The sequence below is a fragment of the Desulfomicrobium salsuginis genome (genome assembly GCF_054657795.1).
Genome location: NZ_BAAHYA010000001.1, coordinates 880,014 through 991,093, shown reverse-complemented (window position 1 = coordinate 991,093; position 111,080 = coordinate 880,014). Strand labels below are relative to the sequence as shown.

At 63.5% G+C, this 111,080-nt stretch carries 111 protein-coding genes, 1 tRNA gene and 1 pseudogene (2 of these 113 cut by a window edge); 56 read left to right on the top strand and 57 right to left on the bottom strand.

Annotation, left to right across the window (positions count from 1 at the left end; translation table 11 throughout):
• The 10 genes from ACYQ3G_RS04455 to dut form a co-directional block, all read right to left on the bottom strand.
• Positions 1–755 carry the 5' portion of a S41 family peptidase gene (locus ACYQ3G_RS04455; RefSeq protein WP_459822812.1) on the bottom strand. The gene continues 517 nt to the left of window position 1, outside the view, so the window shows 755 of its 1,272 coding nt (coding positions 1–755); its start codon is at positions 753–755; its stop codon lies beyond the left edge, outside the window.
• A gap of 93 nt (positions 756–848) precedes the next feature.
• Positions 849–1,970, bottom strand: coding sequence for a murein hydrolase activator EnvC family protein (locus ACYQ3G_RS04450; RefSeq protein WP_459822809.1), 1,122 nt, complete (start codon positions 1,968–1,970; stop codon positions 849–851).
• A 31-nt stretch (positions 1,971–2,001) separates the two neighbouring features.
• Entirely contained in the window at positions 2,002–2,664 is a 663-nt protein-coding gene (locus ACYQ3G_RS04445; protein ID WP_459822806.1) for an endonuclease III domain-containing protein, read from the bottom strand.
• Complete coding sequence (prmA, locus tag ACYQ3G_RS04440; protein ID WP_459822804.1) at positions 2,661–3,515, bottom strand: 50S ribosomal protein L11 methyltransferase; 855 nt, start codon at positions 3,513–3,515, stop codon at positions 2,661–2,663. The genes ACYQ3G_RS04445 and prmA overlap by 4 nt, the downstream gene beginning before the upstream one ends.
• Positions 3,505–4,242, bottom strand: coding sequence for an amino acid ABC transporter permease (locus ACYQ3G_RS04435; protein ID WP_459822802.1), 738 nt, complete (start codon positions 4,240–4,242; stop codon positions 3,505–3,507). Before ACYQ3G_RS04435 ends, prmA begins: the two co-directional genes overlap by 11 nt.
• A 9-nt stretch (positions 4,243–4,251) precedes the next feature.
• Positions 4,252–4,953 carry an amino acid ABC transporter permease gene (locus ACYQ3G_RS04430; protein WP_028576840.1) on the bottom strand — a complete coding sequence of 234 codons (702 nt, stop codon included), beginning with the start codon at positions 4,951–4,953 and terminating at the stop codon, positions 4,252–4,254.
• Between the two features lie 85 nt (positions 4,954–5,038).
• On the bottom strand, positions 5,039–5,854 hold the full coding sequence (locus tag ACYQ3G_RS04425) for an ABC transporter substrate-binding protein (protein WP_028576841.1): 816 nt from the start codon (positions 5,852–5,854) through the stop codon (positions 5,039–5,041).
• A 41-nt stretch (positions 5,855–5,895) separates the two neighbouring features.
• A complete protein-coding gene (locus ACYQ3G_RS04420) occupies positions 5,896–6,624 on the bottom strand; it encodes an amino acid ABC transporter ATP-binding protein (RefSeq protein ID WP_028576842.1) in 729 nt (242 codons plus the stop codon).
• Positions 6,625–6,893: 269 nt separating this feature from the next.
• Positions 6,894–8,087 (bottom strand): aspartate aminotransferase family protein, encoded by a 1,194-nt coding sequence (locus ACYQ3G_RS04415; RefSeq protein WP_459822799.1) that lies wholly within the window; start codon positions 8,085–8,087, stop codon positions 6,894–6,896.
• A 21-nt stretch (positions 8,088–8,108) separates the two neighbouring features.
• Entirely contained in the window at positions 8,109–8,585 is a 477-nt protein-coding gene (dut, locus tag ACYQ3G_RS04410) for a dUTP diphosphatase (protein ID WP_459822796.1), read from the bottom strand.
• A 75-nt stretch (positions 8,586–8,660) separates the two neighbouring features.
• On the opposite strand from dut, the gene glgP reads away from it, so the two are divergent.
• The 6 genes from glgP (at position 8,661) to ACYQ3G_RS04380 (ending at position 15,434) form a co-directional block, all read left to right on the top strand.
• The gene (gene glgP, locus ACYQ3G_RS04405; RefSeq protein ID WP_459822793.1) at positions 8,661–11,249 is read left to right on the top strand and encodes an alpha-glucan family phosphorylase; all 2,589 of its coding nucleotides are present in this window, start codon (positions 8,661–8,663) and stop codon (positions 11,247–11,249) included.
• 3 nt (positions 11,250–11,252) lie between these two features.
• The gene (locus tag ACYQ3G_RS04400) at positions 11,253–11,999 is read left to right on the top strand and encodes a TlyA family RNA methyltransferase (RefSeq protein ID WP_459822790.1); all 747 of its coding nucleotides are present in this window, start codon (positions 11,253–11,255) and stop codon (positions 11,997–11,999) included.
• Positions 12,000–12,072: 73 nt separating this feature from the next.
• Positions 12,073–12,678: a TrmH family RNA methyltransferase gene (locus ACYQ3G_RS04395; protein WP_459822788.1), complete on the top strand. Its 606-nt coding sequence runs from the start codon at positions 12,073–12,075 to the stop codon at positions 12,676–12,678.
• Between the two features lie 25 nt (positions 12,679–12,703).
• Positions 12,704–13,768, top strand: a complete 1,065-nt coding sequence (gene aroC, locus ACYQ3G_RS04390) for a chorismate synthase (protein WP_459822785.1) — start codon at positions 12,704–12,706, stop codon at positions 13,766–13,768.
• Positions 13,765–14,553 (top strand): ElyC/SanA/YdcF family protein, encoded by a 789-nt coding sequence (locus tag ACYQ3G_RS04385; RefSeq protein ID WP_459822782.1) that lies wholly within the window; start codon positions 13,765–13,767, stop codon positions 14,551–14,553. Before aroC ends, ACYQ3G_RS04385 begins: the two co-directional genes overlap by 4 nt.
• Positions 14,550–15,434: a rhomboid family intramembrane serine protease gene (locus ACYQ3G_RS04380; protein WP_459822779.1), complete on the top strand. Its 885-nt coding sequence runs from the start codon at positions 14,550–14,552 to the stop codon at positions 15,432–15,434. Before ACYQ3G_RS04385 ends, ACYQ3G_RS04380 begins: the two co-directional genes overlap by 4 nt.
• A 42-nt stretch (positions 15,435–15,476) precedes the next feature.
• On the opposite strand, the gene ACYQ3G_RS04375 is transcribed toward ACYQ3G_RS04380, so the two are convergent.
• The 5 genes from ACYQ3G_RS04375 to rfbB are packed head-to-tail and all read right to left on the bottom strand — an operon-like array spanning position 15,477 to position 19,339.
• A complete protein-coding gene (locus ACYQ3G_RS04375; protein ID WP_459822776.1) occupies positions 15,477–15,842 on the bottom strand; it encodes a CoA-binding protein in 366 nt (121 codons plus the stop codon).
• 2 nt (positions 15,843–15,844) lie between these two features.
• The gene (gene grpE, locus ACYQ3G_RS04370) at positions 15,845–16,390 is read right to left on the bottom strand and encodes a nucleotide exchange factor GrpE (RefSeq protein WP_028576850.1); all 546 of its coding nucleotides are present in this window, start codon (positions 16,388–16,390) and stop codon (positions 15,845–15,847) included.
• A gap of 50 nt (positions 16,391–16,440) precedes the next feature.
• On the bottom strand, positions 16,441–17,457 hold the full coding sequence (hrcA, locus tag ACYQ3G_RS04365) for a heat-inducible transcriptional repressor HrcA (RefSeq protein WP_459822773.1): 1,017 nt from the start codon (positions 17,455–17,457) through the stop codon (positions 16,441–16,443).
• Positions 17,454–18,317, bottom strand: a complete 864-nt coding sequence (rfbD, locus tag ACYQ3G_RS04360) for a dTDP-4-dehydrorhamnose reductase (RefSeq protein ID WP_459822770.1) — start codon at positions 18,315–18,317, stop codon at positions 17,454–17,456. Before rfbD ends, hrcA begins: the two co-directional genes overlap by 4 nt.
• Positions 18,314–19,339 carry a dTDP-glucose 4,6-dehydratase gene (gene rfbB, locus ACYQ3G_RS04355; RefSeq protein WP_459822767.1) on the bottom strand — a complete coding sequence of 342 codons (1,026 nt, stop codon included), beginning with the start codon at positions 19,337–19,339 and terminating at the stop codon, positions 18,314–18,316. Before rfbB ends, rfbD begins: the two co-directional genes overlap by 4 nt.
• Positions 19,340–19,443: 104 nt before the next feature.
• Here rfbB and ACYQ3G_RS04350 point away from each other — a divergent pair, with 104 nt between their 5' ends.
• Together ACYQ3G_RS04350 and ACYQ3G_RS04345 are read left to right on the top strand one after the other, a co-directional pair.
• Complete coding sequence (locus ACYQ3G_RS04350) at positions 19,444–19,914, top strand: tRNA (cytidine(34)-2'-O)-methyltransferase (protein WP_459822764.1); 471 nt, start codon at positions 19,444–19,446, stop codon at positions 19,912–19,914.
• Between the two features lie 12 nt (positions 19,915–19,926).
• Complete coding sequence (locus ACYQ3G_RS04345) at positions 19,927–20,895, top strand: CobD/CbiB family cobalamin biosynthesis protein (RefSeq protein WP_459822761.1); 969 nt, start codon at positions 19,927–19,929, stop codon at positions 20,893–20,895.
• A gap of 168 nt (positions 20,896–21,063) precedes the next feature.
• Here the strand turns inward: ACYQ3G_RS04345 and ACYQ3G_RS04340 are convergent, their stop codons facing one another.
• The 5 genes from ACYQ3G_RS04340 to ndk form a co-directional block, all read right to left on the bottom strand.
• Positions 21,064–21,918, bottom strand: a complete 855-nt coding sequence (locus tag ACYQ3G_RS04340) for a class I SAM-dependent methyltransferase (RefSeq protein WP_459822758.1) — start codon at positions 21,916–21,918, stop codon at positions 21,064–21,066.
• Positions 21,919–21,977: 59 nt separating this feature from the next.
• Positions 21,978–22,053 (bottom strand) — tRNA-Val (locus ACYQ3G_RS04335).
• A 68-nt stretch (positions 22,054–22,121) separates the two neighbouring features.
• On the bottom strand, positions 22,122–22,652 hold the full coding sequence (locus ACYQ3G_RS04330; protein WP_459822755.1) for a GNAT family N-acetyltransferase: 531 nt from the start codon (positions 22,650–22,652) through the stop codon (positions 22,122–22,124).
• 24 nt (positions 22,653–22,676) lie between these two features.
• Complete coding sequence (gene proC, locus ACYQ3G_RS04325) at positions 22,677–23,468, bottom strand: pyrroline-5-carboxylate reductase (RefSeq protein ID WP_459822752.1); 792 nt, start codon at positions 23,466–23,468, stop codon at positions 22,677–22,679.
• Entirely contained in the window at positions 23,468–23,884 is a 417-nt protein-coding gene (gene ndk / locus ACYQ3G_RS04320; RefSeq protein WP_459822749.1) for a nucleoside-diphosphate kinase, read from the bottom strand. Before ndk ends, proC begins: the two co-directional genes overlap by 1 nt.
• Positions 23,885–24,074: 190 nt before the next feature.
• Here ndk and ACYQ3G_RS04315 point away from each other — a divergent pair, with 190 nt between their 5' ends.
• The 19 genes from ACYQ3G_RS04315 to ACYQ3G_RS04225 all read left to right on the top strand — a co-directional run bounded on the left by ACYQ3G_RS04315 (position 24,075) and on the right by ACYQ3G_RS04225 (position 44,110).
• Positions 24,075–24,635 (top strand): GAF domain-containing protein, encoded by a 561-nt coding sequence (locus ACYQ3G_RS04315; RefSeq protein ID WP_459822746.1) that lies wholly within the window; start codon positions 24,075–24,077, stop codon positions 24,633–24,635.
• Positions 24,636–24,644: 9 nt separating this feature from the next.
• Positions 24,645–25,664, top strand: coding sequence for a type I glyceraldehyde-3-phosphate dehydrogenase (gap, locus tag ACYQ3G_RS04310; protein ID WP_459822743.1), 1,020 nt, complete (start codon positions 24,645–24,647; stop codon positions 25,662–25,664).
• Between the two features lie 380 nt (positions 25,665–26,044).
• Positions 26,045–26,983 carry an ABC transporter ATP-binding protein gene (locus tag ACYQ3G_RS04305; protein WP_459822740.1) on the top strand — a complete coding sequence of 313 codons (939 nt, stop codon included), beginning with the start codon at positions 26,045–26,047 and terminating at the stop codon, positions 26,981–26,983.
• Positions 26,984–26,995: 12 nt separating this feature from the next.
• Positions 26,996–29,377 (top strand): Gldg family protein, encoded by a 2,382-nt coding sequence (locus tag ACYQ3G_RS04300; RefSeq protein WP_459822737.1) that lies wholly within the window; start codon positions 26,996–26,998, stop codon positions 29,375–29,377.
• Entirely contained in the window at positions 29,374–30,333 is a 960-nt protein-coding gene (locus tag ACYQ3G_RS04295) for a DUF4340 domain-containing protein (protein WP_459822733.1), read from the top strand. Before ACYQ3G_RS04300 ends, ACYQ3G_RS04295 begins: the two co-directional genes overlap by 4 nt.
• 169 nt (positions 30,334–30,502) lie before the next feature.
• Positions 30,503–32,407 (top strand): molecular chaperone DnaK, encoded by a 1,905-nt coding sequence (dnaK, locus tag ACYQ3G_RS04290; protein ID WP_459822728.1) that lies wholly within the window; start codon positions 30,503–30,505, stop codon positions 32,405–32,407.
• 129 nt (positions 32,408–32,536) lie between these two features.
• The gene (locus ACYQ3G_RS04285; protein WP_459822724.1) at positions 32,537–34,477 is read left to right on the top strand and encodes a penicillin-binding protein activator; all 1,941 of its coding nucleotides are present in this window, start codon (positions 32,537–32,539) and stop codon (positions 34,475–34,477) included.
• A complete protein-coding gene (gatC, locus tag ACYQ3G_RS04280; protein ID WP_459822721.1) occupies positions 34,474–34,758 on the top strand; it encodes an Asp-tRNA(Asn)/Glu-tRNA(Gln) amidotransferase subunit GatC in 285 nt (94 codons plus the stop codon). Before ACYQ3G_RS04285 ends, gatC begins: the two co-directional genes overlap by 4 nt.
• Before the next feature lie 37 nt (positions 34,759–34,795).
• Positions 34,796–36,259 (top strand): Asp-tRNA(Asn)/Glu-tRNA(Gln) amidotransferase subunit GatA, encoded by a 1,464-nt coding sequence (gene gatA / locus ACYQ3G_RS04275; RefSeq protein ID WP_459822715.1) that lies wholly within the window; start codon positions 34,796–34,798, stop codon positions 36,257–36,259.
• A gap of 30 nt (positions 36,260–36,289) precedes the next feature.
• Positions 36,290–37,333, top strand: coding sequence for a tRNA 2-thiouridine(34) synthase MnmA (gene mnmA / locus ACYQ3G_RS04270; protein WP_459822710.1), 1,044 nt, complete (start codon positions 36,290–36,292; stop codon positions 37,331–37,333).
• Complete coding sequence (locus tag ACYQ3G_RS04265) at positions 37,323–38,615, top strand: MiaB/RimO family radical SAM methylthiotransferase (RefSeq protein ID WP_459822703.1); 1,293 nt, start codon at positions 37,323–37,325, stop codon at positions 38,613–38,615. Before mnmA ends, ACYQ3G_RS04265 begins: the two co-directional genes overlap by 11 nt.
• Positions 38,612–39,175: a DUF4416 family protein gene (locus ACYQ3G_RS04260; RefSeq protein ID WP_459822696.1), complete on the top strand. Its 564-nt coding sequence runs from the start codon at positions 38,612–38,614 to the stop codon at positions 39,173–39,175. The genes ACYQ3G_RS04265 and ACYQ3G_RS04260 overlap by 4 nt, the downstream gene beginning before the upstream one ends.
• Positions 39,160–40,041, top strand: coding sequence for a YicC/YloC family endoribonuclease (locus ACYQ3G_RS04255; RefSeq protein ID WP_459822689.1), 882 nt, complete (start codon positions 39,160–39,162; stop codon positions 40,039–40,041). Before ACYQ3G_RS04260 ends, ACYQ3G_RS04255 begins: the two co-directional genes overlap by 16 nt.
• Positions 40,042–40,043: 2 nt before the next feature.
• A complete protein-coding gene (locus tag ACYQ3G_RS04250) occupies positions 40,044–40,301 on the top strand; it encodes a DUF370 domain-containing protein (protein WP_028576869.1) in 258 nt (85 codons plus the stop codon).
• A complete protein-coding gene (gene gmk / locus ACYQ3G_RS04245; protein WP_459822681.1) occupies positions 40,294–40,935 on the top strand; it encodes a guanylate kinase in 642 nt (213 codons plus the stop codon). Before ACYQ3G_RS04250 ends, gmk begins: the two co-directional genes overlap by 8 nt.
• Positions 40,932–41,642 carry an orotidine-5'-phosphate decarboxylase gene (gene pyrF / locus ACYQ3G_RS04240; protein WP_459822673.1) on the top strand — a complete coding sequence of 237 codons (711 nt, stop codon included), beginning with the start codon at positions 40,932–40,934 and terminating at the stop codon, positions 41,640–41,642. The genes gmk and pyrF overlap by 4 nt, the downstream gene beginning before the upstream one ends.
• 21 nt (positions 41,643–41,663) lie before the next feature.
• Positions 41,664–42,449, top strand: coding sequence for a tetratricopeptide repeat protein (locus tag ACYQ3G_RS04235; protein ID WP_459822668.1), 786 nt, complete (start codon positions 41,664–41,666; stop codon positions 42,447–42,449).
• A 25-nt stretch (positions 42,450–42,474) separates the two neighbouring features.
• Positions 42,475–43,485: a LuxR C-terminal-related transcriptional regulator gene (locus ACYQ3G_RS04230; protein ID WP_459822663.1), complete on the top strand. Its 1,011-nt coding sequence runs from the start codon at positions 42,475–42,477 to the stop codon at positions 43,483–43,485.
• An 85-nt stretch (positions 43,486–43,570) separates the two neighbouring features.
• Positions 43,571–44,110 (top strand): hypothetical protein, encoded by a 540-nt coding sequence (locus tag ACYQ3G_RS04225; RefSeq protein ID WP_459822658.1) that lies wholly within the window; start codon positions 43,571–43,573, stop codon positions 44,108–44,110.
• A 128-nt stretch (positions 44,111–44,238) separates the two neighbouring features.
• On the opposite strand, the gene ACYQ3G_RS04220 is transcribed toward ACYQ3G_RS04225, so the two are convergent.
• A complete protein-coding gene (locus ACYQ3G_RS04220; protein ID WP_459822655.1) occupies positions 44,239–45,333 on the bottom strand; it encodes an SPL family radical SAM protein in 1,095 nt (364 codons plus the stop codon).
• Positions 45,330–46,301: a hypothetical protein gene (locus ACYQ3G_RS04215; RefSeq protein ID WP_459822653.1), complete on the bottom strand. Its 972-nt coding sequence runs from the start codon at positions 46,299–46,301 to the stop codon at positions 45,330–45,332. Before ACYQ3G_RS04215 ends, ACYQ3G_RS04220 begins: the two co-directional genes overlap by 4 nt.
• Before the next feature lie 267 nt (positions 46,302–46,568).
• Here ACYQ3G_RS04215 and fusA point away from each other — a divergent pair, with 267 nt between their 5' ends.
• Positions 46,569–48,629, top strand: a complete 2,061-nt coding sequence (fusA, locus tag ACYQ3G_RS04210) for an elongation factor G (RefSeq protein WP_459822650.1) — start codon at positions 46,569–46,571, stop codon at positions 48,627–48,629.
• A 167-nt stretch (positions 48,630–48,796) separates the two neighbouring features.
• On the opposite strand, the gene ACYQ3G_RS04205 is transcribed toward fusA, so the two are convergent.
• From ACYQ3G_RS04205 to ACYQ3G_RS04145, 13 genes are all read right to left on the bottom strand, one after another.
• Complete coding sequence (locus tag ACYQ3G_RS04205) at positions 48,797–49,465, bottom strand: hypothetical protein (RefSeq protein WP_459822647.1); 669 nt, start codon at positions 49,463–49,465, stop codon at positions 48,797–48,799.
• Positions 49,462–50,613, bottom strand: a complete 1,152-nt coding sequence (locus ACYQ3G_RS04200) for a hypothetical protein (RefSeq protein WP_459822644.1) — start codon at positions 50,611–50,613, stop codon at positions 49,462–49,464. The genes ACYQ3G_RS04205 and ACYQ3G_RS04200 overlap by 4 nt, the downstream gene beginning before the upstream one ends.
• 613 nt (positions 50,614–51,226) lie before the next feature.
• Positions 51,227–51,748 (bottom strand): Hcp family type VI secretion system effector, encoded by a 522-nt coding sequence (locus ACYQ3G_RS04195; protein WP_459822641.1) that lies wholly within the window; start codon positions 51,746–51,748, stop codon positions 51,227–51,229.
• A 325-nt stretch (positions 51,749–52,073) separates the two neighbouring features.
• Positions 52,074–52,553 carry a hypothetical protein gene (locus ACYQ3G_RS04190; protein ID WP_459822638.1) on the bottom strand — a complete coding sequence of 160 codons (480 nt, stop codon included), beginning with the start codon at positions 52,551–52,553 and terminating at the stop codon, positions 52,074–52,076.
• 70 nt (positions 52,554–52,623) lie between these two features.
• Complete coding sequence (locus tag ACYQ3G_RS04185) at positions 52,624–53,724, bottom strand: LysM peptidoglycan-binding domain-containing protein (protein WP_459822635.1); 1,101 nt, start codon at positions 53,722–53,724, stop codon at positions 52,624–52,626.
• A gap of 59 nt (positions 53,725–53,783) precedes the next feature.
• Positions 53,784–54,542: a hypothetical protein gene (locus ACYQ3G_RS04180; protein WP_459822633.1), complete on the bottom strand. Its 759-nt coding sequence runs from the start codon at positions 54,540–54,542 to the stop codon at positions 53,784–53,786.
• A 25-nt stretch (positions 54,543–54,567) separates the two neighbouring features.
• Positions 54,568–55,068 carry a DUF4123 domain-containing protein gene (locus ACYQ3G_RS04175; RefSeq protein WP_459822630.1) on the bottom strand — a complete coding sequence of 167 codons (501 nt, stop codon included), beginning with the start codon at positions 55,066–55,068 and terminating at the stop codon, positions 54,568–54,570.
• Between the two features lie 31 nt (positions 55,069–55,099).
• Positions 55,100–55,672, bottom strand: a complete 573-nt coding sequence (locus tag ACYQ3G_RS04170; RefSeq protein WP_459822628.1) for a hypothetical protein — start codon at positions 55,670–55,672, stop codon at positions 55,100–55,102.
• Positions 55,673–55,991: 319 nt separating this feature from the next.
• Positions 55,992–56,534 carry a type VI secretion system amidase effector protein Tae4 gene (locus ACYQ3G_RS04165; RefSeq protein WP_459822626.1) on the bottom strand — a complete coding sequence of 181 codons (543 nt, stop codon included), beginning with the start codon at positions 56,532–56,534 and terminating at the stop codon, positions 55,992–55,994.
• A 57-nt stretch (positions 56,535–56,591) separates the two neighbouring features.
• Positions 56,592–58,904, bottom strand: coding sequence for a type VI secretion system Vgr family protein (locus ACYQ3G_RS04160; RefSeq protein ID WP_459822623.1), 2,313 nt, complete (start codon positions 58,902–58,904; stop codon positions 56,592–56,594).
• Between the two features lie 15 nt (positions 58,905–58,919).
• A complete protein-coding gene (locus ACYQ3G_RS04155) occupies positions 58,920–59,354 on the bottom strand; it encodes a hypothetical protein (protein WP_459822620.1) in 435 nt (144 codons plus the stop codon).
• A gap of 61 nt (positions 59,355–59,415) precedes the next feature.
• Complete coding sequence (locus ACYQ3G_RS04150; protein WP_459822617.1) at positions 59,416–59,733, bottom strand: PAAR domain-containing protein; 318 nt, start codon at positions 59,731–59,733, stop codon at positions 59,416–59,418.
• A gap of 311 nt (positions 59,734–60,044) precedes the next feature.
• Complete coding sequence (locus ACYQ3G_RS04145) at positions 60,045–60,566, bottom strand: Hcp family type VI secretion system effector (protein WP_459822614.1); 522 nt, start codon at positions 60,564–60,566, stop codon at positions 60,045–60,047.
• A gap of 674 nt (positions 60,567–61,240) precedes the next feature.
• Between ACYQ3G_RS04145 and tssA the strand changes: the two genes are divergently transcribed.
• The 17 genes from tssA to ACYQ3G_RS04060 all read left to right on the top strand — a co-directional run bounded on the left by tssA (position 61,241) and on the right by ACYQ3G_RS04060 (position 83,351).
• The gene (gene tssA / locus ACYQ3G_RS04140) at positions 61,241–62,851 is read left to right on the top strand and encodes a type VI secretion system protein TssA (protein ID WP_459822612.1); all 1,611 of its coding nucleotides are present in this window, start codon (positions 61,241–61,243) and stop codon (positions 62,849–62,851) included.
• 155 nt (positions 62,852–63,006) lie between these two features.
• Positions 63,007–63,579, top strand: coding sequence for a type VI secretion system contractile sheath small subunit (tssB, locus tag ACYQ3G_RS04135; protein ID WP_459822609.1), 573 nt, complete (start codon positions 63,007–63,009; stop codon positions 63,577–63,579).
• Positions 63,580–63,608: 29 nt separating this feature from the next.
• The gene (gene tssC / locus ACYQ3G_RS04130) at positions 63,609–65,081 is read left to right on the top strand and encodes a type VI secretion system contractile sheath large subunit (RefSeq protein ID WP_459822606.1); all 1,473 of its coding nucleotides are present in this window, start codon (positions 63,609–63,611) and stop codon (positions 65,079–65,081) included.
• Between the two features lie 4 nt (positions 65,082–65,085).
• Positions 65,086–65,475 (top strand): type VI secretion system baseplate subunit TssE, encoded by a 390-nt coding sequence (gene tssE, locus ACYQ3G_RS04125; protein ID WP_459822603.1) that lies wholly within the window; start codon positions 65,086–65,088, stop codon positions 65,473–65,475.
• On the top strand, positions 65,472–67,247 hold the full coding sequence (gene tssF, locus ACYQ3G_RS04120) for a type VI secretion system baseplate subunit TssF (RefSeq protein WP_459822600.1): 1,776 nt from the start codon (positions 65,472–65,474) through the stop codon (positions 67,245–67,247). The genes tssE and tssF overlap by 4 nt, the downstream gene beginning before the upstream one ends.
• Entirely contained in the window at positions 67,244–68,245 is a 1,002-nt protein-coding gene (gene tssG / locus ACYQ3G_RS04115; protein ID WP_459822598.1) for a type VI secretion system baseplate subunit TssG, read from the top strand. The genes tssF and tssG overlap by 4 nt, the downstream gene beginning before the upstream one ends.
• 3 nt (positions 68,246–68,248) lie before the next feature.
• Positions 68,249–70,834: a type VI secretion system ATPase TssH gene (gene tssH, locus ACYQ3G_RS04110; protein ID WP_459822595.1), complete on the top strand. Its 2,586-nt coding sequence runs from the start codon at positions 68,249–68,251 to the stop codon at positions 70,832–70,834.
• The gene (locus ACYQ3G_RS04105; protein ID WP_459822591.1) at positions 70,831–72,408 is read left to right on the top strand and encodes a sigma-54 interaction domain-containing protein; all 1,578 of its coding nucleotides are present in this window, start codon (positions 70,831–70,833) and stop codon (positions 72,406–72,408) included. Before tssH ends, ACYQ3G_RS04105 begins: the two co-directional genes overlap by 4 nt.
• Positions 72,401–73,690 carry a type VI secretion system-associated FHA domain protein TagH gene (gene tagH, locus ACYQ3G_RS04100; protein ID WP_459824178.1) on the top strand — a complete coding sequence of 430 codons (1,290 nt, stop codon included), beginning with the start codon at positions 72,401–72,403 and terminating at the stop codon, positions 73,688–73,690. Before ACYQ3G_RS04105 ends, tagH begins: the two co-directional genes overlap by 8 nt.
• Positions 73,687–74,316, top strand: a complete 630-nt coding sequence (gene tssJ / locus ACYQ3G_RS04095; RefSeq protein WP_459822588.1) for a type VI secretion system lipoprotein TssJ — start codon at positions 73,687–73,689, stop codon at positions 74,314–74,316. The genes tagH and tssJ overlap by 4 nt, the downstream gene beginning before the upstream one ends.
• Before the next feature lie 10 nt (positions 74,317–74,326).
• Positions 74,327–75,664: a type VI secretion system baseplate subunit TssK gene (tssK, locus tag ACYQ3G_RS04090; RefSeq protein WP_459822584.1), complete on the top strand. Its 1,338-nt coding sequence runs from the start codon at positions 74,327–74,329 to the stop codon at positions 75,662–75,664.
• 3 nt (positions 75,665–75,667) lie between these two features.
• Positions 75,668–76,558 carry a type IVB secretion system protein IcmH/DotU gene (gene icmH / locus ACYQ3G_RS04085; RefSeq protein ID WP_459822581.1) on the top strand — a complete coding sequence of 297 codons (891 nt, stop codon included), beginning with the start codon at positions 75,668–75,670 and terminating at the stop codon, positions 76,556–76,558.
• Positions 76,555–80,112, top strand: a complete 3,558-nt coding sequence (tssM, locus tag ACYQ3G_RS04080) for a type VI secretion system membrane subunit TssM (RefSeq protein WP_459822578.1) — start codon at positions 76,555–76,557, stop codon at positions 80,110–80,112. Before icmH ends, tssM begins: the two co-directional genes overlap by 4 nt.
• A gap of 14 nt (positions 80,113–80,126) precedes the next feature.
• Positions 80,127–81,128: a lytic transglycosylase domain-containing protein gene (locus ACYQ3G_RS04075; RefSeq protein WP_459822576.1), complete on the top strand. Its 1,002-nt coding sequence runs from the start codon at positions 80,127–80,129 to the stop codon at positions 81,126–81,128.
• 67 nt (positions 81,129–81,195) lie between these two features.
• Positions 81,196–81,873, top strand: a complete 678-nt coding sequence (locus ACYQ3G_RS04070) for a PP2C family protein-serine/threonine phosphatase (protein WP_459822572.1) — start codon at positions 81,196–81,198, stop codon at positions 81,871–81,873.
• Positions 81,870–82,838, top strand: coding sequence for a serine/threonine-protein kinase (locus ACYQ3G_RS04065; RefSeq protein WP_459822569.1), 969 nt, complete (start codon positions 81,870–81,872; stop codon positions 82,836–82,838). Before ACYQ3G_RS04070 ends, ACYQ3G_RS04065 begins: the two co-directional genes overlap by 4 nt.
• Before the next feature lie 195 nt (positions 82,839–83,033).
• A complete protein-coding gene (locus ACYQ3G_RS04060) occupies positions 83,034–83,351 on the top strand; it encodes a PAAR domain-containing protein (protein WP_459822566.1) in 318 nt (105 codons plus the stop codon).
• Positions 83,352–83,494: 143 nt separating this feature from the next.
• On the opposite strand, the gene ACYQ3G_RS04055 is transcribed toward ACYQ3G_RS04060, so the two are convergent.
• The 8 genes and pseudogenes from ACYQ3G_RS04055 to ACYQ3G_RS04020 form a co-directional block, all read right to left on the bottom strand.
• Positions 83,495–84,955: a carbon starvation CstA family protein gene (locus ACYQ3G_RS04055; RefSeq protein ID WP_459822563.1), complete on the bottom strand. Its 1,461-nt coding sequence runs from the start codon at positions 84,953–84,955 to the stop codon at positions 83,495–83,497.
• A 164-nt stretch (positions 84,956–85,119) separates the two neighbouring features.
• A complete protein-coding gene (locus ACYQ3G_RS04050) occupies positions 85,120–86,826 on the bottom strand; it encodes a LytS/YhcK type 5TM receptor domain-containing protein (protein WP_459822560.1) in 1,707 nt (568 codons plus the stop codon).
• An 11-nt stretch (positions 86,827–86,837) separates the two neighbouring features.
• Complete coding sequence (locus ACYQ3G_RS04045) at positions 86,838–87,623, bottom strand: LytR/AlgR family response regulator transcription factor (protein WP_459822558.1); 786 nt, start codon at positions 87,621–87,623, stop codon at positions 86,838–86,840.
• 84 nt (positions 87,624–87,707) lie between these two features.
• The gene (gene ygiD / locus ACYQ3G_RS04040; protein WP_459822556.1) at positions 87,708–88,469 is read right to left on the bottom strand and encodes a 4,5-DOPA-extradiol-dioxygenase; all 762 of its coding nucleotides are present in this window, start codon (positions 88,467–88,469) and stop codon (positions 87,708–87,710) included.
• 2 nt (positions 88,470–88,471) lie between these two features.
• Positions 88,472–89,323 (bottom strand): hypothetical protein, encoded by an 852-nt coding sequence (locus ACYQ3G_RS04035; protein WP_459822553.1) that lies wholly within the window; start codon positions 89,321–89,323, stop codon positions 88,472–88,474.
• Positions 89,324–89,349: 26 nt separating this feature from the next.
• Positions 89,350–89,928: an NAD(P)H-dependent oxidoreductase gene (locus tag ACYQ3G_RS04030; RefSeq protein WP_459822550.1), complete on the bottom strand. Its 579-nt coding sequence runs from the start codon at positions 89,926–89,928 to the stop codon at positions 89,350–89,352.
• Positions 89,929–90,081: 153 nt separating this feature from the next.
• Positions 90,082–90,270: pseudogene (locus ACYQ3G_RS04025) on the bottom strand (Rdx family protein); the annotation flags it as partial.
• Positions 90,271–90,335: 65 nt separating this feature from the next.
• Positions 90,336–90,629: a DUF2845 domain-containing protein gene (locus tag ACYQ3G_RS04020; RefSeq protein WP_459822547.1), complete on the bottom strand. Its 294-nt coding sequence runs from the start codon at positions 90,627–90,629 to the stop codon at positions 90,336–90,338.
• A 74-nt stretch (positions 90,630–90,703) separates the two neighbouring features.
• On the opposite strand from ACYQ3G_RS04020, the gene aspA reads away from it, so the two are divergent.
• Both aspA and ACYQ3G_RS04010 read left to right on the top strand, forming a co-directional pair.
• Positions 90,704–92,116, top strand: coding sequence for an aspartate ammonia-lyase (gene aspA, locus ACYQ3G_RS04015; RefSeq protein WP_459822545.1), 1,413 nt, complete (start codon positions 90,704–90,706; stop codon positions 92,114–92,116).
• Between the two features lie 36 nt (positions 92,117–92,152).
• A complete protein-coding gene (locus ACYQ3G_RS04010; RefSeq protein WP_459822542.1) occupies positions 92,153–92,704 on the top strand; it encodes a hypothetical protein in 552 nt (183 codons plus the stop codon).
• 6 nt (positions 92,705–92,710) lie between these two features.
• Here the strand turns inward: ACYQ3G_RS04010 and rbr are convergent, their stop codons facing one another.
• Complete coding sequence (rbr, locus tag ACYQ3G_RS04005) at positions 92,711–93,289, bottom strand: rubrerythrin (protein ID WP_459822540.1); 579 nt, start codon at positions 93,287–93,289, stop codon at positions 92,711–92,713.
• Positions 93,290–93,420: 131 nt separating this feature from the next.
• Between rbr and ACYQ3G_RS04000 the strand changes: the two genes are divergently transcribed.
• Positions 93,421–93,834 (top strand): Hsp20/alpha crystallin family protein, encoded by a 414-nt coding sequence (locus ACYQ3G_RS04000; protein WP_459822538.1) that lies wholly within the window; start codon positions 93,421–93,423, stop codon positions 93,832–93,834.
• 25 nt (positions 93,835–93,859) lie between these two features.
• Positions 93,860–94,228, top strand: a complete 369-nt coding sequence (locus ACYQ3G_RS03995; protein ID WP_459822536.1) for an Hsp20/alpha crystallin family protein — start codon at positions 93,860–93,862, stop codon at positions 94,226–94,228.
• Positions 94,229–94,281: 53 nt separating this feature from the next.
• Here ACYQ3G_RS03995 and ACYQ3G_RS03990 read toward each other — a convergent pair whose 3' ends face one another.
• The 5 genes from ACYQ3G_RS03990 to ACYQ3G_RS03970 all read right to left on the bottom strand — a co-directional run bounded on the left by ACYQ3G_RS03990 (position 94,282) and on the right by ACYQ3G_RS03970 (position 98,211).
• On the bottom strand, positions 94,282–94,971 hold the full coding sequence (locus ACYQ3G_RS03990; protein ID WP_459822533.1) for a pseudouridine synthase: 690 nt from the start codon (positions 94,969–94,971) through the stop codon (positions 94,282–94,284).
• A complete protein-coding gene (gene ansA / locus ACYQ3G_RS03985) occupies positions 94,958–95,986 on the bottom strand; it encodes an asparaginase (RefSeq protein WP_459822530.1) in 1,029 nt (342 codons plus the stop codon). The genes ACYQ3G_RS03990 and ansA overlap by 14 nt, the downstream gene beginning before the upstream one ends.
• Positions 95,983–96,759: a lysophospholipid acyltransferase family protein gene (locus ACYQ3G_RS03980; RefSeq protein ID WP_459822527.1), complete on the bottom strand. Its 777-nt coding sequence runs from the start codon at positions 96,757–96,759 to the stop codon at positions 95,983–95,985. The genes ansA and ACYQ3G_RS03980 overlap by 4 nt, the downstream gene beginning before the upstream one ends.
• A gap of 119 nt (positions 96,760–96,878) precedes the next feature.
• Positions 96,879–97,295 (bottom strand): MarR family winged helix-turn-helix transcriptional regulator, encoded by a 417-nt coding sequence (locus ACYQ3G_RS03975; RefSeq protein ID WP_459822525.1) that lies wholly within the window; start codon positions 97,293–97,295, stop codon positions 96,879–96,881.
• Positions 97,288–98,211, bottom strand: a complete 924-nt coding sequence (locus tag ACYQ3G_RS03970) for a cation diffusion facilitator family transporter (protein ID WP_459822522.1) — start codon at positions 98,209–98,211, stop codon at positions 97,288–97,290. The genes ACYQ3G_RS03975 and ACYQ3G_RS03970 overlap by 8 nt, the downstream gene beginning before the upstream one ends.
• A 263-nt stretch (positions 98,212–98,474) precedes the next feature.
• Between ACYQ3G_RS03970 and ACYQ3G_RS03965 the strand changes: the two genes are divergently transcribed.
• Together ACYQ3G_RS03965 and ACYQ3G_RS03960 are read left to right on the top strand one after the other, a co-directional pair.
• On the top strand, positions 98,475–98,741 hold the full coding sequence (locus ACYQ3G_RS03965; RefSeq protein ID WP_028576907.1) for a hypothetical protein: 267 nt from the start codon (positions 98,475–98,477) through the stop codon (positions 98,739–98,741).
• The gene (locus ACYQ3G_RS03960; protein WP_459822519.1) at positions 98,741–99,436 is read left to right on the top strand and encodes a phosphoribosylanthranilate isomerase; all 696 of its coding nucleotides are present in this window, start codon (positions 98,741–98,743) and stop codon (positions 99,434–99,436) included. The genes ACYQ3G_RS03965 and ACYQ3G_RS03960 overlap by 1 nt, the downstream gene beginning before the upstream one ends.
• A 21-nt stretch (positions 99,437–99,457) precedes the next feature.
• On the opposite strand, the gene ACYQ3G_RS03955 is transcribed toward ACYQ3G_RS03960, so the two are convergent.
• The 4 genes from ACYQ3G_RS03955 to ACYQ3G_RS03940 form a co-directional block, all read right to left on the bottom strand.
• Positions 99,458–100,372: a rhodanese-like domain-containing protein gene (locus ACYQ3G_RS03955; protein WP_459822517.1), complete on the bottom strand. Its 915-nt coding sequence runs from the start codon at positions 100,370–100,372 to the stop codon at positions 99,458–99,460.
• Positions 100,373–100,499: 127 nt separating this feature from the next.
• Entirely contained in the window at positions 100,500–101,918 is a 1,419-nt protein-coding gene (locus tag ACYQ3G_RS03950) for a PAS domain-containing protein (RefSeq protein ID WP_459822514.1), read from the bottom strand.
• A gap of 31 nt (positions 101,919–101,949) precedes the next feature.
• Positions 101,950–102,591, bottom strand: coding sequence for a cysteine hydrolase family protein (locus tag ACYQ3G_RS03945; RefSeq protein ID WP_459822512.1), 642 nt, complete (start codon positions 102,589–102,591; stop codon positions 101,950–101,952).
• Positions 102,588–103,091: a PaaI family thioesterase gene (locus tag ACYQ3G_RS03940; protein ID WP_459822510.1), complete on the bottom strand. Its 504-nt coding sequence runs from the start codon at positions 103,089–103,091 to the stop codon at positions 102,588–102,590. Before ACYQ3G_RS03940 ends, ACYQ3G_RS03945 begins: the two co-directional genes overlap by 4 nt.
• A gap of 148 nt (positions 103,092–103,239) precedes the next feature.
• Between ACYQ3G_RS03940 and minC the strand changes: the two genes are divergently transcribed.
• From minC to ACYQ3G_RS03920, 4 genes are all read left to right on the top strand, one after another.
• Positions 103,240–103,917 (top strand): septum site-determining protein MinC, encoded by a 678-nt coding sequence (minC, locus tag ACYQ3G_RS03935; protein ID WP_459822508.1) that lies wholly within the window; start codon positions 103,240–103,242, stop codon positions 103,915–103,917.
• 18 nt (positions 103,918–103,935) lie between these two features.
• Positions 103,936–104,742 (top strand): septum site-determining protein MinD, encoded by an 807-nt coding sequence (gene minD, locus ACYQ3G_RS03930; protein ID WP_459822506.1) that lies wholly within the window; start codon positions 103,936–103,938, stop codon positions 104,740–104,742.
• A 1-nt stretch (position 104,743) separates the two neighbouring features.
• Complete coding sequence (minE, locus tag ACYQ3G_RS03925; protein WP_028576913.1) at positions 104,744–104,998, top strand: cell division topological specificity factor MinE; 255 nt, start codon at positions 104,744–104,746, stop codon at positions 104,996–104,998.
• 88 nt (positions 104,999–105,086) lie between these two features.
• Entirely contained in the window at positions 105,087–105,707 is a 621-nt protein-coding gene (locus ACYQ3G_RS03920) for a GNAT family N-acetyltransferase (protein WP_028576914.1), read from the top strand.
• A gap of 68 nt (positions 105,708–105,775) precedes the next feature.
• Here the strand turns inward: ACYQ3G_RS03920 and mutM are convergent, their stop codons facing one another.
• From mutM to ACYQ3G_RS03900, 4 genes are all read right to left on the bottom strand, one after another.
• Complete coding sequence (gene mutM / locus ACYQ3G_RS03915; protein ID WP_459822503.1) at positions 105,776–106,588, bottom strand: bifunctional DNA-formamidopyrimidine glycosylase/DNA-(apurinic or apyrimidinic site) lyase; 813 nt, start codon at positions 106,586–106,588, stop codon at positions 105,776–105,778.
• Positions 106,588–107,772, bottom strand: a complete 1,185-nt coding sequence (locus ACYQ3G_RS03910; RefSeq protein WP_459824176.1) for a ChaN family lipoprotein — start codon at positions 107,770–107,772, stop codon at positions 106,588–106,590. The genes mutM and ACYQ3G_RS03910 overlap by 1 nt, the downstream gene beginning before the upstream one ends.
• Entirely contained in the window at positions 107,772–109,037 is a 1,266-nt protein-coding gene (locus ACYQ3G_RS03905) for a phenylacetate--CoA ligase family protein (RefSeq protein WP_028576916.1), read from the bottom strand. Before ACYQ3G_RS03905 ends, ACYQ3G_RS03910 begins: the two co-directional genes overlap by 1 nt.
• A gap of 143 nt (positions 109,038–109,180) precedes the next feature.
• Complete coding sequence (locus tag ACYQ3G_RS03900; protein WP_459822500.1) at positions 109,181–110,020, bottom strand: tRNA (adenine-N1)-methyltransferase; 840 nt, start codon at positions 110,018–110,020, stop codon at positions 109,181–109,183.
• Positions 110,021–110,290: 270 nt separating this feature from the next.
• Here ACYQ3G_RS03900 and ACYQ3G_RS03895 point away from each other — a divergent pair, with 270 nt between their 5' ends.
• Positions 110,291–111,080 carry the 5' portion of an Rne/Rng family ribonuclease gene (locus ACYQ3G_RS03895; protein ID WP_028576918.1) on the top strand. The gene runs 689 nt beyond the window's last position, so only the first 790 of its 1,479 coding nucleotides appear in the window; the start codon lies at positions 110,291–110,293; the stop codon falls past the right edge of the window.

The following is a 111,080-nucleotide window of genomic DNA, read 5'->3' as shown; positions in this document are numbered from 1 at the left end:
ATGAGGCCGTCGCGCAGGAAGGTGTCGGTCACGGAGATGGCCTGGTTCAGGAGCCCGCCGGGGTTGTTGCGCAGGTCCAGGACGATGCCCTTCAGTTCCCGGTTGGCTGTGTATTCGGCCAGCTTGCGGTGCAGGTCCTCGGTGGTGTTGGCCTTGAAGTCCGTCAGGCGGACATGCAGGTAGCCGGGTTCCAGTTCCCTGGTCTTGACGCTGATGAGCGGGATGGTCCCGCGCACGATGCTGACTTTTTCGGGGGCCTGTGAGTCCTTGTGCAGGATGGTCAGTTCAACGGCCTTGCCCTTTGGGCCACGGATCTTGGACACGGCCTCTTCCAAGGAGATGTCCAGGGCCGAGATGCCGTCGATTTCGAGGATGATGTCCCCGGCCCGCAGGCCGGCCTTGTCGGCGGGGGTGTCCTCGATGGGCGCGATGACGGTCAGGCGCTTGTCGCGCACGCCGATCTGGATGCCGATGCCTCCGAACTCGCCCTGGAACTCCTCCTGCATCATCTTGAACTTGTCGAGGTCGATGAAGGCGGAATGGGGGTCGATGGAGTTGAGCATGCCTTCTATGGCGCCGTGGATGAGGTCCGTGCGGTTGACTTCCTGGACGTAGTTCTTCTCGATCAGGTCGAGAACCTGACTGAACTGCTTCAGGGCCTGGTAGTGGTCCGTGTCGCGGGCCTGGCTGGATGAGACGGTGCCGCAGAGGGCGGCCAGAAGAACAATCGTGCCAAGAAGATGGCTAAGGCGCATGATGTCCTCCCTGAGGGATTGACGGGAAAATGTTCTGTTCACGGGGCGTCAACGGGTGTCGTGCGAACCGGCGCGCAGGGGCGCCGGGCGGACTTACCCCGATTGTAACCATTTCAACGGATTAATGACTTTCTGTTTAAAACGCAATTCGAAATACAGGCCGTCGCCCTTGGCCGCCGGGTAGAAGCCGCACACCCCGATCTGCTGCCCCTTCTCCACCTCCCGGCCGACCGGCAGCGGGGCGTCCGACAGGAATGCGTAGAGGGAGTAGTAGTCCTCGCCGTGGAAGACGATGACCACCTGGCCGAAGCCGCGCAGCTGGTCGTTGTGCACGACCTTGCCCCAGGACACGCTTCGCACGGGCGTCCCCGGCGACAGCGCAAGGCCGATGCCGTTGCTGGCCGGGTTGCCGTCGGGGTTGAAGGACACCACGCGCTTGCCTTTGGCCGGCCAGTCCAGCTTGCCCTGGAGCTTGGAGATCTTCTTTTCGGACTGCAGGCTGATCTGGTGGCGAAGGTTGGCGATGGAGCCCATGAGGCCCTGGATTTCCTTCTCGCTCTGCTGCTTCTGCGTACGCACCTCTGCCAACTGGGTCTCGAAGCGCGATTTGCGCTTCTCAAGCTCGGCCCTGGAGGCCTTGATCTTCTCGACCTGCGCCGCGACGCCGGACGCACTCTGATCGAGGGCGGACTGCTCGTCGGCGACGGTCTGGCTCTGCCGCTCGATCTCCTCCCGCAGCGTCTGGGCCTGACGATACAGGGCCGTCAGCCATTCGCCGCGACGGTTGGATTCGGCCCACTCGTCGGGGGACGCAAAGCCTTCTTCGCGAGCCGTCAGGTAGATGGGCCAGAGGGTCTGCATCATTTCGGCAAGCCGCCGCGACGTCTTCTCCCGCTCGGACAGCAGTGCCGCCAGGCGTTTTGCCCCTTCGGCCTGCTCCTTCTTGAGATCGGCGAGCTCCTTCTGGAGTTTCTCCAGGTTCGCGGCCGCATCCTTGAAAGAGTCTTCGAGCTTGGCCAGGTCCTTGTGCAGGCTGCGTTCCTTGGCCGTCAGGGTTTCAATGTCCTTCTTGCGTTCCGCGAGCTGTTTGCTCTTGGCCGACACTTCCTCCTCAAGGGAGGCGGGTGCGGGCGCCGCGAGCGCGAAGAGCGCGCACAGAACCAGGATCGCGATGGCGCAAGCGCGCAGCACAGGGCGGGAAAACGGCCGTTTCATCGGTTTGCGATGATGCTTTTTCCACCCAAGGTCAAGGGCCTTGCAGGTCCAGAAAGGGGGACAGCGGGCAGGTTCGGCATTTTCCCTCCTTCTTGGCGCACCAGGCCTTGCCCGTGCGCACGATGAGGGCGTGGTACTCGTTGAAGAGGGTCGCGTCCTGGGGCAGCGCGTCCATGAAGATGTCGCGCAGTTCCTCGTAGCCGACATCCTCGGGAACGAGCATGTGGCGGTGAAAAATGCGGCGGGTGTAGGCGTCGACCACGAAGGTGGGGTGCCCCAGGGCGTAGAGCAGGATGGAGTCGGCCGTTTCGGGACCGATGCCCGAGACCCGCAGCAGTGAATCGCGCAGAGTCCCGGTGTCGGCATTGCGCAGGCGCGGCAGGTCCAGGTCGCAGGCGTCCTCGAGGAAATTCAGAAAGTTGTGCAGTCTGGCGGCCTTGATGCGGAAGAACCCGGCCGGCCTGATCAGCTCTTCGAGTTCCGTCACGGGCAGGTCGCGCAGCTCTCGGGCGCTCAGGAGGCCGGCTGCGCGGAGGTTGGCGATGGCCTTCTCCACGTTGGACCAGGCCGTGTTTTGGGTCAGGATGGCGCCCAGGGCGATCTCGAAGGGGGTGTCGCCCGGCCACCAGCGGCTGGGACCGAGGGCTGCGGCCATGGCGTCGTAGTAGGCCAGCAGCAGGCCCCGGCGCTTCATGTCCGGAAGACGAGCAGGGCCCATTCGCCCGAGAACGAAATTTCGGGGGCCGGCAGCCCCTGGCCCATGTAGGCCTCGGCCACGCGGTCGGCCTGCTCGCGCAGGATGCCCGAGAGGACGAGCACGCCCGGTGCGGCCAGGCGGCCGCGGATGTCCTCGGCCATGTCGATGAGCGGGTTGGCCAGGATGTTGGCCAGGATGCAGTCGAAGCGGCGGTCGGCGGCGATGGAATCGATGCTTCCGACGCCGAGTTCGAGCCGGTCCTCGACGCCGTTCAGGGCCGCGTTTTCCCGGGCATTGTCCACGGCCACCGGGTCGATGTCCAGGCCCAGGCCCGCGAGGCCGAGCTTCGCGGCGGCGATGCCGAGGATGCCCGAGCCCGTGCCCAGGTCGAGAAAGGTTTGCCCGGCGACGATGATACCCGCGGACGTCAGGGTGTCCAGGGCGCCCAGACACAGGGCCGTGGTCTGGTGGTGCCCGGTGCCGAAGGCCATCTTGGGCTCGATGACGATGGGCTGCGCGCTCTGCGGCTCGTCCTTGAGCCAGGACGGCACGACCACGAAGCGCGTGCCGACGGGGATGGGCGTGAAATACTTCTTCCAGGCGCTGTTCCAGTCGGCGTTGTCCACGGACGAAGTTTCCAGGGTGACGTCCGGGCAGGCGTCAAGCAGCGCCGCTTCGGTCTCGGCCGACTGCTCCGGCCGGTCGAAGTGCACGGTCAGGCGGCGCAGGCCGTCCTTCAGGCCTTCGTCCTGCCAGCCCCAGGGCGTGTGCATGTACAGCAGGGCGGTGACGAGGTCGTCCCGCGCCGGGGTGTAGGAGATGTCGAGGCGAGTGAGCTTATTTTCCATTTGTTCTGGCCTGATAGCGGGACATGCTCCGCTCGAGTTTGCGGCTGAAGGCGGTCAGCACCCAGCAGATGACGAAGTAAAGGAGCGCGATGGCCAGGAAGATCTCCATGGGCGCCTTCATGGTCCGGGTGTAGATGTGGCGCGCCGAGAGGGTCAGCTCGTTGACGTTGATGATCATGGCCAGGGACGTGTCCTTGGTCAGGGACACGAACTGGTTGACGAAGGACGGGATCATGTTCCGCAGAGCCTGGGGCAGGATGACGTGGACCATGGTCTGGGTGTGCGACAGGCCCGAGCCGCGGGCGGCCTCGGTCTGGCCCTTGGGAATGGCCAGGACCCCGGCGCGGACGATCTCGGCCACATAGGCGCTGGTGAAGACGATGAAGGCCGCGATGGCGCTTTCGGTCTCGGGCACGGAGCGTCCCATGAGGATGGGCGCGAAGAAATAGAACCAGAAGATGACCATGAGCAGCGGCGTGCCGCGGATGATCTCAATGTAGACCAGAGCCGGCCAGGACAGCCAGGGCCGCTTGGAGAGGCGCATGAGGCCCACGGCCAGTCCGATCCAGAAGGCGCCGAAGATGCCGATGACGGCCATGATTATGCTCATGGCCAGCCCGCCCAGGGGGCCCTGCGGGTAGGCGCCTAGGAGCAGGTAGTCGAAATTTTTCCAGACCACGCCCCAGTTGGAGAAGAGGCCGACGAACCAGGTCACGAATGCGTCCATGCTCCCCTCCTATCGGCTGCGCACGTGCAGGCAGCGTTTGTTGTACTGGTTGATAGCCAGGGAGACCAGAAGGGACAGGGACAGGTACATGAGGGTCGAGACGGTGAAGGCTTCGAAGCCGTGGAAGGTGTGGGCCTCGACCTGGCGCGCCATGTAGGTCAGCTCCATGACCCCGATGGTCATGGCCAGGGAGGAGTTCTTGATCAGGTTCAAAAACTGGCTGATGAGCGGCGGAATGATGATCCGGAAGGCCTGAGGCAGGATGACGTAGCCCATGGCCTGCATGAAGCTCAGGCCCGTGGCGCGCGATGCCTCCAGCTGGGTCTTGGGAATGGACAGGATGCCCGAGCGCAGTTCCTCGGCGATGAAGGCCGCGGTGTAGGTGGACAGGGCGATGACGCCGGTGGCGAACTCGATGTTCTGCCGGTAGAGCCACTCCTTGAAGAAGCCGGGCAGCAAGGGGTCCGAGCCGAAGTACCAGAAGAAAATCTGGACCACCAGGGGCGTGTTGCGGAAAAATTCGATGTAACCCACCGAGAACCAGACCAGCGGCTTGATCTTGGAGAGGCGCATCACGGTCAGGAGCGTGCCCAGGACGAGGGCCAGAACGATGGACAGTCCTGAGAGCTGCAGGGTCACGGACAGCCCGTCGATGAACCATTGCGAGTATTCGCCGGAAAAGATGAGTGGCCAGTTGAACGTGTACTTCATGCGCGCCTGTGCGGTTCTGGGGGGTGATCATGGAAAGGCGGCCGATCCTGCGGAAACGGCCGCCCTTTTCGTCAGTGTTTGCGGTCTACGGCCAGATTTCCATGGCCCAGCCGTCCAGCGGGATGGAGAACTTGGTCTCCGGGCCGAACCACTTGTCGTAGATCTTCTGGTATTCGCCGGACTTCCACATCTCCATGAGGGTGATGTTGACGAAGTCGCGGAAGTCGGAGTCGTTCTCGGGCAGGCCGATGCCGTAGGGCTCGGCGGCGATGTCCTCGCCGACGATGGCGAAATTCTCCGGGTTGTCGTCGGAGTTGCGGATGCCCAGCAGAATGGGGGCGTCGGTGGTCACGGCCACGACCTTGCCCTGCTTCATGGCCAGGAAGGCCTCGGGGTAGGTCTCGAAGGACACGACTTCACAGGCGGGCTGGGCCTTCTTGACGTTCTGCTCGGAGGTGGAACCCTTGGCCGAGCCGACCTTCTTGCCTGCCAGATCGGCCACGGACTTGATGCCCGAGTCCTTCTTGACCAGGAGCTTCTGGGCGGCCGGGAAATACGTGATGGAGAAGTCGATCTTCTCTTCGCGATCGATCTTGTGGGTTACGGTGGCGGCGATGAGGTCGATGGCGCCCTGCTCCAGCATGGGGATGCGGGTGGAGGAGGTCACGGGTTTCAGTTCGAGCTTGACGCCGAGCTTGGCGGCCATGGCGGCGCAGAGGTCGGGTTCGAAGCCGACGAGCTGCTTGGTGTTTTCGTCAACGTAGCCGAAGGGCGGCTGGGAGTCCTTGACACCGGCGATCAGCGCGCCGCGCGCCTTGATTTCGTCCAGTTTGCCGGCAAAGGCGCCGGGCAGGCCCAGGAAGAACGAGGCGACAACCATCAACAATGCCACTTTCCACATTTTCGTCATGACACTTTCCTCACGTTGCAGGGTTTATGGGTCTAGAGAATTTCTCTCAGGAACGCCTTGGTCCGCTCATGCTCCGGATTGGTGAAGAAATGTTCCGGGGTGCCGCGTTCAAGGATTTCGCCGTGGTCCATGAAGATGACCCGGTCGGCCACCTCGCGGGCGAACCCCATTTCGTGGGTCACGCAGAGCATGGTCATGCCGTCGCGGGCCAGATTCTTCATGACGTTCAGGACCTCGTTGATCATTTCCGGGTCCAGGGCGGAGGTGGGTTCGTCGAAGAGCATGATCTGGGGCTGCATGGCCAGGGCCCGGGCGATGGCCACGCGCTGCTGCTGGCCACCCGACAGTTCGACGGGGTACTTGTGGGCCTGGTTGCCGATGCCCACCCGGTCAAGCAGGCGCAGGGCCGTCTTCTCGGCTTCGTCCTGGGTGACTTTCTTGACCTTCATGGGGGCCAGGGTGATGTTCTTGAGCACCGTCAGATGCGGGTAGAGATTGAACTGCTGGAAGACGATGCCGATCTCGGCGCGCAGGGCGTTCAGGTCCTGGGACTTGTCCGTGATGTCTTTGCCGTTGATGACGATCTCGCCGTTGTCCACGTCCTCGAGGCGGTTCACGCAGCGCACGAGAGTGGACTTGCCGGAGCCGCTGGGTCCGCAGATGACCAGCACTTCTCCCTTCTCCACGGTCTCGTTGATGTTCTTCAGGACGTGAAAGTCACCGAACCATTTGTTGACATTGCGGAATTCGATCATGGGCATGCATGGGTCCTGTCGTGATCGGGGTTGATGCGGTTTGGCGATGCCCAGGGGCAACGATGGAAGCAAGAAACCCTATTGGGCCATGGCTTTTTTGTCAAATCAGCGCGGTGGAAAGCCGTTCGGGATGGCGTTCAGCCTGCGGATTGGGCAAACTGCGGGAATGCGGGGTCCTGATATGTCGGGGTGTTGTGGAATGTTTTGCGGGCGGGGCGTAAAGCAAAGGCCAAGGAGCCGGAACTCCTTGGCCGAATCGGTGACAATTTTGGAAATCAGGCCGTGGCCAGGACAGCTTCCAAGGCTGCGGCAAAGGCGTCCAGCTCTTCCTCGGTGATGACCAGCGGCGGGAGCAGGCGCAGGACGGTATCCTGGGTCAGGTTGAGGACGAAGCCCTTTTCCAGCAGCGCCTTCCAGACGTCCGCGCCGGGCGAGGTCAGTTCGATGCCGACCATCAGTCCGTGCACGCGCACGTCGGCAATGCGCTCCGGGAACTTCTCCCTGAGGGCCGCCAGCCTGCCGCGCAGGTGCTCGCCCAGGCGCGCCGCACGGCCGCAGAGGTCGTCGCGTTCGATGATCTCGATGACCCTCTTCGCCACGGCCGAAATGAGCGCGTTGCCGCCGAAGGTCGTGCCGTGGCTGCCGGGGGGGAAGCCCTTGGAGACCTCCTCGGTGCACATGACCGCGCCCATGGGCAGGCCGCCGGCCAGGCCCTTGGCCACGGTGACGATGTCGGGCCGCAAACCCAGATGCTGATGGGCCCAGAATTTTCCGGTGCGGCCCACGCCGGTCTGGATCTCGTCGATCACGAGCAGCACGCCGCGTTCGGCGCACAGGGCGGCCAGCCCCCGGGCATAGGCCTCGGGCAGCGGCTTGACCCCGCCTTCGCCCTGGATCATCTCGATGAGCACGGCGGCCGTGCGGTCGTTCATGGCGGCTTTCATGGCGTCGAGGTCGCCGAAGGGTACGGTCACGAACCCTTCGGGCAGGGGGCCGAAGCCGGTCTTGATCTTGTCCTGGCCCGTGGCCGTGAGGGTGGCCAGGGTCCGGCCGTGGAAGGAGCCAGTCACGGTGATGATCTCGTAGCGCTCCTGGCCCCGCCCCTCGCGCATGTAGCGCCGGGCCAGCTTGATGGCACCCTCGTTGGCCTCGGCCCCGGAGTTGCAGAAGAAGACGCGCTCGAGGTGGCAGGTCCCGAGAAGCTTCTTGGCCAGTTCGACCTGTTCCTCCTGGTAGAAGAGGTTGGAGACGTGGATGAGCTTCTTGGCCTGCGCGCAGATGACCTCCACCAGTTCGGGGTGGGAGTGGCCCAGGTTGCAGACGGCTATGCCGGCCAGCAGGTCGGTGTAGACCTTGCCTTCAGGGGAGAAGAGCCTGGTGCCCTGTCCACGGTTGACGGCCAGGGGGTAGCGTGCATAGGTCCGGCAGAGGGCCGCCGCGTCGCATTTCTGTATTTCTTCGGAATTCATGTCGTACTCCTGGTGATGATGTCAGAGGGAACCTGTGTGCCCGAAGCCTCCGGCTCCGCGGGAGGTGTCCGTGAGGGACTGTTCGGCAACGATGCGGGCCCGGACGATGGGCTGGAACACGAGCTGTGCGATGCGCTGGCCGCGGGTCACGGTGCGGGTCTGGTCCGAGGTGTTCAGCAGACTGACCAGAATCTCGCCGCGATAGTCGGGGTCGATGACGCCCACGCCCTGGCTGACCACGAGCCCGTCCTTGGTGCCCAGCCCGCTGCGGGAATAGACAAAGCCGGCCACTCCCGGCATCGTGCATTCCACCGCGACGCCGGTGGGGAATCGGTGCCGTCCCCCAGGGGGGATACTGACCTCGGCTTCCTCCATGCAGGCCCGCAGATCGATGCCCGCCGAGCCATCGGTGGCGTAGGCGAACTTCTCCGGCGGGCAGGTTTCCGACAGGAAACGGACTTTGACTTCAACCGTGACATTTCCGGGACAGGGATTCATTTCTTCTCCTCGACATGCTAGCTGTCAAGCCAGACGCATGCAGGATCGCGTCACATTTTCCAAGACGGGGGATTTATGCAACCATTGCATGTGTATACGGTCGTACCCAAGCTTCCGGAGAAGCTCCAGCCCCTCAAGCGGCTGGCCGCCAATCTCTATTTCTCCTGGCAGCACGAGATCGAGGAGCTTTTCGCCCAGATTGACAGGGACTTGTGGGAGAAGAGCGGGCACAACCCGGTCTGGTTTCTGAACCACCTGCCCCAGAGCACGCTGGAGGAACTGGGGGAGGATGAATTCTTTCTGGATCGTCTGTCAACCATTGTGGCGGGGTTCGAGAAGTACGTGTCCCGGCGCGGGCCCATGACGGGCCTCGAAGCCCAGGAAGAGGGCCCGGTGGTGGCCTACTTCAGCGCCGAATACGGCCTGGCCCAATGCCTGCCCGTGTACTCCGGGGGCCTCGGCGTCCTGGCCGGGGACCATCTCAAGTCGGCCAGCGATCTGAACATTCCCCTGGTGGGCATCGGCCTGTGCTACCAGCGCGGCTTCTTCCGGCAGTACCTGACCCACGACGGCTGGCAACAGGAGCGGTATCAGCCGAACGATTTCGAGCAGATGCCTCTCACCCCGGTTCTCGACACCGACGGATACCCCCTCAAGGTCCGCATCTACATGCAGGGCAAACCCCTCTTTTTCCGCATCTGGCGCGTGGATGTGGGGCGGGTGCCTCTTTATCTCATGGACACCAATCTCCCCGAGAATTCCCCGGAGCGCAGGGAGCTGACCTCCCAGCTGTACGGCGGCGACCTGGAGATGCGGCTCATGCAGGAATACCTGCTGGGCATCGGCGGCATCAAGGCCCTGGGCGCCTTGGGTCTTTCGCCGCGGGTCATCCACATGAACGAGGGGCATTCGGCCTTCGCGGGCCTGGAACGCATCCGCGCCCTCATGGCCGACCGCAACCTGTCCTTCGAGGCGGCCCTGGAGGTCGTGGCCCAGAGTTCCGTCTTCACCACCCATACGCCGGTACCCGCGGGCAACGACCGCTTTCCGCCCGAACTCATGGCCGGGTACTTCCAGGAGTACGCCGCGGACCTCGGCCTGTCCTGGAAGGTCTTCATGGCCCTGGGCCGCGAGGACACCCGCAACGACGCCGAGCATTTCTGCATGACGGTGCTGGCCTTGCGCCTGTCGCGCTTCAACAACGGCGTCAGCCGCCTGCACGGCAAGGTCTCGCGCCGCATGTGGTCCAGGGTCTGGCCCCAGTACCCCGAGGAGGACGTGCCCATCGGTTCCGTGACCAACGGCATCCATTTCCCGACCTGGGTTGCTCCGGAGATGTCCGTGCTCTACGACCGCTTTCTGGGTCAGTCCTGGCGCGAGGACCCGGACTGCGAGCGCGTGGGCGAGAAGTTCGGGTCCATCCCCGACATCGAGCTGTGGCGGACCCACGAGCGCCTGCGTGAGCGGCTCGTCGACTTCGTGCGCCGGCGGCTCCAGCAGCAGATCGTGTCCCGTGGGGGCCGGAGCTGGGAGCTGGAGGTCGCGGACAACGTGCTCAATCCCGAGGCCCTGACCATCGGCTTCGCCCGTCGTTTCGCCTCGTACAAGCGGGCCTACCTGCTGCTCAAGGACGCCGAGCGCCTCAAGCGCCTCGTCGCTGACCCGGCCCGGCCCGTGCAGTTCGTCTTCGCGGGCAAGGCGCACCCGCGCGACAACGAGGGCAAGAAGATCATCCAGGACCTCGTCAGCCTCTGCCAGTCCAGCGAGTGCCGTCTGTCCATGGTCTTTCTCGAGGACTATGACATGCAGGTCGCGCGCTACCTGGTCCAGGGCTGCGACGTATGGCTGAACAACCCGCGCCGTCCCTTGGAGGCCTGCGGAACCAGCGGCATGAAGGCCATGGCCAACGGCGTGCTGAACCTGAGCACCCTGGACGGGTGGTGGGACGAGGCCTGGGCGCCCGACAACAGCCTGGGGTGGGCCATCGGAAACGCCGAGGAATACGACGACGTGGAGTATCAGGACTTCGTGGAGAGTCAGACTCTTTACAACATCCTCGAAAACGACGTCATTCCGCTCTTCTACGACCGGGCCCAGGGCTCCTTCCCGCGGCGTTGGGTGCAGAAGATGAAGCAGGCCCTGAAATCCCTCGGGCCGGTCTTCAACGGGCACCGCATGGTCGAGGAGTACACCAAGCGGGCCTACCTGCCGTCGAGCATCAGCTACGGAAAGCTCGCCGTCGACGGCTACCGTCCGGCCATGGATCTGGCCGAGTGGCGCATGAACCTGCTGACCCATTGGGGGAATCTCGACATCCGCAACGTGCAGTGCAACACCGCCCTGGAGATGTTCGTCGGCGAGAGCCTTGGCGTCAGCGCCGAGGTCCGGGTCGAAGGGCTGGCCATCGAGGACATCCGGGTCGAGATCTACACCGGGCCCCTGGACCACACGGGGGGATTCGCCAGCCGCTCGACCTTCCCCATGAGCCCCGAGGAGCGCACCGTGGACGGCTGGTACGTCTACCGCGGCAAGGCCATGCCCATGGCCACGGGCAAGTTCGGCTTCACCGTGCGCATCTTGCCCAACCACCATCTGCTGCGTGACGCCCACAGCCTGGGGCTCATCTTCTGGGCCGACGAGCACGCGTCCCAGGGGCAGGGGTAGTCCGTGGCCAAAGCCATGGAACGGGCCGATGTGGTCCTGGCCGAACAGGGCCTGGCCGAGAGCCGCGAGAAGGCCAAGCGGCTGATCATGGCCGGGCAGGTCCTGCTGGTCCTGGGCGCGTCCAGGACCCTCGTGGCCAAGCCGGGGCAGCAGATATCGCGCACGGCGGTTCTGGAACTCAAGGAGTCCGAGCGCTTCGTGTCCCGCGGCGGCTACAAGCTGCTCACGGCCCTGGAGCGTTTCGGCCTGGACGTTACGGGCATGACCGCCCTGGACGCCGGGGCTTCCACGGGCGGGTTCACGGACTGCCTGCTGCAGTTCGGGGCCGCGCGGGTCTACGCCGTGGACGTGGGGCACGGGCAGTTGCACTGGAAGCTGACGCAGGACCAGCGCGTGGTCAACATGGAGCGGGTCAACCTGCGCCATGCCGCGCCCGATCTGCTGCCCGAGCAGGCGGATCTGGTCGTGGCCGACTGCTCGTTCATCTCCCTGCGTCTCATCCTGCCGCCGTGCCTGCAGTTCCTCAAGGCCGACGGGCAGGTCCTGGCCCTGGTCAAGCCGCAGTTCGAGCTGGGTCCCGAGCACGCCGTCAAGGGCGTGGTCCGGTCCGAGGAAATGCAGCTCGCGGCCGTGGCCCAGGTCCAGGACTTCGCCCGCGACGAGCTGGGGCTCGTGCCCCTGGGCGTGGTCCCGGCCGGCATCAAGGGCCCCAAGGGGAACCAGGAATACCTGCTCCACCTCCGCCGCTGACCGCGGCTTTGCCAACGGGGGCGGTTCCGGGTAAAAGCTGCCCTGCCGGTTCAACCTCAACCACCATGCACACATGCCCGACAGATACCTGACCGACGGCCGCAAGGCGCGCCTCAAGTCCGTGCTGGCACAGCGCCAGCACGACCTGACCCTGGTCCTGAACAACATTCACGACCCGCACAACGTGTCCGCCATCCTGCGCAGCTGCGACGCCTTCGGCGTGTTCGGCGTGCACCTCTACTACACCAAGGAAAAGTTCCCCTTTCTGGCCAACAGTTCCTCGGGCTCGGCCAAGAAATGGGTCGAGCTGACCAGGCATCGCGACGCCGGGGCCATGGTCGAAGGCCTTCGAGCCGGGGGCATGCAGATCGTGGGCACGGGCTTCAGCCCCTCGGCCCGGCCCATCATGGACATCGATTTCACCCGGCCCACGGCGATCATCCTCGGCAACGAGCACCGCGGTATGGACCCCGACGTCAAGGCCCACGTGCCCGACGAGATCTTCATCCCCATGTTCGGCATGGTGCAGAGCCTGAACGTCTCCGTAGCCGCCGCAGTCATCCTCTACGAAGCCATGCGCCAGCGTCGGGCCGCCGGGATGTACGGGCAGAGCAGCCTGGACGACGGAGGATTCGAGGCCATCTACGCAGACTGGTGCAAGCGCGGCAAAGACTACTAGCCGGGGCCAGGCCCCTGGAGACCACATGGCGGGAAACACTTTCGGCACCGTGTTCCGGTTGACGACCTTCGGAGAATCACACGGACCGGCCCTGGGCGGCGTTATCGACGGCTGCCCGGCGGGCGTGGCCATCGACGAGGCGGCCATCCAGGCCGAACTCGACAGGCGCAGGCCCGGGCAGGGCGGCATCGCCGTCACCGCGCGCGTCGAGGCCGACCGCATCCGGCTGCTGTCTGGAGTGTTCGAAGGGCGGACCACAGGCACGTCCATCGGCTTCATGGTCGAGAACACGGACCAGCGCTCCCGCGACTACGGGGAGATCAAGGACGTCTTCCGGCCCGGGCACGGCGACATGAGCTACACGGCCAAGTACGGCCTGCGCGACTACCGCGGCGGCGGCCGCTCCTCGGGCCGCGAGACCGTGTCCCGCGTGGCCGGCGGGGCCGTGGCCGGGGCCTTCCTGGAGACGCTCGGCATCTGCGTCATGGCCGGGACCGTCGAACTCGGCGAGGTCGCCGCGGGCTCCGTCGATCTGGCCGGAGCCGGGGAACGGCCGTTTTTCGCTGCCGACGGCGAGATCGTCGTGGTCTGGGAAGAGCGGGTGCGAGAGGTCGCGGCCCAGGGCGACACCCTGGGCGGCATCGTCGAGATCCGGGCCACGGGCGTGCCGGCCGGGCTGGGTGAGCCGGTCTTCGACAAGCTCGACGCGCGGCTGGCAGCGGCCCTGATGAGCGTCGGCGCGGTCAAGGGCGTGGAGATCGGCGCGGGCTTCGCGGCCGCGCGTATGCTCGGCAGCCAGAACAACGACGCCATGCACGCCTCGGGCTTCGCCTCCAACAACGCCGGGGGCATTCTGGCCGGCATCTCCAGCGGCCAGGAAATAGTGGTCCGCGCGGCCATCAAGCCTATCCCGTCCATCGCCCTGGAGCAGCGCACCGTGGACCGCTTCGGGGCCGAGCGGACCATCCGCGTCGGCGGCCGCCACGACATCTGCGCCATTCCGCGCGTGGTCCCGGTGCTGGCCGCCATGGTCCGGCTGGTGCTGGCCGACATGGTCCTGCTGCAGCGGCGCATGGGCCAGGGCGGATGAGCGTGCCCGTGGGCTTCGTGCTGAAGAAGGCCCTGGGTCTCGCCTTCATGCCGCTCACGGTCTGTCTGCTGCTGTTCGCCCTGGGGCTGGCCTACATCCTCCTGCGCCGCTCCCGGGAAGCCCTGGCCCCCTTCGTCATCGGCTCCGTCCTGCTCTACGCCCTGTGCCTCAATTCCGTCTCCGGCTTCCTGATCCGCCCGTTGGAGCGGGCCTATCCGGCCCTGGATCTGACCAGCCCGCAGGTGGCCGGCAAGGACGTCAAATGGATCGTGGTTCTGGGTTCCGGGCACTGGACGGACCGCTCCCTGCCGCCGGGGGCCATGCTGAACGAGGACGCCCTGTACCGCCTGACCGAAGGGCTGCGCGTGGCGCGCCGTTTTCCCGGGTCCATTCTCGTTCTTTCGGGCGGAAAGTACCGCGACGAACAGACCAGCGCCCAGGTCATGGCCGCGGCGGCCGCGGGCCTGGGCTTCGATCCGGCGCGCATCGTCCTCGCGGACCAGTCCCTGGACACCCATGACGAGGCCCTCGGCGTGAAGAGCCTGGTCGGCGACGATGCCTTCGTCCTTGTGACCACGGCCTCGCATATGCTGCGCGCGGTCAAGCTCTTCGAGAACGCGGGCCTCTCGCCCATTCCGGCCCCGGCCTACTGGCGTTACAAGGGCGAACCCGAATATTTCCTGCCCTACCCCGCAAACATCCAGACGTGCCACATGGCCGTGCACGAGTACCTGGGCCTGGCCTGGGCCTTCGTGCGCGGGCAGGTGTCCTTCGGCGCGCCGTGATCGACATCCTGCCCACCCTGGCCCTGTGCACCGGCAGGGACAACCCGGACAAGGCGCTGCTTCGGGCCTGGTCCCTGGTCCTCTCCAGCCGCCGCTTCCTGAACCGCGCCGAAGGGGGGCGGCTCCTCGTGGCGCCAGCCGTGGCCCACTTGGCAGTGAAGGAGATCGTGGCCTACGAGGGCGAGAACAGGCCGCGCGTGCTGCCTGCGCCCCTGCCCGACAATTCCTGGGTATCGCTCCTGGTGGTGGGGCTCTTCGTGGTCGTGACGGTCTGGCTCGACAGCCAGGGGCTGGGCCGCAGCATGGCCTGGCACATGGCCGGAAGGGCCGACGCCCGGCTGATCCTCGGCGGGGAGTGGTGGCGGTGCGTCACTGCCCTTTTCCTGCATGCCGACGCCGGGCATCTGCTGTCCAACGCCGCGGCCCTGGCCGTGCTGGCCTCTATGCTTGGCCGGCGCATCGGTTCGGGGCTGACCTGGGCCCTTTTCCTCCTTTCGGGGAGCCTCGGAAACGCCGTGAACGCCTGGGCCCAGGCCCCGGATCACCTGAGCGTGGGCGCGTCAACGGGCGTCTTCGGTCTCATCGGGGTCCTGGCGGGAAGCGCGGGCAGGGCGCAGCGACAGTCCCGCGCCCAGGTCCTGCTGCTGGCCCTGGGCTTCGGGTTCGGTTTCCTGGCCATGCTCGGCGCGGGCGAGGAGAGGGTGGACCTCGGGGCGCACTTCTTCGGCCTCCTGTGCGGACTGCCTTTCGGGCTGCTGGTCGGGGACTGGCGTGGGGCCCATGGCTGGAAGGTCTGGCTGAACGCCATGGCCGGCGCGGCTGGCGCCGTGCTGACGTTCTGGGCCTGGGCGACGGCCCTGGCGGGTTTTGGCGGGTTCTGAAAACGACGCGGGGGGACGGGCCCCCCGCAGGTCAGTGGCGGATCAGAATTGACCGGTCCTGAGCATGACCAGTGTGCAGGCGTGTTGCCAGGGGATGCCGGCCTTGTCCAGAGCCTGTTCCAGGGCCGGGGATTCCGTGCCCGGGTTGAGGATGACGCGTCCCGGCTTCAGGGCCAGAATCGCGTCCTGCAGCTGGGCGCTGCGCTCGGGGCCGACGTAGAGGGTCAGGGTGTCGACGGGGCCTTCGATGCTTCTCAGGTCCGGCGCCACGGGCAGGTCCTCGATGACCGTCCGTCCAGGCGTGACCGGCACGACGTCGTGGCCGTACTCCTTGAGCATGCGCACGGCCTGGTTGGAATAGCGCTCGGGCTTGTGGCTGGCCCCGAGCACGGCGACGCGTTCGGCCATGGCTACGCCCCCGCCTTGCGGCTGACCATGACCTTGGCCGGCCGCAGCAGCCTGTCTTTCAGCATGTAGCCTTTCTGCAGCATCTGGCAGACCGTGTTCTCGTCCAGGTCGTCGCGTTCCACCTGACTCATGGCCTCGTGCACGGCGGGGTCGAAGGGCACGTCCACGGCGGCGATCTGCACCAGGCCGTGGCGCTTCATGGTGTCGAGGAAGATGTTCATGGTCATCTCCACGCCCGTGACCAGGTCCTTGCAGGCCTCGGCCTGCCGGCCGTGAGCCAGGGCCAGGTCCAGATTGTCCATGACCGGGATGATCTCCTCCAGGATGGCCGACGTGGCGAACCTGAAATACTCTTCCTTCTCGCGCGTCAAGCGCTTCTTGAAATTCTCGCCGTCGGCCAGAACGCGCAGGTTCTCCTTCTTCAACTCTTCGATATCAGCCAGAGCCTGGGCGTATTTCTCTTCCAGGGTCGGTTCCTGGATTTCTTCGACGGGCGTTTCGGCCTGGACTTCTTCGGGGCCGAGGCCTTCGCTTTCCTTTTTGGACATGAAAAACTCCTGATCCTTGAAATATTTGAGTAGTCGTTTCACGAAGCTCCCTAGGAGCGGGATTTGAGGCACTGACTAAGTATTTGAGCGGCAAAGTCAACCATGGGCACGATGCGGGCGTAGTTCATGCGCACGGGCCCGAGCACCGCCAGGGTGCCGTGGGCGCTGGAAAAGGCGCTGTAGGGCGAGGCCACCAGGGAGCAGCCGGCGATGCCCGGCATGTCCTCGGCCAGGTTGACGGACACGGACGCGCCGGCCGTGGTCTTGTCGAGGAGTTCCAGCAGCCGCGAGCGCTCCTCGATGAGCCGCAGCAGCTCCTGGATGGTCTCCAGTTCCGTGAATTCCGGCTGGTCCGCGAGATGGCTCGCCCCGCCGACGAAGACCTCGGGCTGCTCCTCCTCGGCCAGTGCCTGGGCGGCCAGCTCCCAGGCGCGGCAGTAGGCGTCGAGGGTCTTGCGGGCGCTTTGGAGCTGACGCTCGATCTCGCCGCGCACCTCCGTGGTGGTGCGGCCCTCGAAGAGGCTGTTGAGGTAGTTGCCGTAGCGCACGAGGTCGTCGGCGTTCAGGGACTCGTCCATCTGGATCATGCGGTTGCTGACCAGACCGCCCTGCATGACCAGCACGGCCAGGATCATGCCCGGCCGCAGGAGGACGAAGTCGATCTGCCGCCAGCGGGCCAGATCCTGGCGCGGCGCCATGACCACGCAGACCTGGCGCGTCAGGGACGACAGGGCCCGGGCTGCGCGGCGCAGCACCTGGGGCAGCTCGCCCTCGCCGGGCAGGATGTGCTCGTGCAGCCTGGACTGCTCGCGGCGCGACAGGGGGGCGAGCCGGAAGACCTGATCCAGGTAGTAGCGGAAGCCCCTGACCGTGGGAACCCGGCCGGCCGAGGTGTGCGGCTGCTGCAGGAGCCCTTTTTCGGTCAGGGCGGCCATGGTCGCCCGCAGGGACGCGGGGCTCAGGCCCAGCCCGGCGGCCAGGGTCTGGGAGGCCACGGGCAGGGCCGTTTCGACATAGGTCTCGATGACCGCGGCCAGGACCTGGGTTTCGCGTTTGCCGAGGATCATGACAGGCAGTCTTCCCGGGAAAAGAGGAATTCGCGCAGGGCCTGCAGCCATGGCCGCGGGGTGATGCCCGTGGAGGCCGTGAACTTCGAGAGGTCCAGGACAGAATAGGCGGGCCGGACGGCCTTCTGGGGGTACTGCGCCGAGGTGATGGGCTTGACCCTGCAGGGCAGGTCCGCGCCGCGAACGGCCTCGGCGGCCAGTTCGCACCAGCTGGCCTGGCCGGAGTTGGCCAGGTGGAAGAGCCCGGTTGCGCTCGCGTCCACCAGGGCCAGGGAGTTTGCGGCCAGGTCCGGGGTGTAGCTGGGGCTGCCGACCTGGTCGTGGACCACGGAAAGTTCGGGCCGCGAGGCGGCCAGTTCGAGGATGCGGGTCACGAAATTGATCTTGCAGGGGCCGAAGAGCCAGGACGTGCGGATGATCAGCAGGCCCGGCAGGCCAAGGGCGAGCAGCTCGCGTTCGCCCTGCAGCTTCGTGCTGCCGTAGACCGAGCGGGGGTCGGGCTGGTCCTCGGTGGTGTAGGGGGTGGCCTTTTTGCCGTTGAAGACGAAATCTGTGCTGTAGTGCACCAGCCGCACGCCCGCTTTGCGGGCGGCCTGCCCCAGGACCAGCGGGAGCTGGCGGTTGAGGCGCGCGGCCTCGGCCGGCTCGTCCTCGGCCTGGTCGACCTTGGTGTAGGCCACGGTGTTGAAGAGGAGGTCCGCGCCGGTTCTGCCCAGATAGTCTTCCACGGCAGGCCGGTCGAAAAGGTCGAGGTCGGCACGGCCCGGCGCGTGCACGGTCCAGCCCCTGCGGGTCATGGCCATGCACAGGGCCTGTCCCAGGAGCCCGGTCTTTCCTCCCAGGACGACGGCGTTCTTCATGCCAGCCTCGTCGTGTACCATGCGTCCATGAACTGGCGATAGGCGCCGCTCTGCACTTCGTCAAGCCAGGCCCCGTTGGCCTCGTACCAGGCCAGGGTGCGGGCCATGCCGTCCTCGAAGGCCACCTCCGGCCGCCACCCGAGGTCCGCGGTGGAGCGGTCGAAGGCCATGGCGTAGCGGCGGTCGTGGCCGGGCCGGTCCGTGACGAAGGTGATGAGGTCCTCGCTCTTGCCCGTCAGGCGCAGGATGGTGCGCACCACGTCGAGGTTCGTGCGCTCGGCGTCGCCGCCGAAGTTGTAGATCGCGCCGGGCGTGCCCCTGAAGAGGGCCGCCTCCACGCCCCGGCAGTGGTCCAGGACGTAGATCCAGTCGCGCACGTTCAGCCCGTCGCCGTAGACCGGGATGGGCTCGCCCCTGGAGGCCTTGAGGTAGACCAGCGGGATGAGCTTTTCCGGGAACTGGAAGGGCCCGTAGTTGTTGGAGCAGCGCGTGACGATGACGGGCATGCCGTAGGTGTGGAAATAGGCCCGCGCCAGGAGGTCCGAGGATGCCTTGGAGGCCGAGTAGGGCGAGTTGGGCGCCAGCGGCGTGTCCTCGGTGAACTGTCCGGTGGGCCCGAGGGTGCCGTAAACCTCGTCGGTGGAGACGTGCACGAAGCGCGGGACCCCTGCCCGGCGGGCGGCCTCCAGCAGGTTCTGGGTGCCGACGACGTTGGTCGTGATGAAGGGGAAGGGGTCGTTTATGGAGCGGTCCACATGGGACTCGGCCGCGAAGTTGAGGACCGCGTCGAAGGGGAAGCGGGCCAGCAGGTCGGGCACGAGCTCCTGGTCGCAGATGTCGCCGTGCACGAAATGGTAGCGGCCGCCCAGATGTCTTTCCTCCACCTCGGCCAGGTTGCGGCGGTTGCCCGCATAGGTCAGCATGTCGAGGTTGACGATGGTCAGGTCGTCGCGGGCTGCGAGCATGTGCTGGATGAAATTGGACCCGATGAAGCCGCAGCCTCCGGTGACGAGCAGGTGCATGTGTTCTCCGTGGTTCTTGACGGGAGCGTCATTGACGGCCAAGTGGTTGGGGGCGCTGCCCGGCGCCCCGGCCAGCCATAGAAAATATGCAAAGAGAATCCAAGATGCAAATTGCGCTTTACGAACCCGAGATCCCGCCGAACACCGGCACCATCGCCCGGCTCTGCGCCGCCACCACGACCCGTCTGAACCTGATCGAGCCCCTCGGGTTCAGCCTGGAAGACAGGTATCTGAAGCGCGCTGGTCTGGACTACTGGCCCCATGTCGACAAGCGGGTCTGGCCCTCCTGGGCCGCGTTCCTGCAAGGCCGGGACGCCGGCCGCCTAGTCTTCACCAGCGCCCGCCAGGGCACGGCCTACCACCGTTTCGCCTTCGAGCCGGGCGACATCCTCGTCCTGGGGCCCGAGACCAGGGGGCTGCCGCCGGAAGTTTTGCAGGACGCGCAGCATCTGGTGCGCATGCCCATCTGGGGCCAGGTCCGCAGCGTCAACCTGGCCAACGCTGCGGCCGTGCTGCTTTACGAAGCCTATCGTCAGACCGGCGAGCTGGACCGGCGCGAGGACGCGCCGCAATAACGAGGAACCGCCATGCTTGATGCCCTCTACGACCTGCCTCTGAACCTCTCCCTTTTCGTCTTCCTGCTGGGCTGCATGGCCCTGGACCTGCTCTTCGGCGACCCCGCGGACTGGCCCCACCCGGTGCGGCTGATCGGCCGGATTCTGAACCGGCTCGAAGGGTGGGCAGGGCGGTCATGGCTCGGCCCCCGGTTGGCCGGAGCCGTGGCCGTGGCGGGGCTGGCCGGAGGGTGTGCGTTGCTGGTGCGGCTCCTTATGGGGCTCCCTCTCGTGGGCGAGATGCTGGCCCTGTACCTGGGCTATGCGGGCCTGGCCCTGGGCTGCCTGCTGCGCGAGGTTCAGGCCGTGCTGAACCTGCTCGAAAGCGGGCGCCTGGCTGCGGCTCGGGCGCACCTCTCCGGCCTGGTCAGCCGCGACACGGCGGACATGACCGAGGAGGAGGTCCTGCGGGGCCTGGGGGAGACATTGGCCGAGAACTTCAACGACGGTTTCGTGGCCCCCTTCTTCTGGCTGTCCCTGCTGGGACCGGCCGCGCTGTGGGGCTACAAGGCGGTCAGCACCGCGGACTCCATGTGGGGCTACCGCACGGAGCGCTTCGAGGAGCTGGGCAAGGCCGGAGCGCGCGCCGATGACGTGCTGGCCTGGGTGCCGGCCAGGCTGGCGGCATTTCTGATCTGGGTCGCGGGCTGGGTTCTGGGGAACCGGGCGTCGTGGAAGACCATCGCCACCGACGCCCGAACCATGGATAGCCCCAACGCCGGCTGGCCCATGAGCGCCGCGGCCCATGCGGCAGGCGTCAGCATGGGCGGCCCGACGCGTTATTTCGGCGAAATCAAGGACAAGCCCCCGCTGGGGCCCTTGGGGGTGATCTGGTCCGCCGCAGGCATCCGCCGCATGCGCAGGGTCATCGTGGCGGCGGCGCTCATGGCCGCCGCAGGACTGACGCTGCTGGGCAGCACCCTGGCCTGGTGGAACCTCTAGCAGGCCGCCCCAAAACGGCGATCTGCTGCGTCAGCGAAAAAAGCCAGACCGCTTATGTATTCCCAATACACTGCGCGCCCTGGCTTTTTTCGCTTCCTTGCATCTCACCATTTTTGAACGGCCTGCGAATTTTGAGTTTTTCAACGGTCAGCCAGGCGGCCAGGCGTTTCAGCGCTTCGCTTCCCACCTTCCCCAGGTGCCGCTGGGCAGATCCATGACGCCTTCCCCGCCGCGCAGGAGCATCTCGCCGCAGGATAGGGCACCCGCTCCGAAGGTCTGTTCCAGGAGGTTGCGCAGCACGATGGGCGTGAAGCCCGGGGTGTGCGAGGTCAGCAGGACGAAGAGGGGGGTGTCGCTCAGGACCTGGCGGACCAGTTCCAGCGTCTCCTGCACGTTCTTCTCCACCTTGTAGAGCTCGCCGCGCTTGCCGCGGCCGAAGGACGGCGGGTCCAGGAGCACGCAGTCGTACTTGCGGCCGCGGCGCACCTCCCGCTTCAGGAAGGCCCCGACGTCGTCGACGATGAAGCGGATGCCCGCGTCCTGCAGCCCGTTCAGGGCCGCGTTGCCCCTGGCCCATTCGACCATGCCCTTGGAGGCGTCGAGGTGGCAGCTCTGGGCCCCGGCCATGGCCGCGGCCAGAGTCGCGCCGCCGGAGTAGGCGAAGAGGTTCAGGAAACGGGGGGGCTGGGCGCCTTCCGCCATGGCCTGGCTGATTCTGCCTGAGATCCATGCCCACAGGTCCAGGGTTTCGGGGAAGATGCCCAGATGTCCGAAGTCCGTGGTCGAGAGGCGCATGCGCACGCCGCGGGCCGTGACGACCCACTCCTCGGGCAGCCGTTCGCGGCCGTGCCAGTTGAGTCCGTCCTTGCGGTCGAAGGTGGCGTTGGCCGAGTCCCAGAGTTCCGGGTGCTTCGGCTGCCACACGGCCTGGGCGCAGGGGCGGGCCAGGATGACGGGGCCGAAGCGTTCCAGCTTCTGTCCGTTGCCGCTGTCGAGAAGTTCGTAATCGTCCGTGCTGCGCATGATGGCTCCATAAGCGAAAAACCCTTCCGGGCGGCTGCCTGGAAGGGTTTTGCGGTCTGTGGTGGGCGATACGGGATTTGAACCTGTGACTTCCACCGTGTGAAGATGGCACTCTCACCACTGAGTTAATCGCCCGAGGAGACAGCCTTTAGCCTCGGCCTCTGCGTCTGTCAAGAATTTCCCGGCAGCAGAATTCGACAGTGTCAGAGATTCTTTTCGAGTTCGAGGAAGGCATGTCCGTGCGGGCTGAAATGCCGGTCTCCGCTCATGCCGGTGACATGGGTGAACCCCAGCTTTACCCAGAACCGCAGGGCGTTCCAGTTTCTGAGCCCCACGCCGACCCGCAGGGTTTTCGCCGGTCCAGGTCGCAACACCTGCTCCAGGCGCAGGCAGATTTCCCGTCCGAGTCCCGCCCCCTGGAAGCGGGGGTGAAGGAACAATTCGCCGATGTAGGCGACGTCCCCGGCCGGGTAGCCCATGCACAGGCTCAACAGGCCCATGGGTTGCTCTGTGCGGACGTCGCACAGCAGGAAGTTGTGCAGCCGGGCGCTCGGGGCGCTCTGCGGCAGGTTCAGACCCTGCGTGAAGCGCCGGGACAGGGCGAGGGGATCGTGCTCCCGGTCCAGGAGGACGAGCAGGTCCCGGTTGCCCTCGTAGATTCCGGCAACGGCCCGGGCGTCGGCGTCGGTCACGGGCCGGGCGAGGATGCGTGCGCTGCGCAGTGTCTCGGCCATGAAAAAAGGCGGCCCGAGGCCGCCCTACTCCGCGAGTTCCCTGCTTCGCCGGGCGGCCGCCAGGACCGCCTGGGACAGGGCGAATTTGAATCGGTGCTCGTCCAGGGCGTTGAGCCCCGCGATGGTCGTGCCGCCGGGGGAGGTGACCATTTCCTTGAGGATTGTCGGGTGCGCCCCGTCGGCCTCGGCCATGAGGGCGCAGCCCCCGACCAGTCCCGTGACCATGTTCGTGGCCTGTGCCCGGGTCAGGCCCATGGTCACGCCGGCGTCGATGAGTCCTTCCATGAAGGCGTAGACATAGGCCGGACCCGAGCCGATGAGGCCCGTGTAGGCGTCGAAGAGTTTCTCGGGCAGGACGTGGGCCTGGCCGATGGACGAGAAGGTTTCGAGGACGGTCCGGCGGCAGGCTTCGTCGACCTTTTCGTGGTCGAAGCACAGGGCGTAGACGCCCTTGCCGACCATGGCCGGCGTGTTGGGCATGACCCGCACGACGGGGCAGACCCCGCCGGACCAGGCAATCAGTTGCGCCAATGTCACGCCGGCGGCGATGGAGACGAGGCACGTTCCGGGTCCAAGGGACTCGGCCAGCCCCTGCAGGACGGGCCGCATGACCTGCGGCTTGACGGCCAGGAGGACGAAGTCCGAATGCCTGGCCACGTCCTGCGCGGACGTGTGGATGGTCATGATGTCGGCGTTCTTGCCGCGCATGACGTCGCTGGGGTCGAAACCGTGCAGCGCGAAGGCGCCTCCCGCGGCCAGTCCGCGGGCGATGGCGCCGCCCATGTTCCCAAGTCCGATGAACCCGAAGCGTTTCATTATCCCACCAGTTCCAGAGCGTTGAAGAAGTACGCGATCTCGACGGCCGCGGTGTCCTGACCATCGGAACCGTGGCAGGAGTTCTTTTCGATGTCCAGCGCGTACTTGCGGCGGATGGTGCCTTCGGCGGCGTTGTCCTTGTTGGTGGCGCCCATCAGGTCGCGGTACTTCTGCACGGCGTTTTCGCCTTCAAGGCACATGACCACGCAGGGGCCGGAGCACATGTAGTCGGTCAGGCTGCCGAAGAAGGGGCGTTCCCTGTGCACGGCGTAGAAGCCTTCGGCCTGGGCCTTGGTCATGTGGATCATCTTCATGCCGACGATGCGCAGGCCGGCGTTCTGGATCATGGCGATGATTTCGCCCTGCAGGTTGCGGGCGACGGCGTCGGGCTTGATGATGGAGAAAGTGCGTTCCATAAATGCTCCTCAATGTGATTTTTTGCGGCGTCCTATACTCTGTAACGGGAAAATACAAGGAGCGGCTTTTTTCTCTGCGTTGTTTGGTCGCTCAAATTGCATGTTTGTGTCATGGGGAAATTGTGTTGGTCTCCCGGGCCGTCCTGGTGTATCCCCTCCGGGGAAGCCTTTGAATACAGCGGAGGAAATCATGAGTACAAAACGTCTTTACGAGATTTTTTATGAAGTGAGCCGCACCGTGAACTCCAGCCTCGACCCGGGCGAGGTCCTGAACCGCATTGCGGAGCAGGTCACCCGCGCCATGGGCGTGAAGGGATGCTTCATCCGCCTGCTGGACCGCGGCGGCAAGGTTCTCAAGCCGGCGGCCCAGTACGGCCTGAGCGAGCGCTACACCAGAAAGGGCGTGGTCGAGGTGGCCAAGAGCGGCCTGGACCGCGAGGCCTTCACCGGCAAGGTGGTGCAGATCGCCGATGCCGGCACGGACCCGCGATTCCAGTACGGCAAGGAGGCCGCGGCCGAGGGTCTGGCCTCGGTCCTGGTGGCGCCCATGTTCGTGGAGGGCAGCCGGCCCATCGGCGTGCTGCGCGTCTACACCGGCGAGCGCAGGGAGTTCGGGCCCGAGGAGACCGACTTTCTGCAGGCCATCGCCAACATCTCGGCCATCGCCATCGAGAACGCGCGCATGCACCAGACCCTGAAGCGTCAGATGGAACTGATCAACGCCTACGACTACCAGGTTTTCGAGGACTAGGGGGAGCATATGGGAAAGACACGCATCGGCATCAACGGCTTCGGGCGCATCGGCCGCCAGGTCCTGAAAACCATCTGGCAGCGCCACCGCGACACCCTGGAAGTCGTGGCCATCAACGATCTCTTCGACACCCGGACCAACGCCCACCTGCTGCGGCACGACACGTCGTACGGACGCTTCGCCCCCGAGGTCGAGGCCGACGACGCGACCATCCGCGTCGGCGGGGAGTGGGAGATCAAGAGCTTCGCCCAGCGCGACCCCAAGCTCATCCCCTGGAAGGCCTGCGGGGTGGACATCGTCATCGAGTCCACGGGCATCTTCCGCACCGGGCCCACGGCGGCCCAGCACCTGGAGGCCGGGGCCAAAAAGGTCATCATCACCGCGCCGTCCAAGGACGAGGATCTGACCGTGGTCATCGGCGTCAACGAGGGGCAGTACGACCCGGCCAAGCACCACATCGTCTCCAACGCCTCCTGCACCACCAACTGCCTGGCCCCGGCGGTCAAGGTCATGCACGCGATGTTCGGCGTGGCCAAGGGCGTGCTGACCACGGTCCACGCCTACACCAACGACCAGCGCATCCTCGACCTGCCGCACAAGGACCTGCGCCGGGCCCGGGCCGCGGCCTGCAACATGATCCCGACCTCCACGGGCGCGGCCAAGGCCGTGGCCAAGGTCCTGCCGGAGATGGCCGGCCGCTTCGACGGCTACTCCGTGCGCGTGCCCGTGCCGGCCGTGTCCCTGGTGGACTTCGTGGCCGTGCTGGAGCGCGACACGACGGCCGAGGAGCTGAAAGCCGCCTTCAAGGCGGCCGCAGAAGGGGAGCTGAAGGGCATCCTCGGCTACAGCGAGGAGGCGCTGGTGTCCTCGGATTTCATCGCCGACCCGCATTCGGGCGTGGTCGAGGCCGACTTCACCACAGTGCAGTGCGGCAACCTGGCCAAGGTGCTCATCTGGTACGACAACGAATGGGGCTATTCCAGCCGCGTGGCCGACCTGGCCCATCTCATGGGGCAGAAAGGGCTCTAGGCGGCTTCTTCGCCAGCGCATGTTCCCTCTGCCGGATTGCCCCGGCAGGGGGATTTTTTTCGGCCGGGTCCGGGCTTTGCAGTCCGCACCGATGGCATGATGGATTCCCGCCTTCGCGGGAATGACATCAAGGCGTGTGCGACTGTGCGCTTTATCGCGTGGCGGCTGAATGCCGAATTCCCGCCCCGCGGCAACGTCATCCCCGCGAAGGCGGGGATCCATCTTTCTGCGCATGAAATGCGACATTTCCAGCACAAGGCCCCATTCTCCTGTGCAGAAATTCGCACTTGATTTCAGGCGAAATTCTGTTCTAGCGCAGGCGTGTCCGAGGCCGCCTCCGCCAGGCGGCCGCACAACCTCAACCATTCCAAGGAGCTGCCATGATCGACGCACACAACCTGGGCATGCAGTTCGGCCCGGTCACAGCTCTGGCGGATGCCACCTTCGACGTCCGGCAGGGCGAAGTTCTGGGCCTGCTGGGCCCCAACGGGGCCGGCAAGTCCACCGTCATGAGGATACTGACCACCTACCTGCGGCCCACCCGCGGTTCGGCCACGGTCTGCGGGTTCGACACGGTCCGCGAGCCCCTGCAGGTCCGCCGCAGGATCGGGTATCTGCCCGAGAACCCGCCTCTCTACCTGCAGATGGAGACCGGCGAGTACCTGGACTTCGTGGCCCGGGCCCGCGGCCTCTCGGGGGCGAGCCTGCGGGAGAGGCTGGAGTGGGTGCTGGTCCGCACGGGCCTGACGCCCATGTTCCACCGGCCCATCGGCGAGCTGTCCAAGGGCTACCGCCAGCGCACCGCCCTGGCCCAGGCCCTGGTCCACGACCCCGAGGTCATCATCCTCGACGAGCCGACCACGGGCCTCGACCCGCACCAGATCCTCGAAATCCGCGACCTCATCCGCGAGCTGGCGGCCACGAGAACGGTCATCTTCTCCACCCATATCCTGCAGGAGGTCGAGGCCATCGCCGACCGCGTCGTCATCATCAGCCAGGGCGAAGTGCGCGCCCGGGGCACCCTGGCGGACCTGGCCCTGCTGGCCGGGGTCAGGGCCTTCGGCGAGGCCGAGATCGCGGCGCCCTTCGCCGATGTAGGACCGGCCCTGGAAGCCGCAGGGTTCGGCCGGCCGGAACTCGTGCACGAGGAGGGAAGCTGGAGCCGCGTCCGTTTTTGCGCCCCGGCAGGATCAACCGGATTGGAGGCGGTCGCGGCGCTGTGCGCGTCCAGGTCCTGGCCCCTGCGCGAGCTGACCACTCCGGGAGCGTCCCTGGAGGACGCCTTCCTGGCCCTGACGCAGTCCGAAAAGACGGCCTGAGGGGAGGACGACATGCGAAACTTTCTGACCATCCTGCGCCGCGAATTCGGCGCCTACTTCAATTCACCCATCGGCGCCATCTTCCTCATCGTCTTCACCCTCATGGCGAGCGCGCTCTACGTCACCGAGTTCTTCCTCTTCCCGGTGGCCGAGCTGCGCAGCTTCTTCAACGTGCTGCCCCTCATCCTCTGCGTCTTCGTGCCCGCCGTGACCATGCGCCTGTGGGCCGAGGAGCGGGCGGGCAACACCGTGGAGATGCTCCTGACCTTCCCCATGCACCCCATGGCCCTGGTCCTGGGCAAGTTCGCCGCGGCCTTCTGCTTCCTGCTCCTGGCCCTGGCCTCGACCCTGCTGCTGCCGGTCATGGTCGCGACGCTCGGACGTCCGGACCTCGGGCAGATGGCCGCGTCCTACCTGGGGGCGATCCTGTTGGGCGGCTTTTTCCTGGCCCTGGGCCAGCTCGTCTCGGGCTTCGCCAGGGACCAGATCGTGGCCTTCGTGCTGAGCCTCCTGGCCTGCTTCGCGCTCTTCCTGCTGGGCACGGATTTCGCGGCCACGGCTCTGGACGCCTGGATCGGCGGCCTGGGATCGACTTTGCGCGAACTGCTGGGCGTGACCGGGCACTACACGGTCTTCACCCGCGGCGTGATCGAGGTGGCGGATCTGGCCTACTTCCTGGTCTGGACCGGTCTCTTTCTCTTCCTGAACGGCATGTTCGTCGAAGGGCGCGGCCGCAGGGGCTTCGCGGCCCTGTTCGCGGCCTGCGCGGGCCTGTGCCTGGGCATCGGCCTGGTCTTCAACGCCCTGGCGGGCGACGCCAGCCTGGGCCGCTTCGACTGGACCGAAGGCAAGGTCCACACCGTGAGCGATGCCTCCAGGCGGATTCTCTCCGGGCTCAAGGTGCCGGTGCAGGTCACCTATTACGTCACCCCGGCCGAGGACATGCCTACGGAGATCAAAACCCTGGAGCGCGACGTCATGGACCGTCTGGAAGAGCTGCGGCTGGCCAGCGGCGGCATGGTGTCCTTCAAGCGCGTGCACATGCGCGCGGCCAACGTCGTGGACTCGGACCCCTTCGGCGCGTCGCGGGACAAGGCCGACCCGCTGGAGAAGCGGATGCTCGAGAAGGGCGTCGAGCCGTTCTCGGTTTCGGCCATGCGCCAGACCGGGTCCGTGAGCAACCTCATCTACTCGTCCATCGGCGTGGCCTACAAGGACAGGGCCGAGGAGATCATCCCGCGCATCGTGCCGGACTCCCTCGGCGAACTGGAGTACATGCTCGTGTCCACGGTCTACCGCCAGACCCTGGACCGGCAGCCCGTGGTGGCGCTGATCGGCGGCGACGGCTTCGGGCTCCTGCGGCAGGTTCTGGAACACGAGAAGTTCCAGGTTCGGCCCGTGGAACTCACGCCGGACAGCCCCATGCCGGCCGACGCCGACGTGATCCTGGCCCTGGCTCCCGCGAACCTGGACGAGCGCCAGGCGTGGGAGCTGCAAGCGGCCCTGGCTTCGGGAAAGAAGACCATCCTGGCCCTGCAGACCAGCCAGTGGAACTACGACATGGCCGCGGGCAACATCGCCGTGCAGCGCATGCCGGTGCGAAGCGGCCTGGAGGAGTGGCTGCGCGATTTGGGCGTGACCGTCGAGAACAAGGCGCTCATGGACCCGCAGAACACCGCCATCCAGGTGTCCCGCAGCCGGCTCGACCAGGTCTTCGGCGGCGGCATGAGCCTCACGCTCCCCATCCACATCGTCCTGACCAGGGACAACATGAATCCCGACGACCCGCTGACCGCTCGCCTGGAGAACCTGTTCTACCTGTGGGGCGCGGCCCTGACCCCTGACCCGCAGGCCCTGGCCGCAAAGGGCCTGAACGCCACGGTGCTCGCGTCCTCCAGTCCGGGCTCCTGGCTGGCCGACGTGCAGGGCGGCCTGACCCAGCGCGACATCGAGCCCCCGGCCGAGGGCCTCGGGTCCCATCCGGCCGTGATCCGGCTGACGGGGCAGTTCCCGCCGCCCCCCGAGCCGGCCCCGGCCTGGGCCGGAAATGCGGATGCCGCAGGCGAGAGGCGCATCGACGCGATCCAGACCCCCGGCGAGCTGCTGCTCATCGGCGGGGCGACCATGTTCGGCGACGACCTGCTGCAGAGCAACATCGAGCTGGTCCTGAACGCCGTGGACGCCATGGCCCACGGTACGGACCTGATCCAGATCCGGGGCAAGAAGCTCGTCCCGCGCTACATTCTCGACGTCGCGCCCGAGGAGGCGTCCTTCTGGAAATTCGCGACCTACTGCCTGCCCGGGCTGGTCATCGCCGGCCTGGCCGCGTCCCGCGCCTGGGGGCGCCGCCGCCGTCGGGCCCTGTTCGAGCAAAGCCTCGGAGGTGCGCGATGAACGTCAGAAACATCCTCATCCTGACCCTCGTCCTGGGCGTCCTGGCGGGTGGCCTCTGGTATCGCAAGGCCACGCGTCGGGGCGAGAACACGCTCACGGCGGATTCCCTGCACAGCTTCGTCTCCCCCGACCTGACCGCTTCCGTCGACGCGGTCGAACTGGCCAGACCTGGCAACGCCGCCGTGCGGCTGGAGAAACGGGACGGCCGGTGGGTCATCCCCGCCCTGGGCGGCGCGCCGGCCAGCGAGGGGAGCATCGCGCGCATGCTGGACACGCTGGCCGCCCTGCGCGGGGAACTGCGCTCGGCCGATCCCGCGGTGCTGGGCGATTACGGTCTGCAGGAGGATCAGGCCATGAGCCTGACCCTCATGGCAGGGGGGCAGGAGACGGCCAGGCTGCTTGTGGGCAAGGGCGATTTCCGCAGCGTATTCATCCGTCAGGCGGGAAGCCCCGAGGCTTGCGTCGCGCCCGGCGCCATCCTCGGCCAGCTCGGCGCCCAGGGGCCGGGCCTGTCCCCGCAGTTCTGGATCGACGGAACCCTGGCCTCCCTGCCTCGGGAGACCGTGAAGGAAGTCCGGCTGAAGGCTCCGGGCGTCGAGGCTGTCCTTGCCCGTCGCGCCCCATCCGGAGGGGAATCGGCCAATGCGACCCTGGAGGCGGAGTGGGATTTCCGCCTGTCCAGGGGCAAGGGCCTGGACAAGGAGGACATGGAGGGCGTCCTTGCGGTGCTGGAGCGGGTGCCCGTGACCGAAGCCGTCCACCCGCCGCAGACGGGGCCGAACTTTCCGACCCACCGGCTGGAGGTGGCTACGGGTTCGGCCGTCACGGTGCTGGAAGGCGCGCCCGAGGGTGAAAACGGCTTCCTGGTCAGGGTCGCCGGGTCGCCCCATCTCTACCGCATGGCGTCTTCCGTCGCGGCCCGTCTCTTTCCTGCGCCGGCCAGGAAAACCGAATAGGGCACCGTCCGGGTTGCCGAAAATGGCGGTCCCGTTCCGGTTTTGCACCGGTCGGGACCGTTTTTTTGTGCAGAAAAATGTCGGCCCGCCCTTTACAACCGGTTTTTAGGCTTTAATTTGAGCCCGATTTTTACGTGAACTTTTCGAATTCAAGCCACAGGAGACCACAATGGGCAAGATTATCGGCATAGACCTTGGAACCACCAACAGCTGCGTCTACGTCATGGAAGGCAAGGACGCCAAGTGCATCACCAATCCCGAGGGCGGCCGGACAACGCCGTCCATCGTCGCGTTCACCGACCAGGACCGCCTCGTGGGCGAGATCGCCAAGCGCCAGGCCGTGACCAATTCCGACAAGACCGTTTTCGCCGTCAAGCGCCTCATGGGTCGCCAGTTCGACGACCCCAAGCTCAAGGACTGGATCGCCAAGAGCCCCTACAAGATCGTGTCCGGCGCCAACAATGACGCCTACGTGCAGATCGGGGACAAGAAGTACAGCCCGGCCGAGATTTCCGCGCTCATCCTGCAGCGTCTGAAGAAGGACGCCGAGACCTACCTGGGCGAGGCCGTGACCGAGGCCGTCATCACCGTGCCTGCCTACTTCAACGACTCCCAGCGCCAGGCCACCAAGGACGCCGGACGCATCGCCGGCCTCGACGTCAAGCGCATCATCAACGAACCCACGGCCGCCTCCCTGGCCTACGGCTCGGACAAGAAGGCCAACGAGAAGATCGCCGTGTTCGACCTCGGCGGAGGCACCTTCGACATCTCCATCCTCGAAGTCGGCGACAACGTCGTCGAAGTGCGCGCCACCAACGGCGACACCTTCCTGGGCGGTGAGGATTTCGACCACGAGATCATCAATTTCCTGGTGAGCGAGTTCAAGCGCGAGAACGGCATTGACCTGTCCAAGGACAAGATGGCCCTGCAGCGCCTGAAGGAAGCCGCCGAGAAGGCCAAGAAAGACCTGTCCACCTCCATGGAGACGGACATCAACCTGCCCTTCATCACGGCCGACCAGAACGGGCCCAAGCACATGACCATGAAGTTGTCCCGGGCCAAGCTCGAATCCCTGTGCGAGCACCTCGTGGCCCGCACCATCGAGCCCTGCCGCAAGGCCCTGGCCGACGCGGGTCTGAAGACCGGCGACATCAACGAGGTCATCCTCGTCGGCGGCATGACCCGCATGCCGCTGGTGCAGAAGAAGGTCGGCGAGTTCTTCGGAAAGGAGCCCAACCGCAGCGTGAACCCCGACGAGGTCGTGGCCATGGGCGCGGCCATCCAGGGCGGCATCCTGACCGGCGACGTGAAGGACGTGCTGCTGCTCGACGTGACCCCGCTGTCTCTGGGCATCGAGACCCTGGGCGGCGTGTTCACCAAGCTCATCGACCGTAACACGACCATCCCGACGCGCAAGAGCAACACCTTCACCACGGCCGCCGACAACCAGCCGTCCGTGTCAATCCACGTGCTGCAGGGCGAGCGCCCCATGTGCTCCGACAACATGACCCTGGGCCGCTTCGAGCTGACGGGCCTCCCGGCCGCCCCCCGCGGCGTGCCGCAGATCGAGGTCACCTTCGACATCGACGCCAACGGCATCGTCAACGTTTCGGCCAAGGACCTGGGCACGGGCAAGGAACAGTCCATCCGCATCACGGCGTCGAGCGGCCTGAGCGACACGGACATCGAGCGCCTGATCAAGGAGGCCGAGTCCCACGCCGAAGAGGACAAGAAGAAGCAGAAGCTCATCGAGGTCAGAAACAGCGCCGACACGCTCATCTACACCACCGAGAAGTCCATCCGCGATCTCGGTGAGAACATCGACGCGGCCCTGAAGAACGACATCGAGACCAAGGCCGAGGCCCTGAAGAAGGTCATGCAGAGCGACGACGCCGAAGCCATCCAGAAGTCCATGGACGAGCTGGCCCAGGCCTCCCACAAGCTGGCCGAGAAGCTCTACGCCCAGAAGACCGACGCGGGCACCCATGCCGCGGGCCCCGAGGCCCACGGGCAGGCCGGACCCAAGAAGGATGACGACGACGTCGTCGATGCCGACTACACCGAAGTGAAGTAGCGGCAAGCATCGGCTTGACACGGCAAATTGCCGGTCCCTATACTTCGCGCCTGGCCCTTGAGGGGGCCAGGCTTTTTTTTACCCGATACCAACGTCCATCCCGGGCTGGCCGCCGCCCATCTCATCCTTATGAAACTCGGTTCCCTTTCCCTGTGCCTGCTTGTCCTCGTCCTGGGTCTGGCCTCGTGCATACCCAAGACGGTCATCCGCTCCACCCCCGGTCCCGCGACCTCGACCGGGCTGCCCGGCTACCGGGCCGAAGACCCGAAGAAGGCCCTGGAGAAATACTCCAGGCACCTGCAGACGACCAAGCCCGGCGACGCCGGGCGGCAGGAGGCCTGGAGCAAGACCGTGGGCAGCGCCGTGCAACTCGGCGAGTTCGACCTGGCCGAGCGCAACCTCCAGGCCTGGAAGGCCGAGAGCCGCAACGCCACCGCCTCCTGGGAATGGAACCAGGCCAATGCGCAGCTCCTGCTGGCCCGCAAGGGTCAGGACGCCTATTCCTCGTACCTTATCGACATGGTCGGCCGTAAGGACATGGACTGGACCACGCGCGAGGCGGCGGGCATGGAGCTGGTGGACCACTTCTGGAACATCCCGGAGTACGGCCTGGCTTTCGACGCGCTGGGTCTGGTCTACAGGTCGGCGCCGGACGACGACGCCCGGGGCGCCCTGGAGTCCACGGCCCTGACGCGGGCCGAGTCCCTGTCGTCCGAAGATCTGCAGAAGGTGCTGGACGGGGCGCTCGGTGCGGACCGCAACGCCTACCCCTGGTCCATGGTCGTCTGGGCCCAGAGCATGAAGCTCCTGGCCCGGGACAAGGCCAACTGGGCAGCGGTGTGGCCGAGCCTGTCGACCATCGTGCGCACCGGGGGGCTGGCCAACCGGGACTTTTTCGCGGGCAACCTGCGCTCCCTGGAGCAGCAGTTCGGCACGGTCAGCCAGAGTCTCGTTCTGCTGCTGCCCCTGTCGGGCCCGTATTCCCAGGTCGGATGGAAGATCGCCAAGGGCGCGGACACCGCCTGGCGGGAGAGCCGGGCCCAGACCGCAGCTCCGGCCATCAAGCTCATCAACACCGAATCGCCGACTTTCCTCGACGAACTGCGGGCCCTGGAAGGGTCGCCCGTCGTCGGCGGTCCGTTGCGCAAGGAGATCTGGGAGAAAATCCGGGTCGCGGGGCTGCACCGCAACATGCGTTTCCTGACCTTCATGCCCAGCGTCGAGGACGAGGGCGTCGAGGCCTGGCGCTTCTTCAGCAGCCCCGAGGATCAGGTCCGGGCGCTCATCCGCTGGTGCGAACGGCTCGGGGTCACGTCCTATGCCGTTCTCTACCCGCAGGACCGCTTCGGCACGGCCATGTCCCAGGTCTTCCAGGACCAGGCCCGGATGCTCGGGGCCAGCGTGCCCGTGGTCAGAGGCTACGAGGTCGAGAACCCTCCCGGCTGGACCAAGGCCGTGGCATCGGTCCTGGGCGCCAGCGGGGACAAGAACACCATGAACCCCGAACCGCCCTTCCAGGCGGTCTTCCTGCCCGACTCCCTTTTCCGGGTGCAGCAGCTGGCCCCGCTCTTCCATTACTTCGAGGAGACGCGGCTGATCTTTCTGGGGCCGCAGCTCTGGAGTCAGGGGCTGCCCGACGCCAAGCTCGAGATGCAGTATTTCGGCCTGACGGTCTTCCCCGGCGCCTGGAGTCCGGACCTGAACTCGCAGAGCGCCCAGAACCTCAAGCGCGGCATGCAGGAGGGCGGCGGCGAGGAGCCGGACCTGTGGGCGGCCATAGGGTATGACTTCGTGCGCTTCTGCGCACTGGTCGGCGGCGCCCAGAGTTCCCCCGACGCCTTCAACCGCGCCCTGGCCGAGGCGGCGACCCGCATGCCGTGGTCCATCGCGCCCATGCATTGGGACGGCGGCAAGCTCAGCCAGGACATGTTCCTTTTCCAGCCGACGCAGACCGGCATGATCCAGGCCGATCTGGCGAAGATCCAGCAGACCCGCGAGATGCGGCAGATCCGCCGCGAGGAGCGTCGGGCCCAACTTGACGAAAAGAGAAAAAAAGAGGCCAAGCAATGAAGATAAGTCCCGAGAAGGCCCTGGCCATCGCCACTCTGGCCCGGCTGGAGATCAGCCCCGAGCAGGCGGCCACGCTGGGCTCCCAGATGGATGACATCCTCGGCTACATGGACAAGCTGAACGAACTCGACACGGCCGACGTCGAGCCCATGTACACTCCCGTGGACCAGCCCGGCGCCCTGCGCGTTGACGAGGTCTCCAAGGAGTTCTCCCGCGTCCAGATCCTGAAGAACGCCCCCGAGACCGACGGACAGTACTTCATCGTTCCGCGCATCGTGTGACCACGGGTTTCATCCACCAGCCCCGAGAGGATTGTTCATGTCACAGCTTTTCGATCTTTCCCTGACCCGTGTCCGCGACCTCCTGCGCTCGGGCGAAGTCACGGCCGAGGCGGCCACGGCCGCCTGCCTGGAGCGCATCGCCGCCACGGAACCGGCCATCGACGCCCTGCTGCATGTGGCGGGCGAAGCGGCCCTGGACCAGGCCCGCGCCATGGACCAGGCCGGCCCCGACGCCGGGAGACCCCTGTGGGGCGTGCCCGTGACCATCAAGGACGTCCTGGCCACGGAGGGCCTGCCCACCACCTGCGGCTCGCGCATCCTGGAGAATTTCGTCCCGGTCTACGACGCCCACTGCGTGGCCAGGCTGAAGGAGGCCGGCGCCATCATCATCGGCAAGGCCAACATGGACGAGTTCGCCATGGGCTCGTCCACGGAGAACTCGGCCTACAAGGTCACGAAGAATCCCTGGAACACGGGACGGGTGCCCGGAGGTTCCAGCGGCGGGTCGGCGGCCAGCGTGGCGTCCGGGCAGTGCTTCGCGTCCATCGGCACGGACACGGGCGGCTCCATCCGCCAGCCGGCCAGTTTTTGCGGCATCGTCGGCCTTAAGCCGGGCTACGGCCGCGTTTCCCGCCGCGGCCTCGTGGCCTACGGCTCGTCCCTGGACCAGGCCGGGCCCATGACCCGCACCGTGGCCGACGCGGGCCTGGTCCTGCAGGTCATCGCCGGCCACGACCCCAAGGATTCCACCAGCATCGACGCCCCGGTGCCCGACTACCTCGAAGCCATCCGGGGCGCCTCCCTCAAGGGCCTGCGCCTGGGCCTGCCCGAGCAGTACTGGGGCGAGGGCCTGTCGGCCGAGGTGGACGCGGCCTGCCGCGGGGCCGTGGACCTGGCGGCGTCCCTTGGTGCCGAGATCGTGCCCGTGTCGCTTCCGCACACCGAATACGCCATCGCCACCTACTACATCCTGGCCATGGCCGAAGCCAGCTCCAACCTGGCCCGCTTCGACGGCGTGCGCTACGGGCGGCGCAGCACGAAGTCCGTCGACTTGGCCACCATGTACACCCGCTCGCGCTGCGAGGGGTTCGGCGAGGAGGTCATGCGCCGCATCATGCTCGGCACCTACGTGCTCTCGGCCGGCTACTACGACGCCTACTACAAAAAGGCCGCCCAGGTGCGCCGGCTCATTCGCCAGGACTTCCTGAACGCCCTGGGCAAATGCGACCTGATCTGCGGGCCGGCCTGCCCGACCACGGCCTTCGCCATCGGCGAGAACACGGCGGACCCGCTGCAGATGTACCTGACGGACATCTTCACCATTTCCCTGAACTTAAGCGGCCTGCCGGGCATGTCGCTGCCGGTGGGGCTGGGTCGGGACACGGGCATGCCCGTGGGCCTGCAGCTCTTCGCCGGCAACCTGCAGGAGGCGCCCCTGCTGGCCGCGGCCGCGGTCCTGGAGGCGAACCTGCCGGCCATGCCCGCGCCCCCCATTGCCTGACACACGGCCGGACCATCCGGCCTTTTTCTTATGCACAAGATCGCGATCGCACTGAGCGGAGGGGCCGATTCCCTCATGAGCCTGCTGCTGCTCCGGGAAGCCGGGGCGGAGGTCATGGCCGTGCACGCCCTTTTTCTGCCCTCGTCCGAAGAAGCCCTGATCAAAGGCCTCGGCGCGACGTGTTCGGCGTTGGGCGTGCCCTTCGACGTCATCGATTTGCGGGCCGAGTTCGAGGAACTGGTCGTCACCCCCTTCGTGCGGGCTTACCTGGACGGGTTGACGCCCAACCCCTGCGCGGCCTGCAACCCGGCCATCAAGTTCGGCCTGCTCCTGGACCGCGTGCGGTCGCTCGGCGCCGGGCGCTTGGCCACGGGCCATTACGCCCGCCTGGAGGACAGGCCCTGGGGGCCCGCGCTTTTTCGTGGCCTCGACCCGGCCAAGGACCAGAGCTATTTCCTGTCCAGGGTGCCGCGGGAGCGGTTTAGTCGCGTCGTCTTCCCCCTTGCGGGCTGGACCAAGGACCGGGTGCGCCTGGCCCTGGCCGAGCGCGGGCTCACGCCCCCTGCCGGCCGGGAGAGCCAGGAGGTCTGTTTCATCCCCGCAGACTACCGGGATTTCCTGCGCGGCCGCGGCGTCCGGCTGGGCGGCCCCGGGCCCATCGCCCTGGCCGACGGGCGGGTCGTGGGCCGGCACGAGGGGCTGTGGAACCACACCCTGGGCCAGCGCAAGGGGTTGGGCGTGGCCTGGAGCGAGCCTCTCTACGTCACGGGCAAGGATTTCGCCGGCAATCGCCTACTCGTCGGCCCCAGGCCCGAGGCCATGGCCCGCGGGTGCCGCACGGAACGGCCCAATCTGCTCTGCCCGCCGGAGGCGTGGCCGGCCGAGGTGCTGGTGCAGACCATCTACCGCCAGCGTCCCGAAGCAGCGCGGGTGAGCGTGGACGAGGGCGGCATGACGGTCGTCTTCCCCACGCCCAGGCCCATCCCCACGCCGGGCCAGGTGGCGGCGGTCTATTCGGCCGACGGCCAGGTCCTGGCCGGGGCCGTCATCCGGGAGGCGCTTCATGAAGCGTAGGCCGGGGCAGCTTTTTTTCCTGGCCACGCAGGGCTGCAAGGTCAACCAGTACGAGTCCCAGGCCATCCGCGAGGCCTGGCTGGACGAGGGCCTGATGGAAACCCACGACCCGGCCCTGGCCGACATCGTGCTCGTCAACAGCTGCGCCGTGACCGAGCGGGCGGTGCTGGATCTGGCCAAGCTGGTGCGGGGCTTCGCGGCCGTCTCGCCCAGGCCGCGCATCATCGTGGCGGGCTGCGCAGTTGAGGCCGACCGGGAACGCATCCTGGCGCTTGACGCCGTGGACGAGGTCGTCTCCCAGCAGGGCAAGGCGGATTTGGGGCATGCCGCGACGCAGGCCGGACCGTTTCCGTCCCTGCGCATTTCCGACTACAACCGCGCCCGGGCCGTGATCAAGGTCCAGGACGGCTGCTCCCACGGCTGCACCTACTGCATCATCCCCTCCACCAGGGGCCGTTCCGTCAGCCGCGATCCGCTCGACGTCGTGGTCGAGACCGAGCGCCTTCTGGACGTCGGCATCCGGGAACTGTCCCTGTGCGGCATCAACCTGCGCCACTACGGCCGCGACCTCTCCCCGCGCATCGATTTCTGGGACCTTCTGGCCGCCGTGGACCGGGCCCTGGCCCCGCAGTGGGCCGGCCGGGCCAGGCTGCGCATCGGCTCCCTGGAACCCGCCGACCTGCACGACAAGGCCCTGGAGACTTTGGCCGGATGCCGTCTCATGAGTCCGCACCTGCACCTGTCCCTGCAGAGCGGCAGCCCCGAGGTGCTGCGCCGCATGGGGCGCGGGCACTACGGGCCGGAGCAGATCTTCGGCTTTCTGGAGGGCCTGCGTCGCGTCTGGCCGGTCTTCGGACTGGGCGCGGACCTCATCGCGGGCTTCCCGGGCGAGGCGGAGGAGCACGTGCGTCAGACCATGGACGTGGTGGAGCGCCTGCCCTTGTCCTATGCCCACGTCTTTCCCTATTCCGAGCGGCCCGGCACCCCGGCGGCGGCGTTTCCGGGCAGCGTGCCCGCCCATGTGCGCAGGGAGAGGGCCAAGGCCCTGCGGCATCTCGTAGCCGGCAAGCGTGCCGCCTTCCTGCGGGGACTGCTGGCCCTGCCGCACATGGACGTGGTGCCGGAGGAAGGCGGCACGGGCATGAACGAATTCTACGTCGAATGCCTGCTGGAAGGCGCCGCGCCCCTGACAGTCCGAGAACTGCTCCGGGTCGCGCCGGTCGGGGTCGCCGCAGCGGGCCTGGTCGTCAGGCCTTTTGCCGGGACGGGGGACGCGTCGTGAGCACGCCCGTCATCCCCCTGCCGGCCCGCGCCTTCCTGTCGGTCCTGAGCGCGCGCTGGGACGAGTTCTGGGACGACCTGCGGCCCCGTCTCGAAGTGCTGCTCGGCCCCGTGGACTACGAGTCCGGCCCCATCTCCTTCAACGTGACCGGCTACTACGACGGGGAGCTTGGCACGCCCATCACGCGGCGCATCCTGTCCTTCGGCCGGCCTTTGGCCATGGACGCCCTGGCCGAGGTCAAGCTCGCCACCAACGCCATGGAGCGGCAGTGGAAACGGGACGGGCGGCGCATCTTCAACCTCGACCCCGGCTACATCAACCAGGAGCGGCTCGTGCTGGCCACGGGCAAGAATTTCACGCACCGCGTCTACCTGTCCCGGGGCATCTGGGCCGACCTGACGCTCATCTTCCAAAAGGGCGACTGGTGCGACCTGCCCTGGACCTTCCCGGACTATGCCGAGCCCGAAATCAAGGGGCACCTGACCCGCCTCCGGGAGATGTACAGAGCCTCCCTCAAGAACATGCAACCCCACGAGGACACCATATGCCACGAAGCATGACCGGCTACGGCCGCGCAAGCGCCCAGGAGAAGAACTGGGCCCTGACCTGGGAAATCCGCAGCCTCAACAACCGTCACCTGGACCTCAAGTGGAAGATTCCCCCGACCCTCTACGCCCACCAGAAGGAGTGGGAGAACGAGGTCAAGGCCGTGGCCAGCCGCGGCGGGGTCGAACTCTTCCTCGGCCTCAAGATTATGAACCCCGAGCTGCAGAGCCTGAGCCTCGACACGACCATGGCTGCCTCCATGCTGCGTGAACTGGATCTGCTGGCCGCGTCCATGGGCGTGCCGCACGCGCCCGACCTGAACCGCCTCCTGGGCATCTCCGCCCTGTGGAAGGACTCCGGCAGCATCGAGAACCCGGAGCTGGTCCAGAGCCTGACCGGGACCCTCAGGCAGGCCCTGGCGGACTGGGACGCGGCCCGGGTGCGCGAGGGGCAGGCCCTGGAGGAGGACCTGCGCGCCCGCTTCGCGCGGCTGGGCGAACTGGTGGAGGAGATCCGCGGCCTGGCGTCCCGGACGGCGGCGGACCGTTTCGCCCTGCTGCAGGAGCGCGTGGGCAAGCTGCTGGCCGAGAGCGGCGTGCAGGCGGACCCGGACCGCATGCTGCAGGAACTGGCCGTCATCTCCGACCGCATCGACGTGTCCGAGGAGCTGACGCGGCTCGACATCCACCTGAAGGGCATCGACGGCTACTTCAGCCAGACCGAGCCCGTGGGCCGCAAGCTCGACTTCATGGTCCAGGAGTGCTTCCGGGAGATCAACACCTGCGGCAACAAGAGCCAGAACACGGCCATCAGCCAGCTCGTGGTCGCCTTCAAGGCCGAACTGGAGAAGTGCCGCGAGCAGATCCAGAACCTGGAGTAGGCATGGAAAAGAAGAAGCTCCTCAACATCGGCTTCGGCAACGCCGTGGTCATGAACCGGGTGGTGGCCATCGTCGGCCCGACGTCGTCGCCCATGCGCAGGCTGAGAGAGGAGGCCAAGCAGGCCGGGAGGCTGATCGACGCGACCCAGGGCCGCAAGACGCGTTCCCTGATCATCACGGACTCGAATCACTGCATCCTCTCGGCCATCCAGCCCGAAACCATCAGCCAGCGATTCACCGCGGGAGGCAGCGATGAATAGTTCCGAAGGCGCCGCGGCCAACACGGGGATGATGCTCGTCATCAGCGCTCCCTCGGGCACGGGCAAGAGCACCCTCATCCGCCGCCTGACGGCGGAGTTCAAGGCCTTCGCCTTTTCTGTGTCCTGCACCACCCGCGCCCCCAGGCCCGGCGAGGTCGACGGGCGGGAATACCATTTCCTGACCCGCGAGGAGTTCGAGGAGCGCCGCGAAAACGCGTTTTTCGCCGAGTGGGCCGAGGTTCACGGCAATCTCTATGGCACGCCCCGGCAGGCCACCCTGGACCTGCTCGGCGCTGGGCGGGACGTCATCTTCGACATCGATGTGCAGGGCGCGCGGCAGCTCAAGGCGAGCATGGGGCAGGGCTGCTACGTATTCATTTTCCCACCCTCGCGGGAGGTGCTGGAGCGCAGGCTCACCGGGCGCGGCACCGACAGCTCGGAGGTCGTGGCCAGGCGGCTGGCCGCGGCCCGGGGGGAGATCATGGACAGCCACTGGTTCGACCACTGGATCGTCAACGACGACCTGCAGCTGGCGTACGATCAGCTTCGTGCCGTCTATGTGGCCGAAAAGACGCGGCCTGCGTACCAGCAGGCCTGGCGCGAAGACCTCGGCCGGCAGTGGGGTGATAGATGAAGAATCCTGCTTTGGTCGTCGCCCTCGATTTTGCCGATGCCGCCCTCGCGCTCGATCTGGCCTCGCGCCTGCGGGGTATCGTCCCCTGGGTCAAGGTCGGGCTCGAACTTTTTCTCGACGCGGGCAGAGAACTTCCGGTCCGGCTCAAGGACATGGGCTTCCACGTCTTTTTGGATCTCAAGTTCATGGACATCCCCAACACCGTGCGGGCCGCCGTGGCGCAGGGCACGCGCATGGGCGCGGACATGCTGACCATTCACGCCCTGGGCGGCCGCGCCATGTGCGAGGCCGCCGTGGCCGGGCGGGACCAGGCCCTCTCCCCTGGCCAGTCCGCGCCGATCATTCTCGGGGTGACGGTCCTGACCAGCATGGGGGCGGGCGATCTGGTCTGGAACCCCGGCGGCACCGACCAGGACGTGCGCGATGTGACCGTTGACTTGGCCAGGTCCGCCAAAAACTGGAAACTGGATGGCGTGGTCTGTTCAGGCCGGGAAGTTTCTGTTATTCGTCAGGCATGTGGAGCGGATTTTCGGCTCCTGACCCCGGGCATTCGACTTCCCGATGCCGACGCGGGTGACCAGACACGGGTCTGCACTCCGGCCCAGGCTGCCCGCGACGGCAGCGATTTTCTCGTGGTGGGCCGGCCCATCACCAGGGCGGCCGACCCGGTGAACGCCGCGCGCATGTATCTGGAGGCGACCGGGTAAATCCTGCTTGGAGGGGAACCCATGGCGGAAGCCGAATCTCAACGATCCCGCATCAAAGGGGTCTTTTCTTCCGAAAGAATCGCCAAGGTCGGCGCTGGAGCGACGGTCCGCAAGACCACGCAGACCATGTACTGGTTTGCCGAGGAGGATGAGGAAGAGCGGATCTGGATACAGCCCCTCAACCCCAATTACGTCCCTTCGGGCCCCAAGCAGGAAATACCCAAAGACGAGTTCCTGGAAAGCTATGCGCCCGAGCCCGAATTCTACTCGACCAAGGTCTACCCGAGCATCCGCAAGCTGAATCAGACCATCGCCAAGGCCGAGCGCCATCGCGCCAACGGCGAGACGTACAGCGCGGAGATGGAATACGGCAACGCCCTGAGGGTGGACGAGGAGAACATCCGCGCCAATTTCGGCCTCGGGCTGACCTACCTGGAGCGCGGGGAGACGGGCAAGGCGGACAACATCTTTCAGCGCTTGATCAGGATGGAGGCAACCTTCGAGGCGGAGCACAAGCATCTTTTCAACGACTTCGGCATCAGCCTGCGCAAGAACGAGATGTACGACCAGGCCATAGAGTACTACGCCAAAGCCCTGGAACTGTCCCCCAATGACGAAAACCTCCATTACAACATGGCGCGGGCCTGCTTCGCCAAGGCCGACATCACGAGAACCGTCGAGCATCTGCGCAGTGCGCTGACGTTGAACAAGGACCTGGAAATCGCGCATAAGTTTCTTTTGTATCTGAAAAAGAACAACCTGTTGCCGCAAAAACTATCCAGCGCGGAACCTTCGACCCCCGAATGAACCCGTGTGCGCGACGGAGGTAGGCATGAATCGAGGCGGCGATGCGTCCAGAAGTGACAACAGAAGAAGAATTGAACGCTTTTCCATGAGCATCCCCTCGAAGGTACGTTCGATCATGCACGATTACTCCGACCAGACATTGGCCACAACGAACATTTCCGCCGGAGGGGTCTTTTTCGAAACGGGCCAGACCTACCCGGTGGGCACATCCGTGACGCTCAACATTTCCCTGGATTTCGGCAGCCGCAAGCCGGGGATGTTCCAGTCGAGATTCCAGGTTGAGGGGACGGTCATCCGCAGCGAGTCCAACGGCATGGCCATCGCCTTCGATCCGGAGAGGGTGACGGCCATCCGCGTCAACGCCGCAGGCAAGGCCGGGCAGGCCGGCCCGGTCATGATCGGGGTCGTCGGGGAGGACCCGCTCCTGAACGACCTGCTCGCCGCACGCCTCAGCCAGGAGACCGGCGCCAACTGCAGCCACTCATCGTCCCTGCCCAAGATTCTGGAGGCTGCGCGACCGGACCTGACCCTCCTCGACTGCACGGGCCTGTCCATGGACGAACTGCTGCAGGAGGCAGGCGGGGAGGATTCGCCGTTCATGACCACGTCTGTGGCCCTCTTCAACGTGCCCGAAGACCGGTCGCTGGAACTGGAGGCCCTGAACACGGGCATCCGGGGCGTCTTCTACCGCAACGCGCCCTTCAAGATCATGGTCAAGGGCGTCAATGCCATGCTGGACAACGAGCTCTGGTTCTCCCGGGAAGCCATGTCCGCCTTTCTGTTGGGCCGGCAGAACCGCCCCGCGGAAGTCGTTCCCGCAGAAGAGGACCAGGGCGAACTGAGCCAGCGCGAGCGCGAGATTCTGCTCATGTTGGCCGAGGGCGCCACCAACAAGGACATCGCGGCCAAGCTTTTTCTGAGCCTCAACACCATCAAGTCCCACATCTACAACATCTACAGGAAGATCGACGTCCCCAACCGGCTGCAGGCCTCCCTCTGGGCCGCCAAGCACCTGCGGGGCACGGATAACTCTTGAATTTGCGCCGCAAGTATATCAAGAAGCATCGCACGCCGGGCAGGTCCCGGTTTTTTTCGTTCATCACACACACAGGATGCCGTTCATGAAGATATTGTCCATCTCCGAGCTGGATATTCAGCCCGAGTTCGATTTTTCCACATTCCTTTTTCTGGCCCAGGTCGACGAGGTCGGACCGCAGGAGATGCTTTCGGTGCTCGGCACCTGGGAGAAATGGCTGCCGAGCCTGAAGGTCTACCAGCTCGGGGAGCGCAAGGGGCACGTGCTCGTGTATCTCGAAAAGAAGGTGGAGGACGAGGTGGACGACATCTGGAAGGCGTCGCCCTCGGAGGGGTTCAAGCATGAAGCCATCGCCCAGACCATGATCATGGGCACCTTGAAGGCCCTCATGCCGGAACTGGGGGAAAAGGAATGCGCGCCCGTGCCCGAGCCGACCAAGCCCCTGCGTCGCACGCTGGAGAAGCTCGGCCTGGACCTGCAGGAGTCCGGGGCCATGAACCGCAAGTACGCGACCCTCACCCCGTATCCCCACCGCTACGGCTGTGACCGCTGCCACCTCAAGGACAGCTGCATCAAGAACATGAACTTGGATTTGGGTGGCATCATGAAGGGCACAGACCAATAGCGCAGATTTTTCGCCTTCACGACGCAGGGCGGGTCCGGCATTGCCGGGCCCGCCCTGCGTGTTTTTTCTGCCCTGTTCCGTCCTGGAGGCGAAGAACAGGCGGCGTTGCCGCCGCGTTTGGAACGAGGTCAGTCCCCGAAGGCCTGGGCCATGAGGTGCCGGTACAGCCCGCCCAGGTCGTCTGGCGTGCGGCTGAGCACGGCCCGCCAGACTTCGTCCGACTCCATGCACAGGTAGAGCTGCCGGTCCAGGCCGCCTCCTTTGAGCCGGTCGGCCAGGAAACGCAGCTGTTCCACGCGCAGGGGCCGCAGCAGGCGCTGCTTGCCGTCGATGCCCGTCACGAACTCGCCGTAGATATAGGACGACTGCGGAAAATTTTCGCTGATGCAGCGTTTGAGGTCGGGCATGTGCCGGAAGGACCCTATGCTGACGTAGGCGATATTTTCGGGGCGCAAATGGTCGAAGATCATCTCCACGGTGCGGGCGTACCCGTCCTGCCACCCCGGAAAATGGATGACGGGGTCGAAGTGCAGGCAGACCCGGAAGCCCGCCTCGGCGCAGCGCTTGGCCGCGGCCAGACGCTCCTCCAGGCCGGCGCATTCTCCCTGTTCTTCCCTCTCCGCGATGAGGGGCGCATTCATGGACCAGGCCGGCAGGACGCGGGACGGGTCCCGGACGGCGTCCATCCAGGACAGGTCGACGACCTTGGACTTCAGTTCCAGGCAGACCTGCGGGAATCGCCCCAGGAATTCCACCAAGTCCCGGCTGTAGCCCGTCAGGGCCTCCAGCACCAGGGAGTCGGTGAACTCGCCGGTGCCGACCCGGTAGCGGCGGCCCGGGACGGATTCGAACGCCCGCTCCAGTTCGGCCCAAAGGTCGTCCTGGTTGGCCCAGACCTTGAGCACGCGGTCCTGGAAATAGGCCTGCAGGATGCAGTAGGAGCAGCGCAGGGGGCAGTTTTCGCCGATGTGGATGATCTGGTACCCGCAGCAGCGGTAGTGGCTGGTGCCGGGGCAGTGGCGCAGGAAGCGTCCCTTGTAGCGCTTGAGGTAGAGGATGTCCTCGCGGTCCAGTCCCGGGGTCAGGCTCTCGCCCTCGGCCAGGGTTTCGGGCGTCAGGTGGGGGAGTTTGTCCCTGACGCGGCGTGCGATGGGCGCATTGACCACGGCCTCGTCCATGACGATGCGGCTGATGCCCTGCAGATGCGCTGGAAGGGCGGTCATGCGTCCTCCGCAGGGAAGAGGGAGGTCAGGTCTTCGCGGGCCGCCATGCGGGCCAGTTCGGCGCCGGCGGCGCGGATTTCGTCGACGCTTCGCGCGCGGACGGTCATTTCCACCGCGTCGCTCTCGAACTGGTCCGGCTGGATGATGCGCCAGCGCGTCCCGCTTGCCACCCTGCGGGCAGCCTCGGCGAAATCCTTCTCCAGGGTGCTGAGGCGAGGGAATCGGCGCTGCCGGATCTGCTGGGAGATGCGGGCCATGGCGTCCTTGGGGGAGAGGCCTTCGGCCAGGATGTCGTCCACGCCGCAATCCCGCAGCAGCTCGGCTGCGCCCGTGCCGTCCCGCAGGCACGTCTCCCGCAGCCAAGTCAGCAGGTTCACGGCGTTGCCGCGCGACCAGGACAAGCCGTCGAAGAGCGGTTCCAACGCGGCGAGGTCGCGGGCGGAAAACCCGGCCAGCAGTTCGGCGCAGGCCAGGGGAACCCCGTCGAGGAGGCGGTCCCAGTGCGCGGGCAGGCCGAGCCAGGCTTCGACCAGACGCAGGCGCTTGGAGCGCGGCTCCATTTCCAGAAGCTCGAAGACGGGTGCCATGTCGGTCGACGGGATGGCGCGGAAATAGCGCATGGCCGCCACGACCCGCTGGTCGGTCAGTTCGCGTCCGATGTTGGACTGCATGTACGCCAGGCCTCGTCCGGCCATATCCAGGGGACCCATGTCGAGGCACAGGACGTCACGGCCCGCCTCGGCCAGAACGGCCACCCGCGCCGCGCCCGCCACCAGCAGCGGAGAAGCTCCGCTGAGGTCCACCAGCACGGGAACCAGCTGTCCGTGGCGCTCCAGGCTGCGGCGCAGGGCCGAGGCGGGCTCTGCGGGCCAGAAAAGCCACGGTCCGGATACATCGATGCTCGCGGCCGGATGGAGCGAGATGCGTGCGTCTTCAGGTGCTTTCGGCGGGATGGCGGCTGTGCTCATGATTTTCTCTCAACGATTTTGCAGAATTATGCGTGGCTGAAAAATCCGCTGCTCTTGACAACTTCCAAGCCACCTCCCTATAGGGGTATTTCTTGAAAAAAGTTCAGGATAGCAGGAGGTTTGCAAGGTCGCCGGACAATGGAGCATGGGACCTTCATCCAATTTCTTCTCTTTTGCAAGCGATTTCCCGCCCTTCGTTCAGGAAGCCGGGAAGGTTTTATACCCTGTAGCCGTATGGTTGCGTAATACTTTGCATAAGGGGGCTGTATGCAGGATCAACTTCAAAAACAGAGGACTTTCGCCCTGATAGGGCATGGCGGAACCGGGAAGACGTCGGTGGCCGAGATGCTGCTGTTCAATTCCGGTTCCATCACTCGGTTGGGAAAGATCGACGAAGGGACCACCGCCCTTGACTACGAGCCCGAAGAAATCAAGCGTCGGGGCAGCATCCAGCCTGCCTTCGCCCAGTTCGCCTGGAAGAAGAATCTGAATTTCCTCATCGATACGCCCGGTGACAACAACTTCATCGGCGACCTTCCCTACCTCCTGCAGGGCGCGGACAATGTCGTCCTGGTCATCGACGCCATCGACGGGGTCAAGCCCCTGACCAAGAAGATCTGGTCCGAGGCCTCCAAGGCAGGCCTGCCGGCCATGGTGTTCGTCAACAAGATGGACCGGGAGCGCGCGAATTTCCAGATGGCCTACCAGGGCCTGTCCGACGTCCTCGGCATCAAGCCGGTCCTGCTGTTCATGCCCATCGGCAGCGAGACGAATTTCAGCGGCGTGGTCGATGTCCTGGCCGAGAAGGCGTACGCCTTCGACGACAAGGGTGAGCTGAAGCCCATCGACATGCCCGCGGACCTCGCTGACGAGGTCACCGCCGCGCGCGAGATCGCCGTCGAGAACATCGCCGAGAGCAGCGAAGAGCTCATGGAGAAGTATCTTGAGGAAGGCGCCCTGACCGAAGAGGAGATGACCGTCGGGCTGCGCGCCGGAGTGCTGAGCCGCGCCCTCGTCCCGGTCTGCGCCGGCGCCGCCATGCTGAACAAGGGCGGCGTGCCGCTGCTGGACATCGTGCAGAACTACATGGCCTCGCCTCTCGAACACGCCGCCTGGATCGACGCTGACGGCAACGAGCGTGCGTCCAGCCCCGACGCCCCCTTTGCCGCCTTCGTCTTCAAGACCATCGCCGACCCCTTCGCCGGCCAGCTTTCGGTCATGCGCGTGCTCTCGGGCGTCCTGGCCCCGGACGCCTCGGTGCTGAACGCATCCAAGGACGAAAAGGAGAAGATCGGCCAGATCCTGTTCCTCGAAGGCAAGAAGCAGAACCCCTGCAAGCAGGAAGTCGGCCCCGGCGCCGTGGTGGCCGTGGCCAAGCTCAAGAACACGACCACCGGCGACACCCTGTGCGCTGAAAAATCCCCCTTCATCCTGCCCAAGCCCAAACTCAGCCCCGGCATCATTTCCTACGCCCTGGCAGCGGCGGAGAAAGGCGACGAGGACAAGGTCTTCGCCGCGGTCCAGAAGCTCCTGGAAGAGGACATCAACCTGCGCTTGGAGCGCAACGACGAGACCGGCGACATGCTTCTGACCGGTATGGGCCAGCTGCACATCGAACTGGCCGTGGAGAAGGTCAAGCGCCGCTACAAGACCAACATCGTGCTGAAGACGCCCAAGATCCCCTACCGCGAGACCATCAAGGGCAAGGCCCAGGTCCAGGGGCGCCACAAGAAGCAGTCCGGCGGCCGCGGCCAGTTCGGCGACTGCTGGATCCGCATGGAACCCAACAAGCGCGGTGGCGGCTACGAGTTCCTGGACGAGATCGTCGGCGGCTCCATTCCGCGCAACTACATCCCCGCCGTGGACAAGGGCGTTCAGGAGGCGGCCGCGCGCGGTTTCCTGGCCGGCTACCCCCTGGTCGACTTCAAGGTCGCGGTCTACGACGGTTCCTTCCATACCGTCGACTCCTCGGAAATGGCCTTCAAGATCGCCGGCTCCCTGGCCTTCAAGAAAGCCGTGGAGATGTGCAACCCCATCCTCCTCGAACCCATCATGCTCGCCGCGGTCTTCATCCCCGACGAGTTCATGGGCGACGTCATCGGCGACCTCTCCAGCCGCCGCGGCAGGGTTCTGGGCTCAGACTCCATCGGCGGCATCACCGAGGTCAAGGCCCACGTGCCCATGGCCGAAATGATGAAATACGCCCCGGACCTGCGCTCCATGACGGGCGGCCAGGGCACCTTCACCATGGAGTTCGCCCACTACGAGGAATGCCCGCCCAACGTGACCGAGCAGGTCATCGCCGACAGCAAGAAGGAAGAGGAATAATTTCCCTTCCAAGTCTGGCGGTCCGCGTTGGACCGCATCGCGAAAAACGCAAAACCCCCGCCGCGAGGACGGGGGTTTTGCGTTTGGAAGCGCTCATTTCCGGTCGCCGGCTTCTTGACGGACGCAATGCCGCCCATTGCATGCATGGTGTTTTGGGGCTGGAGTGATCAGGGCGCCTGGTCAAGAAACGCCTTTTCCGGCTCCACCGCGACGGGTTTGCCGGACCTGTCCGTGCCGGCCATGGCGAAGCGGTATGTTCCGAACGGCAGTGGCCGGGAGGTCCATGCACGTCCGGCGGGATACACGCCGAAATGTTGGTCCGCGATCCGCCCGTCGGCATCGAACACGACGATGAGCAGCCTCGCCGCATCCGAGCGCGGCAGGTGGAATGAGGCGATCCCCCGGTCCGTATCCCCTTCTTCGTTCTCGCCGTCCTGATGCTCCGGGTTTCCGGACCAGGGCAGGGCGGACGCCCTTGCGGCGGCGAGCTTCCCGGCCAGTCGTTTCGTGCTGACAAGAAATGGCGGTGCATCGTCGGTGGTCGTGATTCTGTATGAGTCGAAGGGGGCCAGCAGGCTCATCTCGCACGTCATGATTTTTTCGTTCATTCCCGGCGGCGTGATGCGGTGGTCGGCCTTGAAGGCGCGTTCGTCGTTCTGGATCAGCACGTCCACGCCGTGCCTGGGCCGGGGTGCGGACATGACGACGGTGAAATTTGTCATCAGGGTTGCGGCATCCAGATCGATCTCGACAGCGAGTATTTCCTGACAGCGGGCCATGGCGGGCAGAATGAGGCTTATTCCCAGGCATGCGAGGCATACGGCGAGGACTCTCATAGGGTGCTCACCTGGATGTTTTTCATCCCTGCGGCTTCGCCGGGGATGAACTCGCCCAGTTCGTGGCTGCGGTTTCTGAATGGGGTTTCCTGCAAGAGCGCGCCCATGGATACGAGGCGTGTCTTGGGCACGTGCATGATCTGGAAGAAGTTCAATCTGTCGTAGATGATCAGTTGGCGTTCGTCTTCGGCCAGCAGAAAGACAGGGTGTGTCGGGGCCGTCTCTGGTGAGTCGAGGCGGAGAGTCACCACGGGGAAGACGAGGCTTCGGCCCAGTTTGCCGTACAGCGTCGAAAGCATGAATACCTGACTGGTGATGACGATGACCCAAACGGTCCTGCCCAGACGTTTGAGGGCGTTGTTGTCGTCCTTGCGGCAGGATCGAGCCAGGCTGCGGATGGTCAGGATCGTCCCGGCCACCAGGACAGCGAGCAGGACGGCCAGCGTGAAAATCTGCTCCCTGGGGCCCTCCTGGTCCCCATCGGCGTCGGGCTTGAACCATGGCCGCCGCGTCATGTGTTCGGCCATGTTCGAAGGGTTGGCCAGAAGGCGTTGGAGAAGATGGACTCGGTTCTCCATCTTCCGGAAATCCCCGGCCCGGCTTTGCATGGATTCGGCGAGGACTTCCGGTTTGACGGGTTGGAGCACGGCCTTGATATCGAAGACTTCCGCCTCCAAACTCATGAGGCAGAAATACCCGGCCAGGGCGCAGACCGCCCCGGCAACCAGCAACAGATCCAGAACGCGGAAATACGTCCTGTCCAGGAAGCTGTGGCGATGTCCCCAGATCAGCACGGCCAGCACGCCGACGATCGCCAGCGAGGCCAGGCAGGCCGAGAAGCACCACATCAGCGAAGCCTCTTTCAGCAGTGATTCCAGCAAGCCGACCCGAAAGCCGGCATCCGTCACTAGCCTGGCGAGGCTGGCGCTGACGGCCGTTATCGCGTCCAATGTGAACTGGATGTCCGCTTCGAGCGAGTTCACGGGGGCGTGACCGAGAAGGAGCCTGCCATGCTCCATTCGCGACCAGCGGCCAATGGCATACAGTGCGATGACGATGACAGATGATATTTTCAGGAGATGCATGAGGCGCTGGATAAACGTGACGAAAGCATCCTGCCACGATGTGAGCTGGGAGTGGTTGTACATGCCTGGGTCCTTGTTCGGCGTGGATTTGAAATACATGAGGCGAAAGATGGTTTCAGATCAAGGAATCACGGGAATTCCGATTCACGTTCCTTCCCCTCGGGACCGGTAACGGAGGCCGTCAAATCGCCGCGGACGTGGCTTCCGCGATGCCGCGAGTCGGGCACGAACCGCGTTGCATTTGGGATGGCCCGGACGCTGGCCGCGTACATCATGACCCTGTCGGAAGCCTCGGGCCCCAGGACCTCGGACTGTTCGCTTCGGCCTCGGACACCAGTTCGATCTTGAATTCACAGGGACGAAGGTCCTCCTTGGTCCCCGAGAAGGCCCAGGCCCTGAAGGCGTCGCCGCCCGGAGCCACGAATGTGAACGAGCGCTGGCGGCGTGATTGCCCATGGCTCTCGAAACGTGTTCAACAAGCTCTGGTCGTCTTGCGTTTCGATCGTGGCGACGCCCTGTCCAGGCCCACATGTGGGAACGTTGGGGCTTCTTCTGTCGCGGTGGTTTCACGCGTCGAAACCAGACGCTTCCCTCTCCCCCGCATGTCAAGCCGACCGCAGGACATTTCTCGCGCGGTCGAAAAAAGGGCTCGCGCACCGGCGAGCCCTTTTTCGATCTAGGCCTGGTTGGACATGGTCCTCCAGTCGTCGCTTTCGGACGTGCTGGCGATTTCGTGGGTTTTGATGATCTTGCGGTAGGTCATGTAGACATCTTCCAGGTGCGTGAAGTGCGCCATGCCAGGGTCCTGGCAGTTGGGCATGTAGGCCTGGATGTCGACGATGATGGCGTCTTCGAGCTGGATGGTGAAGTAGTGCTCCATGGTCCCCGAGGCCGAGGTGCGGTAGAATTTCATCTCGACCTTGGGCAGCTTTTCGCCGCTGGCCAGGGCCCTGAAGAGCAGGGGAGAGGCCTTGTCCATGACTTTGGTGATCTTCAGGGGCTTGTGTACGCGCTGGCCCGTCGGCTGCCCGGACTGGGGGTCGCGGGGCAGGATGATCTGGTGCTCGAAGGCTTCCACCAGGCATTCGTCCTCATGGCCTTCCTGGAAGATGTTGCCCACCGAGGCTTCGGTGAAGTTACCGGCGGTGATGAGGCCCTGACGCTCTCCGGTGATGCTGATATAGGCGGGAACCGGCATGATGCTCTCCTTATGGGATGAGATTATTGATGTGTTTCCGCCTGGGGCAACATCCGTACCCTTTTTTTATTGTCAGAAATATGAGCTTGTTACGTCGTGATTGTGCGCTGGGTTTGGCAAGATGTTGCCCTGGGATAAAGGCCGAGGAAATCTGAAACTATGAAAACAGATGAAAATCAGGCTGTTGAGTTTGGCATGCTTTTGCTTGAATTTTGAGGAGATTTTTTCTTTTGAATCCAACACTCTTAAATGGTTGGTCAATTGCCTGGCAATTGATTGCCGGAGAGGCAGTGTTGTCCGGGTCAGGCCGAGGATGCGGCATTTTTCAATGGCCCGGTTTTAGGGGAAGGCTACAGTTGCTACACGCATTCAAGTCAGAAATAATTTTTGCTTCATAGCACATTGGTTCTTCAGTTTTTTTATCAATTATACGTTCTGGAAAAAAATTAATATTAGTAATTTTATTTAGCTCCCATGTATGATAAGGAATAGTCTGTTCACAAACATACACAATAGAATTGATTTCGTCTATAAAAATGAATTTTAAATAGTCCAAACCATTTTCCATTTCAAGTTTTTTGTCCGCATTTATTGTAAAGTTGTCAGAAAATTTTCCAAAAAATAAATATGCTTGAATCTTATTTGAATAAATTAAAAACGTTGTATTTATTATATCAGCGCTATAGTTAGTGATTTTTATGCCTATCTTTGCGCTTCCACCAGCATTATATAAATTGTTCTTTGCTTCTATTTTAATATTTTCAATTCTAGTTTTGTTAACATAAAAAAAGTTGAAAGCGTTCATGTATTCACCGCATTGTAATAAGAGTTTTTGTGTAAAAGTACAAAATAAATAATGAGTATTGATATAATTTTCATGTGCCCTTATGGATAAATTGTTGCATACTCGAATTAAATTCTTTTGGAGTTTTGCCTGCTGTTGGGATTTCGAGTCCTCCTTGCTTTCTCCATAAAGAATAATCATTTGTTCCTTCCATTTTTGCACGCAATGTATTGCTAAGACCTTTGTGAGGGAGTGCTTTATGCGAGTTTAAAATATCTATTACATTTCCTTCACTTTCTTTTCGTTTCTCACGCAAGCACTTTGATAAGTCGCTACTGTTTTCTTCTCCTCTGAGTACATTTCCATAAAAAGTTCTCCTTAGAAATGCATAGACGTTTACTTTGAAATAGTTTGCAATTGTCTGAGCAAGGGATGATTGTGGATTCCCTGTTTGGCAAGCATATGAGTAGATATTTCCGTTTGCTAAAAAAATATTTTTTTCAATTTTATTAATTGTATCAGCACTTATTAAAATATTTTCAACGCCTGAATAATTAAGTGAAATATGATAAGGAGTTCCATGACAGAAAAAATACACATCTTTAATTTTTGTCTTGTCTCTTTCTCTATTCATCAAACTAATTAATGATGCATTGTCTTTTAAAATGAAATATTCGTATTTAAATTTTTCACAATATAGTTTAATCGCGCCTAATTCAAGATCATTATACCCGTATTCAACACACGCAATAATCGTTCTATCAGCTTCCCGAAGGCCTTTATTGATTTGACATGTCGCAGCTCCAATAAACATCATTTGTAACCAAAAAGATTTATAATGTAATTCTGACCCTATAAAAATAATGTTTTCGCATTTATCTTTTTCTTTTTCGTTATTGTCGCTGTTGGTTAAGGAGCACGGGCTGACTGAGTTGCAAAAGTCGTTAGTATTGTTGGTTGGTGATGATGTCGATTTTGCTGGGGGAGTCCAATCTATCCTGCGTCCAATAAAGGTTCCGTCTGGGAGACGGTTATCCTCCATAGTTGGCAATATAATAACATCATAAGCTTTAATTTCATGACGATTAATAATTTTAGGGTTACGTTTCATTATCTCGTCTTCACTTGTGTTATTATCTAGAGCAATTTGGCTGAGTACATCGCCAAGTTTAATAGTGTATAATTTTCCCATTGCATTAGCCTTCTCTGATTTTAGAGTCTATATTTTTAAATTAAACTATATAAGTTAGATTAAGTATGTCTAAAACATATCGAGTTGACATGTCGCAATATCTCTTGTTCCTTCATTATTCCATACGAGATGTCATTATCCAGCATACTCGCTGGCTTAACAAAGAGCGGGTCTTTAATCACAGAAACACCGCGGAGGAACATAAGACACGCGATGAGAACTTTGCCGACTTGCGCGTCCAGTCCGAGTTCACGCGCGTTTTCTTCTGCCGTGTATAGAATCTGTCCAGCCAAGGCTTGTTGGGGGACATGGGCGTAGCGGGAGGGATGGATTTGTTGCAGTATTTTCAAAATTTTTTGGTCGTTGGTCGCTTCTACCACTTGGCGGAAATCCAGATTTTGAGCGTTCTTGGTTGCGCCGGATTGACCAGCATTGCTCACAGTGCTGGTTTGTTTTTGAAACGAATTGAAGTGCCCCAACACCTCCTGGAGACGTACGAACGATTCCGGCATTTTTTCCTTTTTTCCCTTGTCCGGGAAGCGTTGAAAACGTGCCCATGGGAACATGGGGTCTATGTCGAAATCACAGCCGAGGTTGGTCATGAGCGTGATGAGTCCCTTGACTTCCCTTTCTGCAAGCATGTTGTAGTGCTGCGCTTTTTGCACGGCGAGATCTATGAATTCTCGAACTTTTATTTCACCTGCTTCGGCAAACCGCTCTGGGTGTTCTTCGGCAAACTCTTTTACGCAGTTGTCAACGAAATTGTTGATCGTAAATTTTTCAAAATCAGCGTACATTTCATTGCTTACAACAAACATAGATCATCTCGTATTTTTTACTTTGTTATGCGGAGAGACATTTGTAATTTTCCTGAGATTTCCAGTATGCTAATTTTATAGGAGTGAGCATTTTGATGACATGTGGATCGTTCATGTGATTCGCGATAACTTCAAAAATTTTTGGATCGTAAAATCTGAACAGGACTACATCATAGTTTGGCAATTTTGCCTCCAGATACTCTTGGAAATGAACGGTCAGATCTTTCAAGGGCAGGTCGGATACAAGGAGCATGGCTTTTCTTTTGTCCTCGGTCTCTCCGGCATACCAGGGCAAAAGTCCGTCCTCCCTATTTGTGATGCGTACCAGGCATGGGCTTACCTCCAACGCCGTCTCGAAGTATGTCCCACGGTAGAGTGGGATGTAATCAGGTCTTTCTTCCTGTTCGTAAATGAAGGCGTGAATGTTTTTGAAGCGCGCTCCGTCCATGAGTAGGTAGATGTTGCCTTGCTGACGCCTCAAGGCCACAAGGATGTCGAAGTCGGCATTCATCTGGTGAAGAATCATGATTGCTTCCTCGGCACATGGCCTATTTTGTTCACTTGAGAAGCAGATACAGGTCGTCTGGATTTAAATCGTTAAATGGGCGCGCGCCGAACTCCTTTGATGTCAGGACGCGCGGTGGCCCGACCGGTTCGGCTGTACGCCGATCGGTGTAAGCAACGCTGAAACCGGCAAGCGCGTATCCGTCAGTTGCCGGGGCAAATGTCATGATTTCTGTAATGAGGAACCAGCCTGAGCAGAGCTGGTTCTGCAGTTCAAAGCCGGAATCAACAGCTTTGGCTTGCACGAATCCATCTGCAGGGCAGAGGTCGTCAGGATCCATGCCACGGACTACGCGTGAATTTCGTGCCAAAACTTCCCCATCGGCAGCACGCAGAACCGCACATCCGTTCGCAACCTCCAAAATCAAGCCTGACGGAAGTGGCACACGCTGTATTATTTCTGTGCTCTCCGGCGGGATCGATTCCGTCTCTCCGGATTGCTTCGGGACAAAGAACGGTTGATGCGTTTCGGCACGGACCAACCAATGACTTTGGACGTAGCACACCATGACAAGCAGGACCGTAATGGTGATTGAATAATTGATTATCAAATATGTCTGTGCCATGTTCTGCTTTAGGTATGCATCCCAAAATTTTCAGTTATTTGTTAGATATTATATGTTTAAAGCTTATTGATTTGAGTTTGTTGTTTTTTTGTGTCGTTTTCTGATATAATAAATCATAAAAGAAAAAGAAGAAGAAAATAAAATGCTTAAGGGTAAAAATACATAGTATATCATATCAAACATGATATTTCCGCCTTCTTCACCGTAAAACTCTTTTCCATTATATAGTAATTTTGTGTACAAATTGTAAAAAAAATTGCTATTGAATATTAATATGCAAAAGAATAAAACAAACACAGTAAGTAAGAGAGCTGCATATTTAATTGCTGCTTTCATCGCTATAAATCTCCCAGAACAAAACAACAGGAGCTCTCGTTAAGTCAGACATTCTGAGGCGATTCTCGGATAATTCGGGAAAACGTAGGCGTATCCAAGTCCTAAGCCAGCCAATACTTGCCAATTTTGCGCCATCCCACAAATCTATATGATCTCCAGTAAAATTTTGCTCCCCATCCCTTCTCCAATAATCTTTAAAAAATATTATCCCTTTTTTCCCGCGAACATTTTCTTGAAATGTATCGCCAGACAGTCGAATTGATTTTGGACATCCAGCAAAAGGTTGAGCTTCCAGATAATCAGCTAATTCTTGCGCTCTTATAGCATGAATTCCTCCTCGACCATTAGCTTGAGGACATCCCCAGCACCTCGTTCCTTTGTAGCCTTTTAGTAATATACCATTTAAATATAATGCGTGGCTTAAATGAATTGCACAGTGATTATCAAATATATCACTGCCATGTTCTGCTTTATGGATTATGGCATCGTCTGGGTATGCATCCCATAATTGCTCAAAGCAAATCACTTTTTTTCAAGAGTTTTTTTAGATCCTGTTATACTATTTGTCTTAACCTGCAAGCTTTCATTTGGCATAGCCTTCCCCGTTTAATTTTTGCAAAGCTTCATCTCCAAAAAAGAACATAATATTTTGAGAATTCCCTGTATGCACTCTGCAAGTACACCCTTTTTCGTCTGTTATTCCTGAGAAAACAGCTCCGGATTCCGTTTCAACATGGTATGGGTAGTTTGTGATAGGCCTGCCGTTTTGGTCTATTAGCTCGACCATTTCGTCATACTGCTCTTTCATGTCGGCTTGATCACCTGCACTACACTCTTCACAGAACGGCTTATGCACAGCCCCTCTCAACGCATCAATCTGCGTTATCGGCGCCATGCCTTCGTCAACCAGTTCGCCGGCAATGGGCAGCAACGGCGCCGCGCCTGTACCAGGGCTGGGGGTTCCGCCGGAGTTGAGTTTGATCTTGGCCCCGTTGATGCTCACGCCTGACGGGTCGATCTTGATGAAGCTGCCGCCGGCCATGATGGTCAGTTCCGTGCCGGCCTCGATGATCGTCTTGATGTCGGATTTGAGGTGCGTCTCATCGCCGGACCGGACCAGCCATTTTTCGGTGATCTTGCGATGGCTGTTGCCTTTGACCGTCATGTGGTCGTCCGACAGCAACTCGACCTTGCGGTCCTTGTGCACGGTCTGGTGATCCTCGCCTTTGACTATGGAGTAGGAGAAATTGTCGATGGTGCGGTGCTGGTCGCGGAGGATGTGCTCTTTCCAGTCGTTCTTGACGTAGACGTTCACGTCCTTTTCCGCATGGGCGTAGATTTCCTCCTGGCCCTTCTTGTCCTCGATGCGCAGTTCGTTGAAGCCGCGTGGTTCGCCCTCCGCTCCAGGCGTGGACATGGACTTGAAGACCGTACGCGTCTTGTTTGCGGGCAGAGGGTACGGGACCGGATTGCGGGAGTTGAACACCCGGCCCGTGATGACGGGTCGGTCCGGGTCGCCCTCCAGGAAGGTGACCAGCACTTCCTGGCCGATGCGAGGGATTGCCAGTGTGCCGAACTGTCCTCCGGCCCAGCCTTGGGAGGCGCGAATCCAGCAGGTGGTGTTCTCGTCGCACCTCCCTTCTCTGTCCCAGTGAAACTGCACCTTCACCCGGCCGTGCTGGTCTGGGAAGATCTCCTCGCCGTCGGGGCCTGTGACAATGGCCGTCTGCACTCCGTAGATGGGTTTTCTGGGATGGTCCGAGGCGGGGATGAACCTGGTCGTGTTGGGAATGGCCCGCACGTTTGCCCCGTACGTCATGCCCCGGTCCGGGGCCTCGTGCTCCAGGACCTGGGGCTGTTCGCCCCGGTGCTCCACGCGGACCACCCACCAGGGTACGTTGTAGTCCTCGCGGCGGTGCCCGAAGAGTTCGAACACGTATCCCGGCGTCATCCGGGAGACATCCGTCGTGACGTCGACCCAGGCGCTCATGCTGAAATTGCGCATGAGTTCGAGATCCACATAGCGTCTGCCGTCCTTCTGCAGTTGGTACAGGTGCGGGTAGCGGTACTGCTCCAGGTTCATACCCGCAGGGACCGGCGCCTTGACGGGGTCGGTCTCGGATAGCTTGACCTGCAGGTCCAGGCGCGTCTTCTCGAAGTTCCACTCTCTGAAAGTGAAGGAGTCGCTACGGATGTCCCGGCCCATCTCGATGGTGCGCACGGTGGCCGTGTCCGTCTCGGTCCCGGCGCCGGGATGGAAACGCAGCAGGCTTTCCCCTTCGATCCGGGGGCCGTCCGGCATGTCCGAGAAGCAGAGCACGTGTCGGTCCTTGAAGTGATCGAAATAGAAGTAGAGGCCTTCCTCCTCGCACAGGCGGGAGATGAAATGCAGGTGCGTTTCGCCGTATTGCACGCAGTACTCGCGCGGCGCGTAGTCGAAGAAACATTTGAAGGCGTAGGAATCGCCCGTGAAGTTCTGCTCCTTGAGGATCTTTTCGATGATCTGGGTCACGTTCATGTTCTGGAAGATGCGGTGATCCGTGACCTGATTCAGGAAATGGAGCCTGGGCACGAGCAGGCAGCGGTAGTGGGTGCGCTGGTTGGCGGTGTGCAGTTGCATGAATCGGTGGATGACGCCGTGCACATGCCGCACGCCGCCGCTCCTGTCCCGAATGGACAGGCACGCGGTCTGCCCCAGGAGCGCGGCGAAATCGAGATTGTCGAGGTCGTGGACGAGCTCGATCTCGAACTCATAGGGGCGATGCGTTTCCTCGACGCCGGAGAAGGCGTAGACCCTGAAGCCGAGAGCGGCGGGTGTCTCGAAGGTGAACCAGGAGCTGTTGGCGCTGTTGCCCAGCAACTGCCACGGGTTGGAGGCGGCTTCTGTGAAATGCATGTGGTTCTCCGGCTTTTATAATGATTCGTATTCGATCATGTATAAGTTCCAGCAATTTTTATTTATGAAGTGGTACGTTGCTGATGTCTTGGTGTTCTCTCGTGATATTTTTATGCTGATTTTCTTTGTGTCGTACTTTTCATTTAAAATTGATATTGTTCCATCAGTATAAGTGTATGAATTTTTTAAAATTGGAAAAAGTAAGTCTTCTTCATTGCATAATTTTATATTTTTTGAATTTTTATCGCTTTTATTTGTCGTTGAGATGATAAGTTGAAAAATCGTGTATTCTTTTTGTATATCTATATCTGATATGTATTGAGCATAAAAAATGTTGAAATCTTCTGATATGCAATTTTTTTGTGAAAAATCGGTCTTTTCCTTGAGTGAATTGCTCAGTGGGCTTAAGAAAACAACTAGGAAAAGTATTCCTATTTCATTTTTGATCATGTGTGTCCCGGAGTGTTGCAGGCTTCGTGTGGGCCTCTCCGGAGAGCGTTCGTCATGACGCCTAGTCGACGGTCACGTCGGGGCTCCCCTCGATCATCTCTCCGATCCCGCCGCAGTGGGTTGTCGCGTCTCCCACTCGGGCCAGGGGTATGTTGTTGACCAGGACGGTTGGGCTGCCCTTGGCGACCTTCCATGTGTTGGGCCCACAGCATGCTGCGTGCGTGCCCCGATCCCCGACCCGCAGCGCCGGTTCGTAGTTGATGATGACGTCCGGTGACCCGGTCGTTGCCGCGCCGGTGACGGGATGCGGGCAACACGCCTTTCCGTGGGTGTCGGCTGGACAGAAGGCCTTGTCGCCATGTCTGCAGGCTTTGGGCATATGCGCTCCGTTACGAATTTATGTGGCCCGGTGCGATGAACGGAGGATGCTTGGGCGTATGGGCGAACCGTGCCTGCCAGCCTCCGTACAATTCGTGTGCGTATCCGGACGGTCGCGCCGGGCCCGGAACGCTGGTTCGAGCCCGGCGCGGCGTTCGCTTACCAGGCCGTTGAAAAACGGCGATCCGCTGCATCAGCGAAAAAATCCAGACCGCTTATGTATGCGAGAGTACACTGCGCGGCCTGGATTTTATCGCTTCCTTGCATCTCACCATTTTTGAACGGCCTGCGACGTTTGAATTTTTCAGTCCGTTATGCCTGGTTGGACATGGTCCTCCAGTCGTCGCTTTCGGACGTGCTGGCGATCTCGTGGGTTTTGATGATCTTGCGGTAGGTCATGAAGACATCCTCGAGGTGTGTGAAGTGCGCTTTTCCGGGATCCTGGCAGTTGGGCATGTAGGCCTGGATGTCGACGATGATGGCGTCTTCGAGCTGGATCGTGAAGTAGTGCTCCATGGTCCCTGAGGCCGAGGTGCGGAAGAACTTCATTTCGACCTTGGGCAGCTTTTCGCCGCTGGCCAGGGCCCTGAAGAGCAGAGGGGAGGCCTTGTCCATGATCTTGGTGATCTTCAGGGGCTTGTGAACGCGCTGGCCCGTAGGCTGCCCGGACTGGGGGTCCCGGGGCAGGATGATCTGGTGCTCGAAGGCTTCCACCAGGCATTCGTCCTCATGGCCCTCCTGGAAGATGTTGCCCACCGAGGCTTCGGTGAAGTTTCCGGCGGTGATGAGGCCCTGGCGTTCTCCGGTGATGCTGATATAGGCGGGAACCGGCATGATGCTCTCCTTTGGGATGAGGTTGTTGATGTGTTTCCGCCTGGGGCAACATCCGTGCCTTTTTTGTAGTGTCAATGAAAATGGCATGTTGTGTTGTTGCGTGTGCGGCGAGGTTGGCAAGATGCTGCCCGGGATGAAGGCGGAATAAAAGGAACACATGGAAAATAAATAAAAATCAGAATGTTGTATTTGGCAAAAAATGGCTTGAGTTTTTCGTAAGTTTTTTTGGTCTGCTTTTAACGTTCTGGAATAGTGGAGTAATTGCTGGGCAATTGATTGCCGGGCCGGGTTGAGTCGAGGCCCTTGTACGGGGCTCGGTTTTGAGAATGAAAGGTGCTTCGAGAGGCAAAATTTCTGCCCGATCTGGTCGGACGCAGAAGTCCCGGAAGGAAGTCGCCGATCCAAAGGTGGGGCTAACGAAATTTGTTAAAATTAGCTCATTTATTTCAGTTATTTAAAGAAAGATACCGGGGCGGTCATTAACCAGTCTTCTACAAGCCCATGGGACATAATTTGTAAAGAATACGTATTAAATGGCCTGAATTAAGTCTGGAATATTCTTATTTTTGTATACTTACAATGCATTTATGGTGTTCAATGGCATTTATTTTTTTTTCTGATTCATGCTTGCTGTCCCAATTGCATTGATTATATCTGTTATATAGTAAAAAAGCATGATTGATACATCATGCGTTAAGGGTGCCAACAATCTGCTCCCTTCTCTTCCCGATCCCATTTTTCAGACGTGGATCGCCCCCTTGAGCGAGGAGTCGCCGTGTGGCGAGGATATAGGCTTCTCCGACGAGTTCGAGTCTCTCAGGGAGGAAGCGGAGAAAGGGGCGTCACTGCATGGGGGGCGGCCTACGGACTGGCCCCTCGTTCTGCGCGTGGCTACGCAGATTCTCGGCGGGCGCAGCAAGGATCTGTGGGTGGTGTGCTACGGCGTCATGGCGGCCCATGAGTCCCATGGGCTCGTGTCGTGCGCGGCCGCTTTTTCCGCGACCTCGTCGCTTCTCGAGACGTATTGGGATGAACTGCATCCCGGCGTATCCCGGGTACAGCGACGAATCGCGCCCCTGAAATGGCTCGCAGCGCGTCTGGAGCCCAGGATGTCGGCTGTGGCCAAGACCGAGGAGAAAGGTGCGGTCGTTGTCCTGACAAAAGAGCTGGCCAGGCTGCAGGCGATCCTCGACGCCAGGTTCGGCGAAGCGGCCCCTTCCTTCGCCGGCCTGTTGCGCCTGCCTGGCAATGAAGCCCAGGCGGCGGCTTCCGGCAGCCCTCTCCGGCATTCCCGCTCCGGGAGCATCCCGCAGGTTTCTTCCGAACCGCCTGTTCCTTCCTCGGCGGCGGATGATGTTCTCGCCGCCATCGACGGCGACGGCCGCGTGCCGGCCGCGGTGCTGCCGCGTTTGCTCAGATCGGCTCAGGATCAGTGTCGGCAGCTGGCGGCGCATTATTCCTCGTACGATGTCCTGGACTGGCGAGTGGTTCTTCTGCACCGCACGGCCCTGTGGTGCAGCGTGGCGCAGCTGCCCCAGGCGGATGCCGCCGGCGTGACGCAGCTGCGCCCCGTGCCGCCCGAAAGGGCGCAGTCGTACGTGGCGGCGGTCGAGTCCAGACGATTCCTGGATATCCTGCCCCGGCTGGAGCGCTCCGCTGGCCAGGCCCCCTTCTGGCTGGACGGGCATTGTCTCGTCGCCCGCTGTCTCGAAGGGCTCGACGCCTCCGGGGCGCTGGCCATCCTGCGGGCCGTGCTCGCCCAGTTTCTGAACCGTTTTCCCGAACTGGTCCGCTACAAGTTTCAGGACGGCAGCCCCTTCGCCTCGCCGCGCACGGCGCAATGGCTCGATTCCCTCGAATCGCCGTTGTCCGGCCACGCCATGACGCGCGTGGCCATGGGCGCGGGAGAGGCTGTCCGCGAGCAGGAACTGCTGGATGAAAGCCTGGCCATCCGGGCGGAGCGAGGCTTCCCGGCTGGCCTGTCCCACCTGGAGAGAGTGCCTGCGGGCCGAAGTCGCGCGGCCGTGCGGCAGGGGCTTCTGCTGGCGCGATACTGCATTGCGGCCGGCAACAAGAAGGCGGCCGTGCGTCTCTTGCAGTCCCTCTACGCACAACTGGAGAAATGGGAGGTGCTGGACTGGGAGCCCGAACTCAGCGCCAGCATCATTTCCCTGCTTCTCTCTTTGCAGCCCAAGGAGAAGGGGAACGGGGCGGAGATCATGTTCAGCCGTTTGCACTGGCTGCATCTCGGAACGGCGGTGGGCAGTTTCAAGGACAACATCTGAGCGGAGATCCCGATACATCGATTCCGGCAAGACGTCGGCGGAAGTCGTAAGGGTGAAGCGCAGCCGAGTGCGCAAGGCCTTTCACATCGGAGAACTACACAGTCCGGAATCAATTTCGACGGTCTTATAAAATCAATTCTGTAACGGAGGCGTACATGGCCAAAGAGTCGTCAATAGCACCCAAGGAACGCATCAACGTCACGTTCAAGCCCGCTGCGGGCGGAGCCCAGGAAGAGATTGAACTGCCCATGAAGGTCATGGTCGTGGGGGATTTCCTGCAGCGGCACGATCCACGCAATCTCATCGATCGCAAGCCCGTGTCCATCAACAAGAACAATTTCGAGGAAGTCCTGTCCAAGCAGGAGCTTTCCCTGCAGATCGCCGTTCCCGACAGGCTGCGGGACAACGCCTCGGACTCGGACATCCCGGTCACCCTGAATTTCAAGGGCATGCGGGACTTCGAGCCCGCCGGCATCGCCGAGCAGGTCCCGGAGATGCGCAAGCTGCTGCAGCTCAGAGACGCCCTCGTCTCCCTGAAAGGCCCCATGGGCAACATCCCGGCCTTCCGCAAGGCCATCGAGAACGTTCTCGCCGATGACCGCCAGCGCGGGATGATCATGAAGGAGCTGGGCATGAGCGAGGCCGAGGTCAAAAGCTTGCTGACGGCGAAGGACCCCGGCGGCGAGACCGCCGAAACAAAGGCCAAGGGCCCCCAGAAGAAGAATTGAGAACACCCCTTCCATCAAGGAGATCCATAATGAACCAGACCCAGGAGGCCGCTCTGGAGCGGCACGGCACGGGCTCGCTTCTTGAGCAGATCATCAGGGAGACGAATCTCGATCCCCAGGACGAAGGCTACGAGGCGGCGAGGCTGGGCATCAGCGCCTTCATCGAGGAGATGCTCAAGCCTTCCTACGCTGACGAGCAGGTCAAGAAGGTCACGGTCGACCGCATGATCGCCGAGTTGGATCGTCGCCTCAGCGCCCAGACGGACGAGATTCTGCACAACCGTCAGTTCCAGGAGCTGGAATCCGCGTGGCGGGGGCTCAAGCTCCTCGTGGAGCGCACGGACTTCCGGGAGAACATCTTCGTGGAGATGCTGCATGTCAGCAAGGACGAACTGCTGGACGATTTCCTCGACGCTTCGGAGATCACCCAGTCAAGCCTCTACAAGCTCGCCTACACGGCGGAATATGGCCAGTTCGGCGGCAAGCCGCTCGGGGCCATCATCGGCAACTACTACTTCGAGCCCACGGCCATGGACATGCGTCTGCTGCAGAGTCTGGCCGGCGTTTCGGCCATGGCCCACGCGCCGTTCGTCGCCTCGGCCGGGCCATCTTTCTTCGGGCTGAACAGCTTCGAGCGCCTGCCGGTCCTGAAGGACCTGCAGGACATCTTCAGCGGGCCGCGATACGCCAAGTGGCAGTCCTTCCGGGAATCGGAAGACTCCCGTTACGTCGGCCTGACCGTGCCGCGCTTTCTCCTTCGCCAGCCCTACGACCCGGAAGAGAATCCTGTCAGGGCCTTCGTCTACAAGGAAAGGGTCGACGACAATCACGAGAATTTCCTTTGGGGTAACGCCGCCTTCGCTTTCGCATCGCGCATCACCGACAGTTTCGCCAAGTTCCGCTGGGCGGCGAACATCATCGGCCCCCGCTCGGGCGGCGCGGTGGATGACCTGCCCGTGCATCTGTACGAGAGCCTGGGCGACATCGAGATGAAGATCCCCACCGAGATCCTCATTTCCGACCGCCGGGAGTACGAGCTGGCCGAACAGGGGTTCATCGCCCTGACCATGCGCAAGGGTTCTGACAACGCGGCGTTTTTCTCTGCCAATTCCTGTCAGAAGCCCAGGTTTTTCGGGACGTCCGCCGAGGGCAAGGCGGCGGAGCTCAACTACCGCCTGGGCGCTCAGCTGCCGTATCTTTTCATCGTCAGTCGTCTGGCCCACTACATCAAGGTGCTGCAGCGCGAGCACATCGGATCCTGGAAGGAGCGGACCGATCTCGAGCGCGAACTGAACACCTGGATCCGCCAATACGTGGCCGACCAGGAGAATCCGAGTTCCGACACGAGAAGCCGCCGCCCGCTGCGTGACGCGCGCGTGGTGGTGGAAGACGTCGAAGGGGATCCGGGCTGGTACAGGGTTGCGCTCAGCGTCCGGCCGCATTTCAAATATATGGGCGCGTACTTCACCCTGTCGCTGGTCGGCAAGCTGGACAAGGAATAGCACCGTGGCGGGGAGTCTGTTTGACCGGTTGACGCGCGGCGAGGCGGGGCTGCGGATGGATGAGGACGAATCCATCCGCCTCCACCTCCTGCGCATGCTGACCACGCGCCAGGGAGCTGTCCAGGCGCTGCCGAACTACGGGCTCCCCGACCTCAACGACCTGAGCCTGTCCAGGGCCGAAGTCATCCGGCAATGCTGCATGGCCATCGAGAAGTGCATCGCCGGGTACGAGCCGAGGCTTCGCGGGGCCAGGGTTGCGTATGCGCCCCTCGATGACGGCCAGCTTCATATGGCCTTTCGCATCGAGGCGATGCGGGAGGATTCAGATGGAATGCAGGTCCCGTGGCGCTGGACCATCGTCATGGACGGCGACCAGGTGAGGGGGGCGGCGTGAACACCTTCAACCGCTATTACCTGGACGAACTCGTTTCGTTGCGGGAACTCGGCCGGGAATATTCCAGGAACAACCCGTCCCTTGCGCCCTTCTTCGACACTCCCCGGCGCGACCCGGACGTGGAACGCATCTTGGAGGGGGTGGCGTTTCTGTGCGGGCGTCTTCGCCAGAAGCTGGACGATGAACTGCCCGAGATCACGCACGCCCTTTTCAGCCTGCTGTGGCCCAACTACCTGCGCACCATTCCGTCCTGCAGCATTGTCCGCTACCGCCCCGCGGCGAACCTGACCTGGGCCGTGACCGTGCCCCGAGGGACCACGGTTGAATCCAGGGAGATGGAAGGGACGAAGTGCCGTTTCCGAACGGTTTACGAAACCCAGATTCTGCCCATTCGGATCGAGGACCAGACTATTTTCGAGCACGACGGGCAGATCGTCCTGGCCCTGCGGTTCGGCGTTGTCGGCTCCACTCTGGAAAATATCCCCCTTTCCAGGCTGCGCCTGTTTTTCACGGGGGAGCCGGCCATCGCCCATTCCCTGTATTTCACCATGGCGCGGGGCACTCGTGAGATACGTTTTCTGTTGCGGGGGGAGAATGGGGGGTACGAGACCGTCCATGTCCTTGCGCCCGATATGATGCGTCCTGTGGGCTTCAGGGAAGATGAAGGGCTGTATCCATACCCGGCGAACACCTTTCCAGGATATCGCGTCATCCAGGAGTATTTCTGTTTCAACGAGAAATTTCTGTTTACGGAGCTGTCCGGTCTCGACGCCTGCGTCGCGGCCGGGGGAGGGGCCGTGGCCGGCGCCGGTGAATTCGAGCTGCACTTTGTGCTGGAGGAATTTCCCGAGCAGTACGAATCTTGGAGGAAGGACAATATCGAGCTGTTCTGCACGCCCGTGGTCAATCTCTTCTCCATGGACTCCACTCCCCTGACCGTGGACCATCGTCAGTCCGAGTACCGAATCGTGCCTGACCCAAGGCTTCCCGATCATTACGCCGTGTACAGCGTGGAGCGGGTGCGGAGCTGGGGAGGGGACGGCAAGCTCAGGCGCGAGTACAGGCCCTTCGAGTCCTTCGAGCACGGGAGCGGCCCGAATGCCGAAGCGGCCTACTACCGCCTTCGTCTCAAGCCATCCCTCGACGGCGAGAGCACGGAGACGTTTATATCCATCGTCCATTCCCAGGCTTCGCCGGCGGCGCGGACCGAGGAGATCCTCTCCCTTGAACTGGAGTGCACGAACCGCCTCCTCCCGGTCCGGCTGTCCGTCGGCGATATCAACACGCATGTCGACGACTCGCCCGACACCGTGACCCTCGGCAACATCACCCCCGTCACCCCTCCCTACACGCCTCCCCTGGAGGGTGATCTGCTCTGGCGGCTCATTTCCAACATGTCCCTCAACTACCTGCCCCTGAACGACGTGCACGCCATGCGCGCGCTGCTGGCGAGCTATGACTTCCGGGCGCTCCATGATCGTCACCGGGCGCGTGTCCTGGACAAGGCGCTGGGCGGCATGAAGGGCATTGTTTCGGAGGACACGGACCGGATCTACCAGGGGCTGCCGGTGCGAGGGTCGGTCACGCGGCTGACCCTGGATCGCGGCGGTTTCAGCAGCGAGGGGGAGATGTATCTCTTCGCGTCGGTCATCAACGAGTTTCTGGCGCTGTATGCGACGGTCAACAGCTTTCATCAGCTCGTGGTCGTCGACTCGCAGAGGGGCGAGGAGTACCAGTGGCCGGCCAGGCTGGGGAGGAAGCTGATCCCGTGAGCGCTCTCCGAAAGTTTGAAACGTGCGGCATGTCTGACGTCATGGCGCGCATCTCCGGTGGCTGCGCTTTTTCTCGGGCAGTGGAACATGTGCTGCGCATCGGCCCAGAGGAGCTGCGGCCCAGGGATTGGCTGCGCTTCAAGGTCAATCCCAACCTGTCCTTTCCTCCGGGGGACATTCATGCCGTGGAGAGCGCCGGCGCCGAGAACGAAGCGGAACGCGTCTGGTTCGTGCTCAACCTCATGGGGCTGCACGGGGCCGCTTCGCCGCTCCCCGCCTATTTCACGGAACACGTGGCGCAGCACCAGGACGAGCCGGACGCCTTCCGCGACTTTCTGGATGTGATCAACCATCATCTCATCTCAATCTTTTACGGCATCTGGAATAAGTACCGCTACTACCTCCAGTTCCGCGACCACGGGGCGGACATCAATTCCAGGCGCTTCTTCAGCTTCATCGGCCTGGGGCACAAGGAACTGCAGGGCACGAGCGGCCTGCGCCGCGAACGCCTGCTTTCGTACATGGGCCTCATCGCCTTCAGCGGCGAGGCCGCCGGCTCCCTGGAGAGCATCCTGCGCCATTATTTCGGGCATCCCCTCGTGCACATCATTCCGTGCATCCGCCGTCAGGTACCCATTCCCGCGGATCAGCAGTGCGCCCTGGGGCTGGCCAACTGCAGGCTGTCCACGGACTTTCTGCTCGGCAGCGAGGTGCTCGACCAGACCGGAAAATTCAGGGTGCTTTTCGACGCCCTGTCCTGGAAACGCTTCACGGACTTTCTGCCCGGGGGCAGCCTGTTTTCGGAATTGCGGAGCCTCGTGCGGTTCGTGCTGCGTTCGCGCCTCGGTTTTGACGTGGAACTGCGGCTCAAACCCGCGGAGATTCCGGAATTCACCATTGGCAAGGCCAGCCCGTGCCGCCTCGGCTGGACGACATGGGCAGGGCAGGGCGGGGACGGCGTCATCATTCTCGAAACGGACAGCAGATATGTGGATTAGCCAATGATCACGATGAACCTGTCTTCCCTAGTCGCGGCCCTGGACGAAACATGCCGCCAGGCGCTGGAGGAGGCTGCCGGGGCCTGCGTGAGCAGGGGCGGCTGTGAAATCGGCATCGAGGACTTCGTGGAGAAGCTCCTGCCGACGCGCGAGATGCTGGATATCCTCACGCAGTTCGAGCGCGACCCGGAGGAAATGCGCCGGCTTCTGGCATCTGCGAGGCGGCAGGAGAAATCCGCTTCCCGTCCCGTGTTTTCTCCATTGCTCATCGGCTTTTTCCAGGAAGCCTACCTGTTGGCCAGCCTGGAGCTCCGCCAGGAGAGGGTGGGCGTCGGCGAGTTGGTGCTGGCCATGCTGCTCAATCCGGCGCGTTACGGGGCCATGCCCTTTTATCAGGAACTCGGGAAGATTCCTGGAGACGCCCTGCGCCGTCTCCTGGAGGGGTTGCGGGATGGCCGGGGCGGGTCCTTCAGGGGCGCGGCGCAGGCCGGGCCGCAGGGGTTTCTTGACAGGTACGCCACGGACTTCACCGCCGACGCCAGGGCCGGCCGCACGGACCCGGTCTTCGCCCGGGGCGCGGAAATCCGGCAGATGGTGGATATCCTGACGCGCCGCCGCAAGAACAATCCCATCCTCGTTGGCGATCCGGGCGTGGGCAAGACCGCCGTGGTCGAGGGCCTGGCCCTGCGCGTGGTCGAGGGCCAGGTGCCGGACACCCTGGAGGAGGTGCGCATCGTCGGGCTGGACATGGGGCGGCTGCAGGCCGGCGCAAGCGTCAAGGGTGAATTCGAAAAGCGGCTCAAGGGGGTCATCGACGAGGTCAAGGCTTCGCCCGTGCCGACCATTCTTTTCATCGACGAGGCGCACACCCTGGTGGGCGCGGGCAATACCCCCGGGGCAGGCGACGGGGCGAACCTCCTGAAGCCGGCCCTGGCGAGGGGGGAGATGCGGACCATCGCGGCCACCACCTGGAGCGAATACAAGAAATATTTCGAGAAGGACGCGGCCCTGGCCCGCCGTTTCCAGCTGGTCAAGCTGGACGAGCCGTCCATGGCGGAAACGGTGACCATCCTGCGGGGCATCGTCCCGCATTACGAAAAGAACCATAATGTCTATGTCCGCGACGACGCGGTCCTCTGCACGGCGGAACTGTCCTGCCGGTACATCAGCGGCCGCCAGTTACCTGACAAGGCCATCGACGTCCTGGACACGGCCTGCGCCAGGGTGCGGGTGAATCTGGGAGCCAAGCCCGTGGACCTCGAAGCCATGGAGGAGGAGCTGGCCTCGGTGCGCAGGGAACTCGACGCGATGGAGCGCGACTGTGCGACCTGCGGCCTGGACGTCGCGGATCTGCCCGACATCGACAGGCATGCGGCCCTGCGCGGGCGGCTCGACGCCCTTTCCCGGGATATGGACGCCCTTGCCGGACGCTGGAAGAGGGAGCGGAATCTGGCCGGTTCCATCCTGAAGCTGCGCAACACGGAAGGCGAACGGGACGAGGCGGCCTTGAGGGCGCTTGTGGAGGAACTTCGCGCGGAACAGGCCGATGGGCCCCTGGTGTTCCACGAAGTCACGCCCGACCTGGTGCGCGGCATCGTTTCCGAGTGGACGGGCATCCCCGTGTCAAAGCTGGGCGGCGGCGGGTCCGGAGCCCTCGGCGGACTGCGGGACGGCCTGCGCCGGCGGGTGCGGGGCCAGGAGCATGCACTGGATACCATTGAACGCGCGGTGCTCGCCGCCCAGGTCGGGCTGAACAGCGCCTCGAAGCCTACGGGCATTTTTCTGCTCGTGGGCCCCTCGGGGGTCGGCAAAACCGAGACAGCCCTGGCCGTCGCGGACGCCCTGTTCGGGGGCGAACGCATGCTTGTTTGTATCAACATGTCGGAATTTCAGGAAAAACATACTGTTTCGCGCCTCGTCGGGGCGCCTCCGGGCTACGTGGGCTTCGGCGAGGGCGGCCGTCTGACCGAGGCCGTGCGCAGGCAGCCATACTGCGCCGTCCTCTTCGACGAGGTGGAGAAGGCGCATCCCGAGGTGCTGAACCTTTTTTACCAGATCTTCGACAAGGGCGTTCTCGCCGACGGCGAGGGGCGTGAGGTGGATTTCCGCAACTGCGTCATCTTCATGACCTCGAATATTGGCGGCGACATTGTTTCGGCCCTGTGCGCTGGGGATGAAAATCCCGAACCCGAAGTTCTCAAGGAGGCCCTGCGTCCGGCCCTGCTCCGGCACTTCCAGCCGGCCCTGCTCGGCCGCATGACCGTCGTGCCCTACACCGCCCTCCGTGGCGAGACCCTGAGGGAACTCGTGGAAATGAAACTGGCCAGAGTGGGAGCACGACTGGCCGGGAGGCACCGCATCTGTCTGCGTTGGGAAGAAGACGTCATATCCTCCATCATGGCCAGTTGTTCCGCGGTGGAGACCGGGGCGCGCAACATCGACCACATCATCGGCGCCTCCCTGCTGCCGGGCATCGCGACCACGCTTCTCGGAGCTCTGGACGGCGGCAGAAAGGCGCACGGCGAGCTGCACGTGGGGCTGAACCGCGCGGACGGTTCCTTCGCCTTCAGCCTGGGAGGCCGGCCATGACCGAGGTTTTGGCCCTCAAAGAATGGGGTGGACGTTTGCGGGCCTGCTCAGGCCCCGCAGACGCGGCGCACTGTCTGGCCAGGGCGGTGGCGGGGCTGTCAGGGGCGCGGGTTTGCTCGGTAGGCGTCTTTCTTCTGGATCAGAGCGGAAAAGCGTTGCTTCTTGAGGGGCGTCACCCCTGCGACGCAGCCTTGCTCGCCGACCCGACGGCCATTCCCGCCTGGGAGTTGGACGATCCCCTGGCCTTCAGCGTGCACGGGGGCACGCCCAGCCGTGTCGATTCGGAATTGTTCGCAGGCCTTCCCCCGTCCCTGGAACTGCTCTGCCCTGATATGGAAGGAGATATCCGCAGCGCGGCCGTCGAGCCGCTGGTGGCTCCCGGAAATGCCGTTCTGGGTGGCGTCGTCATGGTCTCCCGTGGCAGGCTGCCCGCCGTGTCCGACCATGTCCGGATCGTGCTCGACTACGCGGCGGCCATTTTGGACGGGGCCGTCTTCAAGTCGCGGCATCATCTCCTCGTGAACGGGTTGAGCCAGGACTGCGCCCGCCTTGAGCGCGAGGCCAGGGACGCACGGCTGCGGCCCGAAAGCAGCATTCTCGGCATGAGCGAATCCATGGAGGCCATCCGGTCGATGGTCGTGAGCATTTCGGCCAGCGACGCGCCGGTGCTCATCACCGGCGAAACAGGCACAGGCAAGGAGGTTGTGGCCACGGCGATCCACAATGCAAGCCCACGCCGGCATGGACCCTTCGTGCAGATCAACTGCGCGGCCCTGCCGTCAAATCTCCTGGAGAGCGAACTGTTCGGCCATCGCAAGGGCGCTTTCAGCGGGGCCGACGCCGATCACCCCGGCCTCTTGCGCAGCGCGAACGGCGGCACGGTCCTGCTGGACGAGATTGGGGACATGCCGCTGGATGTGCAGTCCAAACTGCTCCGGGTGCTGCAGGAGCACACGGTGCGCCCCGTGGGCGAAGTGCGTTCCCATGCCGTGAACATTCGGGTCCTGGCGGCCACCAACAGGGACATGGCCGAAGCCGTCGAGAGAGGTGAATTCCGTCGTGACCTCTACCATCGCCTGGCCCTTGTTCATCTGAAGCTCCCGCCGCTTCGGGAGCGTCTCGAAGACCTGCCGGTTTTGGCCAGGCATCATCTGGCGCAACTGGCTGTGCGTTACCGACGCCCGGGTCTGTGCATCGCCCCGGAGGCCTGGGCTGCGCTGTCCTCGCTTCCATTCCTGGGAAACGTCCGTGAATTCTTCTCCATGCTCGAAAAGGCGGTCATCATGACAGACAAGAGTGCCACGACGCTTTCCGCCAGGGACCTGTTGGAGGGCGAGTCTGTCCGGAAATACGGCAGCCTGAAGCTGAACGATCTCGTGAAGTCATACGAGTCCTCCATAATTCTCGAGGTGATGAAATTTTACGGGAACCGTACCCGGGAAGCCGCGAGAGCGCTCGGTGTGCCCATAAGGACGCTGAATCACAAATTGAGCCGGATCGGCGGGGCGCAGGCCTCGATGGCCGGGTTGCCGGACGACAGTCAGTGCAGGAGCCCCCGTGGAACTCATGTTTGAAGTCATCAGCAGGCAGAAATTCTCGACCGGCTTCGCCGTCTCCCATGTTTTCAGCGAGGCGGGGGGCTTCATCGGGCGGGCCGGGGAATGCGAGTGGATTCTCCCTGACAAGGGGAAGCGCATCTCCCGCAAACACGCCGTCATCACCTGCGACGGAAATTCCTTTTTCATCGAGGATGTCAGCCGCAACGGGATCTATACGGAGCCCGGCAGGACCGCTCTGGGGAAGAGCGTGCAGCACAAGATCGAGCACGGCGACAGTTACATCATCGGGGTCTACGCCATCCAGGCGCGCCTGCTGCATCGTCCCGATGCGTACATCCAGCCCCGAGGGGGCGAGGACTGGCTGGTTCCGGCCGACAACACGCTTTCCTCCGACCCTCTTGTGGCCATGGACCAGCAGGAGGATTTCGAGGCCAAGCGGCGTTTGGGGTACTACGATGACCTGTTGGGAGAGACGCCCGCCAAGGTCGAAGTGCTTCCGGATCACAACAGCGTGGCCACAGACAGCCTGCCGCGCGTCTCCATGGTCCCGCCGCCTGAAGAAATGGACCTGCCCGAGGACTGGAACAGTGATGACGATGAGCTCTTGCCCCGGGAAGCCAGTCTCCCTGAGACGGTACAGAGTCTTCAGGTTCCGGAGAAGCGCCCTGAGCATGAGGCGCAGGAGCGCGTTCAGGTTCCCGAGACGGAAATTTTTTTCAAGGCCTTGGGGTTCTCACGCGCTCCCGATTCACACGAGGAGCGCGAACGGATCTTGCGCCAGGCCGCTGAAATCGTTGTCGCCGCGGTGGACGGCATGCACCACTGCCTGCGCAACCAGGCGGAATGCAAGAACGATCTGCGCCTTCCCGTGACCACGATGCGTCTGACCGGCAACAATCCCCTGAAATTCACGCCCACTCCCGGGGTGGCCCTGGAGCATCTTCTCGGTCCGGTCCGCGAAGGCATGATGGCGGCCGGAACAGCCATGCGAGCGGGGTTTGGCGATCTTCACGGCCACCATATGGGGCTTCTGGCCGGCGCCAGGGCATCCGTCAGGGCGGTTCTCGAAAAGGTGTCACCGGCGGCGATCGAGGTCCGACTGGATGGGAACGGGCCGGTGGGTTTTTTACGCAAGTCCAGGCTCTGGCACCTTTTCCGGAAAACGCATCAGGCCCTTCTGGATGACCATGAGGGTTTTGCTGCGTTTTTCCTCCATGATTTCGCCCGCGCGTACGAGGTGCAGGTCAGGACTCTCGGAGCATTGCCGGAGCGGTCCGGTTTCAAAGGAGACTCATGATGCGTTTGCCTCTTCAAGCGATCACGTTGTTTGCGCTCATCGCCACGAACCTGCTGTGCGGTTGCGCCAAGCCGAGCATAGATCTGGCCGTAGCCAGCCAGACCAATGTCAATCCGGATCATACCGGCCGCCCGTCGCCGGTCATCGTCAAGATTTACGAGATGCGCTCGGATCTGGCCTTCAGCCAGTCCGATTTCGGGCCCCTTTTCGAATCGCCCGTGCAGGTCCTGGGGGCCGACCTCCTGGCGGCGGACGAAGTGCTGCTCGTACCGGGAGAAGCCCGGCGAATAACGTACGAGCCAGTCGAGGGAACGAGGTTCCTGGGCGTGCTTGCCGGTTTCAGGCAGATGGAGAGGGCCAGGTGGAAAACCGTCGCGCCCATCGATTGCGAAGAGTCCAATGCCGTGGGCATCGAATTGCGCGACGTGACGGTTGCGCTCATTCCCGACGAAGATGTCTCGGCCTGGGATCCTCTGGAAGCGGTCAAAGGCTTTCACAATCCCGTCGGGGAAACCTTTCCTTCAGGCGAGGAGGCGGACCAGACGGCCTCCTCCCTGGAGGAAAAAGCGCGGAACACCCCCGTGAAGCAAAGTTTTTTTCCGTCCCTGCCGGGTGCACAGAGATAGGGAGCAGGAGATGGCGATGCTTTCCGAGAAGATTTTCTGGTTTGAGGGCATGGCTGTCGGGCCGCAACACTTTCAGCAGCAGGACCGCTACGTCGACTCCCAGATCCGCATGCGGACCCTGGCCCATGTCCATCATGGCTGGGGTTTCATGGAGTTCTCCATCGACGAGCAGTATCTTCCCTTGGGCAAGGTGGTGCTGAACCGGGCCAGGGGGTTCCTGCCTGACGGCACGCTCTTTGAGGTCGGGCAGGGGCAGGAGGTCCTGTCCCTGGACATAACCCCCGGGGTCACCAACAGACGAGTCGCCCTCGCCCTGCCGCTGTCGCCCGAGGGGGCTTCGGAGGTGCGCCAGGAGGGGCTCCAAGGCATTTCCACCCCGTACGTCGCCCACAGAATCCCTGTCCGGGACAGTGTCGCCGGTAGCCGCAAGGAGGTGGAAGTGGCCTGCTGCCGCCTGGACCTGCGGCTCATGCTCGAGGAGGAGACCGAGGTCAGAGGCTTCATCAGCATGCCCGTGGTCCAGATTCTGGAGTGCAAGCCCGACAGGACGATTCTTCTGGACAAGGATTTCATGCCGACCTTCCTGCACCTTTCGGCCTCGTCCGTGTTGTCAGGGTATCTGCGGGAAATTGTCGGACTCCTCTCCCATCGCGGAGACCAGCTGGCTTTGCGGGTCAGCAGCGCCGGACAGACGGGTACGGCCGAGGCGGCCGATTTCTGGCTCCTGCAATGCATCAACCGTGCGGAGCCCGTTTTCCGGCATCTCGGCGGCGCCCCCTGCCTGCATCCCGAGGAGTTCTATGTCTGTCTTCTCGGCCTTGTGGGCGAACTGGCGACCTTTGCCGAGTCCCGAAAGCGTCCGGGGGAGTTCATGCCTTACGACCACAGCGCCCAGGACGCCGTTTTCTCGAACCTGATGAGCCACGCCAGGCAGGCGCTGAGCATGGTTCTGGAGCAGCACGCCGTGGAACTGCCGCTGCAGCAGCGCAAGTACGGCATTCTCGTGTCGCCCATCCATGACAGAAACCTCCTCGCCTCGGCGATTTTCGTTCTGGCTGTGGGTGCGGACATGGATTCCGAAACCCTGCGCGCCACCATCCCGAAACAGCTCAAGATCAGTTCCGTGGAGCGCATCCGCGACATGGTCCGGCTGCAGCTGCCGGGCATCAAGTTGCGCGTCCTGCCCGTGGCTCCGCGTCAGATCCCCTTTCACGCCGGCAAGACGTACTTCAAGCTGGAGATCTCCTCCGAGGAATTGGCGCAGCTTGAGCTTTCGGGCGGTTTCGCCCTTCATGTCTCCGGCGCATTTCCAGGTATTCAGCTCCAATTCTGGGCCATCAAGGAGTAACGCATGCAGGTCGATGACAATGACAAGACGTGTTTTGAAGGAGAGGCACAGTCAATGGCAATCTCCCAGCCGCCAGGAGAGACCGTGCACGTGGCGCTGGATAAGAGTTTGCGCTCCCCTGGGTATATCGCCCAACAGGCCTCTCTGGAGGACTATACCCTTGGCTTGAATCCGCTGGTCAACTGTGCGTCGCACCTGCTGCTCGAAATGGTCTACCTGCGGACGCCCGGCGCCGGAGGCCTGGACTCGCAGGGGGGAAAGCGGCCGGCCGGCGAAAAGGGACTGGAGGATCTGCGGCGGCGGCTGGTGGCGGAGATTCGCGGTTTTGAAAATGTTGCCTTGGGGTGTGAGATCGATCACGCCCAGGTGCTCGCCGCCAAATACGTCCTGTGTTCGGCCCTGGACGAGAGTGTGAGCACCTCGCCTCTTGGGGCCGGAGGGGATTGGTCGACCCAGGCGTTGTTGAGCACCTTCCACAACGAAACGTGGGGAGGGGAGAAATTTTTCCAGATCACCGAAAGGTGCATGCAACAGCCAGCCAGAAATCTCTATCTTCTTGAACTTATATATCTTTTATTGAGTCTCGGGTTCGAAGGGCGATACAAGCTCCAGTCCCGGGGCCCCATCGAGTTGGAGCTGTTGCGGGAAAGAATATACCGGCAGGTGCGCATGCTGAGGGGGGAGCCCGACCAAGACTTGTGCAAGAAGGTGCCGGAAGGAAAATACAAGAACAAAATATACACGTACGTCCCCATTTCCCTGCTTATCACCTTTGTGATCTCCTGTCTGGCCGTTTCGTACCTGGGCTTTGCCCATGTCCTCGCGAACCGGGCCGAGCCGATTCTGCATCAGTTCGCCGTTCATGCCGGCGAGAGCGCGGGAGGAGATCGATGAGCCTCCGTTTTTTTCATGCCCTGCGCGAAGCCTTGAGGACGGCTTGGGTGCTGGGGCTCATTCTCTGCCTGCTTCTCATCCTGATTCTGTGGACGCTTGGCCCTCTGGTGGCCGTGGCGGGATACGTCATGTTCGAGAGCGTAACGGCCAGGCTGGCCGGCAGCCTCGCCATCGTGTTCGTGTGGGGGCTTCTGGTGGCGGTTCTGTCCTCGCGCCGGAAGAAACGCGAAGCCGACGATCCGGAGATCGCGGCCCGAAGGGAGCGCGAAGCCGCAGTGCGCGACAGGGTTCGCGAGGAACTCGGGCACATCGGGCACGTCGTCACATCAGCCATCAGGACCGTGACCACATCGAATTTCTACGGGCCGACGAGCCGTTCCCGCTACGCTTTGCCTTGGTATCTTGTCCTCGGTCCCTCCAATTGCGGGAAAACCTCCCTGCTTCTCAATTCCGGGCTACAGTTTCCCCTGAACGAGCAGGCGGACAGACATCTTTACACGATCACGGACACCGAGAGAACCGAGATTCTCTTCGCCAATCAGGCTGTCTTCATCGATACGCCCGGGGCATACACGGAAGGCGCCCCCGAGTCCGAAGCTCATGGCCTGTGGAGGGCTCTTCTGCGGCGCCTGTTCCGTGTCCGGCCTGGCAAGGCGTTGAACGGCGTGGTCGTCTGCGTCAGCATGCGCGACATGCTCGACGGGGAGTCGTCACGACGGGAACACCTGGCCAGGACGGTGCGTGCGCGTCTGAGCGAAGTTCTGAAACACCTGCGGTCCTATGTGCCGGTGTATATCGTCTTCACCAAGTGCGACGCGCTTCCTGGCTTTGCCCGGTTCTTTTCGCATCTGTCCCGGAGCGAGCGCGAGCAGATTTTCGGATGCCCCGCGGGCGGCAACACCATAGATGCCGGCAGGATGCGCAAGGAACTCCATGAGTTGCTGCAGACGCTCAACTCCCAGATCATCACCAAGATTCACCAGGAGAGGGACTGCCTGGCGCGTGCCGCTATGTTCCGCTTTCCGCAGGAGTTGGCGGCGATTGCTCCCCGGATTCTGGATTTCATCTTCGAGGCTTTCGGCCCTTCCCGCTATCACCGGCCCGTCATGTTCCGGGGGTTCTTTTTTTCGAGTGCACTGTCCTCATCGGACATCATGGCGGGCACGGCCCGTGACGGGGAGTTGAGCTACCAGAGCGGCTTCCAGGCGTCACTGGGCGATTACGCGAGGGGTTTTTTCCTGCTTCGGCTGTTCGAAAATTTCATCGTCCCCGAGGCTGGATTGGCGGACGTCGACCGGGAGCGTGTCTGGCTGCTCAACCTTCGCCGTTTTGGTTCGTGGGCGGTGGCGGGCCTGCTGCTCGTGGGCTGCGTTTCCCTGCTGGCTCTGAGTTTCAGGGAAAATTTCAATCGCATGGGCGCGTTGGAGGCCATGGCGCAAAGTTACGAACGGCAACGCCGGGAGCGTCCGCAGGTCACGGACGCTGCGGCGATCCTTCCGGAGCTTTCGCATCTTGAACAGGCCTTGCCGGTCTATCGCCCCGGCCTGGACCCGCTCTTGGCCCGGGGATTGGGCCTGTACCAGGGCGCGGCGTTCGAGGACGCCTCCAGGCGGGCCTATCTGGGCGCACTGAATGGAAGCCTTCTGCCCCGTGTGCGTCAGGCCGCCGCGGAAGCCATTGGAAAGTCATTGGATGACCTGGCGTCCTTGAAGGAGTCCATGAGGGCCTATCTGATGCTGTGCCAGCCCGCAAAGCTGGACGAAGCATTTTTGAAGAGTTGGCTTGAGCGGCGATGGTCCGAATCATATTCCGGGCGGGCAGACGACCAGCGGGCGCTCATGCGCCACATGGCGTTTCTCATCGAACACGGCATCTCCCCAGTTCCGCCTGATGAACGCCTCCTGGCCAAGGCCAGAGAGTCCCTGTTGAAGAAGCCGCTGTCGCAGCTCGCGTATCAGCAGATGCAGGAAGAGGCGTTCGAGGGCGGCCACCCCGCCTTCACCTTCCGCGGGGCGCTCGGCGGGCTCGTTTCGCCATTCTCCGGGGATATGCATCCGATTCCTTACCTGTACACAGCTGCGGGTTTTCAGGAGTACGTCGTCCGGCGCTGTCCGGAAATCATTCAGGGTTTGACCGAGGACGGTTGGGTATTCGGGGCCAAGGCGCCGATCTTCAGTTCCATGGACGTGGGCAAAATCTCCAAGGACGTGCGGACCATGTATTTCCTGGACTACACGCGCCACTGGGGCCAGGCGCTGGACGTCCTCTGCGTCCTCAGACCCGGGACCTTGTCCGGCGCCGCAGTCCTGGCGGAACAGCTTTCCGCCGGGGTTTCACCCGTGGTCCTGGTTCTGCGGGAACTGCGCAAGAACATCACGTTTACGCCTGAAGAAGGGAAGCAGGGAGGCCTGGAGACCGCCGTCGAGGACCAGGCGGCCATAAAGGGGACGCAGAAGCTTGCGGGCGTGGCCGGGACGAAGCTCGCAAGGGCGGCGACGGAAACGGTCCTGGATTCCGTCGCCCAAGCCCGGTCCAAGGCTGTCCTGGAGGCATTCAAAGATGCCCGGATGGTCAGGGCTTCCTTCAAGTCCCTGGATGGCTTGCTCGATACGGAAGACGGGCCTACGCCGGCCCTCAAGGCGACCCTTGACGCCCTGGCGCGGGCCGGGGACTATTTCCGTGGGATTCGCGAGAGCGACAACAGCGGGCGGAAGGTCCTGGACGCCCTTCAGGGCCTTGCCGAAGAGCGGGACGAAACGTTGCGCCAGGCGGCCAGCGCGGCCGGAAAACTGCCTGCGCCCGTCCGGCAATGGTGTGAAGCCGGACTCCATGGCGGTCTCCGGGACATGCTTGCCATGGGCGCGTCAGCCATCGATGCGGCCTATCGTGAGTCGGTCCTCAATGAGTACAAAGCCAATCTCAAATCCCGCTATCCCTTTGACACGGACAGCGAGAGCGATGCGAGCCTCACGGAGTTCGCCAATTTCTTCAAGAAGGATGGCGCGCTTGATTCGTTCTACGACAGGTACGTCCGACCCTTTGCCAGCGACAAGGGGGGCCTTCGTCCCATCATGGGGCAGACCCTTCCCATTTCGGTCGAGGCCATGAATCGTCTTGATCGCGCGCACAAAGTGCAGGATGCCTTCTTTGTCTCGGACAGGGATTTGGGTGTCAGTTTTCTCATGGAGCCCTACGCCCTGGACGTCACACTCAAGCAGGTCGACTTGAGCCATGGAGGCAGGGTGCTGAGCTACTGGCACGGCCCCGTGCAGGGCGCGAGCTTTTCCTGGCCGCTCGCGGAGGGGAGCCCAATGGAGGCTTCCGTCGCCACCTCCGATATCCATGCCGTCAAGGCGCACAGGGTCGTGCGCGGAGACTGGGCCCTCTTCCGCCTCCTGCAACGCGGCAAGATCACACGGCTGGCGGGAAACCGCTGTCTGGCCGAGTTGCGTGAAAACGGCAAGTGGGCTCAGTTCCTCATCCAGTTTCGGAACAAGGCCAATCCGTTCGACCCCGAGACATGCAGCTTTTCGCTGCCGGAGTCATTGCTCTGAATCGCAGGAGAGTCATGCGCATGCGTGAATCCGGTGAGGGCAAGGCGGCAATGGTTCTGATGTGCCTGCTCGTGCTTGGAACGGGCTGCGTGCGGACTGGGCCCGGAGGCCTCGATGGTGCCGGACCTCTCGCGTCGCGGGTGGTTTCTATGAGCAGAGAGGTGCTCGTCCTTCCCTCGACTCCTTCCAGCCCTCCTCCGCGATCCTTCCGGGGGCCCCGGGAGAGGTGGAAGTCCGATGAAGCCTTGGTCCGGCAGGATATTGACGAAGCCACGGGAACTGCCGCTTTCCAGGAGATCATTGCCCAGTGGCTTCCCCATGGCGAGGCGGGCACCATGCGGCGGTTCATGCGCCAGTTGAGCGCCGCCGAGGGGCCGCCGCCGTCGATGTTGAACCGGATGCGCAGGGATATCCCCATGATTCGGGAGGTCCTCATGGACTGCGATCTTCCACAGGAACTGGCTTTCCTGCCGGTGATCGAAAGCAGTTTCGAGCCATGGGCAGTATCCCCGGCAGGCGCGGCGGGGTTGTGGCAGCTCGTGCCCGAGACGGCCCGGCGCTTTGGGCTCACGGTTTCCGGCGGCGAGGATGAACGCTTCGACACGCGCCGGTCCACGAAGGCCGCTGCGGCATATCTGATCGAACTGTATCGGCTTTTCCGTGACTGGCCCTTGGCGCTTGCCGCCTACAATTGCGGCGAGGGAGCTATGGCTCGCGCCCTGGAGAGAACGGGCGCCCGAACGCTCTCGGAATTGACTGCCTTCTGCCGGGCGGATCGTGATTTTCGCAGGCTTTTGTCAAGCGAAACGCTTGATTATGTCCCGAGGTTTGTTGGCGCGATTCACGCCATGTCCGCTCTGCCGGAGTTCGAGGCCTTGATGTGTTCTGCGGCTGGCGATGCGTGGCGTTCGGCTTCGGACGCTTCTCTTCCAGCGGGAGTGGCGCAGGGCGGATCATATCGTGGCGGAGAAGCGATGCGGTTGGCCGACGCCGTTCTTGAGGCGGCCAGACGATGACTCGGAGGGACTCATGATGCCGGCTTCACGGGAGCCCGTCGTTGCGGCGGAGTCCTGGGGGGTTACCATGAAGGGGCATGCCCGTGCGGAGAATCAGGATGCGTTCCTGAGCTGGCCTGAACATCTTCTCTGGAGTGTGGCGGACGGCGTGGGGGGCGGAAGCCAGGGGCGGGAAGCCAGCCGGCTTCTGGTGAAAAATCTCATGCAGACGCCTGAGCCGTCGTCTCTGGATGCGCACATCCGCAATGTCAGGCATCTGTTGGAGCGGTCCAACCGTGAACTCCGCCAGAGCGCCCATGGCGACGCGGCCAGCACGATCGTCACCTTGCTGATGCACGGAGACCGCGCCGCCTGCCTGTGGTCTGGAGACAGCCGCTGTTACCTGCGGCGCGGCGACATCCTGTATCAGTGCACCCGTGATCATACCCTGCGGCAACGCGCCATCGACAGGAAGGAACTCACGGATCATGAGGCCAGGCGCATGGTGCGCGGCAATGTGGTGACCGATGCCGTGGGGGCCGGGGATGTTCTGCGGCTGGACACGGCTTGTTTTCCCTTGCGCCGGGGCGACAGATTTCTTCTCTGCTCGGACGGCCTCTCGAACTGCGTTTCCCCGGCGGCCTTGTCTGCGTATCTTGGCAGGCCGGGGGCCAGGGACGCCGCCCTGGGGATGGCCGAAGCCCTGCAGGGATGCGGCCATCCCGATGACGCCACGCTGGTCACGGTCTTTCTTTCCGGAGGGTGAGGGTGTCGGGAAAAAAGAAAAGACAACACCGGTCCACGGCCTCCGAGACGTCCACCTCTGCAAGATTTTCCCCTCCGGCAGAGGCAGCGGTCGCTGGCGGCGACAGGTTCGTGCTGCGGTCCCGGCTGGGTGCAGGCGGCCTGTGCGAGGTTTTTTCGGCCGTGGATCTGAGAAGGGTCGAATGTGGGGATTCGCGACCGGTTGTGGCCGTCAAGAGGTTGCTGTCCGAGTTCGCTCACGAGCGCCAGGCCCGGTCGGCCCTGGCCCAAGAATACTTCACCCTTCGCCATCTCACGCATTACGGAGTCGTGCGCGTCTTCGACCTGCACCGCGAAGCCTGGGGGATGTGCTTCAGCATGGAACTGCTGGAAGGGCAGCCTGCCCATGCCGCCCTGGGAAGCCATCCCGCCGGGCTGGGTGGCGCGGGCATCACCCTGGGCGCCAGAATATTCGAGTCACTGGCCTATCTGCATGCCCACGGCGTGTCGCACGGGGACGTCAAGCCGGCCAACGTATTTCTGGAGCAGGGCGGACGGACGGTGCTTCTCGATTTCAATATCGCACGGGTTTCGGAGCGTCCCGGGGCCGCCAGCGCCAAGGTGGTGCATGGGTTGCCCGGCGGTGCGCGCATTCCGGGCCTGAGCCGGCAGCACGCCAGTCCCGAGCGCCTGAAGGGTACGCCTCCTGACCCGCGAGGAGATGTCTTTTCGGCCAGTTGCACCGTGTACGAGCTGATCACGGGCGTTCATCCCTTCGGGACGCTGCCGGCCCATGAGGCCGCCTTCGGGAACCTCCGGCCCGAAAGGCCGTCAGTCCTGACCCGGGGGCAGTGGCGCGAACTCCGGAAAGGCCTTTCCTTTGACCCGCACGGGCGGCCGACGGCGCAACGTCTTGGCGCGGTTCTTGACGGCCATGGGCTGCTTGCGGGACTTCGACGGATATTTCCATATATGCGTCAAACTTGACGGCGACGTCTTTTTCGGCCTGCGCGGCGAGGGACAGCTTTTCAGAAAGGGAGGCATGTTTCATGCGCATGGGAGGTGATCCCTTGAGACATTTTGATGGCGAGTCTCCACTGCAGGACGAACCATGTTCGCGAAGTGTGATTTTATTTGCTGAACGCACCCAATGCGCCAGCTTACATAACCACAGGAGGTCGTATGCCGGCAGTTTGCAGGGTCGGGGCCAAGGCTCGTTGTCCTCGCGACTCCCATGGCAAGAATTGCTGCGCCAACGGTGTTTCGGGACCGGCCACGGCAGGTTCGCCGGATGTGACGGTCAATGGTCGCACCATGCTGCGCATCGGCGACAGCGACGTGCATGGCCGCTGTCGCGGGTCCAACATCTGGATAGTCTCGGCGGGGAGTGATCAGGTCCTCATCAACGGCATCCCCGCGTCCATGCTCGGGGATGCGACGAAGCATTGCGGCGGGAAAGGGCGGAGGGATGAGGCCCGCCCGGACGTGGAGATCGGTTGAGGGGATCGGAGGTTCTACATTCGGGGGGCCGAAGAAGAGACGGGGATGCGCTGTTGCATGCCCGGCAGGTGTCAAGGCCAAAGACAATGCGCACCCTTCCGGACTTCTCGGTCCGGAAGGGTGCGCATTGCGGGAGGGAGACCTTACCCGATGACTCCGGGGGAGTCGACGGCGTCGGCTTCGACGGGCGTGTTGCGCGCCTTGAGTATGAAGAGGACGAAGCAGACAGCGGCCACGGCGATGCCGATGGGGTAGCCGATATCGGAGCTCACCGCGATGGGGAATTCCGGGGCCACGCAGAGGTAGGTGGCGCAGACGGCGGTCATGAAGGTGGCCGGGATCGTCGCGATCCAGTGCAGCTTGCCGTGGCGGACAAGGTACATGGCCGAGGCCCACAGGACGATGGTGGCCAGGGCCTGGTTGGCGAACCCGAAGTAGCGCCAGATGACGTTGAAGTCCGTCTTGCTGATGATGAAGCCGACCACGAACAGGGGCACGGCGATCATCAGGCGTTTGGCGATGGATTTCTGCTCGATCTTGCCGAAGTCGGCGATGATCAGGCGGGCGGCGCGGAAGGCCGTGTCACCGGAGGTGATGGGCAGGATGATGACGCCGATGATGGCCAGGAATCCGCCGATGGGGCCCATCAGCGTCGTCGCGACCTGATCGACCACGGCTGCCGGGCCGCCGGCGGCCAGGGCAGCCTGCAGTGCGTCGGGGGTCTGGTAGAAGGTCATGCCCAGGGTGGCCCAGATCAGGGCGATGATGCCCTCGCCGATCATGGCGCCGTAGAAGATGGGTCGACCGCACTTTTCGTCAGGCAGACAACGGGCCATCATGGGGGACTGGGTGGCATGGAAGCCGGAGATGGCGCCGCAGGCGATGGTGATGAACATCAGCGGCCACATGGGCAGGCCCTTGGGGTGCACGTTGGCCAGGCCCACGCCGTTGGGGAAGAAGGTGTAGCCGTCGACGATGAGCATTCCGGACAGACCGAAGGCCATGATCAGCAGGCAGACCGTGAACAGCGGGTAGAGCCGGCCGATGATCTTGTCGATGGGCATCATGGTGGCCAGGAAGTAGTAGGCGAAGATGATGGCGGTCCAGACCACCACGGCCACGTTCTTGTCCAGGTCGAAGCCGATCTTGTTGGCCAAGAGCTTGGCCGGTCCGAGGATGAAGACCACGCCGACCAGGAGCAGCAGGATGACCGAGAAGACGTTCATGAACTGCTTGGCGAAGGCGCCCAGGTTGTAGCCCACGGCGTCGGGGATGGATTTGCCGTCGTAGCGCACGGACATCATGCCCGAGAAGTAGTCGTGCACCGCGCCGGCGAAGATGCTGCCCAGGACGATCCACAGCAGGGCGGCAGGACCGTACAGGGCGCCGAGGATGGGTCCGAAGATGGGGCCCAGGCCCGCGATGTTCAGCAGCTGGATCATGTAGATGGTTTTGGGGTTCATCTTGACGAAGTCGACCCCGTCCTCCATCCGGCAGGCCGGAGTGACCCGGCAGGTGTCGGCGCCGAACTGCGCCTCCACGAACTTGCCGTAGACGAAATACCCGGCGATGAGCGCCGCGCAGGCAAGAAAGAAATAGAACATGTCTCACTCCTTTGGAAAATTTGTCTTGGGTGGGCGAGCCCTGCGTCGGGACCGCTCCGGGAGCCTAGCTGACCCAATACATCAACTGCGAAGAGGCGGACAATGCCCCTCGCGCCAATTGTCGCAAATGACGTTTGAACGTTCCATATGGAGTGATGAACCGATCAGATATGCGCGGGCATGGGCAGCAGAAAATCCACCTTCGTGCCCTGGCCCGGGGCGCTGACCACGGACGGCAGGTAGGACGGGCCGAAAATCTGCTCCAGGCGCTGGAAGCAGTTGCGCACCCCTATGCCCCCGGACCGGGAATCGAGACGCGTCTTGTCGAAAAGTTTGTCCACCTGGTCCGGGACCATGCCCACGCCGTCGTCGCGCACTTCGACGTGCAGGTGTTCTTCCTTGCGGCGGATCTGGACGCTGATTTCCCCCCCGTCCTCCCGGGTCAGGATGCCGTGCCGCACGCCGTTCTCAACCAACGGCTGGATGATGAGCGGCGGGATGGGCCATGATTCGCAGCCTTCCTCCACATCGAAGTTGACCCGGACCCTTTCGCCGAAGCGGGCCTGCTCGATTGCCAGGTAGCAGCGGATCTGGTCCAGCTCTTCGGAGAGGGGAATGAACCCTTTGCTCGCGTCCAGGCTTTTGCGCAGGTAGCTGGACAAATCCTGCAGAAGGCTGCGCGCCTTTTCCGGGCTGGTCCGGCAGAAGGAGGCGATGGTGTTCAGGGAGTTGAAGAGGAAGTGCGGGTTGATCTGGGCCTGCAGGCGGCGGATCTCGGCATGGGCCAGCATGCGCTCGGTGATCTGGATGTTTTCGAGCTCGAGCTGGGTCGAGAATAGGTTGCCCAAACCTTTGGCCAGCTCGAACAGCATGAGATCCAGAGTCCGGCCTGCCGTGCCGTAGAATTTGAGGGTGCCGACGACGTTGCCGCCCTTGTGCAGGGGGATGATGACGGCGGAGGCGAAGGGGCAGCCAGGGTGGGCGCAGCCGATGTTGTCCTTGTGGCTGACGTACATGGGTTCGCCGGTTTCGAGCACTTCCCGCGTGGCGCTGGTGACGACCGGACGCCCTGCGAGGTGGTGATCGCTGCCCTGGCCGACGTGGGCCAGGACGTTGACCCGGTCCGTGATGGCCACGGCGCCGACCGCGACGCGCGAGTGGATGATGCGGGCCGTAGCGGAGGCGCTTTCCAGGGTCAGGCCGGCCCGCAGGTGGCTGACGGTGGCGTTGGCGATGTCGAGGAGTTCCTGGGCCTGAATCGAGTCCTGTCTGGCCCGGAAGCGGAAGACCACGTTGATGACCTGCACGAAGGCCGCGGCGCCCAGGGTGTTCAGGATGATCATGGACGGGGCGATGATGCGGACCAGTTCCAAGGCCTGGGTGAACGAGTGGGACAATGCCAGGACCATGCCCATGTGCATGGTTTCCCCGACCAGCGCCAGCCCGGCCGCCCAGCGCCAGTCGACGCTGCGCTCCTTGAGGTACAGGGTCAGAAGGCCGGCCACGGCGCCCTCGATCATGGTCGACAGCCCGCACGGCACGGCGCTGAACCCGCCGATGTCGATGAGGATGCGGTGTCCGCCGGCGATGAGCCCCGACGCGATGCCGACCAGCGGCCCGCCGAAGAGGCCGCCCGTGATCACTGCCATGGCCCGCAGGTTGGCCACGGACTGGAAGACGAGGTTGCCGCCGTACGTGCCGAGGATGCCGGCGGTGCCGAAGAATGCGATCTGCAGTAGCGTCGTGCGCCACTGCGGCCCCTGCTGGAGGCGGAGCTTGTGGATGGGCGTCACGGTCAGGAGCAGGAATGCTCCGGCCACGATGAGCCCGAGCCGTTCGGCCAGGGCGAGTACGAGGGCGTCTGGGTTCATGTCGGTGTATTTCAGTCCAGGCCCAGGCGGTCACGGAAGTCGCGAACCCGGCCCTTGCTGACGGTGATTTCGGTTGAAGCGCAGTCGCGCATGGTCAGGACGTATTTCCCGTTGAACCAGGGCGCGAAGTCGCGGACCTGGGCCAGGTTGACGAGTTCGGCCCTGTTGGCGCGGAAAAAGGACAGTGGTTCGAGGCGCTGTTCGAGGCGGTCCAGGGTGCATGGTCCGTGGAACGGAAACCGCCCGTCGCGGGTGTGGACCAGGGTCCGGCGTTCCTCGGTGCGGATGAAGACCACGTCCCCGTGATCCAGGAGCATGACGCGCCCCCCGTTTTCCACGGACAGGCGGGTTAGCGACGGACCGAGGCCCATGCCCCGCAGCAGGGATTGGAAATCGGGCTGGGGAGCGGCCTGGGGAGCGGCCCGGCTGGTCAGGGCGCGCAGACGGTTCAGGCATTTGGCCAGCCGTTCCATGGACACGGGCTTGAGCAGGTAATCCACGGCGTTGTCCTCGAAGGCGCGGATGGCGTACTGGTCGTAGGCCGTAGCGAAGACGAAGAGCGGCGCCTCGGGCATCAGCATGGCCCGTTCCAGTACAGAGAAGCCCGTGCCGCCGGGCATCTGGATGTCCTGAAAGACGACGTCGGGCCTGAGCCGTGCGATCTCCTCCAGGGCCTGCCCGGCGGACCTCGCCGTGCCCGCGATTTCGACGTCGTCGAACCCGGACAGGAGGAAGGCCAGTTCGTCCAGAGCCGGGAGCTCGTCGTCAACCAGAAGGCATCGCAGTGGCTTGGTCATGGGTTCATCTCGCGTTTCGGACGCGTCGTAGCAGAATCTCCGGCAAAGTATACAGGCCGCTAACGGTCCGTGTCCTTTGGAAAATCAGGCAGTGCGCAGGCCGCGCATGGAAATCGAGCCCAGGGTGACCCGGTCGTTGAAGAAGCGAGTCCCCTCCCCCGGGTCCATGGCCCCCAGAACGTACAGCAGGGGCAGGTAATGCTCCTCCGTGGGTATGGCAAGACGGGCATGCGGCAGCCCTTCGTACTCGACCAGGGCGTCGTGGTCCCCGGCCTCGATGAGCCCGGCCATGGCCGCGTCACATTCCACGGCCCATTCGAACCCCTCGTCCTGCCAGGCCATGACCCCCAGGTTGTGGACCATGTTGCCGCTGCCCAGGATGAGCACGCCTTCCTTGCGCAGGGGGGCGAGTTCCCGGCCCAGCTCGTAGTGGAAATACGGCGGCGCCCCGGCGTCGATGCTCAGTTGGACCACGGGGATGTCCGCCCGCGGGTACATGCGGCACAGCACCGACCAGGCGCCGTGGTCCAGGCCCCAGGAGCGGTCGTGCCGGATGCGGGCGTAGCGCGTGGCGTCCATGACCTTGCGCGCCAGGGCCGGGGAGCCGGGGGCCGGGTACTGTATGTGGTTCAGTTCCGCCGGGAAGCCCGAAAAATCATGGATTGTCTCGGGCATCTGCGCCGAGGTCACGCAGGTGCCGTCGGTCTCCCAGTGGGCCGAGACGCACAGAATCGCCCGCGGCCGGGGCAGCTCGCGGCCGAGTTGCGCCCAGGCGCGGCTGAACTCGTTGTCCTCGATGGCGTTCATGGGGTTGCCGTGACCGACGAAAACAAGGGGCATCTTCATGGTTATCCTTTGGTGGTGAACACCCTGGTCCAGGCCAGGGTCAGGGCGATGGAGTAGAGGGCGGCGACGATGCCCAGGGCCACGTCGTACATGGCCGGGGCGGCTAGGGCCAGCCGGATGAAAAGGGTCGAGAGGGCGTAGCCCGAGTTGCGGAACACGGCGTGGAACGAGGGCCGGAAGCACTGCGAGATGAGCACGACCAGGATGTCGGTGAAGATCAGCAGCGTATAGAAGACGGGAAAGAAGTCGATGTGCGGCAGGCCCGCGAACTTGTTGTAGAGATTGTTCAGGCCCAGGGTGACGAAGGTGCCCAGGAGCAGCAGTGCGATGCCTTTCTTGGCCGCCACGAAACGGAATAGGTCGTGGGGCATGCCCATGTCCTGCTTCTTGGCGGGCTGGATGCGGTAGTAGACGCCCAGCAGGGCGAAGACCGCCAGGGCCCCGAAACCGTAGCCCAGGATGTGGTAGACTTGGGTCAGTTCGGACCCGAGGGTGATGGGCTCGGCGAAATGGGACAGCTCCTTGAAGGCGTCGCGCAGGAGGATGAGGGACAGAATCTCGAACTGTTTGCCCACGGACCTGGAAAAGGAGCACGGCAGGGTGAAGATGAGGCTTATGACTTCCAGGATCAGCACCAAGGTGAAGGCCAGGTTCACGGCGTGAAAATGGTTGGTCGGGATGTGGGCGGCCAGCGCTGCCGGGAGCAGGCCGTTTCTGTTGAGCTCGATCCCGGCCATGGCCCCCAGGAAGACGACGATGAGCCCCAGGGCGAAGCGGCGGTGCATGCGCTCGTGTTCCCAGAAGTGGTGCAGCGGGTCGAAGAGGTAGGTCAGGCGTTCGAATATCTGGTCCATTGGAGTGCTCCTTCGGGTCGTCGCCCTTAGAGGTGCCTGGAGACGATGGCCACGACCTCGCTCAGGTAGGATTTGCGGACGTCCTCGGAGACCGAGGCCACGCTGCCGAAGAATGCGTGGTGGAGCACCTCGATGCCGCAGAGTTCGAAAATCCCGGTGTCCGTGGTCATGGCCATGGCCTCGTGCATGCCCCGCGAGTCGCAGACGGTGCTGGGCAGCCCCGTGGTGCTGAAGAGGAGGGCTTTCCTGCCGCTCAAAAGCCCCGTCATCATGTTGTCGTGGAGCGCGTAGGCGAAGTCCTGGCAGAAGACCCGGTCGAAGTAGCCTTTGAGCATGGCCGGCATGCCCGTCCACCACACCGGGTAGACAAAGGTCAGGATGTCGGCCCAGGAGACGAACTCCTGTTCCTGCCGGACGTCCTGGGCCCGCATGTGCGGCGGCGCTTCCATCTCGACCCGCCCGAGCACCGGGTTGAAGCCGATGCCGTAGAGGTCGCGGCGGAGGATGTCATGCCCCATGGCCGAGGAGACCGCCTCCACGGAATCGGCGATGGCCGCGTTGAAACTCGTGGGGTTTGGGTGGCAGAAGATGATGAGATGGTTCATGGCGTCCCCTTGTATGCGCTGAGTTTCACGGGGTTCTTCCGTGTGTCCCCGGCCGATGCGCCGGAGAACAGGGAATGGGATTATGATGAACCATACGCCACGTGAAAAATTCTGGAAAGGTTTTTTTGGTTCGCGCGGTGAAGTTGCAGCAATTCAGGGATGTTGACAGGAAGTCCGCAGGATTTGGGCAATCCGCTCGTCTTTCGGGATGAGGCCTGTTTCAAGCTTGGAATGGACCAGGCGGCCATCGACGAAGACCTCAAAAGAGCCTCTGCTTCCTTGGCTCAGGCTCACCGATGCGCCGCACTCGACGCGCAGTCTGTCCGCAAGACCTGCGGCGCGCTGGGCATAGCCAGCTCACACGCCGCAATAGAGAATTCGTACCTGCATGTCGCACTCCGGGCGTTTCAGTTCTGGAAATATTCCGTCTTCCTGAGTTCCCCGCCTTCGAAGGTCAGGACGTAGTAGCCCCCGCTCACTTCGTAGGTCATTTCCGTGACGTAGAGCAGAACCTCCTGGCCTGCGCGCCTGACCGTGATCTCGCCCACGCGCTCCTCCCAGAGAGGGTCGCCGCATTTCTTGCGCACCTTGGCGATGATGGTGCCGGGGGTCATCAGGTCGCCCTGGCAGCGCATGTCCGCGGCCCATGACGGGCTGGCCAGGAATGTCAGGGCCGCCAGAATGAAAAAGGTCTTTCGCATCGGGCTGTCTCCGGTTAGGGGGAAATGCAGCGCCACACTAGGCCGCAAGACAACGGCGCGTAAAGGGGGGAGATATGGATTACCGGATCGAGAAGGACTCTCTGGGCGAAAGGAAGGTCCCGGCGCACGCCTACTACGGGGTGCAGACCGTGCGGGCCATGGAGAATTTCCAGGTCACGGGGATACACATCTCCCATTACCCGCTGCACATCGAGGCCTTGGCATGCATCAAGCAGGCCGCGGCCCTGGCCAACCTGGAACTGGGCATCCTGGACCCGGCCATCGCCGAGGCCGTCATGGCCGCCTGCCGGGAAGTGCGGGAAGGGAAGTTCAACGACCAGTTCGTGGTCGACGTCATCCAGGGCGGGGCCGGCACCTCGGTCAACATGAACGCCAACGAGGTCATCGCCAACCGCGCCCTGGAACTCATGGGCCACGACAAGGGTCAGTACGCCTTCTGCCATCCCAACAACCACGTCAACCTCTCCCAATCCACCAACGACGTCTACCCGACATCCCTGCGCATCACGGCCATCTGGAAGATCAGAGAGGTCATGCGCAGCATGGAGGATCTGGTGGAGGCCCTGGCCGCCAAGGGCGCGGAGTTCGCCGACGTGCTGAAGATGGGCCGCACCCAGCTCCAGGACGCGGTGCCCATGACGCTGGGCCAGGAGTTCGCGGCCTGGGCCGTGACCGTGGGCGAGGACATGGAGCGCATCCAGGAGTGCCGCAAGCTTCTGATGGAGATCAACATGGGCGCCACGGCCATCGGCACGGGCATCAACACCGTGCCGGCCTACGCCGCCTTCGTCTGCGAGAAGCTCGCGCACATCACGGGACTGCCCCTGACCAAGTCGCCCAACCTCGTGGAGGCGACCTCGGACACGGGCGCCTTCGTGCAGCTCTCGGGCGTGTTCAAGCGCGTGGCCGTCAAGCTCTCCAAAATCTGCAACGACCTGCGCCTGCTGTCCTCGGGCCCCTTCTGCGGCCTGGGCGAGATCAATCTCCCCCCGCGCCAGCCGGGCTCGTCCATCATGCCGGGCAAGGTCAATCCGGTCATCCCCGAGATGGTCAACCAGGTCTGCTTCCAGGCCATCGGCAACGACCTGACAGTGACCATGGCCGCCGAGGCCGGCCAGCTCGAACTCAACGTCTTCGAGCCCATCATCGCCTTCAACCTCTTTCAGACCATGGACATGCTCGTGCGGGCCATGCGCATCCTCAAGGATCGCTGCATCGTCGGCATCACGGCCAACCGCGAGCGCTGCGCCCAGCTGGTGCGGGCCTCGGCCGGCATCGTGACGATCCTGGTGCCCTATCTGGGCTACGACGAAGCCGCGGCCATCGCCAAGGAGGCGGCCTCGACGGGCAAGGCGGTCTACGACCTGGTGCTGGAAAAGGGGCTCATGACCCAGGAGGAGCTGGAGGACGCCCTCGACCCCATGAAGATGACCCACCCGCGCATGGTGCGCAGCGGGCGTTTCTAGCCTTCGGCGCCGCCGTTTTCCGGCCGAGCCGCGGCGATGCTGGCCGGACCTGCGGCCGGGCTTGACGAAAGCGCCGGAAGCGGCGATTTTTCGCCCATGTTGCGGACCATCGCGCACGAAGCGCTGCGCTACCTGCAGGCGGCGCCCTTCCCTCATCTGACCACCCTCAAGGTTTCGGGCCTGGCCTTGTTCACGGGCCTCGAGGCACGCCTCGTCCTGGCCGCGCCAGAACCCTCATGGCTGGCCTGGGGCTGGGTCGCCCTGAGCGGGCTGTTCGCCTGGGGCGTGGTCCTGTGCCAGGCCGACGCCCTGTCGCGCTACCGCGAGTTCAAGCGCCTGTGCGCGCTCCTGTCCCGCTACGGCTTCCGCCCCAGGGTCTTCAGGCTGGTGGCCTCGTCGCGCTGCCAGCGCGACGCCGCGCTCCTGGCGGCGCGCCAGGCCGGCTGCCGGGACCAGGCCCGGCGCGTCTTCCGGGACCTGGGCTACCGCTGGTACCACATCCTGCCCGACGCCATCGTGGCCAACCCTCTCTATTTCTTCCACCCCAGATTCCTGCGCTCCACCTTCGTGCCGGGCAAGCGCCCCTGACTGCGGCTACCAGTTCTCGGCCAGTTCCTCGAAATGGGCCTGGGGATGGTCGCAGGCCGGGCAGCGTTCGGCGGCCCTGGCGCCCTGGTGCACGTAGCCGCAGTTGCGGCAGCGCCAGCTGATCTTCTCCTCCCTCTGGAAGACCCGCCCTTCCTCGATGTTCCTGGCCAGGGCCCGGTAGCGGCGCTCGTGGTGCTTCTCCGCCACGGAGACGGCCTGGAAGAGGGAGGCGATCTCCGGAAACCCTTCCTCGCGGGCGACCTTGGCGAAGTCCGGGTACATGTGCCCCCATTCGTGCTGCTCGCCGTCGGCGGACTCCAGCAGGTTTTCGAGCGTCGTGCCGATGCGTCCCGCCGGGAAGGTCGCGGTGATCTCGGCCTCGCCGCCTTCGAGGTGCTTGAAGAAGGACTTGGCGTGCACCATCTCCTGGTCCGCCGTCTCGGCGAAGATGTCGGCGATCTGGACGTAGCCCTCCTTGCGGGCCTGCTTGGCGAAGAAGGTGTAGCGGTTGCGTGCCTGGGACTCGCCGGCGAAGGCGGTCAGGAGGTTCTTTTCGGTCCGGGTGCCCTTGATTGATTTCGACATGCTTTCTCCGTGTATGGGTTGTTGGGGGTGCGCCTTTCCGGGGCCTGGGCCATGTCCGCACACCGTGTCCGGCTTGACGCCCCGGGGATCGTGGTTAGTTATGTGCCATCAAAAGCCAGGAGGTGTCACCCATGGTTATCGATTTCAGCTCATATTACGATCTGCCCCGCAACATGGACAGCTTCTTCGAGGAACTCTGGAAGCCGAGTTCTCTGAGCCAGCGCCGGGTCGCCTATCCTCCCGTCAACATCAGCGAGAGCGACGGCGAGATCATCGTGACGTCCGAGATACCCGGCATGGATACAGGCGACATCGAGCTGACCCTGAACGAGAAGAGCCTCGTCATCAGGGGCACCAAGAAGAACGAGGTCGGCAACTACTACCGCCAGGAGCGCCCCACGGGCAGCTTCCAGCGGATCGTCAACCTGAACGTCCCTGTCCAGGCCGACGGTATCAAGGCGACCATGAAGGACGGACTGTTGCGGGTGGTTATGCCCAAGGCCAGGGAAAGCCGTCCGCTGACCATTTCCATCGACGCGCAGTGAGCGTCCGGCAAGAGGAGACGACGCCATGACCAACGATCTTGAAAAAAAGACGACCCCGACCCTGCCCCGCTTCCGCCCCAACACCGACGTGCTGGAACGCGAGGACGGCTTCCACATCTTCGTCGACATGCCCGGAGTGGGCAAGGACGGTCTGTCCATAGACCTGAGGGAGAATGAACTCGAGGTGCGAGGCAGGGCGGTCTACCCGCGCGAGGAGAACGCCAAGGCCCTGCACGTGGAGTTCGGGGACGGCGAATACGTCCGTACCTTCACCATCTCCGACGGCGTTGACCGCGAGGGCATTCGCGCGACCCTGAAGAAGGGGTTGCTTGAGCTCTTCCTGCCCAAGGCGGCCCGGCTCAAGCCGCGACGAATAGAGATTCTGGCGGGCTAAACCGCCTGCCGCACGGCCCGGGTTTCCGGGCCTTTCTTTTTTTGGCGCCCGGGTCAGGCCCAGCCCAACTTGGCGAAGAGGGTGCGCATCTCTTCGTCCGGAGGGCACTGCAGGCGCATTTCCTCACCGTTTGCGGGATGGCGGAAGCGCAGTTCGACGCTGGCCAGCAGGAGGCGGCGGATGCCGAAGTGCTCACGGAAGAAGCGGTTCTGGCGGCCGTCCCCGCGCAGGACGTCGCCGACGAGGGGGTGGCGGATGTGGGCGAAGTGGCGGCGGATCTGGTGGGTGCGGCCCGTGCGGGGTTCGACGCGGACCAGGCTGTAGCGGGCCGTGGGGTGCGGCCCCACGGGATGCGGGATTTCGACGAGCCCCAGGCGTGTGAATTCGGTGCGGGCCGGGGCTTCGGCTCCGGACTCGCTCTTCAGGGGCCACTCGATGGCGCCCTCTTCGTCCGTGAAGCCGCGGACCACGGCCAGATAGGCCTTGCGGACTTCCTGGGCCGCGAACTGCCGGGCCAGGACTGCCGCCGCGCCGGGCGAGAGGGCCATGATCATGAGGCCCGAGGTGGGCCGGTCCAGGCGGTGGACGGGATAGAGCCGCGTCCCCAACAGGTCGCGCAGCGTCTGCAGCAGGAACGGCTCGCGGCCGGCGTGGGTGTTGCGGTGCACCAGGAGCCCCGCCGGCTTGTGCACGGCCACCAGGTCGTCGTCGCGGTACAGGATTTCGATCTCAGCCCCGGTCATGGGGTTCGGTCAGCTCGCCGCGCAGGTTCCGCGGCATCTGCGCCCGGATGTCCCCGGGCGTGAGCCCGAGGCTGAAGAGGTAGATCATCTTGGTCAGGGCGGCCTCGGCCGTCATGTCCGCGCCCGAGACCACCCCGGCCCGGGCCAGGGCCGACCCGGCCGCGTACCCGCCCTGGTCCACGGTGCCGCGCAGGCACTGGGTGCAGTTGACGATGACCACGCCGCGCTCGCAGGCCTCTGTCAGGACGGCCATGAGTCCGGCGTCGTCGGAGGGGCCGTTGCCCATGCCGTAGGTTTCGAGGACCAGCCCCTGCAGGGGGGAGCGCAGCACGTTGGCCACGAGGTCGGCGGAGATGCCCGGAAAGAGGCGCAGGGCGCCGACCCTGGCGTCGGACAGCGGGTGGACGGTCAGGCCGTTCACGGGCCGCGCCGGCAGGATGTGCTCCGGGTGCGGCCGGATGGTCACGCCGATGTGCCCCAGATCCGGGTAGTTGGGCGAGTCGAAGGCCTGGAAGCCCGCCGCATCGACCTTGGTCGCGCGGCAGCCGCGCAGCAGGCGGTTGCCGAAGCACAGGCAGACCTCGGGGATGTGCGTCTGGGCCACGACCATGAGCGCGGTCACGAGGTTCTCGCGGCCGTCGCTGCGGACCCGGCACAGGGGGATCTGCGATCCGGTCAGGACCACGGGCTTGGCCAGCCCCTCGAGCATGAAGGGCAGGGCCGAGGCCGTGTAGGCCATGGTGTCCGTACCGTGGATGATCACGAACCCGTCGAAGTCACGGTACAGGTCTGCGATGTCCCGGGCGATGGCCAGCCAGTGCCGGGGCCCCATGTTGGAGGAGTCCAGGAGCGGCGAGTACTCGCGGATGACGTACTCGGGCATCTCGGGGCTCGAGAAGTCGGGCATGGAGGCCATGACCCGCCCCAGATACCCCGCCTCGGGGGCGTAGCCCTGGGGGGTGGGCTTCATGCCGATGGTCCCGCCCGTGTAGAGGATGCAGACTTTTTTCTTCATGCCGTTTTCCAGGCTTCAAGCTTCCAGTGGATGAACTCCATGACCTCCTCGTGCTCGTTCCTGCCCGCGCCATCGACGCGGATGGGCTCGCCGAAGCAGAACCGCACCGGCAGTTCCGGGCGGATGAAGCCGTAGTCCTTGATGAGGGAGCCCACGCCCCAGGCGTCGGTCTTCAGGGCCAGGGGCAGCACCGGCACGCCGGCCTTTTTTGCCAGCTTGATGCCGATGGTGTTGAAGGCCGATCGGTCCAGGCCCGGCGTGCGCGTGGTCTGGGGGAAGACGATGACCGAGATGCCGCGCGCCAGGCGTTCCTGCCCCTCGTCCATGACGGTCTTGAAGTCTTCGCGGGGGTTGACGCGGTCCACGGCGATGGGCTCGATGGCGTTCACCACCCGGTTGAAGACGGGGTACCTGGTCAGGCTGCGCTTGAGCACGTAGGCCACTGGCTTGTGGGGGGCGAGAATGCCCGGCAGGCAGAAGGTCTCCATGGTCGACATGTGGTTGGCTACGACAACGCACGGGCCGTCCAGCTTTGCGTAGGCCGAGGCGTTTTCGATGACGAAGCGCACCCCGGCCGCCTCGGCGCGGCGCATGAACGTCTGGCTGTCGGCGGCCCACTGCGCCATGGAGTAGCCGCCGCGGGTCCGCCAGGCAGCCTCGCAGACGATGGCCAGGGTGCGGGCGTAGAAGGCGAGGCTCGGGAAGAGCCTGGAGACCGGGTCGACCTGGATTGCGGGGGAGACGTAGGGATCGTCGAAGGGCGCGATGTGCATGCTGGAATCCACCGGTTGGGTTTGGCGGGCCCGGGGCCCGCCGTTGTCTCGTGCCGGGGACGGTAGCCCAAGTGGCTCCGGGCTTCCAGCGCTTTTTGCCCCTGCGGGCACCGGGGTGCCTACAGGGCCTGGGTCAGCTTGGCCAGGATGGAGGCGAACTGCGCCGTCTCCTCCGGGCTCAGGGCGGCCTGCAGTTCGCGGGTCAGGTGCAGGTGATGGTCGTGGTGCTCGCGGAAGAGCTCCTCCCCGGAAGGGGTCAGGGCCACGAGGATGGAGCGGCGGTCGGTCTCGTGGGGAATGCGCGCCACGAGGCCCTGCTTTTCCAGGCGGTCCACGTTGACCGTCAGGGTGCCCGTGGTCACGCCCATCTTGGCCGCCAACTCCTTCATGCGCAGCGGGGGTTGCTGGCCCAGGACCTCCAGGGTGTGCATCTGGGGCAGGGTGATGGACGTGTCCCTGACCACGGCCTGCTCCCAGGACGACAGCTTTTCGTAGAATTCGATGAGCAGATCGCTCAGGCGCTCCAGGTCATGCATGGCCGCCCCCCGGACATTCGCCGGTCTGCGCTTCAGCCGGGCAGGGGCAGGCGTGGACCTCGACCGTGACGCGCTCCAGGTCCGGGACCTCGGCGATGAGTTCCTTGTAGAACTCCGGCGGACGCGGGGCCGCGTCTTCGACCGTGACGTGGGCGGCCAGGCGCCTGGGGCCCACGTTCCAGACATAGAGGTCACGGACCTTGACCGCGCCGCCGTTTTCGAGGCGGCGCACGATGTTGTCGTGCAGAACCGGGTCGGCGCGGTGGTCGAGGAGGACTCGGGCGGTCTGGCGCAGCAGGCCCAGGGCCCAGCGGCCCACGACCAGCGCCCCGACGATGCCCATGACCGGGTCCAGCCAGGCCAGGCCCCAGAACCTGCCGCCCAGCAGGGCGAAGATGGCCAGGACCGAGGTCAGGGCGTCGGCCAGAACGTGCATGTAGGCGGCCTTCAGGTTGTGGTCGTGGGCGTGGGAGTGGTCTTCGTCGCGCAGCCACCAGGCGCTGACCAGATTGACCGCCAGACCGACCACGGCCACTAGGGTGGCTGGGCCGAAGGAGATGGTCACGGGTGACACGAGGCGCATGACCGACTCCGCGCCCATGAAGGCCGCCACGAGGAACAGGCCCACGGCCGAGGCGAACCCGGCCAGAGCGTTGACCTTGCCGGCCCCGAAGACCAGGTCCGGGTTGTCGGCGTTGCGGCGGGCCCAGACGTAGGCAAACCAGGCCACGGCCATGGCCCCGGCATGGCTGGCCATGTGCCACCCGTCGGCCAGCAGGGCCATGGAACCGAAGAGCCATCCCGAGACGATCTCCGCGGCCATGGTGGCCATGGTCAGCCAGAAGACGAGGCGCGTGCCGCGCTCGCCGTGCTCGTGCTCGTGATGGTGGCTGCAGGAACAGGAATGGTCGTGCATGTGGAGCCTCTTTTTGTTTGATTGGCTGAAATCTTGATGCTCAAATAAAGATGAGATGTTTGATTGTCAAACTGAATTTTCGAAGTGAGGGAAAGCTGCGCGACGTTCCTTTTGTCGCGGCAGGAGGCGCGGTGCTGACGATTCGGCCCTATCGAGGACGGCGCTGGGGGGGGCGTTGCCGTGGCCGCCGACGCCTGTCTGGGGATTGACAATTGTCTCGGGCTTTGAAAGTCCCGGGAACAAACATTTTTCTGGAGGCGACAGTGCAGGACAAGGACGGAATCTTCTATTACCCGAACCCGGCCAACAAACGCATCCGCATGTACGTGCGCGAGAACGAAGGCAGCATCGAGTTCAGGCTGAGCAATGTGGACCATCCCGAGATCTGGGAAAAGCACGGTTGGATCGATATCGACATCGTGCGCCGCGGTGCCAGGATGTTCGAGGAGCGCGGCTCCAAGGGCGACCCGACCTCGATCTACGACCTGGAGACGGCCCGCTATCTGATCAGGGAATCCAAGAAGAAGTGATGCGGCGGACCCGGGGCCTGGCCATCCAGGGCCTCGTGCAGGTGGCCGGGGTGCGCGGCCTGGAGGAGGCGCGCATGCTGCGCGAGTGCGGGGCGGACCTGCTCGGGTTTCCGCTGCGCCTGCCCGTGCATGCGCCCGACCTGTCCGAACCCGAGGCGCGGGCGGTCATCGAGGCGGTCGGCCCCGCGTGCTGCGTGCTCATCACCTACGAGGACGACCCGTCCCGCCTGGTGGAACTGTGCCGGTTCCTGAGCGTCGGCATCGTGCAGGTGCACGCCGACGTCCCCCCCGGGACCCTGGCCCGCATCAAGGCTCTTTCCCCCCTCGCCATCATCAAGAGCTATGTCGTCGGCCGCGAGGACCTCGGCCCCGACGAGTTCGCGCGGGCCTATGCCCCGGTCTGCGACGCCTTCATCACCGACACCTTCGACCCCGCCACCGGGGCCAGCGGAGCCACGGGCCTGCGCCACGACTGGGCCGTCAGTTCCGCGCTGGTCGGGTGTTCCCCGCTGCCGGTCATTCTTGCCGGTGGCCTGAACCCCGACAATGTCCGCGAGGCCGTCCTGACCGTGCGGCCCGCCGCCGTGGACGTCCACACGGGCGTCGAGGCGCCGGACGGCTTCAAGGACCCGCATCGGGTCCGCGCCTTCGTGCGGGAGGCCAGGGCCGGATTCGCCCGGGCATTCCCTTCCTGATTTCCCCGAAGTTCCCCCGGCTCACTCCAGGACGACGCGCAGGTCGACGCTGATCATGTCGTGCACGACATGGTAGCTCAGGTATTTGAAGAACCTGGCCGAGCCGTACAGTGCGCCCCAGATGGTGCGGTCCAGGTCCAGATGGGCCATGAGGGCCAGCCTGCCTTCGGCCAGGGGGCAGACGTGGGCGTCGAACGCGATCTCGCGGGCCACCCCGCGCAGGGTCATGACCGCCGTGGCGCGGAAGTTCGGCAGTGTGGCCGGGGCGTCCGGAACGGGCGTCATGTCCGTGATCTCCACGGTGCAGGTCGGGAAATGGGAGACGAAGAAGAAGTCGTCGGACTTCAGGTGGTTCTCCAGCACGGGCTGCAGATCCGTGCCTGCGAGGTCCGTGTTGGCGATGGAGTCCATGGCCAGGGTGAAGATGCCCTTGAACCCTTCGCCTTCGCGGATCAGCGTGCCTTCACGCATGGCCAGGGTGCCGGTGTGCCTGCCGCCCGCGTTGCGACCGGTCCAGATCAGGGTTGATTCCGTGGGGACGGCCACGTAGCGGGCCTTGCGCAGTTCCAGGACCGGGTGGGCCGAGTCGTGCTCGTCGGCCCGTGTTCCTTCGAGGGGGTGCCCCGCGGCCTGCCAGGCCGGAAACCCGCCGTGGAGCACGGACACGTTGACGTACCCGGCCCGGTGCAGCTTGCCGGCGGCCGTCACGGCATCCAGTGAGCCTTCGCCCGCGCCGTAGACGATGATCGGGGCGGTCTTGTCCGGCGCCAGGGCGGCCGCCTGGTCTAGGAACGTCACCTCGTAGACGCAGGCGTTGCGCGCTCCGGGGATGTGGCGGGCCTCGAAGTGCTCCGGCGGCAGGACGTCAAGGACGGTCTGCCGTCCGGATTGCGTGGCCGCAAGGATGTCTTCGGTAGATGCGGGCGTGCTGGGCATGGGATGTCCTCGCGCTGCGGTTCGGTGCCGGCCGGAGGCATCCGGCGTCGGGGGATTTCATCTCTCTCATCCGATTCCCGGAGCCGGTCAAGGGGCGGGCCGTCGCCGTCCCCACTGCGCGCCGGGCCTACTTGAGGTCGAAGAGGATGCCGCCCGTCCCGTCCGGCACCGGCACCGGCGGCTCGGGAGCGTGATAGATGCGCCGGATCTTCTCGCCGAGGTGCCGCAGTTCCTGCAGGCTCCGCTCGACCTCGCGGGCCTGTTCGAGGATGCGTGCGAGCAGCTGGTCCGAGCGTTCCGGGTCCCGGGCGGCCTTGAGGGCATCGATGTAGTCGAGCATGAGCCCGAGCTCCATGAGCTGGACCTGGGCGATGTTGTTCAGCCGGTCCGACAGGCCGCCCATGGTCCGCCTGTATGTTTCGATTTCCGTCTGGGCGATGAGGGCCCGCATGTCGTGCAGGATGACTTGGTAGCTCTCGGGCCGCCCGGTGTTGCGGTTGCGGCGGCAACCCGCGGTGACGGCCACGTCCACCATCTCCCCGTTGCGGGTCTGCAGCCTGAACGGTTGGCCGGTGACGCCGCCGGCCTCGTCGATGAGGGCCATGAAGGCGTCGCGTTTCCCGGGGTTGGGGAAAAGGTCCCCGACATTGGCGGCCAGGGCTTCCTCGCGCGAGGCGAAGCCGAAGAGGTGCACGGCCGCCTGGTTGATGTCGGTGAAGGTGCCGTCGGCCGAGGCCACGAAGATGGGGTCCGTGGAGTTCTCGAAGATTCGGCGGTACTTCTGTTCGTTGATGCGCAGCCGCTCCTCGTCGTTCTTGCGGTCCGTGATGTCCTTGATGAAATGGTAGACCTGCTGGACCCTGCCCAACCCCTGTTCCTTGAAGACCACTTCGCCCTCGTCCCGGACCCAGCGGATGTCGCCGTTGGCGTGGACGATGCGGTACTCGATGCGGTCGAACTCCCTGGCCACGAGGCCGGCGTAGAACGCGTGGACCTTGTCCGCATCGTCCGGGAAGACGAGGTCGATGGGGTGGAAGATGTTCCGCACGAACTGCTCGGCGGGCAGGCCGTAGAGCCCTTCGGTGGCGTGGTTGGCCGATTCGATGCGTGAGTGGTCCCGGTCGAAGGCGATGATGACCTCGGGGATGGAGTCCAGGATGCGTTTGAGCTTCCGTTCCGCCTTGGTCCGCTGCGTGATGTCCGTCAGGGAGCACAGCAGGGCGGGGACTCCGTCATGGGCGACCGCCTGGGCCTGCATGATCATGAAGGATTCCGCGCCGTCTATGTCGCGCAGGGTGAATTCGAGCTTGCCGGCGGCGCAGACCGAGCTGTCGGTCGGGATCGATTCCAGGTACCTGCCGACGCGGCGGTGGTGCTTGGGGATGACGAAGTCGAAAAAAGGGTGTCCCGGCAACCCGGCCTGGCCGGTCTTGCAGAACGCGGCGAAACAGGCGTTGGCGTGGCGGATGAGGCCGTCCTTCAAGATGACCGTACCCTGGCTGATGGCGTCCAGGATGCGCAGTTGGTCCGTGCTCAGAAGCTGCATGTGCGTTCGGTGCGTCCGGGTTTCCGGCGTGTTACTTGGTGTTGATGGTGATGGCCCCGAGGGTTGTCAGGCTGGTTTTGGCCCGGGTGCCGGGGGCGTTGAGCATGTGCCAGGCCGTGTACTGCTCGGCGTAGAGCGTGGCCGCCGACATGCCGTCTACGGGCACGATGACGGAGAGGCCCCGCATGGCCGCTCCCGTTGCCGTGTGCAGGACGGCGCCTTCGGCCGTGGTGCCGGTGACGATGACCGTGTGCACGCCGAGTTTTTCCAGGATGGCCTCAAGGTCCGTGCGGAAGAACTTGTCCACCGTGGACTGGACGATGGGCTCGCCGGGCAGGGGCAGGGCCTGGGGCAGGATGGTGTCGGGCGTGCCCCGGCTGGTCAGGCTGTGCACAACGGGCATCCCGGCCGCCCTGGCCTTGGCCAGGAACTCGCCGATGCGGGGTGCCGAGGCCACGCAGCGCGGACGGGTTTCCACGTTGCAGGTTCTCTCCTCGATGTCGAGGACAAGAAGTGCCGTGTCCGTGGCGTTGACCTCCACGGCTTTGAGTTCCACGGGCGCAGGGGCCTTTACGGCCGCCCATTCGTCGACGACGGTTCCCGCCGTGGCTGCCGGGGATTGGAACAGGAACAACACGGCGGCGATGACAAAGACCAGGGCTGAAGCGTTCATGGTGCCTCCTCACGGGTAGGGGTGTGCGCCTTTGCCTGGACGATGTCCGGCGCCTTGGCGCCCGCTTTTCGTATATTATACACGCCCCGGCCTTCGGCAATGACGACTTCCGGATTTGCGGCCGAAAAAATTTGCACCGTGGCGTTGCCCACGCGGTTGCCCAAAAGTCGGACCTCGCCGACGGCGATGAGGTCCGCCGGGTCGGCGGGGCGCAGGTAGTCGACGCGCATGTCGATGGTCGCCACGCGGTCGCGGACCGAGCAGGCCGCCCACACGGCCGATCCGCCGCAGGTGTCCACGAGCATGGAGATGAGGCCGCCGTGCAGGGCGGGCCGGCGCGGGTCGCCGATGAATTCGGGCCGGAAGGGCATGCGCAGGCGCGCGTAGCCCGGACGGATCTCTTCGACCACCAGGCCCAGGAAATGGTCGAAGGGGATTTCGTGTTCGATGACGTGGCGGATGTCCATGAGCACCTCGGGTGGAAAAACGGCGTAATTCATGTTCATCGGCGAGACCTGCGCGCCCGTCAAGGGCCGGGCGCGGATGGCCGTGAGACCGGGCTTGTCTTCGCCGCCGTCCCTCGGTAAACCCGCCGTTCGTTTCGACGCGAACCACATCCGCAACACTCAACCCGCTAAGGACATTCGCGTGTCGTCTTTCGAACTCAAGGGCAAGGTCGCCCCGTGCACCTTGTTCCGCCCCCTGACCACGGATCTGGCCGCGCTGGCCGGGGACGTGGCCGCCCGCCTGGCCGAGACGCCGAACTTTCTGCGAGGCCTGGCGGTGATCATGGATTTTTCGGCCCTGGGAGCCATGCGCGACCAACTGGACGTGCCGGGCCTCACTGCGCTGCTGCGGGACCACGGCCTCACGCCCGTGGGCATCCAGGGCGGGGGCGAGGCCCACGAGCGTCAGGCCGCCGACCTGCATCTGGGCGTGTTTTCCGGGAACAGGGCCGAGGCGCCCCGGGCCGGCAGCGCTCCCACGCAACCGGCCGAGACGGGGGCCATGGTAGTCGAGAAACCCGTCCGCTCGGGCCAGCAGGTCTATGCCAGGGGCCGCGACCTCGTGGTGCTGGCGCCGGTGGGCCAGGGGGCCGAGGTCATCGCCGACGGCAACATCCACATCTATGCGCCCCTGCGCGGCCGGGCCCTGGCCGGGGCCATGGGTTTCGAGGGCGCGCGCATCTTCTGCACGGAACTGCGGGCCGAACTGATCTCGGTGGCCGGTCTGTACCGGGTCAGCGAGGACCTTCCCGGGAATTTCAACGGCGCCTCCGTCCAGGTCAGCCTGAGCGGACGCCAGCTTGTGATCGAACCTCTCTAGACAGGACCAGGAGGGACTGTGGGTAAAATTATCGTTGTTACTTCTGGCAAGGGCGGGGTCGGCAAGACCACGTCCAGCGCATCCCTGGCCATGGGTCTGGCCCGACGGGGCATGCAGGTCGCGGTGCTGGATTTCGACGTGGGCCTGCGCAATCTCGACCTCATCATGGGGTGCGAGCGTCGCGTGGTCTACGATTTCGTCAACGTCATCCAGGGCGAGGCGACCCTGCACCAGGCTCTCATCCGCGACAAGCGGGTCGAGAACCTCTACATCCTGCCGGCCTCCCAGACCAAGGACAAGGACGCCCTGCGCATGGACGGCGTGGAAAAGGTCCTGGACGAGCTTACGGGCCGCTTCGACTTCATCCTCTGCGACTCTCCGGCCGGCATCGAGCACGGGGCGCTCATGGCCATGCACTTCGCCGACGAGGCCGTGGTCGTGACCAACCCCGAGGTATCCTCGGTGCGCGACTCGGACCGGGTGCTGGGACTTTTGCAGAGCAAGACGAAAAAAGCCAAGGACGGCGGGAACATCCGCGAGCACCTGCTCCTGACCCGCTACGACCCCGAGCGCGTCAGCCGCGGCGAGATGCTGAGCGTGGCCGACGTGGAGGAGATCCTGGCCATTCCGCTTTTGGGCGTCATCCCCGAGTCCAAGTCCGTGCTGGCGGCCTCCAACTCCGGCGAGCCCGTCATCCTCGATGACGCAAGCGACGCGGGCCAGGCCTACGACGACGCCGTGTCCCGCCTGCTGGGCGAGGATCTGCCGCACCGTTTCCTCACTCCGGCCAAGAAGGGCTTCTTCGCCCGCATCTTCGGAGGCTGACATGGGCATCTTCAGCTATTTCCGCACCAAGAAGTCGAGCGCAGAGGTCGCCAAGAGCCGGCTGCAGATCATCGTGGCCCACGAGCGCGCCCAGAACGGCGGGTACGAATTCCTGCCGCGGCTGCGTCAGGAACTGCTCCTCGTTGTCCAGAAATACGTGCACGTGGAACTCGAGAACATCCGCGTGGACGTGAACCGGGACGGAGACTGCGAAGTCCTGGAATTCAACGTGACCCTGCCCGAGAACAAGCGCTGAACGCAGACGCCCGCCGGGCCGCGTTGACATCGGCGCGGCGGGCGTTTTAACCACGGCCCAGGCACGTTTCACCCCAACCACCCGCACCATGGCCTCAGAACGCACCCAACGCCCCGACATCACCATCCGCGAGATGGAACTGGACGACCTGGCCCCGGTCTATCACCTGGGCGAGCGCCTCTTCACCTGCGACCTCTACCCCTTTCTCTACCGCACCTGGGACGAGTGGGAGGTGGTCGGCCACTACAACACGGATCCGGAGTTCAGCCTCGTGGCCGAGGTGGACGACGCCCTGGCCGGGTTCATCATCGGCACCCTCATCAGCAAGGCGTCCTGGACCTACGGCTACATCGTCTGGCTGGGCGTAGACCGCGCCTTCCAGTCCACGGGCGTGGCCCACAAGCTCTACGACAAGCTGGTGGAACGCATGGTCGAGGCCGGCGCGCGCTACCTCATCGCCGATACGGATCCGAGCAACGCCGCGGCCCTCAAGTTCTTCACCAAGAAGGGCTTCAAGGACGAGCGCGAACACGTGGTGCTGTCCCTGAACCTGAGCCGCACCGAGCGCTATCGGGCCCTGCTCGAAAAGCACGGCAACGGCCACGGCGAAGCCGAGCCGCGCAAGAAGCCCCGCCGCCCGAAGACGGCGGCCGCCAAAAACCAGGAAAAACCCCTCTGCGGAGCCACGTCCCTGGAACCCGAATCCTGATCGATAAAATCTTTCTGGCCGACCGTGTCCGTGTCAGTCCGTGCTGGTCCGTGTCCGTCCAGCCCCGCCTAATACTTCTTCTGGCACCCCGGACAATGCGTCGACGTCCTCCCCGCCACCTGCTCCGCCCTGAGGGCCCTGCCGCAGGCCGGGCACGGTTCGCCCTTCTTGCCGTAGACCTGGAATGAGTCCTGGAAGATGCCGCTCTTGCCGTAGGCGTTGCGGTAGTCGCTGATGGTGCTGCCGCCGGCCGCGATGGCCTCCAGCAGGATGCGGCGCAGTTCCTCGAAGAGGATCAGGCGCCGGGCCTCGGGGATGGCGGAGGCGATGCTCGCCGGGTGGATGCGGGCCGCGAAGAGGGACTCGTCGGCGTAGATGTTGCCGATGCCGGCGAGGATGGTCTGGTTGAGGAGCAGGGCCTTGACCCCGGCCCGGCGGGAGCCGATGCGCCGCGCCAGATCCCCGGCGCAGGCGTCCAGGGGTTCGGGGCCGAGGTTTTTGAAGAAATCCCACTGTTCGATCTCGCCGGGGCCGAAGACGGCGCAGTAGCCGAAGCGCCGCGTGTCCTCGAAGACCAGCCGATCGCCGCCGTCCAGCCCACAGACGAGATGCGTGTGCTTCGGCAGGGGCCGGCCCGGTCCGGCGACCCAGACGCGTCCGGTCATCTTCAGATGGAAAACCAGAAGCCCGCCGTTGTCGAGGTGCAGGCGCAGCAGCTTGGCGCGCCTGGAGACGTGGGTCACGGTCCTGCCCGGCAGGCTTTCCGTGACGCCTGCGCGCAGGATTGAGGGCGTGAGAAGGGCGGCGTCCGCGATGCGGCGGCCCTGGATCAGGGCGTGCAGTCCGCGGGCGATGGTTTCGACTTCGGGCAGTTCGGGCATCAGTCGAGGGGAAGGTTCAGGGGCACGGTCCGCCCCTGGCGCTGGACCGTCAGTTCGAGGGGTTTCTTGTCGCGGGATGCGGCCATGGCCGCGAAATGCAGGTCCGTGGCCTCCTTCAGTTCCCGGCCGCCGGCCGAGAGCAGGACATCCCCGGGCAGAAGGCCGGCCTTTTGGGCCCGTGAGCCTGGCTCGACGCTTTCCACGCGCATGCCGGAATCTGCGAAGACGACGTTCATGCCCAGGCGGCTTTTGTGTTGGGCCGCGCAGTGGAAAAAGACGGCCGAGCCCGGCATGGGGCGCAGGGACGGGTCGGCCTGTTGCCGGAAGTCCTCGCCGCCGCGCACGGGCATGACGGCCAGGCACGAGGCGTCGGGGTCCTGGGTGCGCAGGCGGTACTCGATGCCCCAGCCGTGCTCCACGTGGCCGGCGCCGGCCAGGATGAGCACGGGCAGGCCCAGGCGGTCGCGCCAGGCCAAGGCCTGTTCGGCCATCGTGGAGTCCCACAGGGCCTGCACCAGGAAGAATTTCTCGGCCATGGAGGCCATGTCCGGCATCTTTTCGGAGGTTGCATTGGCCGCGGCCTTGCGCATGGTCTGGTGCAGCCCGACCTGCTCCTCCAGGGCGGCCTGCTGGGCCGGGCTGACGGGGATGATGCGTCCGGGCAGGAGCTTGCGGTCCTCGAGGCTCAGTGCTTCGGCGCCCTTGTCGCGGAATTCCGTCAGCACCCGGCGGGGGATGTTCAGGGCCGCCACGGGCAGGCCGTACTGCTCGGCCAGTTCGAAGACAGGCCTGTACTGGGCGTAGGGGAAGCCCCACAGCTTCTCCCATCCGACCTCATCGCCCAGTTCCGCGGCCGACAGGGCGCGGGCGTTGAAGCGATCCAGGACGGGCTGGGCCGTGACCGGGAGCATCTCCAGGCCGATGGCGAAGCGCGCCCCGCCGCCGGCCATGCCCTCGATGAGGCGGGCCTTCACGGCGTGGTCGCAGAGGTTGGTGTGGCTCTCGCCCACCAGGACGAAGTCGGCGGAGCGGGCCAGGCCGACGACGGCGTCATCGGCCAGCACCGTCCCTTCGGCCGAAAGGAATGAGCCGGCCGGCGGCGACACCCAGGGGGGCGTCACCGCCGTCGGTTTGGCGCAGCCGGCCAGCACGGCCAGCAGCAGGGGCAGGACCAGGCGGGTCATCAGTCCCAATTGCGCTTGTCCTCGATGAAGCGGATCTGCGGCGGCAGGGTTCCGGGCGTGAGGATCTTCAGAGCCGGACGGATCTTGATCTTCTCGCGGAACATGTGCAGCAGCTCCTCCTCGCGCTTGAAGCCCGAGGTTTCGATGAGAAGCGTCATCTCGTCGATGCCGCCGGGGTTGGTAACCTCGATCTGCCATCTCTTGATTTCCTCGAAGCCCGAGATGACCTGCTCGACCTGGTGCGGGTACACGAACATGCCCTTGATGCGGGCGGTGGTGTCCACGCGGCCGACGATGGTCCCGAGGCGCGGGGAGGTGCGGCCGCAGGGGCAGGGAGCGCGGTCGATGTAGGACAGGTCGCCCGTGGCCAGACGGATGAGGGGGTAGGTCTTGTTGAAGGCCGTGACCACGATTTCGCCCACCTCGCCGTCCTTGAGCGGGATGCCCGTGTCGGGGTGGCAGATCTCGACGTAGGCGCGGTTGGCGATGTGCAGCCCGTTCTTGTGGAAGCATTCGTAGCCGATGCAGCCCACGTCGGCCGTGCCGTAGCCCTGGCGCATGATCAGGTCGAACTTCTTTTCCAGGGTGGAGCGCATCTTCTCGGAGAACTTCTCGCCCGTGACGAAGGCCACCTCGAGGTAGAGGTCCTTGCGCAGGTTCAGGCCCTTCTCCTCGCCCTTCTGGGCCAGGTGCATGAGGTAGCTCGGCGTGCCGACGTAGCCCGTGACGCGCAGCTTCTTCATGATGTCCAGCTGGCTGCCGGTGTTGCCGGGGCCCGTGGGCACCACGGCGCAGCTCAGCTGGCGCAGGGGCTCCTCGAACATGAGGCCGGCCGGGGTCATGTGGTAGTTGAAGGTGTTCTGGACCAGGTCGCCGGAACGGAAGCCCGCGGCGTAGAAGCTCTCGGTCCATCCCCAGTAGTCGTCGCCCCTGTCCTCGGGGTCGAAGATGGGGCCGGGGGACAGGAACACGCGGCGCAGTTCGCCCAGGTCCTTGGTCAAAAGGCCCCCAAGGCGCGGGCCCATGGACTGCAGGAAGATGAGTTCCTTCTTCTTCAAGATGGGGACGTGCTTGAGGTCGATGAGGTCGCGGAACTTCTCCACGGAGAACTGGGCGCGGTCGAAGCGCTTCTTCACGTCCTCGGAATATCTGTATGCGTACGAAAGCAGCTCCTTGAGCTGGATCTGGTAGTATTTCTGGCGCTCGGTGGCATCCAGAACTTCGCGCCGGCTGAAAATGCCTTCAGTGCGATCCTTGCGGGTCATCAGCGCTCCTCCTTGCGGGGCTCGGTCCGGCCGTGGGGTCGGGGTTGAAAGGTGAAAGAAAATTCATCTCTACAGGAATAGAAAAAGGATTTGCAAGAGGCTTCTTGCAAATCCTTGGAATAGAAAGCGATTTGAACTTGCGGCTATTCTTCCGGCAACTCGCCGTCCCCGGCGTCTTCATCCGCCGGGCCTTCGTAGTCCGGGGTTTCCGGCTCCTCGAGCTGGGCGTAGGTGCGCGCGAAGACCAGGAATCCCGTGTGGGCGACCATGCGGTCGTCGGGGCGCAGGCGCTCGGGCACGGGTTTGTAGTGGCGCAGGAATATCTCGAGCACCTCGATCTGCCGGAACGGTCCGCCCTCCATGGCTTTCAGCAGGTCCTGGACCTGGTTGGTGGTCGGCAGCAGAAAGCCGATCGGCGCGCCCGGAACTACGGCGCCGGGGATATGTTGGATGTAGTCGCAGGGTTCGCGCACGTCCAGGAACAGGGCGTCGGCGGCGTGAGGGTGGAAGCCTTCGGCGATGTCGTGGTGGAACTGTTCCACGCGATGGGCCAGGCCGATACGCTCCAGGTTCTGGCGGCAGAGGGTGTAGAACTCCTCGCGGCGCTCGTAGGTGTAGACCTTGCCCGTGTCGCCGACCAGCCAGGCCAGGGCCGTGGTCAGGCCGCCGGAGCCGCAGCCGGCCTCGACGATGCGGCAGCCCGGGCCGATGCCCAGCTTCATGGCGATGTACCCGATCTCCTTGGGGTAGATGATCTGGGTGCGGCGTTTGACGGACTTGATCAGGTCGTAGAGGGTCGGCCGCATGACCGTGAAGGGGTAGCCCTTGTGGGTCAGGACCTGCTGTCCCCAGCCCGCGGCGCGGACCTCGTCGAGGTGGAGAATCCCCTCGTTGGTGTGCATGACCTGCCCTTCCTGGGCGGAAACGAAATATCTCTTGTCCTTTGCGTTGAGCAGCATTACCAGCTGTCCCGGTTCGAGCATGTGGCCTCCTGTGCAGTGAGAAGGCGGGAGTAGCCATGGCAAAATGGGATGTCAAGCCAGCGCCTGCCCCTCGAAGGGTTTTTCTTGCTATGGACACGCCTGCCGGGTATGTATTCCCCTTGAATCGTGGCGCGGCGTGCGTCCGGCAGTGACCGGCCCCTTTCGCCTCCTCTAGAGCCCCGCGCCCAGCGATCGCAAATTTTCATCGGATTTTCGTCCGCAAATTTCACCATTTTTCCCGGCCCTGCCGGAAACCTTTTTCATTTGAGGATGTTCATGGGAGAAAAGCAGAAGCGCAAGATGTTCATCAGCGTGTTGCCTGGCGAACAGGTCGAGGTGGCTATCATGGAGGATGGCATCGTCGTCGAGTACTACGTCGAGATGCTCCACCAGAGCAAAACCAAGGGCAACATATATAAAGGAAAGATACACAACATCGACCAGGCCCTGCAGGCCGCCTTCATCAACTACGGGGCCGAGAAGAACGGCTTTCTGCAGGTCGATGAGGTTCACCCCGAATACTACCAGAGCGACGTGCCCACCCGCGGCAAGTACCCGCCCCTGCAGAAAGTTTTGAAGCCCGGCCAGGAAGTGCTGGTGCAGGTCGTCAAGGAGCCCGTGGGCTCCAAGGGCGCGTTCCTGACCACCTACCTGTCCATTCCTGGGCGCTATTTCGTGCTCACCCCGGGCCGCGAGCAGCTCGGCATCTCCCGCAAGATCGAGGACGAGAAGGAGCGCGACCGCCTGAAGGAGGTCGTGGAGGAGCTCAAGCTCGACGAGGGCCTGGGCGTCATCGTGCGCACGGTCAGCGAAGCCCAGAGCAAGAGCAGCCTCTCCAAGGACCTGCAGGTCCTGAAGCGCCTGTGGAAGGACATCCGCAAGAAGGGCATCTCTTCCGACTCCCCGTCCCTGGTCTACGAGGAGAAGGATCTGGCCTTCCGCGCCATCCGCGACTACCTGACCCCCGACATCGCCGAGTGCTGGGTCGACGACGAGGAGACCGCCCGGCAGATCACCGAGTTCGCGACCCTCCTGTTCCCGCGCCGCAAGACGTTCATCA

Coding starts and splice junctions, on each gene's coding strand:
- ACYQ3G_RS04450 (WP_459822809.1), bottom strand. CDS start 1,970: ATGAAACGGCCGTTTTCCCGCCCTGTGCTGCGCGCTTGCGCCATCGCG.
- ACYQ3G_RS04445 (WP_459822806.1), bottom strand. CDS start 2,664: ATGAAGCGCCGGGGCCTGCTGCTGGCCTACTACGACGCCATGGCCGCA.
- prmA (WP_459822804.1), bottom strand. CDS start 3,515: ATGGAAAATAAGCTCACTCGCCTCGACATCTCCTACACCCCGGCGCGG.
- ACYQ3G_RS04435 (WP_459822802.1), bottom strand. CDS start 4,242: ATGGACGCATTCGTGACCTGGTTCGTCGGCCTCTTCTCCAACTGGGGC.
- ACYQ3G_RS04430 (WP_028576840.1), bottom strand. CDS start 4,953: ATGAAGTACACGTTCAACTGGCCACTCATCTTTTCCGGCGAATACTCG.
- ACYQ3G_RS04425 (WP_028576841.1), bottom strand. CDS start 5,854: ATGTGGAAAGTGGCATTGTTGATGGTTGTCGCCTCGTTCTTCCTGGGC.
- ACYQ3G_RS04420 (WP_028576842.1), bottom strand. CDS start 6,624: ATGCCCATGATCGAATTCCGCAATGTCAACAAATGGTTCGGTGACTTT.
- ACYQ3G_RS04415 (WP_459822799.1), bottom strand. CDS start 8,087: ATGAATTCCGAAGAAATACAGAAATGCGACGCGGCGGCCCTCTGCCGG.
- dut (WP_459822796.1), bottom strand. CDS start 8,585: ATGAATCCCTGTCCCGGAAATGTCACGGTTGAAGTCAAAGTCCGTTTC.
- glgP (WP_459822793.1), top strand. CDS start 8,661: ATGCAACCATTGCATGTGTATACGGTCGTACCCAAGCTTCCGGAGAAG.
- ACYQ3G_RS04395 (WP_459822788.1), top strand. CDS start 12,073: ATGCCCGACAGATACCTGACCGACGGCCGCAAGGCGCGCCTCAAGTCC.
- aroC (WP_459822785.1), top strand. CDS start 12,704: ATGGCGGGAAACACTTTCGGCACCGTGTTCCGGTTGACGACCTTCGGA.
- ACYQ3G_RS04385 (WP_459822782.1), top strand. CDS start 13,765: ATGAGCGTGCCCGTGGGCTTCGTGCTGAAGAAGGCCCTGGGTCTCGCC.
- ACYQ3G_RS04375 (WP_459822776.1), bottom strand. CDS start 15,842: ATGGCCGAACGCGTCGCCGTGCTCGGGGCCAGCCACAAGCCCGAGCGC.
- grpE (WP_028576850.1), bottom strand. CDS start 16,390: ATGTCCAAAAAGGAAAGCGAAGGCCTCGGCCCCGAAGAAGTCCAGGCC.
- hrcA (WP_459822773.1), bottom strand. CDS start 17,457: ATGATCCTCGGCAAACGCGAAACCCAGGTCCTGGCCGCGGTCATCGAG.
- rfbD (WP_459822770.1), bottom strand. CDS start 18,317: ATGAAGAACGCCGTCGTCCTGGGAGGAAAGACCGGGCTCCTGGGACAG.
- rfbB (WP_459822767.1), bottom strand. CDS start 19,339: ATGCACCTGCTCGTCACCGGAGGCTGCGGCTTCATCGGGTCCAATTTC.
- ACYQ3G_RS04350 (WP_459822764.1), top strand. CDS start 19,444: ATGCAAATTGCGCTTTACGAACCCGAGATCCCGCCGAACACCGGCACC.
- ACYQ3G_RS04345 (WP_459822761.1), top strand. CDS start 19,927: ATGCTTGATGCCCTCTACGACCTGCCTCTGAACCTCTCCCTTTTCGTC.
- ACYQ3G_RS04340 (WP_459822758.1), bottom strand. CDS start 21,918: ATGCGCAGCACGGACGATTACGAACTTCTCGACAGCGGCAACGGACAG.
- ACYQ3G_RS04330 (WP_459822755.1), bottom strand. CDS start 22,652: ATGGCCGAGACACTGCGCAGCGCACGCATCCTCGCCCGGCCCGTGACC.
- proC (WP_459822752.1), bottom strand. CDS start 23,468: ATGAAACGCTTCGGGTTCATCGGACTTGGGAACATGGGCGGCGCCATC.
- ndk (WP_459822749.1), bottom strand. CDS start 23,884: ATGGAACGCACTTTCTCCATCATCAAGCCCGACGCCGTCGCCCGCAAC.
- ACYQ3G_RS04315 (WP_459822746.1), top strand. CDS start 24,075: ATGAGTACAAAACGTCTTTACGAGATTTTTTATGAAGTGAGCCGCACC.
- gap (WP_459822743.1), top strand. CDS start 24,645: ATGGGAAAGACACGCATCGGCATCAACGGCTTCGGGCGCATCGGCCGC.
- ACYQ3G_RS04305 (WP_459822740.1), top strand. CDS start 26,045: ATGATCGACGCACACAACCTGGGCATGCAGTTCGGCCCGGTCACAGCT.
- ACYQ3G_RS04300 (WP_459822737.1), top strand. CDS start 26,996: ATGCGAAACTTTCTGACCATCCTGCGCCGCGAATTCGGCGCCTACTTC.
- ACYQ3G_RS04295 (WP_459822733.1), top strand. CDS start 29,374: ATGAACGTCAGAAACATCCTCATCCTGACCCTCGTCCTGGGCGTCCTG.
- dnaK (WP_459822728.1), top strand. CDS start 30,503: ATGGGCAAGATTATCGGCATAGACCTTGGAACCACCAACAGCTGCGTC.
- ACYQ3G_RS04285 (WP_459822724.1), top strand. CDS start 32,537: ATGAAACTCGGTTCCCTTTCCCTGTGCCTGCTTGTCCTCGTCCTGGGT.
- gatC (WP_459822721.1), top strand. CDS start 34,474: ATGAAGATAAGTCCCGAGAAGGCCCTGGCCATCGCCACTCTGGCCCGG.
- gatA (WP_459822715.1), top strand. CDS start 34,796: ATGTCACAGCTTTTCGATCTTTCCCTGACCCGTGTCCGCGACCTCCTG.
- mnmA (WP_459822710.1), top strand. CDS start 36,290: ATGCACAAGATCGCGATCGCACTGAGCGGAGGGGCCGATTCCCTCATG.
- ACYQ3G_RS04265 (WP_459822703.1), top strand. CDS start 37,323: ATGAAGCGTAGGCCGGGGCAGCTTTTTTTCCTGGCCACGCAGGGCTGC.
- ACYQ3G_RS04255 (WP_459822689.1), top strand. CDS start 39,160: ATGCCACGAAGCATGACCGGCTACGGCCGCGCAAGCGCCCAGGAGAAG.
- ACYQ3G_RS04250 (WP_028576869.1), top strand. CDS start 40,044: ATGGAAAAGAAGAAGCTCCTCAACATCGGCTTCGGCAACGCCGTGGTC.
- gmk (WP_459822681.1), top strand. CDS start 40,294: ATGAATAGTTCCGAAGGCGCCGCGGCCAACACGGGGATGATGCTCGTC.
- pyrF (WP_459822673.1), top strand. CDS start 40,932: ATGAAGAATCCTGCTTTGGTCGTCGCCCTCGATTTTGCCGATGCCGCC.
- ACYQ3G_RS04235 (WP_459822668.1), top strand. CDS start 41,664: ATGGCGGAAGCCGAATCTCAACGATCCCGCATCAAAGGGGTCTTTTCT.
- ACYQ3G_RS04230 (WP_459822663.1), top strand. CDS start 42,475: ATGAATCGAGGCGGCGATGCGTCCAGAAGTGACAACAGAAGAAGAATT.
- ACYQ3G_RS04225 (WP_459822658.1), top strand. CDS start 43,571: ATGAAGATATTGTCCATCTCCGAGCTGGATATTCAGCCCGAGTTCGAT.
- ACYQ3G_RS04220 (WP_459822655.1), bottom strand. CDS start 45,333: ATGACCGCCCTTCCAGCGCATCTGCAGGGCATCAGCCGCATCGTCATG.
- ACYQ3G_RS04215 (WP_459822653.1), bottom strand. CDS start 46,301: ATGAGCACAGCCGCCATCCCGCCGAAAGCACCTGAAGACGCACGCATC.
- fusA (WP_459822650.1), top strand. CDS start 46,569: ATGCAGGATCAACTTCAAAAACAGAGGACTTTCGCCCTGATAGGGCAT.
- ACYQ3G_RS04205 (WP_459822647.1), bottom strand. CDS start 49,465: ATGAGAGTCCTCGCCGTATGCCTCGCATGCCTGGGAATAAGCCTCATT.
- ACYQ3G_RS04200 (WP_459822644.1), bottom strand. CDS start 50,613: ATGTACAACCACTCCCAGCTCACATCGTGGCAGGATGCTTTCGTCACG.
- ACYQ3G_RS04195 (WP_459822641.1), bottom strand. CDS start 51,748: ATGCCGGTTCCCGCCTATATCAGCATCACCGGAGAGCGTCAGGGCCTC.
- ACYQ3G_RS04190 (WP_459822638.1), bottom strand. CDS start 52,553: ATGAACGCTTTCAACTTTTTTTATGTTAACAAAACTAGAATTGAAAAT.
- ACYQ3G_RS04185 (WP_459822635.1), bottom strand. CDS start 53,724: ATGGGAAAATTATACACTATTAAACTTGGCGATGTACTCAGCCAAATT.
- ACYQ3G_RS04180 (WP_459822633.1), bottom strand. CDS start 54,542: ATGTTTGTTGTAAGCAATGAAATGTACGCTGATTTTGAAAAATTTACG.
- ACYQ3G_RS04175 (WP_459822630.1), bottom strand. CDS start 55,068: ATGATTCTTCACCAGATGAATGCCGACTTCGACATCCTTGTGGCCTTG.
- ACYQ3G_RS04170 (WP_459822628.1), bottom strand. CDS start 55,672: ATGGCACAGACATATTTGATAATCAATTATTCAATCACCATTACGGTC.
- ACYQ3G_RS04160 (WP_459822623.1), bottom strand. CDS start 58,904: ATGCATTTCACAGAAGCCGCCTCCAACCCGTGGCAGTTGCTGGGCAAC.
- ACYQ3G_RS04155 (WP_459822620.1), bottom strand. CDS start 59,354: ATGATCAAAAATGAAATAGGAATACTTTTCCTAGTTGTTTTCTTAAGC.
- ACYQ3G_RS04150 (WP_459822617.1), bottom strand. CDS start 59,733: ATGCCCAAAGCCTGCAGACATGGCGACAAGGCCTTCTGTCCAGCCGAC.
- ACYQ3G_RS04145 (WP_459822614.1), bottom strand. CDS start 60,566: ATGCCGGTTCCCGCCTATATCAGCATCACCGGAGAACGCCAGGGCCTC.
- tssA (WP_459822612.1), top strand. CDS start 61,241: ATGATTGATACATCATGCGTTAAGGGTGCCAACAATCTGCTCCCTTCT.
- tssB (WP_459822609.1), top strand. CDS start 63,007: ATGGCCAAAGAGTCGTCAATAGCACCCAAGGAACGCATCAACGTCACG.
- tssC (WP_459822606.1), top strand. CDS start 63,609: ATGAACCAGACCCAGGAGGCCGCTCTGGAGCGGCACGGCACGGGCTCG.
- tssH (WP_459822595.1), top strand. CDS start 68,249: ATGATCACGATGAACCTGTCTTCCCTAGTCGCGGCCCTGGACGAAACA.
- ACYQ3G_RS04105 (WP_459822591.1), top strand. CDS start 70,831: ATGACCGAGGTTTTGGCCCTCAAAGAATGGGGTGGACGTTTGCGGGCC.
- tagH (WP_459824178.1), top strand. CDS start 72,401: ATGTTTGAAGTCATCAGCAGGCAGAAATTCTCGACCGGCTTCGCCGTC.
- tssJ (WP_459822588.1), top strand. CDS start 73,687: ATGATGCGTTTGCCTCTTCAAGCGATCACGTTGTTTGCGCTCATCGCC.
- tssK (WP_459822584.1), top strand. CDS start 74,327: ATGGCGATGCTTTCCGAGAAGATTTTCTGGTTTGAGGGCATGGCTGTC.
- icmH (WP_459822581.1), top strand. CDS start 75,668: ATGCAGGTCGATGACAATGACAAGACGTGTTTTGAAGGAGAGGCACAG.
- tssM (WP_459822578.1), top strand. CDS start 76,555: ATGAGCCTCCGTTTTTTTCATGCCCTGCGCGAAGCCTTGAGGACGGCT.
- ACYQ3G_RS04075 (WP_459822576.1), top strand. CDS start 80,127: ATGCGCATGCGTGAATCCGGTGAGGGCAAGGCGGCAATGGTTCTGATG.
- ACYQ3G_RS04070 (WP_459822572.1), top strand. CDS start 81,196: ATGAAGGGGCATGCCCGTGCGGAGAATCAGGATGCGTTCCTGAGCTGG.
- ACYQ3G_RS04060 (WP_459822566.1), top strand. CDS start 83,034: ATGCCGGCAGTTTGCAGGGTCGGGGCCAAGGCTCGTTGTCCTCGCGAC.
- ACYQ3G_RS04055 (WP_459822563.1), bottom strand. CDS start 84,955: ATGTTCTATTTCTTTCTTGCCTGCGCGGCGCTCATCGCCGGGTATTTC.
- ACYQ3G_RS04050 (WP_459822560.1), bottom strand. CDS start 86,826: ATGAACCCAGACGCCCTCGTACTCGCCCTGGCCGAACGGCTCGGGCTC.
- ACYQ3G_RS04045 (WP_459822558.1), bottom strand. CDS start 87,623: ATGACCAAGCCACTGCGATGCCTTCTGGTTGACGACGAGCTCCCGGCT.
- ygiD (WP_459822556.1), bottom strand. CDS start 88,469: ATGAAGATGCCCCTTGTTTTCGTCGGTCACGGCAACCCCATGAACGCC.
- ACYQ3G_RS04035 (WP_459822553.1), bottom strand. CDS start 89,323: ATGGACCAGATATTCGAACGCCTGACCTACCTCTTCGACCCGCTGCAC.
- ACYQ3G_RS04030 (WP_459822550.1), bottom strand. CDS start 89,928: ATGAACCATCTCATCATCTTCTGCCACCCAAACCCCACGAGTTTCAAC.
- ACYQ3G_RS04020 (WP_459822547.1), bottom strand. CDS start 90,629: ATGCGAAAGACCTTTTTCATTCTGGCGGCCCTGACATTCCTGGCCAGC.
- aspA (WP_459822545.1), top strand. CDS start 90,704: ATGGATTACCGGATCGAGAAGGACTCTCTGGGCGAAAGGAAGGTCCCG.
- ACYQ3G_RS04010 (WP_459822542.1), top strand. CDS start 92,153: ATGCTGGCCGGACCTGCGGCCGGGCTTGACGAAAGCGCCGGAAGCGGC.
- rbr (WP_459822540.1), bottom strand. CDS start 93,289: ATGTCGAAATCAATCAAGGGCACCCGGACCGAAAAGAACCTCCTGACC.
- ACYQ3G_RS04000 (WP_459822538.1), top strand. CDS start 93,421: ATGGTTATCGATTTCAGCTCATATTACGATCTGCCCCGCAACATGGAC.
- ACYQ3G_RS03995 (WP_459822536.1), top strand. CDS start 93,860: ATGACCAACGATCTTGAAAAAAAGACGACCCCGACCCTGCCCCGCTTC.
- ACYQ3G_RS03990 (WP_459822533.1), bottom strand. CDS start 94,971: ATGACCGGGGCTGAGATCGAAATCCTGTACCGCGACGACGACCTGGTG.
- ansA (WP_459822530.1), bottom strand. CDS start 95,986: ATGAAGAAAAAAGTCTGCATCCTCTACACGGGCGGGACCATCGGCATG.
- ACYQ3G_RS03980 (WP_459822527.1), bottom strand. CDS start 96,759: ATGCACATCGCGCCCTTCGACGATCCCTACGTCTCCCCCGCAATCCAG.
- ACYQ3G_RS03975 (WP_459822525.1), bottom strand. CDS start 97,295: ATGCATGACCTGGAGCGCCTGAGCGATCTGCTCATCGAATTCTACGAA.
- ACYQ3G_RS03970 (WP_459822522.1), bottom strand. CDS start 98,211: ATGCACGACCATTCCTGTTCCTGCAGCCACCATCACGAGCACGAGCAC.
- ACYQ3G_RS03960 (WP_459822519.1), top strand. CDS start 98,741: ATGCGGCGGACCCGGGGCCTGGCCATCCAGGGCCTCGTGCAGGTGGCC.
- ACYQ3G_RS03955 (WP_459822517.1), bottom strand. CDS start 100,372: ATGCCCAGCACGCCCGCATCTACCGAAGACATCCTTGCGGCCACGCAA.
- ACYQ3G_RS03950 (WP_459822514.1), bottom strand. CDS start 101,918: ATGCAGCTTCTGAGCACGGACCAACTGCGCATCCTGGACGCCATCAGC.
- ACYQ3G_RS03945 (WP_459822512.1), bottom strand. CDS start 102,591: ATGAACGCTTCAGCCCTGGTCTTTGTCATCGCCGCCGTGTTGTTCCTG.
- ACYQ3G_RS03940 (WP_459822510.1), bottom strand. CDS start 103,091: ATGAATTACGCCGTTTTTCCACCCGAGGTGCTCATGGACATCCGCCAC.
- minE (WP_028576913.1), top strand. CDS start 104,744: ATGGGCATCTTCAGCTATTTCCGCACCAAGAAGTCGAGCGCAGAGGTC.
- ACYQ3G_RS03920 (WP_028576914.1), top strand. CDS start 105,087: ATGGCCTCAGAACGCACCCAACGCCCCGACATCACCATCCGCGAGATG.
- mutM (WP_459822503.1), bottom strand. CDS start 106,588: ATGCCCGAACTGCCCGAAGTCGAAACCATCGCCCGCGGACTGCACGCC.
- ACYQ3G_RS03910 (WP_459824176.1), bottom strand. CDS start 107,772: ATGACCCGCCTGGTCCTGCCCCTGCTGCTGGCCGTGCTGGCCGGCTGC.
- ACYQ3G_RS03905 (WP_028576916.1), bottom strand. CDS start 109,037: ATGACCCGCAAGGATCGCACTGAAGGCATTTTCAGCCGGCGCGAAGTT.
- ACYQ3G_RS03900 (WP_459822500.1), bottom strand. CDS start 110,020: ATGCTCGAACCGGGACAGCTGGTAATGCTGCTCAACGCAAAGGACAAG.